The following is an 86,275-nucleotide window of genomic DNA, read 5'->3' on the forward strand; positions in this document are numbered from 1 at the left end:
GGCACTGATTCTCGCAACCAGCACAATAGATGGAGGTGCGGAAGCCCGGACCGTCCACCATTGTGTCGTGCACTATCTGAAGTAGGGAAATCATTGCGCCGTGAGGGTTAGTTTTTGCCGTCGGCAGGCGTGTCCACGTGGGTCACGCGGTCGTGCAGTTCGGCGAGTTTTCCAGAATTCCAGCGGTCGGTTGTGCCCACGAGGTAGCCCGTGATGCGCTGCAAGCGGTCCACATGTTGGCTGCCACACTTAGGACACGTTTCCAGATTGGCCTCCGCATTCTCGTAACCACAGTCCATGCAGCGATTGCGGTTGTGGTTCACAGAGCCGTAGCCCATATTGTAGCGGTCCATCATGTCCACTACGCTCATGATCACCTGCGGGTTGTGCGTAGCATCGCCGTCTATTTCGACATAGAAGATATGGCCACCGCGCGTCAGGTCGTGGTAAGGAGCTTCCACCTGGGCTTTGTGAAGTGCCGAGCACTTGTAGTAAACCGGCACGTGGTTAGAGTTCGTGTAGTAGTCACGATCCGTCACGCCCTCAATCAGGCCAAATTCTTTGCGGTCACGCTTTGTGAATTTGCCGCTCAAGCCCTCTGCCGGCGTGGCCAGGACAGAATAGTTGTGCTGATAACGCTCGCTAAATTCGTTGGCACGATCGCGCATATAGGTCACTATGCGAAGTCCCAACTGCTGGGCTTCTTCGCTCTCGCCGTGGTGTTGGCCGATGAGCGCCTTGAGGCATTCCGCCAGTCCGATAAAGCCGATGCCGAGCGTGCCTTGATTGATGACACTTTCGATAGAGTCCTCGGGCTTGAGGTGGTCGGCATCAATCCAGAGATACTTCATGAGCAGCGGGAACTGCTTTGCCATGGCTGTTTTCTGGAACTGTAAACGCTCGTCGAGTTGGCGTGCTGTCACCTCGAGCATTTTATCCAGCTTGGAGAAGAAAGCGTTGATACGCTCTTCCTTATTGTTGATGCCCATACATTCGATGGCCATACGAACGATATTGATCGTGGAGAAACTCAGATTGCCGCGCGCCACGCTGGTCTTTGGTCCGAAACGATTTTCGAACACACGTGTGCGGCAGCCCATAGTGGCCACCTCCCAACGATAGCGTTCGGGATCGTCGGCACGCCAAGAGGAGTGCTGATTGAAAGTGGCATCGAGATTGAGGAAATTAGGGAAGAAACGGCGCGCCGTCACCTTGCAAGCCAACTGGTAAAGGTCGTAGTTGGGATCTTCGGGCAAATAATTGACACCGCGTTTCTTCTTCCAAATCTGAATGGGGAAGATGGCCGTCTCCCCATTGCCCACGCCTTCGTATGTACTCTTGAGGATTTCGCGCATAACGCAGCGACCTTCCGCACTCGTATCTGTGCCGTAGTTGATGCTGGAGAACACTACCTGATTACCGCCGCGCGAATGGATGGTATTCATATTATGAATGAAAGCTTCCATGGCTTGGTGAACACGGTTAACTGTCTTGTTCACTGCGTGCTGACGTAGGCGCGCCTCGCCCTGCAAACCTTCGAGGGGGCGCAGCTCATAATCATCAACGGGAGCATCATACAGAGCAGAGAGTGACTCGCCCGTCAGTGCTTCCAGATTCTTCAGTTCCTCCTGATAAGTGGAGCGCACGTAGGGAGCCAGATAGAAATCGAAAGCTGGGATAGCCTGACCGCCGTGCATCTCGTTTTGGCAAGTCTCTAAGGAGATGCAAGCCAACACAGCTGCGGTCTCGATGCGCTTCGCTGGACGACTGCTGCCGTGACCTGCTGTGAAGCCGTGCTGCAAGATGATGTCGAGCGGGTGTTGCACACAGGTCAGACTCTTTGTGGGGTAGTAGTCCTTATCATGAATATGGAGCACGTTGTTGCGCACAGCTTCTTGGCTTTCTTCGCTTAGGAGGTAGTCGTCCACAAAAGGTTTGGTGGTTTCCGAAGCAAACTTCATCATCATTCCGGCCGGTGTGTCGGCGTTCATATTGGCATTTTCGCGCGTGATGTCGTTGTTCTTGGCGTTGACGATACTCATAAAGATGTCGCGCGTCTTTGCCTTGCGCGCTATGCTGCGCTGGTTGCGATAGGCGATATACTTCTGCGCCACATCCTTGCGCTTACTCTTCATCAGCTCCTTCTCAACGGAGTCTTGAATATCTTCTACGGTCATTTGACTCTTGCCGCGGAAGTTTACATGGTCCGTAACGAGGTTGATGAGGCTTTCGTCCTCCCCCTTGTCTGTGTGTAGCATCGCCTTTCTGATGGCTGCCTGGATTTTTTGTTCGTTGAAACCGACGATGCGTCCGTCGCGTTTCACTACAGTTTGTATCATTTCTCTCTGCTGTTTTAGTAGGTTAATTATTGCCTCAAAGCAAACCCGTCATGGCTTAACTTTTTAGCGACGCAAAATTACGAAACATATTTTGAAAATTATCGTTTTGGACAACTTTTTTATTGTACTAAATTTTTAATATACTAATAATCAATATTTTAATTTTTATTTTGGAAAACTTTCTTATTTTTCATCTCAACAAGAGTTTTCAAAAATAAAAATCAAATGTGATAACGAATCCTACATTTATGCTCACTTTTATCATCTCTATACTGCTCTTTCATAGACACTTTAGAAGCGTTTCGCTCGCTATGCTATCCTTCAGTAAGTGGACTTCTTTTATCGCTATCTCTTCTTTTTATTGTATCTTCGCGCCCACATATTTTAATAGACCTACAAATTCAGGACATTTTCTTAATTCCCTCCGCAAGTGGCGCAGGGCGGGTCAGATGAACAAATAATAATTTCTATAATAACAATCACACTCAATGAAACATTTCTTTCTAACACTCCTGTCCATAGTACTGGCGCTGAGCGTTGGCACTACGGCTCATGCGCAGACGGGGCAAGCACTGGTCAATCAGTACTTGCAATCGGGCGGCGTGTTCCGCATTGTCGGGAATCGCACGGCCAACTATGTGATGCAGGAGTACAACGGTGCAGCAAGAACTGCCCCACTCTCCGCAACGGACTACTCCCAAGCATGGGTGCTCCGCAAGTCGGGCAATGGTTTCTACCTCCAAAATGCGGCCACGGGCCACTACCTCAAAGAAAAAGACTACCCAACGCCGCAGGCTCTTACGAACGACGGCACGCTCTTTTACATCAAGTACAGCGCAAACAACACGGGCAACAGCACCTTTGTCACCATCAGCACTAAAGCCGACTTCTCCGACAAGTCTTGCCTACACGATGATGCGCAACACAATGTGGTGAAATGGTACGCGGGAGCTTCGCAGGACAACATGCCGTCCGACTGGACTTTGCAACCTGCCACGGACCTCAATGAGGCTACCATCGTGGGCAACCTCAATCAGGGCTACGTGACAACGCCGACGGCGAATACTTACTACTACCTCGTGAACAAAAGCTACCGCGACCGCGTGATGACAGAGGCCGTGGGTACGTCGACCGTTGCAGCAAAGGCGGTGCAGGCCAACAACTTCGCGCAGATTTGGCAGCTCGTCTCTAAAGGCGGGAATGACTATGCCCTCGTCAATGTCTTGACGGGCAAACGCATCAATAATGTGGGCAGTCTGTCGCAAGAATATACCACCTCCACCAATGGAGGCACTTTCACGCTGGCTAAATTTAACGATAAATGGACTGCCACCTACACACTGGCCGATAAGGGGACCACGCGAGGCCTCCACTGTTCAGAATCGCAGGGCTATTCCGTTGTGGGCTGGCACACCAACGCCGACGCCACAGGATGGTACTTCAAAACGGCTACCGTTGATCCTTCCGCTCTGGCTGCTGCACAGGCTGAATACCAGTCGCTGAGCACGCTGCAAACAAATACCGCGGCTTACACCACAAAATTGGCGAAGTATTTCACCGATGGTTCGTGCTCCGAACTCAAAGATCCCTACTCCACCATGTCTGCCGCTAATCTGACAACAGCGCTGACGGCCGATGGCTTCCCCGAAACCATTCGCCAGATGGTTCTCAAAGTGAGAAACAACAGTTGGGAGGTCTACAAGGCTGGTTGGGACAAGACGGAGAAAACCTTCCGTGTGGGTACTTACAAAGCCTATAGCTATGGTGGCTACGATGGCTGGGCGAAAATCCTAAAACTGGACTACAGATTGGGCCAACTGACAAACCCCACGGGTATCAGCGTGAAAGAGTACGACGTCTTGCAGGTCTATGTCGGTAGCATACCGACCGGACAGAAAGTGAAGCTCGAAATCGTAGGCGAAGGCTCTGCTACGGGTACACAGATAGGACTTAAAGAAGGCTACAACGTGATCTCTTCACCGGCAGAAGGCACCGTCTTCGTCAACTATGATGTGAACAATATCATCAATCAGAACACTTTCACGCCGCTCAGCACTTACGCCCCGGTTAATGTACACATCGAGGGCGGCACAATAAACGGCTATTTCGACCTGACACGTGGCGACAACGACACGGATTGGGCCAATTTGCAGCAATATCTGCTCAAAGGCAGCAGCGTCTTAGATCTCAAGACGGAACAACTCATCTTCCACATGAACAAAGACCGCGTGACGAGCGCCTGCCCTACGGAGATGACGAAACTCCTTACTACCTGGAACACGCTCATCGACTGGGAGCGCGAGATGATGGGACTGGAGGAATACAAGGGCTACTTTAATAGTATGCTCACTTGTACGAGTATCGACCGTAGCTATATGTTTGCCTCCAACTACGGCACTTACTACAATAATGGTACTTTGTCCACCATCATGAACCCCAACCAAATGACCACCAGCGGTGGTGCACTGTGGGGCCCGGCCCATGAAAACGGCCACATCCATCAGAAGCTCATCAACATGATTGGCCAAACGGAAATTTCCACCAATCTCTTCTCCAACATTGCCGTATTCCGCCAAGGCCACAACACGAGTCGCGCCACATCAACTGCCACAACGCTGAAGAACATGGCCAATGGCGTGTTCTGGAACGACCGCGGCCTCTGGGAACGTGTCCATCTCTACTATCAGCTCTATCTCTTCTTCCACGCCACAGGTAAGGACACATCCTTCTATCCGAACCTCTTCAAGGCTTTCCGCAAAGGTCCTGAACTCAACCAGCGGGCCGAAACTTTCGTGCCGGCTACGGAGGACTATCTGCGCTTCTATGAAACGGTATGTAAGGTCAGCGGCTACGACATGACGGAGTTCTTCCAAGCTTACGGCTTCTTTGAGATTCCGACGATGCAAGAGTACACACTGAATGGTACCACACAGAAGGCCTACCACGTAGGGGACTACTCCAACTACTACATCACGATCACGCAGCAGATGATTGATGAATCCAAAGCGCGCGTAAAGGCGATGCACCTCACCAAGAACGGCGGCAACGCTGCCTTTATCGAGGACCGTATCACAGCTCCCTTGGCCACCTACGAAGGCCACCAGCCGGGCGAACTCAAAACGGCGTTCAGCGACGAAGAGGAGAACCTCATCGGCAAGCATGGCGATGTGGGTCAGTACACCAGCTTCGACCAACCCTGCTCTGCCTACGAGTTCACCACATCAGTCACCAATCCCAGAGCTGTCCAGGCTGTGGGCACGGGCGCAGTAGGCTTTAAGGTTTACGACAAGGACGGTAACCTCGTCTTCATGGCCAACACCAATAAGTTCACGCTGCCGGAGAGCCTCGTAGGTCAGCCCTACACCATCAAGGCTGCCCAGGGCAACGGCGAAGATGTGCTCATGACGAAGGGCGAAGACCGCAGCACCATCACTTGGAAGGTGGTGGACAACAAGAACAATGTCTTACACACGTTCACCACTAACGACCTCACGAAAGGCTCTACTGTGACGACCTACCCCGCGGATATGCAGGCTTACACAAAACGCTTTGTCAACTTCATTCCTGCAACGCCCAACGTGGTGGCTAATGGTAACACAGTGGTCACGGTGAAGTATAATTTCACAGGTCCCTTCCTGCCGAGCACAACCACAAACTTGCGCTACTACTACCTCAAGGTGCGCGATGGCTACATCAACTACACGGCGAAAGCTCCCTACCTGCTCACCCCTGCCCCAAGTGCCACGAACAACAGTCAATGGGCGTTCATCGGTAACCCCTTCGAGGGCTTCCGCATCCTCAACGCGGCAACGGGTACGCAGCAGTCGCTCACCTTCGGCACTACCTACAACGGCGGCAACCCTGTTATGGGCACCACCGAAGACCGTTGGGAAATCATCGCCAACCAGAACGACGCTTCGGGCAAAAGCTTTAGCATCAAGGTGAAGGACAAAAACTGCTATTTCAACAAGTACGCCAATGAGGGCTACTTGAAATACTGGCAAGCATCGGCAAACGATGATGCGGGTTCTAATGTAATCGTCGAAGCGGCTCCTTCTGCCGAAGAATTCAACGGTTATTTCCGTCTGAAGAACACTCAGACCAACAAATATATCATGCTGGGCGCTGACGGCAACTTCTCCGTAACGGGCAACAGACCGATGATGAATCCTTCCAACGTTTTCTTGCTCGAACAGAACACGGATGGCACCATCCGCATGGGGCATGGCAACCGCTATGTGGCCAACAACACTTTCAAGGCCACAGATGCGCAGGAACAGGCCTATCCCATCCTCCTGCTTCGTTCGAACGCCAACAGCTATGCCCTTTATGCCAAGGACGGCCACGGCTTGGGCAACAGCTATTGGCAGAATAGCAGTGCAAGCGGAGCAAGTCTCAGCTTCCAAACAGGAGATGCTGGTGGTTCGAAATGGAAACTCGAACCGGCCACTACGCTCATCCTCCCGCTCATCCCCTTTGAGAATGCGGCTTACAGTACGGCGTACATGCCTTTTGCCTACACTGTGGACAACGGCGTAACCGCCAACATCATCAGCATTGCGGGCAGCACGGCCAAGACAACGGCCATCACCACCGTCCCCGCCGGAACGGGCGTTCTGCTTATCAGTCCGTCGGACGAAGTCACCATGGCCACGCTCAATATCGTTGCTCCAGCTCCGGAACTCACGCAGACCAATGTCCTGACAGGTACTTACACGCCGCAACTGGCCGATGGTTCGCAATACACCTTTAGCGCTGGTCCGGACCAGGATCGCTTAGGCTTCTACATCTACACTGCTGGTGCGCCGCTCAACCCCTATCGCGCCTACATCTCTGCCGCTTCTGCCGCTGGCGTTCGCGCTTTCCTCCTCGACCCACAGACGCTCACGGGCATCACATCTGCCACTGAGGACAACAAGCAGAAGGACATCTACGACCTCCAGGGTCGCCGCCTCAACAAGGTGAGCCGTCCTGGCCTCTACATCGTAAACGGTCAGAAGCAACTGAAGCGTTAAAGTCTCCATCTCGTCCTTTCCCAAAAGGGGAGAGGCGCATAAAAACTCTTATAACAACAGCAGCCACGCAAATTCAAAACATTGCGTGGCTGCTGCTTTTTTCAGACTGATCGGACAAATCAGACCGGTCCGACTGGTCCGACACCATTATTGCTAACAATAATATCCTTGAAACGGTTAAATTTAATATCAGCTTGCCCTATACATTTATAGTAATTGATAATAATTCTATCTATCATTACCTGCGACTTCTTTATTTTGTGATAACTCTTTTTTCTGAATATTGTGCATCATATCTCGTATTTGGAGTATATTTCTTCTTCGAAGAATGCATCTTGGAGGCATTCATTTCATTAGATGTATCAATATCAACCACGACATACATTTCCGTAGTGCTGACGTTCCTGTATACGCACATAGGCAAGTCGTCCACTGACTTTATAAGTTGAACGCTCTTTACACGGAAAAGATGCTGGCCAACATCTTTACGAGTATGAAATAGCACATATCCAATAGATTGCAAATTCTCAACAATTTCTATGCCGTCCCTTGTGTATTTGATACCAACAGCAAGTTTTCCTGTTGGAAGGAACTTCAGTTTCTTCACATCGTAGTTCTCCATCATTACCATCAAGACCCCGTCTTTTGTTACATCAGCAATAGGTGAATAGCCCTTGGATATAGGTTTTTGAAGGACTTGATTTGGCTGCTCACCAAGTTTGCAATCTGCTACAAAGAAATATCTCTTTAATTCACTTAGCAGCAGTTCATTCTCCGCCTTGTTCGCATCTGTTGTCGTGTCTAACGCTAAAGAATAGACATTTTCGTCCGCAAATGGAGTATACACTTTGCCAAGTAACTCTTTAAAATGTGTCTTGATATATTCTTCTCCATTCACATCTGGATGTGCCTTCATTGCATAGAAGTCGTAATCTTTTTGCAGCCATTCCTGTATTTCTGTACGGAAACGATTACGAATACTCTGCTTCCATTGTGTCTTTTGATCCGTGTTATTTTTTGCATATAATGATAGGACAAAAAGAAAGTTTACATCATAGTGAAACAGGAGCAATGTATCACGGTCAAACAAGCGGTTGTTGAATTGTACTTGTTTGTGTCGATTCTTTTTGCGGTCTGTTTTTTCGATACCATCATTAGTGTAATCAAAATTTTCATCCATCTTGGCAGACACAAAGAAGTTTGGAATGATGTTATATCCTTCCGTCACATCATCACGAAGCCGAATGCCCGACTCCGTTGTTTTGCCACTATTGAAGATGTCAAGATTCCATTGGATGACATTTCTTGCATATGTGTATTGTTTGTAGATGGATTCAGAACCAAGCTTATGCCCCATCTTATAATACTTGCTGTCACCAATGTAATAAGTCTGTTTGTTTTCACTTTCAATCAGACTTTTTGCTGTGAAGAGGTGGTCTACAATTTTTCCGTCCTCTTGTTTTTTCTCCATTCCATCAGGCAAAGGATTGTCTCCGACCAACTCGTCTATGATAGCCTCGAATACAATATAGAAGTTCTTGACCAATAGGTATTCTTTCTGCTCTGTCGTGATGAGCACTTGCCTTGCTTCATCAAAGAAGGCATAGCATAACTGCCACAATTGCAGTGCTTTATCAGAGAAATATTTGTATTTGATTTGACGTAAACGAGTTTTGCCAAAGCCATTCAAGTACGTTTCAAACTTCTTTCCCGTTATCAACTGAAACTGGCAGCAGATTTCTTTTGGAAAGCCATAAGTCTCACCGATATAATTTAAAATTGAGAAAAATATAACAAGCAGTTCCTCGTCAAAGTTGATTTGTCGTTTTTTGTTGACAGGCTTCAAATAGATTGGTTGTCCATCTTGCACAATGGCTGTTTGCGTACCAATGGTTCGAGTCCAATTAATTTTGTTCAAGCCACTATGCAAGTTCTTTACAATGAAAAAGAAGAATCTTTGGTTGTCACGGTTGAATTGTAACAACGACAGAAGAATATCAAGATAAGTATTGCTTAATCTGCGTTGACCATTACCAACTTGAGCTATTTGCGAATGATATACAATATCGGTATCATTGCGTTTATCGTTTTTGTAAACCACTATGGCACGATAAATCCAAACAGCAAACTTGTAGAGAAAATTTTTCTCAACAGCATCAAGTGGATTGGTTTCATCCAAGTTAGCAATGCTTTCTGGCTTATACTTTCCAAATACAAGTTCTTGTCCTCCCACATCTTTTAGCAACACCTTGGGCAGGATAAACACACAATCCTTTAGTAGAGTATTGTAGAAATATCCTACATAATGAACGGACACCTTACCCTCAACATTCTCCAAAGCATCAATGCCATAGAGAATGTTCTTTATATTGGCTACGTTGTATTGATATTCTTCTATCAGTATGCGCATTACTTTATAATTTTCTTAATAGTAATACCCCAATCTTTCTCATTTACTAATTTCATGAGAGTATCAGCTTGACCATTGCAGCCGTATCCATCACGAGCAACATAAATAGTTGTTCCATAACAATCTACAGCATCAGAACGCTTACTGTTATCTGTGCGTGAATCAAATTGTTCCTTTGTCTCTATGAAATGAGGTACTATACTGCCTAATGAATTCCATTCTTTATAAACCTCTTGGGCTGTAATGTTTGGATTTAACTTAATATATTCTTTTATACATTCTATAGCCAATTTGTTTTTGGCACATTCTGCGCCATCATTTACAGTAAACTTGTCATAGTTTCTACTGTTTGATTCTGGCGTATTACCGTCCTCATCTTCTATTTCACTTTCCTCTTTAGAGATTTCTATTGGTATGAGCCCAAGGTTTTTCAAGAATAAAGCAACCTTCTCTTCTACTACTTTTGAGTTCTTACCTTCTGAGGTATAGAATTTGTCGAAAGACAATTTACTTCCGTCCTCATCATTGAAAATAGCATCACCAAACTCATAGTCCTTAAACACATCGTTCCACAGATAAAAGATAACCTTACCGACAAATGTCTTTGCCGATATAACGCTATCTTGCGCCTTACAGAAGAAATAACCAAGTTTCTTGTCTTCAGAATTGGTTGTGGAGCCAATTTTCTCGTTAATCTTTTCAAGGAACTGCCACCAATCATATTTGCTTCCATCAACTTCTATAATCCAGTCCTTTTCTGCATTAGATATAGGCATGTAAGTCCAATCCCAACGACGCTTGAAAGCAGAGTCTATTGGGAACAAACTCTGGTCGCTTGTGTTCATGGTAGCCCATATGTAAAGGTTGTTAGGCAGGAGTAAAATATCACCATTCAACACTTGGGATACAATATCCTTACCTTCATACATAGCATTAACTTTGTCTTTTTGTACTATAGATAATCCTGCGAATGCTTTTTGAAGTTGTCGCTTCATATCTGCATCCGCTTTTATAGGATAATCAGAAAAGCCATAATCATTACGGTCGAGAAGCTGGAATAAGTCACCAAAGATTTGCGCACAGTTGCCTCTGTTGATTTCTTCGATTACAAGGTATTGCTTATTTCCCTCATCATATTTCTTCCAAGCATTGATATATGCTTGCAGGAATGATTGAGCCACAAACTCATAGACAATTTGCTCCTTATGTAATGTTGTCGCACCAATTTTCATTGGTTGTCCGAGTTCATCACAAATAGGTAGTAATGCCGTTGTTGGTTTATAAGCGCCCACAAATGTTGAATAATCTGTGTCTGGATGAAATGTCGTACGGATAACATCTTCATCTTTCGTTTCCTCATTGATGGTATGTGACTTACCTGTACCAGGTGCACCATAAAAGATTTGCTGCAAAGAGTTCCTTTGTTCGGACTTATGTCCTTTGTCCTCTGACTTTATTCCATTTCCGTATAGAGAATGATAGTTCGATTGTAAAATCAAAACATAATCTGTCATTTCCAATCCAGAATATAGAGTTTGGAAAAAAGGACCACGGCTTATTTCGCCAGGGGATGCGACAACGCTACCTTTCTTTGCATCAATATTTTCTCTTGACACATCTACACCTATGTTCTTCAACTCCGTTTTTAGTGAACTTTCCAAATACAAAGAGTTTGAAAACTCAATATTTATAGCATGAGTATTGAAACTTCCATAAATAATATCCAATGGTATATTGAATTCACTGGCAAATTTTTGAAGTATGCTCTCAATGGTAATATTATCCTCGAAAGACGTTCTCCGATAAGCCCAAACTGCAATGTCATAGATATTAGGAATGTGTTTACCTTGGTCGTTAAAGTATTTCTCCCATTTGTTAGAAAATACTACATACAAAGAACGCCCACTATTATATTGTTTTTTTGTTTGGCTTAAATTGAATATGTTTTCAAGAAAATTGGAAACACCATCAAGATTTACCTCATAAGAAACAGATGGCTCAATGCTATTATTACATCCTTTTAGCAAAGCCAAGTATCCCCATGACTTATTGGTCATGCAGTCTTGAAATCCTTTATAGGCTTCAACGACGGACTTAACACTTATGTATTTCATTTTTCAATAGTTTTTTCGTAAGTTTTAATCATGTTTTCCATTATCTTTACAATAATTGGAACACTGATTGAATTTCCTAATTGTTTGTATGTCTGAGCATCTGATACGGGGAATACAAAGTCATCAGGGAAACCTTGGAGTCTTTTTGATTCAAGAACAGATAACTTTCTACGAATATCCCATAGCTTAGGTGTCCTGTTGGCTATAATAGTGGGGGCATAAGTGTCAAGACACGAATAAAAAGCCTCCTGTATTTGAGTCTTTGCTAGGTCTCCTACATGAAATCTCAAAGAACCATCAGGTTTTTGGAACGAAAACACTCCATATTTACCCTTCTTTGTATTGGGCTTATACTTGGAGTTGTCATGTTGAATTCTATCACCAGGCTTTGCCTTCGCAAAATGGTAATCAATCCTATCAAGTTCAAATTTAGAAATAGCCAGTGAAGGATTATGATCATTCATATCTACTATATCACGCAAGGTCGGATGACCACCTACAGGTTTCGGCCATTCAAAATTCACATCACTTCTAAATGCGACACAGTACCATCTTTCTCTTTTTTGAGGAAGTCCATAATCTAAAGATGATAGAATAGTCCAATGTGGATAATAGCCAAGTTTCCTCAGACTGTCTAAAACAGTCTGAAGAGTTTTGCCCTTATCGTGTGATTTCAGTCCTTTTACATTCTCAAGAAAAACCATAGGAGGTTTGTGGTATTCCAAAATCCGACACACATCAAAAAACAAAGTACCTCTAACTTCGTCATTGAAACCTTGTTTCTCTCCTGCATAGCTAAACGGCTGGCATGGGAATCCTGCTGTTAGAATGTCAAAATGGGGTATATCCTTTGCTTCAATGGCCTTTATATCACCTGTCGGAATCTCGTGAAAATTCGCCTCGTAAGTTTGTTGTGCAAACTTATCGTTATCTGACGAGAATACACATTTGACATTGTTACTTTTCATGGCAAGACGAAACCCACCTATGCCACAAAACAAATCTATACCCTTATATTTCTTCTTCATCGTTTTTCTATTTCTTCTTTTTTCATTTTGCCTCGTTCTTGAATTCTTCAAACCTCACTAACTCGGCCAGTTCTACATCTAATATTTTGGCTATCTCCATCAGATTGCCTAAATCGGGCTGACTTGAATTGGTACACCATTTAGATACGGTTGTTTGGTCCTTACCTAACTGTTCAGCCAACCATTTATTCGTCCGCTGCTTATCCGCAAGAACAACTTTTATTCGATTTAATTTTTTACTTGCCATATAGTAATCATTTCTTCTGGCAAAGGTATAGTTAAATCCTCTATATAAAGAATATCTGGAGTGTTTTTATAGATTATCCGCAATAAAATGAATCTTATTCTATTGTTTTGCATGTGCAAGCAAAAGAGCCTATAAGAAATACCTACATGCCTGGTATTGACTGCCTTCTATCAACGAGGAAAGTTGAAGGCATCAAATAACCAAGAGGAAAGTAATGAAACGAAATGCGAATGAGGCTTTAGGGATGAGAAACACTTTCTTCTACGCCTCTATGCACTTGCATGACTGCCGTAGCACTCAAAATGGCGGAAGAACAAAAAAAGTCGCCATCTTTCGATGACGACTTCCTATTTTCTTCAGTCGGGGTGACTGGATTCGAACCAGCGACCACACGCCCCCCAGACGCGTACTCTAACCGGGCTGAGCTACACCCCGAAGAAATAGCTTGCGGAACTTATATAGGGGATAGTTCCTTTTAGCGAGTGCAAAAGTACCATAAAGAATGGTACGAACAAAATAAAATCTCAACTTTTTTCCATAAAATCGCTTTTTTCGCCTAACTTCGCCCCTGCACATATCTTTATTCTTATGGTCAAGATAGAAAACAAACAGCTCATTGCCACCTTTTCAGAGAAAGGTGCAGAGACAACAAGTTTGAGAGATGCCCAAACGGGGCGCGAGTACATCTGGCAGGGCGACCCCGCTTTTTGGAGTGGCCACAGCCCCATCCTTTTCCCCATCACGGGTGGCCTTTGGAACGGAGAGAGCCGCATTGGCAACCGTGCCTACAACATTCCGAAGCATGGTTTTGCGAAGAATATGCCCTGGCAGGTGGGAGAACAAAAGGCGGAGAGCGTGACGTTCTTCCTCGAAGCTACGGAGGCCACGCGAGAGGTATTTCCCTATGCGTTTCGCCTCGAAGTGTGCTACCATCTCGAAGGGCGCACGCTGAAAGCCGACTTTAAGGTGGAGAATCAGGGAACAGAAACTATGTTTTTCCAAATGGGAGGACATCCGGGACTGAACCTGCCGGACTACAAGGAGGGCGGAGGCGTCTGTGGCTACATCCGCCTTACGGGCAAGGCCGACCATCTGCTCCGCGCTGGCGAACAAGGTTGCATCATCATGGACGGAACAACACCGGCCCACTACCCCATCCCGCTGACGGAAGAAGGCCTCGTGCCGGTGTGCGTAGACACATTCAGCAACGAAGCCCTTATCTTGGAGCGTCAGGTGGAGGCTGCCACGCTGCTCGACATGGAGCAACGTCCCATAGCCACCGTACGCAGTACGGCTCCCGTCTGGCTTTTCTGGTCGCCACAAGGCGTCCACAGCCCGTTTGTCTGCTTCGAACCGTGGTACGGCCTACCCGATTTGCAGGGATTCAGCGGCCCCATCGCGGAACGTGCCTTCATCCAGCAGGCCAAAGGCGGAGCTACATGGACAGGAGGGTATGAGGTAGAAGTATAAACCTAAAATCGCTCACCACACTTATTTCCCAAGGGCGGAGGCAGCCAGCGCGCGTGCTTCTGCCCTTGCTGGTTTTCCGGTGGCGGTGAGTGGCAACCGCTCCACCCGCACATAGTGGCGCGGACATTCGTAGCGCTCGAGGTGCTCACGGCAGTAGCGCGCCAGAGCAGCCTCATCGGCTTCGCCCGCATAGAGCAGCGTGACGGCTTCGCCATATTTCTCATCGGGTACAGCGGTGATCTGAAACGGCACATCCAAGGCGGCGAGGCGGCGTTCTATCTCCTCCGTTTGCAACTTGATGCCGCCCGAACATATCACATTGTCTTTGCGCCCCAGGATGCGGAACGTGCCGTCGGGGAAGAGTTCGGCACGGTCGTTGGTCTCAAGTGGTGTGGGACAAACGGCGGGGGCTTCGATGCGCAAACAACCGTCTGCGGTGAGGGAGAGTTTCACGCCGTCGAAGGGTTTGTAGCGCTCATCGACCGCTGGCCCATTCAGGCGGCGCAGCGCCACATGGGAGAGCGTTTCCGTCATGCCGTAAGTGCTCCAAACGGGATGGGGGAAATCGCGCAGCTCTTCGGCCAACGCCCCACTGATGCTGCCGCCGCCAATGATGAGTTGGCCCACCTCGCGAAGCAGGACGCGCTCGCGCGGCACTTTCAGCGTCTCGAACACCTGCATCGGGGTCATCGCGGCAAAGGTGGGCGCGGTGGTCAGCGTCTCAAACGGATGGGCGGAGGGTTTGACCACCACGAGGCGCAAGCCGTGGGTGAAAGCGCGCACGCAGACCATTTTCCCGGCGATGTAGTCGAGCGGCATACAGAGCAAAGCCGTGTCGCCCTCCTTCAAACCTAAGAAACGGCAGGTCATGTCGGCACTGTGGCGCATCCTCTCTTTCTCCACACGCAAGAGCTTTGGCTGTCCGGTCGAACCAGATGTTTTCACCGTCAACGTAGGTGTTTTGCTCTCCCATTCGCCTCGAAATTCGTCCACTTGTTTCCGAAACGCTTTTGTCCCGAAATCCTCCATCCAGAGCCTTTCGCCACGTATCTGCAAGGTAGTGGCTTCGAAATTGTTGGTGAACAATTGTCCCGTACCTAACCCCTGATGACGAACGGGCATAGGTGGCAACTGGCTCACCCATTGTGCCAAGGCGTTGAGTCCCACATTGCTCTCCAGCGCACTCGTCACCCAGTAGCCCACCCCGCGTTTGTCGGCCTCCATCATCCATTCCTCGCAGCCGCTGAAGCCTCCGTGGAGAGAGGGCTTGAGGACGATGTACTGCGGGCGTATCTCGTCGAGCAGTCGCTGCCGCATAACGCGATCGTTGTTACCGATAAGTTCCTCGTCGAGGGCGATGGGCAACGGCGTATTGCGACAAAGTGCGGCCATCTCCTCCCATTGGTTTTGCCGAATGGGCTGCTCGATGCTGTGGATATGGTAACGGCTCAGCTTTTCCAATCGGCGTGGCGCTTCGTCCACCGAAAAACCACCGTTGGCATCAACGCGCAGTTCGACAGTTTCGGGCGAGAAGCGAGCACGCAGGCGACGGATGAGGTTCAGTTCACTCTCGAAATCGATAGCCCCAATCTTCAGTTTCACACAATGGAAACCCTCACGGAGTTTTGCCTTCATTCGCTCCATCATCTCATCGTGCGTCCCCATCCAAACGAGGCCGTTGATGGGAATTCCCTCCGCGCCACGCGTGAAAGGCGTGTCGTAGAGCTGGAGATAATGCCCCGTGAGCGAGGCTTTGGCAGAGCGAAAGGCCATTTCAAGACCGAAGAGGATGGACGGGTAAGGGCGAAGGGCCTCCGTATCGAGCCGTCCAGCCTCCACCACCTCGCGACAGATACGCCGCAACGTTGCTTTGTAATCACCGTTGTAGTCGCAACTCAAATTGGGGAGCGGGGCACACTCTCCCAGTCCGCGAGCTATACGCCCTTCAGCTTCATAGGTGAGATCGAGATACCACACCTTCCGCTCTTTGTAAACACCGCGCGAAGTACCCGCCGGTTGCTTAAAACAAAGGGTGCGCGGAATGATTCTGATGTTCATGGGAGTTTTGTTTTAGAAAAAGTTCTCTGACGGGTCGGACCAGTCAGACCAGTCCGACCAGTCCGATTTCTCCGACCAGTCCGATTTCTCCGACCAGTCGGACTTGTCCGAGAACTACAGCCGTTTGTTGGTCGCCCTCTTAAGGCAGTTTCGGGAATTTCTTGAAATCGGGTTTGCGCTTTTCGAGGAAAGCGCGACCACCTTCCTGCGCCTCATCGAGCATATAATAGAGCATGGTGGCATCTCCCGCGAGTTCCTGAATACCTGCTTGTCCGTCGAGCTCGGCATTCAGGCCCGCCTTAATCATGCGCAAGGCCAAGGGCGAATGCTCCATCATCTTCTCCGCCCAGCGTACCACCTCGTCCTCCAGCTCCTCGAAAGGCACCACTTTGTTTACCATGCCCATGCGCTCTGCCTCTATGGCCGAGTATTGGCGGCACATAAACCAGATTTCGCGGGCTTTCTTCTGTCCCACGATGCGTGCCAAATAGGACGCACCAAAGCCAGCGTCGAACGAACCCACTTTCGGGCCTGTTTGTCCAAAGATGGCGTTGTCCGAAGCTATGGTGAGGTCGCACATGAGGTGGAGAACGTGTCCTCCGCCAATGGCATAGCCGTTGACCATCGCAATGACGGGTTTGGGCAAAGAACGTATCTGTTTCTGCACGTCGAGGACATTGAGACGGGGCACGCCGTCGCCACCGACATAACCGCCGCGACCTTTGACGTTCATATCGCCGCCCGAGCAGAAAGCCTTATCGCCAGCACCCGTCAGGACAACGACACTGATTTCGGGATTCTCCCGACAGATACGAAAGGCATCGCTCATCTCCCCCACCGTTAGCGGCGTGAACGCATTGCGCCAGCGCGGCCGGTTGATAGTGATCTTGGCGATGCCATTATACATTTCAAACAATATCTCCTTATACTCTTTCAAGGAGGTCCATTCTCTTGTCATAATTATATAGGTTTTTTATTTTCTTATTGGGATTCTCGGACAGGTCGGACCAGTCGGACAGGTCGGACGAGTCTGACCCGTCCGAGAACAGTCTTCGCTGCTGGTCAGCTCACAAAAAGCTCCAGAATTTGCGGCCTATCGGAGGGAGCTGTCAGCAGGCTTTGGAGAGCAGCAGCAGCCTCGGACGGCGTGGCGGCATGGAGATAGCCGCAGTTGTAGCTTAGGCAGATACCCTCAGCTGTGGCACAGTTGCGCCCCGCAATATATTCTTCGTGAGCTGGCGAGTCGGACAGTCCCGGCAGATGGCGAAAGATGCCGCCCCCTCCGTTGTTGAGGAGCACCACCCGCAGACGACCGTCGAGACGAGCATTCCAGAGAGCATTCACATCGTAGAAGAAACTCAGATCTCCGATGCAAAGAAGCGCCGTTCCCTCGGCGCGGAGCGAATAGCCCGCCGCGGCGGACATAGAACCCTCAATGCCGTTGACACCTCGGTTGCAGAGAACAGGGAAACGGCCGCCGTCGAAGAAAGGTTGGGCATTGCGCACCACACTACTATTGGCCAGATGCAGCGAACCGATACCGTGGTGCGCCACCGCCTCGGCCACGAGTTGCAGGGCCGTTGTGTCCGTCAGTTTCTTTATTGTGTCGCGCCGCAGAACCTTTGTGTCAGCTGACGGCCTTATACTGTCGGCTGACGCAATAAGGGTATTTTCGAGCAGCGCATTGATGCGGACCACCGCCTCCTTTTGTTCCATCGGCGCAGCGGAGAGTTGCGCGAGGAAGTCAGCGAGTGTCGTCCGACAAATGCGGTGGAGGTGGAAGAAAGTATCGGGCATGGCGTCCGTCGGCTCAAGGCGAATCACGTGCAGGTCAGCTTGTAGGCGCAGGCGTTCCTTCACGTCCTTATTGATCAGATTGCCCCCGGCCGAAATCAGTAGGTCGATGTCGGAGAGCAAGTCCAAGTGACCATTGCGCAGAGCGTTCATGCGCGCCGTTCCGGGGCAGTTGCTGAGCATTTCGGGGAACACGACGACGCGCCCGCTCTTTGCCAGCCGCAGCACCTCCTCCGAAACGTTCTCTCTGCTTTGCCCAATGAGCAAGGCAGGACAGCGCGCCGCGGCCACCTCCTGCAATGCCGCTTCCAAGTGGGCGGGAGCGGGACGGAAGTCCTCCAGAACGAGGCGTTCCTCGGGCAAACGCTCCTCCTCGAAGCGGAAGAGCGGCGGCGTGAGCGGGATGTTGATGTGCACAGGCCTCCCACCGTGGCGGCGCGTTGAGAGCAGCGCCTCGTTCATAAGGCGGTTGCAATGCCAAGCATCGGCCTCGCTGCGCAACTCTGGCAACTGAATTGTTGGCGTATAGGGCTGAAGCGCGCCGACCTGCGGCAGCGTTTGTCCGTCCAACTGACCGAGGAGCATCTCTGGGCGGTCGGCCGACACCACAAGGAGCGGCACGTGCTGATAGTAGGCCTCAGCCACGGCAGGTAGCACATTGAGCAGCGCAGAGCCGGAAGTGACACACACCACTGTGGTGCGCCCCGTTCGGAGGGCGATACCGAGCGCCACAAAGCCGGCCGAGCGTTCGTCCGTTACGGGCCACACGCTCAACTGCGGTTGGCAGCAATAGAGATTGTGCACCAACGCGCCATTGCGAGAGCCGGGACAAACCACAGCATCTGAAACGCCAAAAGAAAGAAGAAGGGAGGTGAAGATGGAAGCAGCACTCCGTCCCGTGTCCTCGCCTGAGGGAGAGGCCGATGAAGGAGAGACCGAAGTTGCGGAGGCTTCGGCGGAGAATTTTCCTACACTGCTATATTTTTGTTTCATTTGTATCGTTCGTTAGCCCAAAGAAGGTTATCAGGTGTCTTATTTTGCTTGCCAACAGCGCTATCTGTCGCACTACTCTTCGCCCGAAAGCGTTGCGGAGGAAGGCGCTGTGAGATGCTCGAGCGGAGCTGCCATTTTGCGTTGCGTTTCCAGCCATTCGTCCTCTTCGTTGCTCTCGGGAAGGAGTCCGCCACCGGCGTGGAAACGCAAGAGGGAGGGCATCACTTCCAGGCAACGCAGATTGACGTAAAGGCGCGTTTCGTGGAGCAAATTGAGCGGGCCGCAGAAGCCGGCATAGTAGCGGCGTGGCTCTGGCTCATATTCAAGAATGGCTCGGCGAGCGCGCTCCGTTGGCACTCCACATACGGCCGGCGTGGGGTGTAAGTGAGAGAGCACAGTTCCTATGCCCAGACCAGCGGGAAGCAGGAAGCGGAAATCCGTTTCGAGGTGACAAATCGCCCCCACTTTGCGCACGTAGGTCTCACTCTCCTCTGGTTCAATCGTCAGCTGGCGGAGCTGATCGCGAACATACTGCGCCACGAGGCGCTGCTCGCGGCAGTTCTTCTCGCTCCACGCATCGAGGGGCACACACGCTCCGTCCGCACAGGCCATAGTGCCGGCCAACGCCATCGTCTGCCACGCGCCGTTTTCGTGCGTAAGCAGTCGTTCGGGGGTGGCCACTAGCCAACAACCCGTTTGAGGGGTTTGAAAAAGCGATACAAAAGCATGGGGATGCGCCGCACACGCGGCAAAGAAAAAACGTTCTAACGCTTCGTTAGAAAGAGGAGGAATGGGCATTGTGGCCGTGCGCGCCAGCACTACCTTACCGCACTGGCCCGTCCGCAGCACTTGCTGCATGGCGCGAAAGGCTTGTCCGTAAGTTTCGCGGTTCTCGCTGCGCCGCGCCGCAGGCAGCACGAAAGTAGCTCCCTCGGGCACAACGCCTTCCCGCACCTCTTCTGGTTCGAGCAAGACAATGGGCGTTGCGGCGTTTGGCGTGAAAGGCGCGATGAGGAATCCCTTTCGCCCGTCGGCTTCTTCTACCGACGGCAGTGTCCCCACTGCTCCCTCGCGGAACAGTCGGACATACGAGCGTTTGCCCGGCAGACGATAATAAGCAAAACTTGGCATATCGCGAAAGTACGAAAAAAGCGCAAGAGTAGGGCATAATCTCGCGTTTTTTAGTTGCACCCAATACTTTCAGGCACCGCCTTACGACTTTCAAGCATGAACTTTCCAGCCGAAAAGAGATGGAAATGAGAGAAAACACACAGATTTGAGAAGAAGTGGGAGGACATGAAAAAAGCCACAAACTTGTGCTGAATTTTGCAAAAGTTTGTGGCCGTTTTTATAGCAGAATTATTATTCTGCTTTTGGCTATTTTCCGGCGTATCTCCCACTGTTGGTCAAAACGCCTCAATCTTCCCAGAGCAGGGAGCTTTCGTCGGAGCCCCAGCCTTCAGAGCGCGTATTCCCGGCTTGAGGACCAGGTTTGCGTTTCCCAGGATTGTGCTGGCCTATACCGGGCGACATATTCATAAGTGGGGTTTCCTCACAAAAGGAAAAAACGGCGATAACGGGTGAGGTATACGTTTTCTTTCTCATGATTATTTCTTTTACCATCTGTAATAACACTATTTATTGATAGATATAAGGGAAATGTAGCTCTGTCTTTTTCTTGCAAGAGGTGGAGCACGCTTTGCTCGAGCCTTGAGCGGAGAGACTCTCCCATTTCCAGCTTAAAAGCGCGCAAATATATGGGTTATTCTTCACCAAGCCAAACAAAACAGTGCGAAATCTTCATTTCTGCTATTTAGAAATAAAGATTTCGCACTTTTTGTAAAATAGAGTTAGCGACTTTGTGCTATCTCCCCACTGCCGTAGCAACGATGATGCTGGGCATCATAGAGGCAAGCAAACTGACCTGGGGCGATGCCCTGAACATCTTCGGCGGAGATGATTTTATAGCGCCCGTGACTGACGAGAAGACGGCCGGGGGTGAATTCGGGAGTATGGCGCACCTTGAAAGTTATGTCGTATTCGCCGTCCTCCGCAAAGGGGTTGAGCGTAAGGAAATTGGGCTGACTCACGAAGAACTCGCGCCCGTAGGCGGCTTGCGTCTGGAAACCGTGAGATACATAGATGATGTTGCGGCGAATGTCTTTGCCAACGACGTACCACGGGCCGCCGCCGAAGCCGAGGCCTTTGCGCTGGCCGATGGTAAAGAACCAATAGCCGGAGTGCTTACCGATGATGTTGCCGGTTTCCTTTTCCACCACGAGGCCTTCTTTCTCGCCGAGATATTTCCGTGCGAGTTCGGAGAAGCGTATTTTTCCCAAGAAGCAGATGCCCTGGCTGTCGTGGCGATGTGCCGGCGCGAGGTGTTCGCGTTCGGCAATGTCGCGCACTTCCTCCTTGAGGAGATGGCCGATGGGGAACATGATTTTGCGCAGTCCGAGGTTGTCGAGCTGTGCGAGGAAGTCGGTCTGATCTTTCACAGGGTCGGGATTGGTAGTGAGCCACACGTTGCCGTCGGCGTCTCGTTCCGTTTGGGCGTAATGCCCCGTAGCCACGCGGTCGTACTCATGTCCCACGCGCTGTTCGAAGACCCCGAATTTGATGTATTTATTGCACATCACATCGGAGTTGGGCGTTAGTCCCGCCTTTAGGCGATCCACGATGTAGCCCACGACATATTCCCAGTATTCCTTTTGCAAGTCGATAAGGTCGAGGCGACACCCATATTTTCGCGCCACGGTCGACGCTATTTCCCAGTCTTCCTCAGCAGAGCAATCCCACTCTCCTTCAGGGCCTGAGCCAATTTTGATATAGAAAAGGTCGGGCGTGATGCCTTGTTCTTTCATCAGATGAACGGCCACAGCACTGTCCACTCCGCCACTTATCAGTCCGGCATATCTCATAATCCGTTGTTTTAGGCTGCAAAGATAATAAAAAGACGGGAGAGAGGGATAAAGCCCCCTCCACCTCCCCCATGAGGGGGAGTGCTCTGCTGCCACTGGTTTGGGGCTCGGACTGGTCCGACTTCTCCGACTGGTCCGACCCGTCTGACTGGTCCGACACCCAATCCCCCAAGAGTATCTCCGACCGATCCGACCAGTCCGAGCCTTCCTACTTGTCCGACCTCCAATACAATAAGGCTGTCAGCTGACACAATAAGGATGCTGGCTGACACAATAAAGCTGTCAGCTGACAGCCTTATTGTATTTTTCTTTTTGTATCTTTGCAACGTGAAATATTGGCACTTTATGCGCCAGAAGCATTTGTTTTAGGATGAAAGTCATTGATCTGATTCGACAGAACTCAAATACGGCCTTTTCCTTCGAGGTCTTGCCACCCAAGAAAGGTAGAGGCATCGATGGACTGCAACGCACTATCGAACGCCTACGCGAGTTTGACCCGAAATATATCAATATCACGACGCACCATTCGGAGTATGTCTATTCCGAACAACCCGACGGCTCGTTCCGCCGCTCTACCCTGCGTCGCCGCCCAGGCACGGTGGCGGTGGCCGCTGCTATACAACACGAATATGGCATTACGGCTGTGCCACACATTCTCTGTCAGGGCTTCACACAGGAGGAGACGGAGTATGTGCTCATCGACCTCCAGTTTCTGGGCATCGAGAACCTCCTGCTGCTGCGCGGCGACAAGCCTCGCGACGAAAAGATGTTTGTGCCCACGCGGGGCGGCTATGCACACACCACCGAACTGCAAGAACAGGTCAATGCTTTCAATCGAGGAACATTTCTCGATGGGTCGCCCATTGAAGCTGATGTTAATTTCAGCTATGGCGTGGCCTGCTATCCGGAGAAACATGAAGAAGCGCCCAATCTGGAGACCGATTTCGCCTACTTCCGCAAGAAGGTGGAACTCGGAGCAGACTACGGCGTGACGCAGCTCTTCTACGACAATGCGGCTTACCTTCGCTTCTGTCAGCGCGTGAAGGAGGCGGGAATGGATGTGCCGGTGATTCCAGGTATCAAACCGCTCACCCGCCTTTCGCAACTGACTGCTGTGCCAAAGACTTTCCACTGCGACTTCCCTGAACCGCTGGCGCGCGAGGCTCTCAAATGCCGCACCGACGAGGAGGCCAAAGCTCTCGGCATAGAATGGGCCGTGAGCCAATGTAAAGAACTCATCGCTGCCGGCGTACCGAGCATCCATTTCTACACAATGAGTGCCGTGGACAGTGTGGCTCAAATTGCAAAACAAATCTATTAAGCTATCAAGAAAATGAACATGGACGAGGTCATAGGTCAGGAGGGTGTGAAACGCCTCTTACTCCGCCAGTTGGAGGAAGGGCGCGTACCCCACGCACAACTCTTCTGCGGTCCTGCGGGAAGCGGAAAACTTCCTATGGCATTGGCTTTTGCCACGGCGCTGCTCTGCCAACAACGCCAAGGACTCACGCCGTGCGGACATTGTAACGACTGCGCCATGACGGCCCACTTCGCGCACCCCGATCTCCATTTCATCTTCCCCATTTTCAAAAAGAACTCCTCCACCAAAGCCGTCAGCGACACCTTTATCTCTGAATGGCGCACACTGCTCTCCGAAACGCCCTGGATCAGTCGCAACACCTGGAACGACCGCCTCGGCATCGAAAATCAGCAACCTGAAATCTACGAAAGTCAAAGCACAGAAATCATTCAGAAACTCAGTCTTGTGGCACAAAAAGCCGGCGGCTACAAAGTCGTCATCGTATGGCAAGCCGACAAGATGAACCTCTCCTGCTCCAACAAACTCCTCAAAACGCTCGAAGAACCTATCGGGCGCACGGCCTTCATCCTCGTGAGCGACCAGCCCGAGAAGCTCCTGCCCACCATCCTTAGTAGGGTGCAGCGCATCGACTTCCCCGCGCTCCGCCAAGAGGACATAGAGCAGGCTCTCTGCCGCCAGCGTGGCCTTCAGGAGGCCGACGCGCGCACCATTGCCCGCAGCGCGAACGGCAACTACACTCTGGCGCTTCAGCAGCTCGGAGTGAACGCCGATGCGGCCACGTATTTTGATATGTTTGTGCTCCTCATGCGCCGCTGCTATATGCGCGACATCAAAGAGCTTTCGCGCTGGAGCGAAACGGTGAGTACCTGGGGACGAGAGCGTCAGAAGCATTTCCTCGACTACTGCCAGCGACTCATCCGCGAAAACTTCATCTACAACTTCCGGCAGGCGGAACTCAACTACGAAACGCAAAAGGAGGCCGACTTCAGTCGCAACTTCGCGCGTTTCATCAATGAGCGCAACGTCATCGGTATCATGGACGAATTTTCTCTGGCACAACGCGACATCGAGTCCAACGTTAATCCGCGCATGGTCTTCTTCGATTTTTGCTTAAAGCTAATCGTATTACTCGTTAAGTGAATGTGCTAATGTGAGAATGTGCTAATGTGCTAATGTGACGCGAGCAAGCTCGCTAATGTGCTAATTGAGAATGTGCTAATGTGAGAATGTGCTAATGCAAGAAAGCAGGGGATTAAAGACTACAATAATACAAGTAAACAACAATATAACGCTAAAACACACCTTATCTATTTATGGAGAATACTGGAAACCGCATTGTGGACATAAGCTTTGAGTTCGCGCTGAACGTCATTAAGTTCACAGAAATGTTAGAGGACCAACGCATCTATCGCTTGGCCGACCAATTGTGGAGATCGGGAACATCTATCGGTGCAAATATCGAAGAAGCACAATGTGCTGAGACGCGGCTCGACTTCATCCACAAACTCAAAATTGCCGCTAAGGAATGCGAGGAGACAAGCTACTGGCTGAAAATTTGCCGCCGACACGAACGCTACCCCTTCGATGAATCCCTTTGGCAACAAAACGAAGAAATCAAACGAATACTGAGCGCTATCATCGGCACCAGTCGTAGACATCTTAATAATAGGAATAGAAAACAATAAAAATAGTGCACACAGCTATCTGACGTTTCAGCTCTAAAATAAGTGCATAAAGCAACAGCAACCGCGCCCACGCATTGGCACATTAGCGAGCTTGCGCGCGTCACATTAGCACATTAGCACATTGACAAAGATGCAACACGAATTTGAAACAGCTGAATGCTTGAGAGGCTTCTGCGCCAAAGGGTGCGGACGGCAGGACAAGCAGCTCAATACATACGACTATCTGGCCGACGTGCCAGGCAATGCTGAACTCTCCGATATGGTGGAGGTTCAATTCAAAAACACACGCAAGGGATACTTCCGCAACGACAATCACCTCGATTTGGCGAAGGGCGACATCGTGGCCGTAGAATCTGCGCCGGGTCACGATATCGGCGTGGTCACACTAACGGGACAGCTCGTGCTCTTGCAGATGAAGAAAGCCAACCTCAAGCCAGATGCCGAAATCAAGCGCGTGTATCGCAAAGCGCGCGAGATGGACATCGATAAATGGAACGAATCCAAGGCCTTGGAGGAGAACACCATGATTCGCTCCCGACAAATCGCGAAGGAATTAGGCCTGGACATGAAAATTGGCGATGTGGAATATCAGGGCGATGGGAATAAAGCCATCTTCTATTATATCGCTGACCAGCGCGTGGACTTCCGCAAGCTCATCAGGGTCTTGGCCGATGAGTTTCATGTGCGCATCGAGATGAAACAAATAGGTGCGCGCCAAGAGGCGGGACGCATCGGCGGCATCGGCCCGTGTGGCCGCGAACTCTGCTGCGCCACGTGGATGAAAAACTTCAACAGCGTGAGCACCACTGCGGTGCGCGTGCAGGACATCTCCCCAAATCCGCAGAAATTGGCGGGACAGTGCGCCAAACTGAAATGCTGCCTCAACTACGAGGTGGACACTTATATAGAGGCGAGTCAGCAACTGCCCGATCGCCGCATAGAACTGGAGACGGCCGATGCTACTTTCTATTTCTTCAAAGCCGACATCCTGGCGGGCCTCGTCACTTATTCGTCTGACAAACGCTTGGCGGCCAACCTCACGGTGATATCTGCCGAACGCGCCAAAGAGGTGATGGAAATGAACAAGCGGGGCGAGAAACCGCTACAACTCTCCGAGGAAACGGACAACGAACCGAAACGCTCCGTGGATCTCTTGGAGCAGGAAAGTCTGACCCGCTTCGACCGTAGTCGCAACAAACGCCGCGGCGGCCGCAATAAGTCCACGGGCGAACGCCCCAACAACGGCGGCGAAGCGCGCCCAGCCGACAACCGCCCCGATAATGCCCCTAACAAGCGGGCGGCAGAGGGCGGCAACCGCCCGGCAGACAATGCCAACCGCCCAGCGGAGGCGGCTCAAGCCGACCGCCGTGGCGAGCAACGCCGCAACAACCGACCGCGCCCCGACCGCCGCAACAACCGGCCGCGCGGACCACAGAACCGAAACAACCAAGCTGCCGACAACAATGCTCCGCAAGCCTAAGATGCACACTGCTGGCCTCGTGCCGCTCTTTGTCCTGCTGTTCCTCATCGTTGTGGGCTGCGGGCAGCGCCGCGTGGAAACATACTGCTTCCGCGCCACGCCTGTGGACGGATGGGAAACAACGGATTCGCTCGTCTTTCCCATCGACACGGTCCAGCAAGCGGGCCGCTACCGCCTCAGCATCGGCGTGCGCACATCGGCCGCCAATCCCTACCCCTTCCAGACTCTGGCTTTGAGCATCACCACCCGACTGCAAGGGAAAAAGGCTCAGCGCGACACGGCCCTTTGCAGCCTCACCGATAAGGACGGCGACGTCAACGGACAGGGAGTGAGCCTCTATCAATATGTCTTTCCTGTCGACGAACTTCACCTCGAAAAAGGGCAAACGGGTACTATCACCGTGCAGCATCTCATGCGCCGCAACCTCCTGCCGGGAGTGGCCAACGTGGGAATACGCCTCGATCGCATCCCCTGACCCATGCCGACACCAACAGAACATTGCGCTGAAAAAACACCTATATAAATCCGCGCGACGTCCCCAAACACAACAAAGAATCATTCCTCATTCAAACAACAATGACAACCGCTGACTATCTGATTATTTTCAGTAAAATCCTGGGAGCACTGGCGCTGCTCATCTATGGTATGAAAGTAATGAGCGAGGCCCTTCAGAAAATGGCCGGCTCACAACTCCGACACATCCTCGGAGCCATGACAACAAACCGCCTGACGGGTATGCTCACAGGTACGTTTATCACCTGCGCCGTGCAGTCCTCCTCGGCCACCACGGTGATGACTGTGTCCTTCGTCAATGCCGGACTTCTCACGCTGGCACAGGCCATCTCCGTTATCATGGGTGCTAACATCGGCACAACGCTCACGGCGTGGATCATGTCCCTGGGCTACAACGTGGACCTCACCATGGCCGTGTTCCCGGCTTTCTTCGTGGGCATCATCCTCATCTATTCCAAGCGATTCCGCTACATTGGCGACTTCCTCTTCGGCATCGCTTTTCTCTTCTTCGCCCTTGTCTTGCTGAGCGCTGCTGGCACCGACCTCGACCTTCAGCACAACCCCGACGCCATCAACTTCTTCAGTTCCTTCGACACCAATAGTCGCTGGACCATCATCCTCTTCCTCTTCATCGGCACGATCATCACCTGCCTCGTGCAAAGCTCTGCCGCCGTCATGGCCATCACCATCCTGCTCTGCTCCACAGGCGTCCTGCCCATCTATCTGGGTATAGCCCTCGTCATGGGTGAGAACATCGGTACGACGGCCACAGCCAATCTCGCCGCACTGGGAGCTAACACGCAGGCGCGCCGTGCTGCCCTTGCCCATCTCTTTTTCAACGTCATCGGCGTCACATGGGTCATGTGTCTGTTCTATCCTTTCGTGGACATGGTTTGTTCCGTTGTGGGCTACAACCCCGCCGACACCACCATCAGTGTGGCACAGCGCGCTGCCATCCTCCCCATCGTGCTGGCGGCTTTCCACACAGCTTTCAACGTGACCAACACGGCCCTGCTCATCGGTTTCATACCGCAACTCGAACGCCTCGTGTGCTTCGTTCTCCCCACCAAGGAAGACAGCGATGAGGAGGACTTCCGCCTGCGCTTCATTCAGGCTGGCATCATGAAAACGCCCGAGTTGAGCGTGTTTGAGGCACAGAAGGAAATCTCCAGCTTCGGCGAGCGCATACAGCGCATGTTTGGCATGGTGCAGGACTTGCTTCATGAGCAGAACCCCGAAAAGTCCGCCAAACTCGTGGAGCGCATCAAGAAATACGAGGTTATCAGCGACAGCATGGAAATTGAGATTGCCAAATACCTCGACCATGTGGGCAACGCCCATCTCAGTGACGACACGAAGATGAAAATCCGCAACATGTTGCGCGAAATCAGTGAGATAGAAAGCATCGGCGACAGCTGCTACAACCTGGCACGCACCATCTCCCATGGCCGCGAAAACAACGAGCGCCTCACGCCCGAACTGCGCCAGAATGTGGAGCAAATGTTCAAGCTCACCGACGAGGCTTTAACGCAAATGAACTACACCTTCCAGCACAACCGCGAGAAGGTGGACGTAAACAAATCTTTCGAGATTGAGAACAACATCAACGACCTGCGCGAGCGTCTCCGCGACCAGAACATCGACGATGTCAATGATCATAAATATTCCTACGACCTCGGAACGGCCTACCTCGACATCATCCAAGAGTGCGAAAAGCTCGGCGACTATGTCATCAACGTGGTGCAGGCCCGCATGAATTTGAGAAGGCAATAAAAGGAGAGGAGACCCACTCCAGCAAAGCTCAGACTGGTCCTGATTCTTCGGACTGCTCCGACTAGTCCGACTGGTCCGACCAGTCCGATTTCTCCAAAGAAAGGCCCTCCGACCAGTCAGACAAATCCGACCAGTCAGAGCCCACCAAAACTACAATAAGGCTATCAGCTGAGGCCATAAGGCTATCAGTTCACAGAATAAGGCTGTCAATCGACAGCCTTATTCTGTTTTTGCGCAGAAGCTCTTTCTGCTCTCCCATAAAGGAATAGGCAGAGAGAGGATTTGAGAGATCAGAAATGGCCTCATTCCAAAAAAGTGACACAAATGACATTTTTTTGGAATGAATCTTTGGCCGTTAGAGATTTATACCGTAAGTTTGGATTCCAAAAAAGTGTCACTAATGACATTTTTTGGGAATGACATGATTATTCAAAGAAACAAATACTTAAATGGACTGATAGGTTGGAAACATACTGACCTGATTAAGATTATCACAGGTATCAGACGCTGTGGTAAGTCTTTCCTATTGTTTACGCTCTTTCATCAACATCTTTTGGAAACTGGTACTGATGAAGACCATATTATTGAAATAGCATTGGACGATATCAGCAATGAAGAATTGCGTAGTCCCTTCAAGATGTTAGCATACGTAAAGGAGCGTATCAAGGACAAGGAACAATACTACCTAATCATAGACGAAGTTCAATTGCTTGACCGCTTTGTGGAGGTTCTCAATAGTTTTATGCACATACCAAACGTGGACGTATATGTCACGGGTAGTAATTCGCGCTTTCTCTCCAAGGATGTGGCAACTGAGTTCCGAGGCAGAGGCGTAGAAATCCATATCTACCCTTTATCCTTTGCAGAACTTTATGAAGCAGAGGGCGGCGACAAGCAGACTTTGTGGAAGCGTTACTACACTTATGGAGGTCTTCCCTATCTTGCTGCACTGAATGACGATGCCAAGAGAGGTGAATATCTTTCCTTGTTGAACCAAACGCTGTATTTGAAGGATATTGTTGAGCGAAACCACATTTCCAACATCGATGAATTTTCGGAGTTGATGAAAGTAATGGCCTCTGGGATAGGATCACCTTGTAATCCGAATAAGATAGCGAATACGTTCAACACGGTAAAGAAATCGACTCTTGACAACAAGACCATAGCCAATTACCTTTTATATATGGAAGACGCCTTTATCATAGAGAAATCCACTCGATATGATATCAAAGGACGTAAGTATATCGGAACACTATCAAAATACTACTTCCAGGACATCGGCTTACGAAACGCCCTGCTCAATTTCCGCCAAGTGGAAGAAACTCACATTATGGAGAATATCATCTATAACGAGTTGCGAAGCCGTGGCTATAATGTCGATGTTGGCATGGTTGAGGTGCGTAGCGCAACAGAACGTAAGCAGCTGGAAGTTGACTTTGTGGCCAACAAAGGAGATAAGCGCTATTACATACAATCAGCTTTTGCGTTACCTAATGAAGAGAAGCGTGAGCAAGAGTTAGCTTCACTTAAACGCATCAATGATTCTTTCAAAAAAATTATCATCATGCGTGAAGACATCGCGCCATATCACGATGATAATGGGGTTCTCATTATGGGACTAATGGACTTCCTATTAGGAACAGATATTGATGAGACTTAGTAAGATTCTAAAAACAACAAAAGGAATCAAAAAAATCTCCGAATAGTCGGACGAGCCGGACTAATCGGAGATGTAAGCAAGTGGTAGCCGAGCACTCCCCCTCATGGGGGAGGTGGAGGGGGCTTTGAGCGGGCGGTAGCCTTCTCTGCCAGAACAGGAGTAGCCTTCCTTTTCCCCTCTCTTTATTTTTTATCCACCAAATATTCTGCAATCTGGACAGCGTTGAGGGCTGCGCCTTTGCGGATTTGGTCGCCAGTGAGCCAAAGCGTCAGGCCGTTTTCGTTGGCCAAATCTTTGCGCACACGGCCCACGTAGATGTCGTCCTTACCGGCACTATCGAGCGGCATGGGATAGACGTAGTTCTGCGGGTCGTCGACGAGCGTCACACCGGGAGCAGCGGCGAGCACCTTGCGGGCTTCCTCCACTGTGATGGGGCGTTCCGTTTCGAGCCATACGCTTTCGCTGTGGCTGCGGAGCGAACTGATACGGACACACGTGGCGCTGGTTTGCACATCGCTGTGCAGGATTTTGCGCGTCTCGTTGTACATTTTCATTTCCTCCTTCGTGTAGTCGGTTTCTGTGAACACATCGATTTGCGGAATCACGTTGTAAGCCAGCTGATGGGGAAACTTCTTGATGGTCTCCACCTTGCCCGTCTCCAAGAGCTCTTTGTACTGCTGCTGGAGTTCGGCCATCGCGGCTGCACCAGCTCCGCTCGCGCTCTGGTAGGAGGCGATGTGGATGCGGCGGATGTGGCTGAGTTGTTCGAGGGGTTTGAGCACCACTACCATCATGATGGTGGTGCAGTTGGGGTTGGCAATGATGCCTCGGGGGCGGTTGAGCGCATCTTCAGCGTTGCATTCTGGCACTACGAGAGGCACGTCCTCGTCCATGCGGAAGGCACTGGAATTGTCGATCATGATCGCACCATATTTCGTGATGGTGTCGGCAAACTCCTTCGATGTGCCTGCTCCGGCACTGGTGAAGGCGAAGTCCACGCCCTTGAAGTCGTCGTTATGCTGCAAGAGTTTCACCTCGTATTCCTTACCGCGGAATTGATATTTCGTTCCCGCACTGCGCGTGCTGCCGAAGAGCAACAGGTCGTCAATGGGGAAATTACGTTCGGCCAAGATGCGGAGAAACTCCTGACCCACGGCGCCGCTGGCACCAACGATGGCTACTTTCATACGTTCAGTCTTTGATTTTTAAGGGTTGAAATAACTAAAACGATCATTTGCGGGGGATGATGCCGACAAGATGTCGTCTGTGGGCGCAAAAATAGAGATTTCGAGAGGAAAAGCAGGGAGTGTTGGAAGAAAATTAGGTATCTTTGTGCACTTTAACACCAGAAACGCCTAACAATGAGCATCTCCGTGAGCCAATATTTCCCGATTACCGACCCGACGTGGATATTTTTCATTGTCTTGAGCATCATCCTGCTCGCACCGATGGTGCTGGAACGCTTGCGCGTGCCGTCGATTGTGGGCATGATTCTGGCAGGCATCGCCATTGGTCCTCACGGTGGCGAAGTGCTCAACCGCGACGCATCGTTTGAGCTCTTCGGCAAGGTGGGGCTTTATTATATCATGTTCCTTGCCTCTTTGGAGATGAACCTCCAAGATGTGGAGAAAATCCGCTGGAAGGCCCTCGTCTTCGGCCTGCTGACATTTGCCATCCCGATAGTGGTGGGCACGGCGGCCAACCTCTGGATACTGGGCACAGCGGCAGCCACGGCGGTTTTGATGGGTGCGATGTACGCTTCCCATACGCTCTTGCCCTACCCCATTGTGTTGCGCTACGGCGTGGCGCAGCGACTGAGCGTTAACCTAGCGGTGGGGAGCACTATCGTGGCCGACACACTCACGCTCCTTGTGCTGGCCGTGGTGGGCGGTATCTTCAAGGAGCACACCACAGGGATGTACTGGGTGTGGCTGGTGGTGAAAATCATTCTCATTGGTGCGTTTATCATCTATGCCTTTCCGCGCGTGAGTCGGTGGTTCTTCCGCCGGGTCAATGATGGCGTGGTGCAATACATCTTCGTTCTGGGCATGGTCTTCTTAGGCGCGGGACTGATGGAGATTGTGGGCATGGAAGGCATCTTAGGAGCTTTCCTCGTGGGCTTCGTACTCAACAAACAAATCCCGGCCACCAGTCCGCTGATGAACCATATCGAGTTTATCGGCAACGCATTGTTTATCCCCTATTTCTTGATTGGCGTGGGCATGCTCATTGATGTGAGCGCGCTCATGGACCTCCGCGCCGTGGAGGTGGCAGTGGTGATGATTGTGGTGAGTATCGGCACAAAATGGGCAGCGGCTTTCGCAGCGCAACGCCTTTACGGACTCTCCAAACTCGACCGCCGACTGATGTTCGGCCTCACTACGGCGCGCGCAGCGGCCACACTGGCCATCGTCTTGGTGGGCTATCGCATCATGATGCCCAATGGGGAGCGACTCCTCGGTGAGGAGGTGCTCAACGGCACGATGATTCTGATTTTGGTGACGTGTATTTGTAGCTCGTTCACAACGGAGAGTGCCAGCCGATTGCTGGCGGCCTCTTCGCCAACAGTTGGGCAGAAAACCCACACGGAAGACCGCCTGGTCATCGCTCTCTCCAATCCTGACACGGTGGATCCGCTGGTGAATCTCGCCTTGATGCTGCGCCGTCCGAAATCGGCTCTGCCTCTCTCGGCCGTCAACATTGTGTTGGAGGGCAACGAGGAGCGACAACGGCAGGGGCGCAAGGACCTGGAGCGCGCGGCGCATATCGCGGCGGCGGCCAACGTGAGGATGCTGACCCACAGCCGTTGGTCGGTGAATGTGGTGTCGGGATTGACCCACGCCATGAAGGAACTGGACGCCAGCGACCTTATCATCGGCCTCCATCAGCGGGCGCGCATCTTCGAGACCTTCTTCGGACAGCTCTCCACCGACCTCGTCAGCTCCGTGGACCGCCAGATCATCGTTTATCGCTCTTTCATGCCCATCAACACGGTGAGGCGCATCCACCTCGTGGTGCCGAAAAAGGCGGAATACGAGCCTTACTTCGGGCTATGGGCCGAACGCATTGCACGCCTCTCGGCACAACTCAGTTGCACGGTGGAGGTTTACAGTGGAGAGATCACGCTCAACGCCGTGGAGGAGTATTGGAAAAAGAATCGCCTCAACGTGGCGGCGCAATATCATGTGTACCATTCCTGGAAGGACTATCTGCCATTGGCGCACAACGTGAAGACGGACCACTTGGTGTGCTTCGTCTTAGCGCGACAGGGCAACATCTCGCGCCACAATTATATGGAGCAACTGGCCACGCAGCTGGAGCGTTATTTCTCCTCGCGCAACCTCATGCTCATCTATCCTGCTCGCTATCGCGGCACTTATGGCAACACCAATGTGCTGGTAGCAAAATAAGAGGTTCTCGGACCAGTCAGACCAGTCCGACCAGTCAGACAAGTCCTACCCGTCCGACTCTCTCTCTTACTAAAACAAAATCTAAATATGAAACGTGCTTTTCGTCTTTTTCTTTATCTCCTGAGCGTTCATGTGGCGGCTCTGGTGCTGCTCAGCGCGCTGCGCTTAGTGCTATATATTGTGATGAGTGAGCAGGTAGGCCCTGAGGCTGCATCGGTTTGGCCAGCGTTCCTGCGCGGCGTTTGGTTCGACAATGTGGTGGCTTGCTATGTCATGCTGCCGGCACTCGTTGTGGCCTTGGTGGCTACGGCGGTGGGCTATTTCCGTCGGCCGCTGCTGCGGGGCTTGAACGTGTGGTTCGGCGTGGCTTATAGCCTTGTGCTGATGTGCTCTGCGGCCAATATCCCCTACTTCGCCTATTTCTCCCGAACGCTCAATTCGAGCATCTGGGAATGGAAAAGCTATGTGGGACAAACGGCCGGAATGGTGCTTGGCGAGGCGTCGTGGCGCAAATATATCCTGCTCTACATCGTCCTTGTGGCGCTCTTCTCCCTCCTGCTGTGGTGGCTGGGAAGGCGCACGGCGCGGCAACTTGAACGCGTGCCGGTGCGGGGCAGATGGAAAGGCGTGGCACTGCTCTTGCCGCTCATCGGACTGTGCGTTTTTGGCATCCGTGGCCGCATGGGCTACAACCCCATCAAGGTGTCGGCGGCCTACTATTGCGACAACGCCATTCTCAACCAGTTGGGCATCAACCCAGCGTTCTGCCTACTGCGCTCTACGCTCGACGATGCGCGGCCGGAGAATCAACGCCTCCACCTCATGGACGACAACGAGGCGGTGCGCAATGTGCAGGCTTACCTCGGACGAGAGGGAATAGCGGGAGTGTCTCCGATAGCACGCCGCATCGTGCCGGAGGGAGAACCCACGCGGAAGAACGTGGTGGTGGTGCTGATGGAGTCGATGAGCGCGAAACTCATGGGGCGTTTTGGCAATCCCGACCATCTGACGCCGCACCTCGATTCGCTCTATCAGCATTCGCTCAGTTTTGCCAATTTCTACTCGGCAGGAAATCATACGAACAACGGAATTTTCTCCACGCTCTACGGCTTTCCGAGCATCTTGAAACGTAACGCCATGAAAGGCACGGTGGTGCCGCGCTACGAGGGACTGCCCACCGTTCTGCGCGATAAGGGCTACAGCACACTGTTCTTTATGACCCACGAGGCGCAGTACGACAACATGAACGCGTTCCTACGCACCAATGGTTTTGAAGAGATCTACTCGCAGGAGAACTACCCGCGCGAAAAAATTGTGAACCACTTCGGCGTGGCGGACGACTATCTCTTCTCCTACGCCTTGCCCATCCTGCGCCGCAAAGCCGAGAGCGGACGGCCTTTCTTTGCCACGCTGCTCACCATCTCCAACCATCCGCCCTACGTCATTCAGCCCTATTTCCACCCGCGCCACAAAGACCCGCAGCGCGCCATTGTGGAGTACGCCGATTGGGCGGTGGGCGAATTTATGAAAGCTGCCGCGCGCGAACCGTGGTTCAAGAACACCATCTTCGTATTCTTGGGCGACCACGGCAAAAAACTCGGCGCCGACGGCTATGAGGTGGAGGAGAGTTTCAACCACATCCCGCTCATCATCTACAACAGCGGCCTACCTGCGGAGGAGCGCCTGGATTTTGCAGGCCAGATCGATGTTGGTCCAACCCTCCTGGGTATGCTCCGCCTGCCCTACGTGCAGCGCAACTTTGGTATCGACCTCCTGCGGGAGCGTCGGGAGATGATGTTCTACTGCGCCGACGAGGTGATGTGCGCCCGCGATGCCAACCATCTCTATATCTACAATCCCTCTGCCTCTCGCGATTTCTGCTACGACACTTCGCGCCCCGGTTTCCACCCCGTCCCGATGTCCGCCCCCTACAGACGCCTAAAAAAATACCTCTTCTCCAATTTGCAAGCAAGCGAGAAGTTGAGGTAGAGGGGGAGGAAGGCTTTAAGAAGGCTTTCCATGCCTCACAAATACCCTTATTGCCTCGGCTGACGCAATAAGGAAGCCAGCTGACAGCCTTATTGCGCTGGCCGACACAATACGGAAATCTGCATCCGTTTTTCAGCCCACGAATTTTCACGAAAGGGGCGAAGAAGCACAAATTCAGAGCCCCCTCCAGCTCCCTCATAAGTGGGAGTGCTCAACCTTGATCCTCGGACTTGTCAGACTATTCAGACTGGTCGGACTGGTCTGAAAACAAAAAAGGCCGCCAAACGCAAGTGGCAGCCGAGCACTCCCCCTCATGGGGGAGATGGAGGGGGCTTTGAGAGGACTGTAGCCTTTTCTTCTTTCGCCTTTATTTTTTCTTTTTCCTACTTCGTCATCTCTTGGCACACCTTGTCTTGGAAGCGGCGGGCTTGGCTGCCGCGGAGGGTGCCTTGATTGAAGAGGGCAAAGGCGAGGTGGTGGCCGTTGGGAGCTTGGGCGTAGCCGCAGAGGGTGCTGACGCCTTCCACGGTGCCGGTTTTGGCGCGCACGTTCCCATAGGCCGTGCCTCCGCGCATACGGCGGCGGAGCGTGCCGTCCTGGCCAGCGATGGGGAGGGAGGGCAGGAGGTGGTTGTAGATGTCCTGGTGCTGATAGGCATAGCGCAGGAGGCGGAGGAGGAGTTCGGGAGAGGCGTAGTTGTAGAGCGAAAGGCCGCTACCGTCGGCAAACTGATAGTGGGCGGGGTCGAGACCTATGAGGCGCACGAAGCGTTGGAGGCGTTCGGTGGCGCGGCGGCGGTCGGCATAGGCGCGGCCGGACTGTGCGCCAATCTGATAGAACATGGATTCGGCGTAGAGGTTGTTGCTCTCCTTCATCATGCGGAAGAGGATTTGATCGATGGTGTGTTTGCGGGTGACGAGGGTGATGACATTTGCCCCGATGCTCCCGCTGAGGGTATTGCCTTCCACCACGATGCCACTCTCGGCGAGGAGTTCGGCAAAATGCTCGGCGAAGGTGTCTTTGCCGTTGAAGAGAAGCGGCGTGAGCACGGGGTTGTCGTCGTCCCAGCACCAACCCCAGCCGTACTTTTGGGTGTCTTTCATCGAGAGGTCGAGGATGATGTTGCCGCGCAGGGTGTCGATGCCTTGTTCGCGCACGGCCTGGACGAAGGCCAGCAGGTCGTCGCGGCCGAAGAGCGGGTCGAAACCGGCGCGCACGTAGAGATTGCCAGTGAGCACGCGGCTCGCGATGGTGCCGTCCATGAGCAGCGAGGTGGAATAGTTGTAGTCCACGCCGAGTTGGGAGAGTGCGGTGACGGCAGTGAGGAGTTTCTGACAAGAGCCGGGGCGCATGGTTTGCTGTTCGTTGTAGCGAAAGAGGGCCGAATCGGCCGTGAGGTCATAGACATAGATGCCCACCTGCGTGCGCTGCAAGAGTTCGTCGGCGAGGAGGCGCTGCAAGCGTTCTTGCAGGGTGCCCGTCAGCAGGGTTTCCGCTGTCGTGTCCACCTCAAGAGAGTCGACAGCCAGCGTGTCCCGCTCCTGCGCCATGGCCAGCAGTGGGAGGAAGAATATGAGGGTTAGGAGTTTCCGCAACACAGTCCTTTCTTTTTCTATTTTGCGGCTGCAAAGATACTGCAAAGCCGCGGGAAAGCAAAGGGGAGACCTCTCTTGGTGGGGTCGGACTGGGCGGACGGGAGGAGGCTCTCGCTATGCCCTACAAAGTGCCTTTTCACCTCTGCGGATGATGGTGAGCAGATATTGTTCTATATAACTCTCTTGAGTCTTCAAGAGCTATAAGGTGTTTTTTAATAGATGATTTTATTTGTTTGTATAATAATACAAATTATTAACTTTATTTCTAATAGCATATATATACATTTGTACGATTTTAATATCAATAAATACAAAATGAAAAGTTTTTATCATCAATAAACAAGAATATGAAGAAATTATTTCTAAGCAATCTCTGCTTCATAATAAGCCTCACGACTGTTGCGCAGACTTGGAACTTTGGATTTGGTGGTGGTTATCTGCATAACCATTTCTCTATGAAGCGTTATAAATCGACAGGAAACAGTGGCTTCAAAGTGGAAGCTGTTGTCGACTACAAACTTTCATCTGGCTTTGTTTTTTCGTCAGGTTTGGGATTCTCACAGAAAGGAGGCACTATTGAGGGGAATAAAATAGGAGGTGCTAATGATGTGCGTAAAGTTGAAGCGTTTCCGATGAATTATCTGACAGTGCCCCTCGTTGCTGGCTATAATGTGCAATTGGGGAAGTTTTCGATTCTGCCACAAATTGGAGTCTATGCCGGAATTGGAGTTGGAGGCAAAGGACATGTTGAGGGAAACGATGGATGGGGAAAACACTATCGTGAAAGGATGAATCTGTTCAACACTCCCGAAGTGACACCTTACTGCCAGTTCAACAGGTACGATTATGGAGCAACAGTGGCTGTCAATATTGATTATTCAATGTTTAGACTAAAGGCGTACTATGAGCATAGCCTGCACGAAATGAATAGTCTATGGGGCGATCCTCGTCATCGTAGTGTTGGCGTGTCGGTGCTATATATGCTGAAATAACAGCATATAAGCTTGTGTAGGAAAATGGGCAAGTCCTTGGAGCATAAAATGCTCCAAGGACTTGTTTTTTTATGAGAGGACTGGGCGGACGGGTCAGACGGGTCGGAGGTCCTCTCAAGAGGGTGGGTTCTCGGACGGGTCGGACTGGTCGGACTGATCCGAGATTTTCTTGAGGAGGACTGGCCCTCTCAAGAGGCCCTCCTTGCGAAAAAAGGAAAATCCCGCGCCTCTGGGGGGGAGGTGCGGGATGGTCTTATTTTTTTAGCGCTGGGCTTCGGCTTAGATTCCGAGCTTAGCTTTTACTTTTGCTGTTACATCTTCGCTGACAGCGGTGTTGATGAAGATGCTGTTGGCGCGAGCTGTTGCCACGTCCATGACGTAAACGTAGTTGCCCTCTTTTGCAACGGCCTGAACGGCGTCGAGGACTTTCTGCGTGATGGGCTGCATCTTCTGCTGCTGTGCTTCCTGGAATGCCTTAGCATTGTCCTGGCGAGCCTGCTCGAGTTTGTCGCTCATTTGCTGAAGTTCCTGCGCGTAGCGGTCTTTGATGTTCTGCGGTGTCTTCTCGTTGACTTCTTTGCTGTACTTGTCGTACTTAGCTTGCAGCTCCTTCTGCATATCGTCGAGGTTCTTCTGATACTGCTGACCGAGGGTTTGCAGCTCCGTCATGGCCTGCTTGTAGGCGGGCAACTGGCTGGCAGTGGCTTCGAGGTCGAAGTGAGCAAACTTCTGGGCGCTGATAGTGAGCGGTGCGAGGAAGAGCACCAGCATTAAAAGTTTTTTGATCATAGCTTTATTTTCTTTTTATTATTGATTTTGCGGGCGAATTTAGCAACTTTAATTGGAATAGCCTAATTGGCTCAACACTTCGTTAGAAATATCTATGGAAGGACTGGCAAAAATGATGCCGGCAGTGTCGCTGCTGCGGTCGAGGACGAGTTGGAAGCCGCGGCGTTGTGCGATGGCTTTGACCACGTTGTAGATTTCGTCCTGAATGGGTGCCACGAGGCTTTGGCGTTTCTTATAGAGTTCGCCTTCCGGACCAAAATATTTTTTTTTCAGTTCGCTGGCTTGCTTTTCTTTGTCGACGATGGCTTGTTCGCGCTCTTTTTTCTGCGCATCGCTGAGGAACACGGCCTCGTTCTGGTAGTTTTTATAGAGCGTTTTGCTTTCGTTGTCGATGGCTTCCACCTCGGCTTGCCATTTTTTGCTCACTTGGTTGAGCTGTTCGTTGGCGCGCTCGTATGCGGGGATATTGCCCATGATATATTCCATATCAATGAGGGCAAACTTCTGGGCGTGTGCGTTGAGCGTGAAGGCTACAACCAGAAGCAGGAGTGAGATGATTCTTTTCATATTTTTTTCCTTTTTTGGTGGGTTCAGACTGGTCGGACTGGTCGGAGGTTTTCTTGAGGGGATTGGGTCTCAAACTGGTCCGACCCTTTTCGGTAGAGACGGGTTCAGGAGTGAAATGTTACGCTGCCGTCATCAGAAATCTTGGTTGAGAATGAAGTGGAACTGGCTGCCACCGATTTTCTGACCATTGGCATTGTAGCGTTGGAAACCGTAAGCCCAGTCGATGCCGAGCATACCCACCATGGGGAGCATCAGGCGCACACCGATACCGGCACTGCGCTTCATGTTGAAGGGGTTGAACTTGCGGGCGTCGGTCCATGCGTTACCGCCTTCAACGAAACCGAGGACAAAGACATTGGTCTGTCCTTCGAGGAGGAGCGGATAGCGTAGCTCGAGGGCCATGCGGCTATAGGCGTAGGCGTTGTTGCCGTCGTCGCCAGCGATAGAACCGTTCTCGTAGCCGCGAAGGCCGATGGTCTCGGTGGCGTAGCCGTAGGAATAGCCGGACATTCCGTCACCGCCCACATAGTAGGCCTCGAAGGGCGATTTCTTATAGCGGTTGTAGGCTCCGAGCAAACCGAATTCCACGCGTGTCATGAGGACGGGGGCTTTGATGGCACCGGTGAGCGCGGTGAAGGTGCGGAGCTTGAATTTCCATTTGTTGTATTCCACCCAGCGGAACTTCTCTTGCATCTCTTTCTGATACGTTGAGCTCTTGTAGTTGGTAGCCAGGTTCTTATAGTCCTTGCCGTCCCAGAGAGAGTAAGGCGGCGTGAAAGCCACGCTCAATTCGAGTTCCGAACCGCGGCGTGGGTAGAAGGTGTTGTCCGTTGAGTTGCGGTTGAGGGAGAGGTTGATATTGAAGTTGTTACAGTTACCATCGTGGATGATGAAGTACTGCCACGACTTGAGCATATAGCGCGTGTAGTTGAGCTGTGCCGTAAAGGTGAAATAGTCGTCGGGCCAGCGCAAACGCTTACCGAAACCAAGGGAGAGGCCGAGGAGCTTTACGTACTTGTCGGGGTCGTAATAATTCGTGTAGTTGTAGTAGTTGGAATTATTGCCGTAGCCCGAGAGGTAGTTGTAGTAATAGTTGTTGTAATAGCTATTGTTGTAGTAGCTGGAGTTCATGTCGCTCTGCTTGGAGTAGGACAGCGTCACGGAGAGCTGGTTGGGACGTTTGCCGCCAAACCATGGGTCGAGGAAGGAAAGCGAATAGGCCTGATAGTAGGTACCGTTGGTCTGCACGTTGAAGGCCAACGTCTGTCCGTCGCCTTGCGGGATGAATCCGATGTGGCGATTGCCTTTGGAGAAGAGGTTGCCGATGGAGAAGTTGGTAAACTTGATGCCGGCTTGTCCCACGATACCTGTGGGGCCCCAACCGATGGAGAGCTGCACTTGGTCACCACCTTTCGACACGAGGGGATACGTGATGTCCACGGTGCCGTTATAGGGGTCGGGTTTGATGCCTTTGTTCATACCGCTTTGCAGGGCTTCGGCGTCGAACTGGTTCATCTGTGCCAGGGCCATCACGGAGCGTTTGATGGACTCCATGCTGAAGAGGTCGCCAGGTTTGGTGTAGAGTTCGCGCCGCACCACGTTTTCGTAGACGCGGTCGTTGCCCGTGATGTTCACGCGGTTGAAGCGTGCTTGGCGGCCTTCTTGGATACGCATTTCCAGGTCGATGCTGTCGCCCACCACATTGACTTCAGCGGGGTCGAGATTGTAGAAAACGTAGCCGTTGTTGTAGTAGAGATTGCCCACAGCGTCTTCGTCCTCGGAGAGGCGCTTATGGAGCAGAGTTTGGTTGTAGACATCGCCTTTCTTCATCTGCAGGATGCGCTCGAGCACGTCGGTGCTGTAGACCGTGTTGCCCACCCAACTGATGTTGCGAATGTAATATTTCTGTCCCTTGCTCAGGTCGAGGTATACGTCCACATGGCCGTCGTCCACCTTTGCCACGCTGTCGCTTTTGAGCACTGCGTCGCGGTAGCCCCAGGCGTTGAGTCGCTTCAGCACATTGTCTTTGTCCTCGCCATACTTCTCGGGAAGGAATTTCTTCGATTTGAGGAAGTTCAGCAGTGTGCGCTCATGGGTTTTCTTCATGGCGCGCTTGAGTTTGGAGGCTTCCTTGGGCGTCACGCCGGAGATATAGATGCGGTTGACATGGATTTTGCTGCGCTTGTCGATGTCGATATTCACCAGCACGCGGTTGTCGGCTGTGGCATCCTCTTTCTGTTGGATGTCGACTTCGGCGTCCTTGAATCCCTTCTCGTCGAAGTAGCGCTTGATGATGATCTTGGCGCGATTGACCATATCGGGCGTAATCTGACTGCCGTTTTGCAGACCGAGGCGCTTCTCGAGGTCTTCGCGTTCCGACTTCTTCACGCCGCTATAGCTGATGGAGCTGATGCGCGGTTGGGCGGTGAGATGAACGTGGAGGTAGATGCGGTTGTCCACGATACTATCGGCCGTAATCTTGACGTTGGAGAAGAGCTTCTGCTGCCAGTAGCGGCGCACGGCGTCGGTGATGTCGGTGCCGGGAACGGCGTAGATCTTGCCCACTTCGAGGCCGGAGATGCTCTCCAAAAGGTCGTGGTCGTAGCCAGGGATTTCGTCCACGGTGAGGCCGCCGAGGATGTATTTCGAGGGCGTGACACTATAAACGATGTCGGGCTGACGCTGCACATTGCTCACCTGTGCCTGAGCGGCGGAGATGCCAGCGAGGGGCAGGGCGGCAAAGAGCCATAGTTTTGCGAGTGATATATTCATTTTCTTCAAGATAGCGTTGGGGTGTGGGGGTTATTCCTGCGTGAGCTGTTCGGAGGTCTTACCGAAGCGGCGTTCGCGACCTTGGTAGTCGACGATGGCGCGGTAGAATTCTTCGCTGCGGAAGTCGGGCCAGAACGTGTCGCAGAAGTAGAGTTCCGTGTAAGCCGACTGCCAGAGCAGGTAGTTGCTGAGTCGCTGCTCGCCACCGGTGCGGATGAGCAGGTCGGGGTCGGGCATGAAAGAGGTGGAGAGCTCTTGGCTGATAACGTCCTCGGTGATATCCTCGGGGCGTAGGTCGCCACCTTTCACGCGGCGGGCGATGCGGCGCATCGTCTCCGTTTGCTCCCAGCGGGCGGAGTAGCTGAGGGCGAGCACCATGGTCATACCGGAGTTGTTGGCCGTGCGCTGCTCGAGTCCCACGAGTGCGCGGAGCACTTCCTGGGGCAGGCGTGTGATTTCCCCGATCACGCGCAGGCGGACGTTGTTCTTCATAAAGAGTTCGTCCTCGAGACTCGTCAGCAAGAGACCCATGAGCGCGGCCACCTCGTCGGAGGGGCGGTTCCAGTTTTCGGTGGAAAAGGTGTAGAGCGTCAGGAAGCGCACACCGAGGTTGGAGGCGGTCGTTGTGATTTCGCGCACGGCTTCCACGCCTTCTTGGTGGCCCATGCTGCGGTGCTGTCCGCGTGCCTTTGCCCAGCGTCCGTTGCCGTCCATGATGATGGCCACGTGGGCGGGGATGCGTTCCGTATTGATTTGCTCTTTCAGTGTCATAGTGATGATGGGGTTGTGCGGCCGCACGCTCAGTCCTTGTTGCAGGTGGGACATTTGGGCGAGAGGTCGTAGGTGAGGGTGACGAGGGTTAGGTTGTAGTGGTCTTTGTTGCGAAATTCGCCCGACTTGATGCCGCGCGGATTGGCCAGACCTTCCAACTTGTCGTTGGGGGTGAAATGAAATGTCCAGTCGAGCCCGAGATTCACGCGGGGGGCTATCTTCCATTTCACGCCGAACCCTATGGGTATATTCACCGTGGCCACTTTGCCGGCATCGGAATAGGTCAGTCCTAATCCGCCTTGCAGGTAGGGCACGATGCGCTTGAAGCCCTGATAGCTCTTCACCCAGCCGTAGGGCAGGAAATGGAGTTCGAAGAGGGCGTTGAGATCGTAGAGGTTTCCCTTGGCCTCGTGGTGGAGGCGTGCCGTACCCGCTGCGGCGGGATTGGCGGGGTAGAAATCCAGAATTTTATCGGTAGTGCCGCTCACCTTCATGTAGCCGCCACTCACTTTCACGGCCATGCGCGGATTCAGTGGGAAGCGGGCCAGCAGTGCGGCGGCCGGCGTGGGCGTGCCGTAGAGCTTGGAATTGACATCGTTCAAACCGAAACCGAAGCCGCCGCCTACGCCTAATTCAAGACGATAAAAAGCGTCGTCGTCATCGCCCGAGGCGGCATGGAGCGCGGAAACTGCTCCGAGGAGGAACAGCAGCAGAGCCAAGCTGCGAACAAGGGCCAGAGGGCCTTGCGCGTGGGGGCGAGGGTGAGCGGTGGTGACTGTCATCGTAGGGGGATGAATGTTGTTATTTATATATATGCCTATGGCGACTTATTTGAAAAGCGTGTCTTCGTTTTTCCAGCCGAGGCGGTTGATGCGTCCGCGCCACACTTCGCCGCTGCCGGCACATATTATATATATATAGTTCTGTGCGTCCACCGTGACGGTTGCGCTCGTGGCCCCACTGATGGCGGGCACTTTGAGTTCTTTCTGCAACCAGGTGTAACCGTTGTCGCGACTCAGATAGAGGCCGCCAAAACTGCCGTCGTTCTTCTCGCCGGTGAGCAGCAGTGCGTCATCGTAGCGGGCGAGGGTGTAGTTCTGAAGTGTGGGGAGATGGCCGCGGCGGTGGGCATCGAGCGGGAAGTTGACCCACCCGAAGGTGTCCGTTCCCGAGAGGTCGAGGTCGCGCTGCCACAACACGGGCTCATTGCCACGCAGTCCCAGCACAACGGCTTTCTCGTAGTTCTTACTCACGGTGGAGGCGAATACGATACCGGCGTTCTCGTCCAGAGGCAGTGGAGCCGAGGAGTCGAGGGCATCGGCGGTCCAGGTCTTTCCGCCATCGGTACTGCTCACCAGGCTTGCGCCAGAGAGGGCCAAGAGGTGTTTCGTGCCACTGCCCACAAGTTGTGTGAAGCTGTTAGGCCCACCAGTGGAGTTCACAGGATTCCAGTTGATGCCGTCCTCGCTCGTCATGAGTTGGTTGCTGGCCAGGGCAAAGAAACTATTGCCGTGGCGCACCACGGAATGGGCATCGAGCGTGGCGGGTGTGATGGCGTGGCAGGTCCACTGCTGCGGACTGGCGGTGTTAGCGGTGAGCACCACGGGCATGGTGCCTTCAAGACCGAAGGCATAGAGCGTGGACTCTACGGTGAGGGCGTGGAGCTGACGCACGGAGCTAAAGGCGGAGAGTCCGCTGGCCGTGCGCTGCCATATCATGGAGTCGCCCCATTCCTTATGAACGCGGATGTCCACCTGATATTTTCGGTTGGAAACGCCATCGGTGGCATACACCGTGATGATGCGCGGCGTAGAGAAATCTATGGAGTCTTTCTGATTCAGAAGGGTATCCTTCCCCGTCACCTTCGACTGTATCGACACGGTGCCGGTGGCCGTAAGTCCGGAGAACACGATTTTCTTAGCATCAGTGCCCACGGGCAGCGAATCCACGTTGAAGATGCGCTGGTTCACCTGGTCGATAGTCAAAGGATAGAGCGATCCCGTCACCTTGACGGTATAAATCGAGTCGGCCCCACTGCGGGAGAGCGTATGGAGATGACGATTGAGTGTGCCGAGCGTCATCGCCTTCACCAGGCAAGCCCCCGACGTCAGGTCCTCCACTTCGCTTTTCGTATTACAGCCGACATTGGCCATCAACATGAGTAGTGCGCTAAGCATCAGCGCCATGCGGGATTTCTTCATAATTTTCTTAAGTAGTCCTCAAGCCTTCGCTCTCATGCGCATCTCGCGCGCGTCTGCCAAGGAGTATTTTATACAACGTGCAAAAATAGCCTTAAATTTCGCAACTACGAAATTTTTAATCTTTTTTGAGGTGAGGTAGGTGGAAAGGGAACACGAATTGAGCGATTTTTTTTGGGGAGGGGGTGGGAAGGGAATGCGAATTTTACGAATTTGGCGAATTTTACGAATTTGGCGGAAGGTGGACAGGGAATGCGAATTGAGCGAATTTTACGAATTGAGCGAATTTTCTTTTTTTATTATTCGTTCCCATTCGCCCAAAATTCGCAGACCATAACCAAGCTTAAAAAAATTCGTAAAATTCGCCTAATTCGTAAAATTCGCATTCCCTTCCCACCTTCCGCCAAATTCGCCCCAAATTCGCAGACCATAACCAAGCTTAAAAAAAATTCGTAAAATTCGCTCAATTCGTAAAATTCGCATTCCCTTCCCACTCAGCAATAAAAACACGGTATTTTTCTTTGACAAAACAATCACTTTTTCGCGCCCCCTTATTCCCCCACTCGACACAATAAGGCTATCCACTAACACAATAAGGCTATCCACTGACACAATAAGGAAGCCAGCCGGTACAATAAGGAGACGGGCGAGAAAAGCCCTATCCATCGGACACTGAAAATCTATATACCACAAGAAACAGCCCATAACGAGCAACTCCCTGAAGATGCGCCCCATAATAATAAATCGTGACAGAGAGTGACACACGCACAAAAAAGTTTTTAACACTTAGAATATCGTTTACAACCCACAGAAAAAGCAAGAAAATAATTGCTTAAAAATTTGCATTTTCGAGAGCCTTACCCTACCTTTGCCGAAGCAAAACAAACCTCCCACAGAGGCTCTATCACTAACCCCAAAATCCACCCCTCTGGACGCGCGATGCGCCCTCACAACCATCTCTAAAACCATCCAAGAATCATGACCTCCGAAGTTATCATCACCCGACCCGTTTGGGAAGAATATCGCTGCATCAAACCGCGATTGCGCAACCAAGCCTTGGCCGCACTCATCGACTACCTCATGACGGGGGAGAAACCAGCCTTCTCGCGCAACATCAACACGCCATTTAATCAGCTGTTGGTGACCTACAAAGAGAGCACAGAAACCTTGCATTCATCTCGCACTCATCTTGCACTCATCTCGCACTCATCGCAAGAAGAAGAAAAACAGAAGAAAGCATCTTCCCCCTGCACCCCTATCTTGAAAGAAGAAGAAAAAGAAGAAGAAAGGCTAATTCTTCCTACGTCAGAATTAGCTGCGCGAGACACGGCCGAAACAGCTCTCGAAGTTGTCGAAGAACCAATCGGACAGATCGGACCAGTCAGACCAGTCAGACCAATCGGACAAGTCGGACCAGTCAGACCAGTCAGACAGGTCAGACCAGTCCGAGACCCAAACAAGAGGCAGCCGAGCACTCCCCCTCATGGGGGAGGTGGAGGGGGCTCCTTCCACCCTCCCACCCTCGACGAAGTTTGCCGCCATGTGGCAGCGAAGGGCTACAGCTTCGACCCCGTCGCCTTTTTCAGCCACTACGAATCGAACGGCTGGCTCGTGGGGCGCACAAAAATGAAAAATTGGCATTCGGCCTGTATCACCTGGGAACGCAACCAAAAAACTTATGGAAACTACCGACAATCTACTTCTGCAACGCGCCGCGACGCCGACCTCCAAGCTGGGCGCGAAACTGCCCTCGACGCCATCCGCCAAATTGCCAACAGTCCTTACTGAACTCCAACGGCGCTACCCCTCCCTCACGGCTTTTGGCCAGGCTATGAACCCCGACGTGCAACGCTTCTACGGTCGACTTCCGCTCTCGGATTGCATCCAACGCAGCGCACCCACGCTCCGCCAGCTCGACCAACTCTACGGACCCAACTCGGGCCGCGTGTGGATAGTGCCACAGCTCACGCGCATCGCCGAATTCTGCGGACAAACAGCGCGGTGGAGCACGCTCCAGATGCAAGAGCTTACGGCCATCATCCTCCAGCAATTCGGTCAACTCACGGTGTGCGAACTCAGTTGGTTTTTCCAGCACTTCAAAGGTGGCCGCTACGAACGCTTCTATGGCACGCCCGACCCCATGGTGCTCACGCGCAGCCTCCGCTCGTTCCTCTCCGAGCGCAACATGACCTGGCAGCGCATCGAACAAGACCGCGCCAACGAAGCGCGCCGCCACCCCGAGGGCCTCGTGGGCATCGCTGCCCTCAAGAGCTACCTCGCCCGCTGCCGAGAAGCTGGGAAAGATTCGATATTAGAGCCCCCTCCACCTCCCCCATGAGGGGGAGTGCTCAGAACAGGATGACTATTAGACTCTGACAATTCTTCAAAAAAACAAGTGGTAGCCGAGCACTCCCCCTTTATGGGGGAGATGGAGGGGGCTTCCACCCCAAAAAAAACCAAAAACCATGCAAGACAATCTCTCAAAACTCTCCGCCATCGGTATGCTGATGGCAGGTGTCGGCCTCACCATCGCGGGCTTCATCGTCCCGCCACTGGGTGAAATCTCCGACAGCGTACTGTGGTTTACAGCCCAGACGCTCATCTACGCCGGTAGTATCTTCGGCGTGAAGGTCTACATCGACCACCAACTCAAAACTCGTCACTAACCTCTAAAAACCAACAACCATGAGAACTATCAATAACATCTTCGTGCATTGCACCGCTACGCAACCTTCCGCCAACATCGAGGCGCTCCGCAACGGCTTCCGCGCCCGCGGTTGGCACGCCCCCGGCTATCACTACGTGATTGAGGCCGACGGCACACTGCGCCGCCTCTGGGCGGAAGAGCACGTGGCCAACGGCGTGCAGGGCTACAACCAACACGCCATCCATGTGGCCTACATCGGTGGTATTGACCCCGAGGGTCGACCGAAGGACACGCGCACCTGCGCCCAACGCACCACGCTCGAAGCTCTCCTCCGCCTCCTCCACTGGCACTACCCCACCGCCCGCATCCGCGGCCACCGCGAGGTGAACCCCAACAAAGCCTGCCCCAGCTACGATGTTCAGAGCGAAATCAAGAGGCTGGAGGAGGATTAGATAAAGCGAAAGCCTCTCAAGAGGACCTCGGACCAGTCCGACCAGTCCGACCAGTCCGACCAGTCCGAGAACCCACCCCTCAAGAGGACCTCCGACCCGTCCGACCAGTCTGAGAACCACCCCCCCGCAAGAGGACCTCCGACCAGTCCGACCCGTCTGAGCCCACCAAGAAAGGCTTGAATTTTCTTTCCTTTTCTCTTGCACAATCCACTCTAAATTCCTATCTTTGTAATGTCTTAAAAGAGAAGCTTCAACGAGACACTAACCAAATCATTATCACTAACCTGCACCACAAAACCCACGTTGAGTGGATGGTGCTTAAAATCATCAAAACCATGTTAAAGTACAAAGTAATCCAGCGAAAGAATCCTATTGACAAAAGTGTGAAGTACTACGCCCAAGAAGTTGAGCAAACTCAGATGAGTTTCGCCACCCTCTGCGACAAGATTTCACACTCCAGTACAGCCACTGCTGCCGATGCTTCGGCCGTCATCAAAGAGGCCTGTGTCCACGCCCTCGAAGCCTTGCTCGATGGCAAGAGTGTGAGCCTCGGCGACCTGGGTAGCCTCCACACCACCATCAAGTCGAAAGGTGCTGCCACGGCCAAGGACTTTGAGCCCAAGCTCCTGCGCAACATCATGATTCGCTGGGTGCGCCCCACGCGCTTCCGCGCTGCCTTCGACCTCGAGAAAGGCAAGGTGAGAGTGCAGAAGGTGTAAAGAGGAAAAAGATTTCTTACCTAAAAAAGCAGCCACGCGCTCAAAAGAGCATGTGGCTGCTTTATTTATCTTAGGAAAAAGAGAAATACTACTCTTTCGGTGCTTCAGGCACTTCGTTTTCTTCCTCTTCTTTCTTTTTCTTCTTGCTGGGAATCTGACCGTAGATAGCGAGACCTATGACAAGAAGAACAACGGGCTTCAGACCAATCTGAGTGCCCAGAGGCAGAGAGGGCTTATCGGCAATCTCAAACTTACATTCCTTAGCAATCTCTTTGGCTTCTTCCACGGTGAGGTCAACATATTTCTCCTCTTTGTTGTCAACAAGAGCATAGGTATAGTCGCCATAGTTCCACACAGGACACCAGAAAAGGCTAAAACTCTTGTAGTGAACACCAAGATTGAAATGGTCGCCCTCGTCGTTGGCAAAACTGTCGGGCAATTCGTGGAGCGTTTTGAGAGCATCACCATTACCATAGATAATGACGCCACGGGCAGAAGCCGTCGTTGAGCAAACAAATGCCACTACGAGCATCGCCAGCATTACGAAAAATCTTTTCATAGTTTTAATTGTTTTAATGAATTGTTTAGAGATGTGCAAATGTAAGTGAATTTCTCTTTCGCAAACAAGAAAAGAATAAAGAAATTCCAAAATTTAACAATAGAGCCGCTCCAATTGTATACAAAAAGACAGTCGTTTCCCTCCCGCAGGAGAGGCCATAAAGGAGCGAATCAAAGCGGATCTACATCAAAATAGAGTTGCACGCCTTTGAGTTCGGGACGCGCTAAAAGGACATCGCGAGCAGAAAGGAGGGTACGGCGGATGCTGGCCGCGGAGAACGCGGGGCGCACCTTGAGCATCATCTTCCGAATGTAGAGCGCTTGGATGCGCGCCACGGCGGGACGGTCGGGACCGAGGAGGTCAGACTGGAAATAAGGGCGGATGCTCTGCGCAAACTTTTGTGCGGCGTCTTCGCAAATGCGCTCATCGCGGTGGCGCACAAAAATGTTGATGATGCGGCAGAAAGGCGGATAGAGGAACTCGCGCCGCTCAACGAGCTGACTGGCGTACATGGCGCGGTAGTCGTTCGTCACGATTTGCTGCACCACGGGCAACTGCGGTTGGCGGGTCTGAAACACCACGAGGCCGCGACGGCCCTTGCGCCCAGCGCGCCCCGCCACCTGGCTGAGCATCTGAAACGAACGCTCAAAGGCGCGGAAGTCGGGCACATTGAGACTCTGGTCGGCATTGAGGATGCCCACCACGTGGACCCGCTCGAAATCGAGTCCTTTCGTGACCATCTGCGTACCGATCAAGATGTCCGTTTCGCCCCGCCCGAAAGCCTCGAGGATGCGTTCATAACTGGAACGGCTGCGCGTGGTGTCGAGGTCCATGCGCGCCGTGCGGGCTTCGGGGAAAAAGGCGCGCACGGCAGCTTCTATCTTCTCCGTGCCATAGCCTAAGTCGCGCAATTCGGTGCTACCGCAGTTGGGACACTGCTGGGGCAGCGGATAGGGCGTTCCGCAGTAGTGGCAAACGAGGCGGCCCTGCTGCTGATGGTAGGTGAGCGGTACGTCGCAATGCTCACAATGAGGTGTCCAACCACAGGTGTGGCATTCCAGCACGGGACTATAGCCGCGGCGGTTCTGAAAGAGGATGACCTGTTCGTGATGAGCCAGCGCCTCGCGAATCTCTTCGGTCAGGCGCGGCGAGAACGGGCTTTTCATGAGTTTCTTACGGCGTAATTCTTTGACATCTTCCACGACGATTTCGGGCAGTTGCCGATCGCCGTAGCGCGTGGTGAGTTCCACGAGGCGATACTTCCCAGAAAGCGCGTTGTGGTAGGTCTCCACGGCTGGCGTGGCCGTTCCGAGAAGCACGCGAGCACCGGTGGAACGTGCCAGCACGAGGGCTGCATCGCGAGCGTTATAACGCGGTGCAGGATCTTGCTGTTTGTAGCTCGTTTCGTGTTCTTCATCAACGATGATTAGCCCCAAGTTGCGGAAGGGCAGGAACAGACTGGAACGCACGCCGAGAATGAGCGGAAAAGGCCGCTCCGAGAGTTGCCGCTGCCAGAGTTCCACACGCTCGGCATCGGGAAACTTAGAATGATACACGCCGAGTTTGTCGCCAAAAACCCGACTCAACCGCGTCATGATCTGCGTGGTAAGGGCGATTTCGGGCAGGAGATACAGCACCTGTTCTCCGCGCTGCAAAGCTTCCTCTATGAGGCGGATATAAATCTCCGTTTTGCCACTGGAGGTAACGCCATGCAGCAAGACGGGAGTAGAGGCGGATTGCATGATTTCCTCATAGGCCTGCTGCTGCGCTGGGTTGAGTTCTTTTGTCAAAAGTTCGGGCAGTGCTTTCTGCGTCTTGAGTCGGCCCACTTCATAGTCGTAGACCTCCAAAATGCCTTTGCCGACGAGGGCAGAAAGGGCAAACTCGGATGCACCTGGGAGGCGAAGGAGATCGCGCCGCGCCACTTCTTCGAGCAAGCCCATATTGGAGAGGGCAAAAGCCGTGGAGGCCTTGGAAAACTCGAGATACTTAAGGAGGAGTTCGCTCTGCTTAGGAGTGCGCTTGAGATTTTCAAAAACTTCATTGAGGCGATTCTCATCCTGAAAGTCGGCGGCAAGGCGCACATGTTTCTCCGTTTTGGGCCGATACTGCCGCGTCATCTTTTCTTCCATCACGACAGCGTCACGCTCCAGCAAACGGCGCACAAGCGGTAGGATATTGTCAATATTTAGTTCACGCTGCAAACTCGCCAAGCTCTCTCCTTTTTCAGCCGAAAGAGCGTCGAGAACACGACTCTCGCGCTCCGTGAGAACATCGAAATCGGAGAAATCGGGATGCTTCCGCACCGCGCTCTCGCTCTCGAGTTTGAGGCCCGAAGGCAGGGCGGCTTTCATGACCTCGCCCAGCGTGCACATATAATACTGCGCCATCCACTCCCAAAACTGCAACTGCGCGGGCAGCAGCAGGGGTTGCTCGTCCACCAGTTCGGCCACGTCCTTCAAGGCGGACGCGTCGACGGTGGCAGGCAGCGTGGCGCGGAGGCGGAAAACGATGCCGGTGTAGTACTTGCGGCGACCGAGCGGCACCACAACTCTGCTACCCACGACAACCCGCCCTGCCAGCTCCTGCGGCAGGCGGTAGGTGTAGGGCTGGCTCACGGCCAAGGGCAATATGATATCGGCAAACTGGTTCATCTTCCGTGCAAAGGTAATAATTAAATGTGCTAAGTAGGAAATGTGCTCCTGCGGCAATAAAAATATAAGGCGTATTTTGACAAAATCCGAGAAAATACTTATCTTCGCCCAATAATAGTGAATTATAACAAATAAATAAGGTAAAAAAGATATGTTCGACGTAAAACAATGCCTCGCAGAATGTGAGGAAAAAATGGAAATGAGCGTGATGCACCTCGAAGAGACGCTGGCTCAAATCCGCGCCGGAAAGGCCAATGTTCACATCTTAGACGGCATCCGTGTAAACTCCTACGGTAGCCAAGTGCCGCTCAACAACGTATCGGCCATCTCCACTCCCGACTCGCGCACCATCGCCATCAAGCCTTGGGACAAGAGCATGTTCCACGCCATCGAGAAGGCCATTATCGACTCCGAGGTGGGCATCATGCCGGAGAACAACGGCGAGGTGATCCGCCTGGCCATCCCCGCACTGACCGAGGAACGCCGCCGCGCGCTGACGAAGCAGTGCAACAAGGAGGCTGAAGAAGCTAAGATGGCCATCCGCAACATTCGCCGAGACGGTATCGACAAGCTCAAAAAAGCCGAAAAAGAAGGCTTGAGCGAAGACCTCCGCAAGGACGCTGAAAACGACCTGCAAAAGATTCACGACAAGATGGTGAAGCAGATCGAGCAGCTCCTCGAAGTCAAGAACAAAGAAATCATGACTGTCTAAGCAGCTCTCCTTGGTGGGCTCAGACGGGTCCGACCAGTCCGACCAGTCCGAGAACCAGTCCCCCTCAAGAGGACCTCCGACCAGTCCGACCAGTCCGACCAGTCCGAGCCCACCAAAAAAAGTCCCCTCCACCTAACTATGCCAACCCTCACCACACACACTCACGGGCAGGTAGTACGCAGCACTGGTAGCTGGTACACCGTGCGCACCGACGACGGGCGCGAAGTGGAATGCAAAGTCAAGGGCAACTTCCGCCTGCGAGGCATCCGCTCCACCAACCCCGTGGCCGTGGGCGATGGCGTTAGCATCATCGAGGACGGCAGTGGAACGGCGTTCATCCGCGAAATAGACGAGCGCCGAAACTATATCGTTCGCAAAGCCTCCAACCTCTCCAAGCAGAGCCACATCCTGGCGGCCAATCTCGACCTGGCGCTCCTCGTCGTGACCATTGCGCGCCCCGAAACGTCCACGACGTTCATCGACCGCTTTCTGGCCAGTGCGGAGGCCTACCGCGTTCCTGCGGCCATCTGTTTCAACAAAACCGACGACCTCTCCAGCGAAGAGCGCGAAATGCTCGACTACCTCACGCTCATCTATCGCGACATAGGCTACGATGTGCTACATGTGTCGGCCGTCACCCATGAGGGACTCGATGCGCTCACCCCACTGCTCACCAACCGCCTCACGCTCTTAGCGGGCAACTCCGGTGTGGGGAAGTCTACCCTCCTCAACGCGCTCATTCCCGAGGCTCACGCGCGCACCGCCTCTATCAGCGATGCCCATGAAACGGGCATGCACACCACCACCTTCTCCGAACGCTACGACCTGCCCCAGGGAGGCGCACTCATCGACATCCCCGGCATCAAAGGCTTTGGCACGTTCGAGTTTGAAAGGGAGGAAGTGTCCCATTTCTTCCGCGACCTCTTCAGCATCTCCGCCGAATGCCGCTTCGGCAACTGCACCCACACCAACGAACCTGGTTGCGCGGTGCTTCAGGCCCTCGAAGAACACCGCCTTGCGCCTTCGCGCTATCAGAGCTACCTTTCCATGCTCGACGATAAAGATGAATCGAAGTATCGCGAGGCGTATTGAAAAAAACACACGAACACTTCTCTCTCGTTCGCTCCTAAAAACATTCCGACGCACCGGACTCCACTGAACAGTCCGACTTGTCCGAAAAACAATAGCATTATGTCACCACTCCTCCTCATCGGCACCATCGTCCTCGTGGCCCTCTTGCTCTTCGCCATCGAGGCTTTCGTCACGCCTGGCTTTGGCGTGCCTGGCATCACGGCCTCTGCCCTCATCCTCGTGGCCGATGCCATCACTTTCTACCATTATGGCGCATTCATCGCCACTTGTGCCCTCTTCGCCTCCGTGGCCTTCGTGCTCTTCTTGTTCTGGCTCGTGAGTCGCTCGCCCATCATCAAGCGTGCCGAACTCCACACCAACATCGACTCTACCAATGCCACCGCGGCACAGCTCTCCGTGCGCCCCGGCGACGAGGGACGCGCTCTCACTCGCCTGGCTCTCATCGGCAACGCTGAGATAGACGGCAAGAACGTTGAAGTGAAGAGTGCCGGAGGTTTCATCGATGAAGGCACCCCCATCCGCGTTGTGAGCGTGCAGGATGCCCTCATCCTCGTAAGCCCGAAGTAGCACTTCTGCATCAGACTCATAGATATAAATATGCGTGCCTCCATTCCTTATATAGAACAGAAATTCAAAGAATACAACCAACTCATCTTCGGCAACCACCTCCCCGACATCCCCATCCGCCTCTCCCGCGCAACGACTTTCGTGGGGAAGTACCAACACCGCACGCGCCGCACACCGCTGGGGCGCATTGAGCCTTACGACTTCTACTTGCGTTTCAGCGTGCTTTTCGACCTCACGCCCGAAGAACTCGACGATGTGATTATCCACGAAATGATTCACTACCACATCGCCTACCACCGACTCCACGACACAGCGCCTCACGGCCTCATCTTCTGCAAGTTGATGAACGACATCAACCAAACCTTTGGTCGCAACATCAGTATCTCCCACAAACTCTCTCCCGAAAAAGTTTCCGCAGTGAAGCAGTTGCGCCAAACGGTACACGTCATCGCAGCTCTCCGCCTCGCAACAGGCGGCGCGGGCGTCAAAGTGCTCCCTCGCAGCCGCCCACGCATCGAGGCCTACTACAAGCGAATGCTCACACACCCCAAAGTGGAAGCCATCAGCCTTTATATCTCCGACGATCCGTTTTTTAACAAATACCCCACTTCTTCCACTCTCTCGGCCTACGAGATTGAGGAAAAAGAACTCGAAGCTCACCTCCAAAAAGCTTCTCCCTTGAAGCTACAGTTTTCAGAGGCCTGAGGGCCTCTTTTGGTGGGCTCAGACTGGTCGGACTGGTCGGACTGGTCCGAGGTCCTCTCGAGAAAGCTGGTCCTCAGACTAGTCGGACTGGTCGGACTGGTCCGAGGTCCTCTCGAGAAAGCTGCTCCTCAGGCTGGTCGGACTGGTCGGACTGGTCCGAGAACTCCGAGACCCTCTCGCGAAAGCTGGAGAGGCTTTCCCTCTTGCTTTTTCCTCCGCTTTCCATTAACTTTGACGCCATTATGATAGAACTCCACGGAATCAGGAAATCCTTCGGTCCACTCGAGGTGCTCAAGGGCATCGACCTCAACATCAAGAAAGGCGAAGTTGTCAGTATCGTAGGCCCAAGCGGCGCGGGCAAAACCACGCTACTCCAAATCATCGGCACACTCTACAAGCCCGATGCGGGCAGCCTCCTTATCAACGGCACCGACGTGCTGGCGCTCAACAGTCGCAAATTGGCCGACTTCCGCAACCGGCACATCGGATTCGTCTTTCAGTTCCACCAACTCCTCCCCGAATTCACGGCGCTCGAAAACATCATGATTCCGGGAATGATTGCCCGCCGCTCCCATGGTGAACTCCGTCAGCGCGCCCTCGAACTCCTACAGTTTATGGGACTTCAGAATCGTGCGGAACACAAGCCCAACGAACTGAGCGGTGGCGAGCAGCAGCGCGTGGCCGTGGCGCGGGCGTTGATGAATCAGCCCGACGTGATTCTCGCCGACGAGCCTTCGGGTTCGCTCGACTCCCACAACAAGGCTGAACTGCACCAGCTCTTCTTCGAACTCCGCGACAAACTGGGACAAACGTTCGTTATCGTGACGCACGATGAGGAACTGGCCCAACTCACCGACCGCACTATCCACATCATCGACGGCCATATCAGCGTGCCGCCCTCCAACCTCCCCGAAAATGAAGCATCCACAATCTGAGCGCCCCACAGCCACTGCCACTGAGCGCACCTCCACCCTCCAACTGGGTAACTACAACACGCTACGCATCACGCGCTTCACCGACCACGGGGCCTACCTCGACGGCGGCGAAGTGGGCGAGATTCTCATGCCCAAAACCTATGTGCTGCCCGAGATGAAGCCCGGCGATGAAGTCCGCGTCTTCGTGTATCTCGACCAGGAGGAACGCCTCGTGGGCACCACGGAAACGCCACTGGCACGCGTGGGCGAATTTGCCTACCTGCGCGTGGCGTGGGTCAACGAGTACGGTGCCTTCCTCGATTGGGGACTCATGAAGGACCTCTTCGTGCCTTTCCGCGAGCAGAAACGCCGCATGGAAAAGGACCGTTCCTACATCGTCTATATCTACATCGATGAAGAAACGAGCCGCATCGTGGCCTCCGCAAAGGTGGACCGCTTCATCCAACCCACCCCCTACGGCCGCTACCACCGCGGTGAGGAGGTCGACATCCTCATCCAACAGAAAACGCCGCTCGGCTTCAAGGTCATCGTGGACAATGCCTGGCCGGGCCTCATCTACGACAATCAGATCTACGAAGACCACCGCACCGGCGAACGTCTCCGCGCCAGCATCGTCACTTTCCGACCCGACGGAAAACTTGACCTCTCACTGCAAAGAATCGGTAAAGGTCGCTTCCGCGATTTTGCAGAGATTCTGGAGGAACGCCTCGAGGAGGCCGGAGGGGAGATTCCCTTTACAGACCAGTCTGCATCAGAGGACATTATGCGCGAGTTTGGCGTATCCAAAAAGACCTTCAAACGCGCTGTGGGTACGCTCTACCGCTCCCGCCGTATCGAATTGCTGCCCGAGAGCATTCGCCTAACAAAAAAGTGACATATATTGCTCAGAAAAATCCTATATCAGATGAAACAACCAGAAAATGCTAACTGACAATTAGCAAAATAAAAGACAGAAAAATTTTTTCGCTTTTTTTTCTATTATTTGTTTGTTTAAATCAAAAACGCTTAGTATTTTTGCAATGCATTCAAGGGAGAGAGGCACCCACAAAGCCCGCCCCTGTTGCTCTGATTTAGGAAATAGTTTTTTCATCTCTATATAAGTTCTGTGAAGCTGCGGCACGTTGTGAAATGGGCCGCAGCTATTCTTTTGCGCTTTTCTTGGTGGGCTCAGACGGGTCGGACCAGTCGGACTAGTCTGAGAAACAGCTTTCTTGAAAAGACCTCCGACCAGTCGGACCAGTCGGACCAGTCCGAGCCCACCAAAAAGAGAACCTCCGACCAGTCGGGACTGGTCGGAGGTTGAGGAGATGGAAGAAGCTATTTCTTAGAACGAATATCCAAAACCTAAATAGGGAAGGATGAGGAAGCCATCCACGGAGTGGTCGCCACCAAAACCGAAGGTGGGAGAAATTCCCACGCGCATGGAGAAACCACGGATGGGCTGCAAGCGATAGCCTATCGTGCCGAAGAAATAATAGGCCAAGAAAGTTTCATGAGTATTACCAGGGACAACATAACCTGGACCTGTAGGTCCCATATAACCGTCTTCGAGATATTCAACTTTTCCAAAGATGAGCGCCACGGTCATACCGCCGCCCAACTCAAATTTACTTTTTTTCTTGCCGAAGAGGTAGTTGAACTCAGGAGAGAGCGAAAGCAGGTGGAACGACTCCTTTTCGCCAAACCAATCATTGGAGCCGGAATAAGCCCAGCCCAATCCGCCGCCAAAACCCCAACCGCGGTTGCCTTTGAGGCGCGTGTCGAAATGGGCACTCACCCAACCGAATGGGCCAAGTATCGTACCCGTCACGTTCTTCACGGGTTCCAATTCCAAAGAGGGTTGTAGGACTTTCAGGTCCGTTGCCGCAACCTCCGTGTGGGAGGTATCGGGGGCTACCATTGCCGCGTCTTTCGCTTGGAGAGACAAGGCCGCGCAAGCCATAAAGCTTGCCAGAATCCATGTTTTCATAACAGAACTTATTATTAATGTAAAAATATTCTTCTTTCGTTCTTTCCTCCGCGCTGCAAGACGCTGAACAGCTACGGGGCAGGTCTTCGTCAGCACTTCGGCGGGACTGTTTCGCTCGCTAAGGCCCTACGGGGACAGGTCATTCCTCCCCCACCACGCCTCGATACATCTGCATCATCTGCTCGGCAAGGCGGGTTGGCGCAAAGGTCTCGAGGGCCCACTGCCTACTGTCGCGGCCTCGCTGTTGGCGCGCCTCGTCGTCGGCAAGGAGGGTGCGGATGGCGTGAGCAATGCTCTCTGGGTCGTTCGGGTTTACCAGCAGCGAGTGAGGGCCTCCAGCTTCGGGCAGGCACGACACGTTGGAGGTCACCACAGGCGTACCACAGAGTTGCGCCTCCACCACGGGCAGTCCGAAGCCTTCGTTGAAGGAAGGGAAGACAAACGCCGTGGCGCACTCATAGAGGTAGCGCAGCAGGCGATTGTCGTAAATATCGGTGAAAAGGAAGAACTTACGGCTCAGCTTATAGCGGCACACATAGGAATGGACCTCTTCGAGGTATTCTCGTCCGTTGCCCACGACCACCAGTGGCAGTTGCTCGCCAGCAGGGATGGCTTCGAGAGCGCGAACGATGCCCATGAGGTTTTTCCTACGGTTCACCGAACCCACATAGAGGAGGTAGTCCGTAGGCAGCTGCGGGAGGTACTGTTTCAGTTTCCGATGCGCCAGTTCTTTATTGAGTTCCGCATAGAAGAGTTGTTGTGCAGGCTGATAAATGACCTCCACTTTCTCTTCCTTCACGTTGTAGAATTTGCATACATCGCGTTTCGTAGCTTCCGAAATGGCCACGATGCGTTGTGCCTCGCGGCAAGCATAGCGCGCCTTGAAGTCGTAGATGGCGCGGTCCCAGCGGTGGTACATCGCAGGAAAGGTGCGCCAAGCCACGTCGTGCATCGTCACCACTGCCGGAATTCGAGCAGCCCCCAAACCCATTGGTAGCTCATGACTAAGGCCGTGGTAAAGATCAGCCTGGTCTTTCTTCAGCTCTTTGGCCAAACCATAGCCGCGCCAAAGCGAACCGCGCACAAGTCCCTCGGGCATGCGTATGCGGCAATGTTCTTTGTGGCGATAAGGCTTCACCACGTTGGCATCCGAAATCTTAGGGGTGTAGAGCAGGTATGTGTTATCCGGAAAACGAGCCGTGAGCATATCTATCAGTGTCCTACTGTAGTTGCCCAGGCCTGTAAAGTTATTAAAAAGGCGTTTAGCGTCGTAAGCAATCTGCATAGTTGTGAGTGTAAAAAAGAAAGGGAAAAACTCGCAGCCTCGCTGTATCAACAAAAGGCATGCATAACCCAAAAAGAGTAAAGACGAGTTACCTTTCTTCACTGCAAAATTAAATCAGATTATGATTTCTCCCAAATTATTTTGGTTCTTTTCACGCTCTTCTTTATTTTTGCCAGAAAGGGAAAAGCGCAGCGGCGAAGCTCAACCTGCGTGTGCACGACAACGTACCCACCGATTTTCGCCCGTGGCTGCCACCCGTCTTCGCTCTTTGTCGGGACTTGGCGCACCTTTTTTTCATCTTCAACTCTGCTCAATGAAACTACTCATCAATCCGAAATACGAACGGGTACGTCCCTTCCTCGAACACATCGACGCCTACTTTGCCGAGGGCCGAAGCCTGCGCGAGAGTCGCAACTCCCTGCGCGTGTGTCAGTGGGAGGATTTGGAGCTCAACGTGAAGCGGTTTCGCCAGCCCAGTTTTTTTCAGCGCCTGGTCTACACCTTCTTGCGCCGTCCCAAAGGCTTACGCGCCTATGAGAATCCGTTTCGTATGCACGCGGCCGGAGTAGATAGTCCCGAACCGGTGGCCTATCTCGAACGAAGAAAAGGGGGATTGATAGCGGAGAGTTTTTTCGTCAGCGTGCAGTGTCCTTACACGCGTCGTTTCTATGAGTTTGCCACCGCGCCGCTCACTCCTGAGGTGCTGTTGGTGGCTCGCAGTTTTGCCCGCCTCACGGCGCGCCTTCACGAGGCGGGAATTCTTCATCTCGACTATTCGCCGGGCAACATTCTTTTTGAGGTTATCGATGGCGAGCCGCATTTCTCTCTTGTCGATACCAATCGTATGCGCTTCGGAAGCGTTTCTGTGGCCGAGGGTTGCCGCAATTTCGCCCGACTCTGGGGACAGCCCGCTTTCTTCGAGGCGATGGCCGATGCCTATGCTGAAGCGCGCCACGCCTGCCCTGCAGAATGCCGCCAGCTCATGCTTTCTGCCCGCCGAAAGTTCTGGAAGCGCTACATACGCCGCCATGGTGCGCCCTTCGAGATGGAGCTATTGGGCTAGGAGGCCTAGGATTCCTAGCAGCCCTAGGGGCCCTAGGGTTCCTAGGCCCCTAAACAATCTCTTTCGGCTTTTTTCCAGCAAAGATTTCATCTATTTTCGCCGCAATGATATTGGGCGAAATTTTCTGCATGCAACGGTAGTCGCCGAAGCGGCAAGGCTTATTGCCAAAGATGGAGCAGGGGCGGCACGACAGCTCCTGCTGCACGAGGTTTGCGCCCATTTGTCCCCAGCCCATAAAGCCCGCGTCGGGGTGCGTCTGTCCCCAAATCGACACCACGGGGCAGCCCACGAGTGAGGCCAGGTGCATATTGGCCGAATCCATCGAGATCATCGCATCGAGGCGGCCCATGAGCTGCAACTCCTGCCCCAAGCCGCGCAGCGTGTCGGAGACGAAGACGATGCGGGGGAAGCGGTCGTCCCATTCCTTGCGGATGGTGTCCATCTCGCGCGGCGTGCCAAAGACAAACAAGCGCGTGCTGGGGCGTTGCTCCAAGATGAGCGCCAACGCCTCAGCGAGTTTTCCGGTAGGGTAAATCTTCCCACGATGCGCCGCAAAGGGAGCCACGCCGAGGAGGTATTCGGTCTTTCCTCGCGGCCCTAAAAGCTCATCGATGAGGGGCGAAGCAGGCAGCGCGAGCCGCTGGAAGTTGAGCGTCACGTCCAGGCCCAAATGCGCCAGCACTTTGTTGTAACGCTCGAAGGAGGACGGCAACCGCTTGTGGGAGGTATGCGCCACGAGACGGCGTTTCTCCGCCCGTCCCTTGTCGATGTGCGCCACGCGGAGGCCGTGGAATTGCAATATGCGGCGAATCACGATGGTTCGCAACACGTTGTGGAAATCCGCCACAGCATCCACGCCGTGACGCTTCAGTTGCCGCGCCAGTCGCCACAGTCCGCGCAGCCCAACGTAGTCCTGCCGCAAATCCACGGGAAAGAAGTCCACATTCTGGGGTAGGCTCTCGAAGAGAGGCCCTACAAAGGGGCGCGACACCACGGTAATGCGGAGGTCGGGGTACTGCCTCGCCAGACAGTCGACAACTGGGACGGTCATGGCGATGTCGCCCAAGGCGGAGAATCGGAGGATGGCTATATGGCGCACAGAGGTCTTATTTTTTATACAGTACGGGGTTGGTTTCGGGATCGTTGTAGAGCTTCATCTGCTTGTAGAGCTTCATCACCTTGCGACCAGCAGCGAGGTCGTCGAGCAAGGCATCGAGCGCACCGCAGAGGTCACTCTTCTGTTCGAGCAACACGTTCAGTCGCTCTTCGGAACGCGCCTTGTGGTCGGCCGAAGCATCGGGTCGTTCGGCTTGTTCGCGCATGTGCCAGATTTTGAGGCTCAGGATGCTCAAGCGGTCCACCGCCCATGCCGGCGTTTCGGTGTTGATGGTAGCCGTGGGCAGCGGCTTCACCTCATGGAAGAGGGAGAGAAAATAACTGTCGATGAGTTCCACGAGGTCGGTGCGCTCCTGGTTGCTCTTATCGATGCGATGCTTGAGCGTCATCCCTTCCTGCGGGTCGATTTCCGGATCGCGGATGAGGTCCTCCATGTGCCATTGAGCGGCATCAATCCAGCATTTGCGATAGAGGTCGTACTCGATGGTTTGCGGCGTAAAGGGGTTGGGCACTGCCGCATCGATACTATCGGTTTTGTGATAATCGCGCACAACCTGTTCAAAGATAGGCCATGCTTTTTCGGTGAAAGTCATATAAATGCTTTGTTAGTATTTGCGCAAAGATACTGTTTTTCTTGGAAAATTAGGATTGTATGGCAGAAAGGAGTGGCCAAAAGCGCGGGAAAATGCCCGAAAACGAGCGTTTTCCCTTATTGTGTCAGCTGGCGCAATAAGGAAGCCAGCTGATAGCCTTATTGTATCGGCTGAGGCAATAAGGAAAAAGAAGGTCCAAGAGAATCTCGGACGGGTCGGACTGGTCGGACCAGTCTGAGAACCAGCTCCCTCAAGAGGACCTCCGACCAGTCAGACCAGTCAGACCAGTCCGAGAACCACCCCCCGCAAGAGGACCTCAGACCAGTCCGACCAGTCCGACCAGTCCGAGACCCACCCCCCGCAAGAGGACCTCAGACCAGTCCGACCAGTCCGACCAGTCCGAGACCCACCCCCCGCAAGAGGACCTCCGACCAGTCAGACCAGTCGGACCAGTCTGAACCCACCAAGAAAGGAATCAGCCATTTTCCCCAATTTCTTCCTATCTTTGCATACAAAGACCACAAACCATGTCGGAACTGAAAACTTTACGGCTCTTGCCAGAGCTGCGCGGGACGGTTGTGCTGCCAGCCTCGAAGAGCCTCTCCAACCGCCTGCTCACTATCAATGCGTGCTTGCCGCAGCCTGTCAGTCTGCACAACCTCAGTGAGGCCGACGACACCATTGTGATGCGCCGCGGACTCATGGGCTTTCGCTCCACCATCGACATCCACGGAGCGGGTACAGCCATGCGTTTCCTAACGGCCCTTTTCGCCACACGCCCCGGCGAGCGCGTGCTCACGGGGTCGGAGCGGATGCTGCAACGCCCCATCGGTGTGCTCGTCGATGCATTGCGACAGTTGGGGGCGGAGATGGAGTATGTCGGGGAAGAAGGCTTCCCGCCCCTGCGCATCAAAGGCGGCGAACTCGCGGGCGGCTCTCTGACGGTGGAGGCCAATATCTCATCGCAATACATCTCGGCGCTCCTCATGATTGCGCCCGTAATGCGCGAAGGGCTCTCCCTCACGCTCGCCAGCCACATCGCTTCGCGCCCCTACATCGAAATGACGCTGGCCTTGATGCGCGATTTCGGTGCCATTGCCCACTGGACGACGGAGAACGAAATCTTCGTAGCCCCCGGTGGCTATCAGCGTACGGCGGACTACACCGTGGAGGCCGACTGGAGTGCGGCGTCCTATTGGTACGAACTCCTCGCGCTCTCTCCCGATGCCGAAGCGCGCATCGTGTTACCACAATTGCAGCGCGAGAGCTTGCAGGGAGATGCGCGCACGCGTGAGTTCTTCGAACCCTTAGGAGTACACACGGCATTTACGGCCGAGGGCGTGGTGCTCACCAAGGGGGAGGCCACGGCAGGCCGCCTTGAACTGAACCTCAGCGCGCAGCCCGACCTGGCGCAAACGCTGGTGGTGACGTGCGCCATGCTGGGACGGCCGTTTTGCTTCAGCGGCTTGGAGAGTTTGCGCATCAAGGAAACCGACCGCCTCGCGGCGTTGCAACAGGAGTTGCGCAAACTGGGCTGTGAGGTAGTGGTGGAGGGCGACGCCGTGCTGCGTTGCGATGCGCCACAACCGGCAACCGTGGCTTCAGCACCCATTGCCACCTACGACGACCACCGCATGGCTTTGGCCTTTGCGCCTTGTGCTTATCGCTGCGAGGGACTGGTCATCGAGCACCCCGAAGTGGTGGCCAAATCTTATCCTTCTTTTTGGGACGACCTCAAAAATTTTGAACAACAATGAAATTTCTCATAGCATTTGCCATCGCTTCGCTCCTGATGGTATTCATCAATATCATCAACGCGCTGCGCCGAAAGCCGCGCACCACGGAGGAGAAAGTATCGGAATTCGGAACAACTGCCGCGCCTGCCCCTGCTGCCGATGTGCAGCAGCCGTCTGAACGCGAGGAACAGCCGCGCCCCATCTGCGGATTGGGCGGAATGTGCAACCTGGATTGCCGAGTGGAGGACTTGAAAGAAGAGCCCGACTACTACGACGATGAAGAACTCGACGACTACCGCGGTAAGGCCTCCGATGCCTACACTGCGGCCGAAGTGGAACAGTTTGAAGAAGTGCTCACCACGATGCGCCCCGAAGAGGTTCATGGTTGGCTGCGCTCGCTGCAACTGCGCGGTGTGGCACTGCCCGATGCCTTGAAAGACGAGGCCTATATGATTGTGAGCGAACAAGCCGAAAAACCATGATTCTCTCCTACACATTTTTCCAGCACGCCCTCTTAGGCGGATTTCTGGCGGCGATGCTCTGCGCCGTGATAGGGACGTATGTCGTCACGCGCCGCTTGGTGATTGCCGGGGGTGGCATGGCCCACGCGGGCTTGGGCGGAGTGGGCCTCGGAGCATGGTTGGGCATCAGTCCCTTGGTGGGAGCTGCGGCCTTCACCCTCTTCTCGGGTTTCTCCATCGACTTCCTGAGCCGTCGCAACATCCGCGAGGACAGCGCCATTGCCATGCTCTGGACTTTCGGTATGGCGGTGGGCATTCTCTTTGCCTATCTCACGCCGGGCTTTATGAATGATCTCTCGGCCTACCTCTTCGGCGACATCCTCTCCATCTCGCGCCTCGACCTCTACATCATCGGCGGACTCACCCTACTGACGTACGCGTTCTACCTGCTGCTCTCGCCGGCTATCATTACGGTGGCCTACGACCGCCAGTTTGCCGTGACGCAGGGACTACCCGTGCGCCTCATCGAGCGGGTCATGATTGCGCTCATCGCCCTGACCATCGTGGTTTGCCTGCGCATGGTGGGCATCGTCTTAGTCATCTCGCTGCTTTCCATTCCCCAGCAGTCGGCCGCGCTCTTCACGCATCGCTTCCGCAGCATGGTGTGGCTCTCGGCCTTGTTTGGTTTCGCCGGCATCGTGGGCGGACTGGTGGTGAGTTACTATCTCAACGTGCCCAGCGGAGCTTCGATCATCCTCATCTCGGTGGTGCTCTACTTCTTCTGCCGCATGATTCGGACAATAATACGCTAATTTTTGAGTTTATACAAGATAGACATTCTCATCCTCGTATATTGAAACGACTACTCCTATATATATGTGTGATTTTCTGCCTCGTGGCGTGCACCACGAAGCAGAACACGGCGGGCTCGCGCTTCTGGCAGGGCTTCACAGCAAAGTATAATACTTACTTCAACGGCCACGAGGCTTACAAAGAAGGGGTGGATGCGCAGATTTCGGGCAACGTGGACAACTACACGGAGATATTGCCGTTTTTCCCCGTTGGCAACGAGGCCACGCGCAATATCGGCAAAAGCCAGTTTGACCGCGCCATCACCAAATCGGAGAAAGCCATCCAGCTCCATAGTATCAAGGTGAAACCGGAAGTGAACCCGACGAAGAGCCGTAGCGAAAAGATGAAGCAGTTCCTCCGGCGCAAGGAGTTCAACCCTTTCCTCAAACACGCGTGGCTCCTGATGGGGCAGGCGCAGTTTCAGAAAGGCGATTTCTTAGGCGCGGCTTCCACCTTTTCCTATATCACGCGTCGCTATGCCGCCGAACCTCCCGTGGTGCAAGAGGCACGCACGTGGATGGCACGGTCGTATGCCGAACTGGGCTGGTTCTACGATGCGGAAGATGCTCTCGACAAGGTGCGCCGCGACTCTATTCCCGCGCGCCTCGGCGGAGAACTGGCGGCTACTCGGGCCGATCTCTTGCTGCGCCAAGAGCGTTTCGCCGATGCCTTGCCTTATCTCACAACAGCAGTAAGAAAAACACGCAACCGCAAGCTCCGCGCAAGGCTCTACTTCTTGCTCGGACAGGTGGAACAACAACTCGGACACCGCGCCGAAGCCTATCGCGCACTGGGAAAGTGTGTGCGCCTGTCACCTCCCTACCAACTCGAATTCAACGCCCGCATCCTCCAAACGGAAGTGTTTCCGGAGGCGGGCGGAGCACGCAAGATGACGGCACAACTGCGGGGTATGGCGCGCTCGGATAAGAATAAGGAGTATTTGGACCAAGTTTACTATGCTTTGGGTAATATCTTCCTCACACAGAACGATACCACTTCGGCCATTGCGGCTTATGAGCAAGGACGCACCAAAGCCACACGCAGCGGGGCGGAGAAAGGCGTGCTGCTCCTCCGCTTGGGACAGCTCTACTGGGAACGTGGGCGCTACGACAAGGCACAGACGTGCTACAACGAGGCGCTGGGCATGATAGACAACCGACGGAAGGACTACGTCGAGGTGACACGCCGCTCACGGGTGTTGGATAAACTCGTGCCCTATACATCGGCCATTCAGTTGCAGGACTCTCTCCAAGCTTTGTCGCTGATGAGCGAGAAGGATCGTAATGCTGCCATCGACCGCGTCATAGAAGCGCTCCGACAGCAGGAGAAAGCGGCCGAACGCGCCCGCCGCGACAGTGCGGCCGATGCGCGCGCTGATGAAAACGGTGAGGACGACGACAATCGGGGTATGCCCAACACGCCGCGCCGCCCACAAACGGCACAGCAGACGCAGGCGTGGTACTTCTACAACCCGATGCTGGTGCAGCAGGGTAAGGAGGATTTCCGCAAACATTGGGGCAACCGTAAGAACGAGGACAATTGGCGCCGCTCGAATAAGACGGTGGTGCAACTCAATACGAACGCGGGGGTGGACTATGCTGCGCTCGATAGCATCGAGGCGGCAAGGGAGAAAGCCGCAGGATCTGAAGAGGAGGGCAAGGACAGCATCGTTGCGCCGGCCGATGATCCGCATCAGCGGGACTACTATATGAAACAGATTCCTTTTACAAAGGAACAGAAAGAGGCTTCGAATCTCATCTTGATGGACGCGCTCTACAACGCAGGTCTCATCGAAAAAGACGACCTCGAGGACTTCCCGCTGGCGGCACGCACGTTGCAGCGCATCGTGAGGCAGTACCCCACGTTTGAGAAGCTCGAGGATGTCTACTACCAACTTTTCTTGCTCTATTCCCGCTGGGGACGCCCGAGCGAGGCCAATACCTATCGCAACTATCTGGCTGCGAAATATCCAGAAAGCCCGACAACGCGCCGCATTCTCGACCCTGATTATCTGCGCCTGGGACGTGACGGCAAGGCCATCGAAGATTCGCTCTACACGGCTACTTACATGGCCTACCGCAACCGTCAGACGGCGGAGGTGGAAAGGAATTTCGCTCTGTCGACGGAGAAATTCAGTGACGGCATCAATCGTCCGAAATTCATTCTGGTTCACGCGCTGTCACGCATCGGAAAGGCCGACAGTCGCGATGTGGCAAAAGAGCTGCGCGAACTGGTGACGCGCTATCCGCAAAGTGATGTCAGCGAAATGGCGGGAATGATTGTCAACGGCCTCGAAGCGGGTCGCCGACTGGGTAGTGGGGCTTATAATTTAGGTAGTCTGTGGGAGCGCCGAACGGCACAAACCGACACGCTGGCCTTGGGTGCGAAAGCAAAACAGAAGCTCTCGGCCGAACGCAACACGCCTTTCGTGGTACTCATTGCTTACGCGAAAGATTCCATCAAAGATAATCAACTGCTCTACGACCTTGCTCACTTCAATTTCACGGGTTTCTACGTGCGCAACTTTGACATCAGCAAGGTGGAGGAGTTTGGCGAAGTGGGTGCGGCTCCGGCCACAGCGGGCGGCAGCACCTCGACCACAAAACCTGCTGGAGCGAAGACGGACAAGACCGCACCGGCGCAAACGGCCACGAAGAAAGGCAGTCTGGTGGAGTTCCGCATCAGTGGGTTCAACAGCTATGACGAGGCCCATCAGTATGCGCAGGATATTTACCGCGATAAGCAGTTGCGCCCACAATTGAGGCGCGCAAAGATGTTCTTGATTTCACAGAAAAATCTCGAACTCATCCCCGCCGTTTATAGCTTCTCCGATTATCAACAGTTCTTCACTAAGTACTATGCGCCTATGAAACTCAACCCAGAGCTTCCGCTCGACTTGGAGAACGCGCCCGTTGTGCAGAAGTACGAGGACGTTCGGCCTACCATCTACCCCGTTGCAACGAAACCTACACGGACCGACAGCATCGACAAGGCAAAGGCGGACAGCATTGCCAAGGCGAACAAAGCAGCGCAGGACTTGCTGAACAAACAGCAGAACAAGCAGCTCGACAAGGACGAATACTATCTGCCCGAACAGCCCTCACAACCGCGCCGACAGACCGACACGGAGGGAACGGAGGTGCCCATCGAGCCGAAGAAACAAAAGACAACGGAAAAGAAACAAGAGACGGAAGTGCCCGTAGAACCGACGAAGCCGGCGAAGACCGACACTGTGCCGGAGAAGAAGCAGAACGCGCCCGAAAAGAAACAGGAGACGCCGCAGAAGAAACAGGATGTGCCGCAGAAGAAGGAGAATCCGCTCGTGCCGAAGAAGCAGGAGAAGAAAGAGGACTTCCCCGACGATTCGTACCCCATGACCGATGAGGAACGAAAAGAAGCGGAGAAGCAGCAGAAAAAGCAACCCGTCCGACAAACTGAAAAGACGACGCAAACAACGCCTGAACGCAAAAAGCAGGACACGCCCGTTGAGGACTCCGAAGGTGGCTGGTATCCTGTGAAATGACGAGCAAAGCGGTGGGTACTATAAGGGTATCCGTGAACACAATAAGGACGCTCTTGGACAAGATAAGGAAACACCCAAAAAGGATAAGGGAATCCGTGGACGGAATAAGGGAATCCCAGAGAAGGCTCAGCCTTTTCTTGAGAATGATAAGCAAAGAGAGAGAGGGCCTCAACAGCCTTCTCTCTTTCTTTTTTGCTCCGAAGGGGCAGATAAGGCGGTGTCTCCTCTCCGCCCGTTGGTTCTCGGACAGGTGCAAGAAAACTCATCCACTCAAAAGTTGGGGCAGAAAAAAGGTTCTCGAAATAGTCCAACAAGTATGACTAATTCGAGAACCTCATAAGAGCTTGCTCACCCCTCTCCGGCATGGGAGAGAAGGAAAGCCTCTTAAATATCTTCTATGCTATAAATCTGATACGTTATCTCATAACCTTTTAACTGTTCGAGGAGCGGCTCGGCCAGTATCTTGAGCTTGTCGAGGTCGGCCTCAACGGTGTCGGTCAACACATTGGCGAAGATACATTGCATCGTGTCGGAGCGCGTAGCTATGATATCGATGCGGCTCTCTTCGGCATTGTCCCACCATCCTCCGATAGTCCACGCCTCGTCCGCCTCTTGGAGCTTCTGTGCGAAATACTTACGCATACTTTGCTGCTTCAGCACCTCGTAGTCGTTGAGCACCAGTTGCTGAAGCCCTTCATAATCGTGCTGATAGATGTAGCGGTCGTTGTGGTAGATATAACGGAACCAGAAGCGGAGGAAGTTGTCATTGATGGAATAGCGCACGTTCTTGCTGCCCTGTTTGGAGAAGAGCGGCGTTTGTCGCGTGATGAGGTGGAAGTCTCCCTCCATCCGAGTAAGATAGCCGCCTATTTCTTTGTCGAGCGTGGCTTCGATGGCGGAGCGCGCCGTAATGTCCTTGGCGATGCAGGCCAAGATGGAGAAATAGAAAGTGTACTCCTTGCCCACGCCGTCTAAGAGGATGTTTCGGCCCTCCGTGATGTAGGGAGAACCCAGGCGGAGGATATGCTTGAGGATGTCCTCACAAGTGAACGCTCCAGCACGGATAAGTCCGTGGAGATAACGGGGAACGCCCCCTGTGAAGGTGTAAGCGGCGAGCAGGTCCTCCGGCGTGGCGTCGGGCTTTGCTGCCGTGATGAGTTGGCGAATCATGGCCGTGGAATAAGGCTTGATGTCGAGCCAGAGGTCGTGCCTATCTTTCAGCGGAGCTTGCTTAGCGTGGAACACCTTATCGATCAGTGCCGAGTCGGAACCCACGAGCAACAAACAGAGGTGGCTGCGCTCGCGGTTACGGTCCCAAATGGTTTGCACTTCCCCATAGACTTTCGGGTTGATAACATAGAACTCCTGAAATTCGTCTATGATAATGTTGAAGTAAAGCTCTTGGGATTTGACGATAATAAATTTGAAGAGGCTTCGGAAGTCGATAAATTCCTCGTCGATACGGAGGTTGAGCACTCTCCGCATTTCATCTAAGAAATCGCGGCAGAGAAGCGGCTCGGCCTTGCGCGAAACGGGGAAGTAGAGAGTGGGGTTGCCTTCTCGCGTAGCTTCCAGGACGAGTTGCGTCTTCCCAACGCCGGGGCGGCCTGTGATGACGGCCATCTTGGCACTGCTCTTGGTGTCGGCCTCTATCTTGCGAATGGCTTCAAGCTCCTTGTCTCTTTCGTAAAACGTCATGTTCGATAGTCTTTATAGTGCAAAATCGCGTAGATTTAACGCAGATTTCAGAACTAAAGGTTTGTTAATGGCAAAAGTAAAGAATAAAAACGGTTTATACAATTATTTCCCGCGCCTTTTCTTGTTGTTTCTTAACAAAGTGTATAATACGGAACAAGTCCGTCTGGCAAAATGCTGCCAGCAACGGACTTATTCTTCTGTGTCATTATTGGTGATTTCGAAGGGAACATCGTCGGGATTGAAGAGATTGGGGCCTTCGCCTTTCTCTGTCTCGGCGGCTTCGCCTTCTGCCTCGGAAGCCTCAGCGGGAGGCTCGGGGAAACGCGTGGGTTCGAGTTCCTCAACGCTTTCTATGGTGCAGGTGGTGACGCGCTTACCTTTGGCCTTGAAGCCCTTAACGGCAACAAATTCTTCCGCATCGATTTCGATGGGGTCGCGGTAGGCATCGGGGCCGCCGAGCGTCACGCGGATGCGCGGATAAGGCACATCGGTCAGGATTTCCAACTTCGTTTTGGGATTGTCGCCGGTGAAACTCCAGTGGCGGCCACCGCTGGGCGACTCGAACAGGAAGCGTTTCACATAGAGATACCCATTCTGGTCGGCATCGTAGAGCACGGCGGTCCACGCCTTTGAGTCGACAAATTTTTCGACCTTCATAATGTCGCCTTCGTAGTGGTTGTTGAGGTCGAAGTTGGTGGTGTAGAACTCGCCATTGCGGAGAATCACGAGGATTTGCTCTCCTGTGTGGAACTCGCCCAGATACTGTCCGCGTTCGTCGAAGTTGAGGCGGTTGACATCGTGGTCGAACCACACCTTACGTCCGCCCAAGGTGGAAACGCCATGGGCCTTGAGCGTGATGCGATGGACATCGAGGCGCGTGAGCAGATTGCCGCGACTGCCACGTCCTTTCACCATGAGTTCGGAGAAGTCCTGTTCGATGAACTGGCGGCGCAATTTCGGGTTGGGCTTGAGCGTCACCTTGATTTGTTCGGCCTCGCCGTTGGGATTGGCCGTGAAATAGGCGATGCGACTACCGGGTTTGCCCTGCGTCACATCGTATTCGCGGTCGTGCATGATGCTGGTCACGTTGAAACGCTTCATATAGAACGCTGAAGCCTTTCCGTCGCGATAGACCACGTTGTAAATCGTGCGCTTGTCGTTCTTTTTGAACACCGCAATATGGATGATTTCCGCCTTTCGCTTCTCGGCTTTGGAACGTTCCGTCTCGCCGATGAAAACTTTATCGGCCACGCGCGTCACCTTATAAGTTCCGTCGCGATAGAAGATAATGACGTCGTCCAGGTCGGAGCAGTTCTCCACAAACTCGTCCTTCTTCAAACTCGTCCCCATAAAGCCTTCGGCACGATTGACATACAGTTTCTGATTGGCCTCAGCCACCTTGGTGGCCACAATCGTATCGAAGGAGCGAATCTCCGTCAGGCGCGGATGTTCGGCAGCATATTTGTCGTAGATGATCTTAAACCAGTTGGCCGTCACCTCCGTCATATTCTTCAAGTCGTGCTCTATGCGCTCTATCTCGGCCTTGATGCGGGCTATCAGCTCCTCGGCTTTCTCCTTGTTGAAGCGCAGAATGCGCGCCATCTTGATTTCGAGTAGGCGCAGATAGTCCTCACGCGTGATTTCGCGGTAGAAGCTGGCTTTGTAGGGCTCGAAACGCTTGTTCAGATGGGCCGTAACGGCGTCGAGGTCCTTCGCGTTTTCAAAGTCCTTGTCCTTATACATTCGTTCCTCAATGAAAATCTTCTCCAGACTGGCGAAGTGGAGACTTTCGAGGAGTTCGTCGCGGCGTATCTCGAGTTCGCGGCGCAGCAACTCTTTGGTGGAATCGACGTTGTGGCGCAAAACATCGCTCACGGTAAGGAACTCCGGTTTGTTGTCGCGGATGACGACGCAGTTGGGGGAGATGCTCACCTCGCAGTCCGTGAAAGCGTAGAGCGCATCAATGGTTTTGTCCGAAGAAGTGCCCGGCGTGAGGTGTACGAGAATCTCGACCTTCGCTGCCGTATTGTCGTCCACTTTTCGGATTTTTATTTTTCCCTTTTCGTTGGCGCGGAGGATGGAGTCGATAACGCTGCCCGTGGTCGTGCCAAAGGGAATCTCACTGATAACCAGCGTTTTGTTGTCGAGCTTCGAGATGGTGGCACGCACCTTCACCGAACCGCCACGCAGACCGTCCTTGTAGTTGCTCACATCAATGCTACCGCCCGTCAGGAAGTCGGGGAAGAGCTGGAAGTCCTCGCCGTGGAGATATTTGATGGCCGCCTGGCAAATCTCGCCAAAGTTGTGGGGCAGAATCTTAGCACTCAGTCCGACGGCGATGCCCTCTGCGCCTTGCGCCAAGAGGAGGGGATACTTCACAGGTAGTGCCACAGGCTCTTTCGCACGTCCGTCGTAGGAGAGTTTCCACTCCGTAGTTTTCGGATTGAAAAGGATGTCGAGGGCAAGCTTCGAGAGGCGCGCCTCGATGTATCGCGGAGCCGCAGCCGAGTCGCCCGTAAGGATATTTCCCCAGTTGCCCTGCGTGTCGATGAGCAGTTCTTTCTGACCGAGCTGTACGAGTGCTCCCCCGATGGACTGATCTCCGTGGGGATGGAAGTGCATCGTGTCGCCCACAAGTCCCGCCACCTTGTTATAGCGTCCATCGTCGGCACGCTTCATCGCATGAAGGATGCGCCGCTGAACGGGCTTCAAACCATCGGCAAGGTGAGGCACAGCGCGCTCCAGAATCACGTAAGAAGCATAATCAAGAAACCAGGTCTGGTACATTCCCGTAAGCTGGTGTTTCCTTGCTTCGTCCTGCAAGTTCGTTGGCTGATAGGAGGAGTGCTCCTCCGGCTGTAAGTCTTTATCTTTTGTTTCGTCGGACATGAACGTAAAATCAATCTGTTTTCACGGTCTATTGCGCGGTTTTCGGTCACAATAAGCCAATTATTATGCAAAAATACAAAATTTTCGCCCTTACTCTCGTTCATTTCCCGAAAAAAACCTATCTTCGCGCCGCAATGTGGTTAGGAAGGCTTGGGTTGCACTGTAGTTTCCATATCTGTCCTCCCCTTCTCTCCTATCGCACATTCCGCGCCTGTGGCGAAATTGGTAGACGCGCCAGACTTAGGATCTGGTGGTTTATGCCGTGTAGGTTCGAGTCCTATCAGGCGCACCACAACCCTCCCCCGACTGCTTCCCAGAAGCCGTCGGGGATTTTTTATGTCTAGAAGAGCCCCAGAGAGCCCCCTCCACCTCCCCCATGAGGGGGAGGGCTCAGCTTTGGTTCTCGGACGAGTCCGACTGGTCAGACTTGTCGGAGAACCAAAGCTGAGAAATCAGAAATCCAATAAGTCATCAAAGAATCCTGCGATAAGTGGCAGCCGAGCACTCCCCCCTCATGGGGGAGGTGGAGGAGGCTTTCTGGAGGGAGGCTTTTCCTCTCTTCTTTCCTTATTGCCTCAGCTGACGCAATAAGGAAGCCAGCCGACACAATAAGGATATTTTCAGCACTGCAAAACCTATTGATTTTCAGCGAAGAGAGAGAGACTTTCGCACAACTCAAGAGTGAAAAAAAGAAGAGGTTATAACTTTCAATAAAGTGAAGATAAAGCCGTAAAACATACCATAACTTTCACTTTAATGATAGTTACGAAGAATCAAAATTACACCTATATCTTTGCACCCTATACGAATTCATCCGCTTGTTTAAGCCCGATTTAGAAAAGTGCTAAATACGCTATAATTTCAAAAGAAAAGAGACCAGCTCTCCTTGAGCCTTTCATCCTCTCCTAACAGCCATGGTGCAGCGACGGGAAAAGAAAAAAACTCGGACCTCCCGTCCGAGTTGATGGATGGGGGAAAATGTGGCGCACCTCTATGATTTGGCGCGCTCGAAATATTTCTGACATTCCGCTTCATCGGCTCCGCGCGCGGCGGCATAGGCACGGATGAGGGCGCTATTGAACGCTTCGTCGGCTTGGAGGGCAGCCAAACTCTTGCAGCCTTTTTCTACGCTCACTTTGCGACCACATTTCATGTTGCCAGTGTCGAGTATCGAGAAGCGGTAGCGGCCGTCGATGCGGTCGAAAAGGATGTTGTCCGCACGGCAAGCTATGGGGAGGAAACCTTCCTCATGTAGGCGCGCAGCGTAGCGGGCAAAACTTTCGAGCAGTTCGGCGCGCTCCGAAAGGGGCATACCGAAGGCTTCGTGCAGAGAATGGCGATAGTTGGAAAAAACGCCTACAAAATACATATTCTGGTCCATCAAATTACGACGATAAGCCACATAGGCCACAGGCTCTTGGGTGGCGAAACCGCGCTCTCGGAGCTGTGCAGCGCAATTGTAGGAGTGTTGGCCCTTCGAGGCCTTGTAGATGCGCACCGCCAAGCGATTGCGCCAGGAGGTTCGGTCGTAGTGTTTCACACAAAGCGTGAGTCCGTCAACATCCAGCAGGCGGATGCCATTATTTACCATTGGGAGTGTGCGACCAGTATCTTCAAAATGGTCAGCAATATTTACTAAATAATCGCGTAAGCGTTCGTATTTTGGGTTAATAATGAGGGTCACAAGTATATTTGTTTTCTTCGTTATCAAGATGATTAGGTGTTCAAAGATACTAAAAACTTTCTATGCTACAACCTTTTTAGGCGTTTCCTTTCCTCTGAAACAGAAGATTATACCATTTTGCTTGGTTGAAACACGGTATTTTCGTATTTTCGCACCATAATACAGAAAAAGATTCCCTTATGATGGACATTATTTTTCAGACCTTTTCACAATTCAGCATTGAGCAAACTGCTGGAGCATTCATCGTGTTGATGGCTATCATTGACGTGTTGGGTTCTACGCCCATATTCCTCAACCTGCAAGCCAAAGGCCGTCCTATCAATGCCTTCAAGGCTGCGGCCATTAGTTTGGTATTGCTCGTGGCTTTCTTCTATGCCGGCGATGCCGTGCTGCAACTCTTCCACGTCGACATCCAGTCGTTTGCCGTGGCGGGTGCGCTCATCATCTTCATCATGGCTTTGGAAATGCTCCTCGACGTTGAGATTTTCAAATATGGCGGACCCACGAAGGAGGCCACCCTTATTCCAGTGGTGTTCCCGCTTATTGCCGGCCCGGGCGCATTCACTACGCTGATTTCGCTGAAGGCTGAGTTCGCACAAATCAATATCTTGTCAGCACTCGCCCTCAACATGGTGCTGGTTTACATCATCATCGCGGGCGCGAGCTGGGTGGAAGAACACGTTAGCAAGACATTCATCTACATCCTGCGTAAGTTCTTCGGCGTGATTCTGCTGGCCATCTCGGTGCGTCTCTTCACTTCCAACGTGCTGCCGCTGATCGATAGTTTGAGCAAATAAGGCTGCACGCCAACGGCGCTAAGGCGCAAAACGAACCGCGAGGGACGAGGTTAGACATCTGTGCTACCTCGTCCCTCGCTTTTATACGAAAGGCTGGTTTCCCAATGTGAGAAACCAGCCTTATTCTTGAATGTTCCTTTCGGACAATTGTCTGTTTAATATTAAACCTACAAGATCAAATCAACGTATTATTCCGAGACAGGACGGACAGAAAGTCCGTAACCATTTCTGATCTTTTCATACTTTGGATACACGCCCCAATTGTTAATGAACAAGCAGTTAGTTCCCTTCGAATCTTGCGAAATGGCAGAACGATAAAAACCGTAATTAACACTACCATTCAGATAGCCGTCATGATGACGCCAACCCAAAGCAGGGAAATAGATCGTAGTAGTTGAACCGTTTCCCGTTTTGAAATGCCAACCCTGGTCGTAATTTCCCACCACGTTAAGCTCTTTCTTATCACTTTCGACATTATTCCCTGTAGTGGTAAAACCAGAAAAGGCATTGCTGGCAGGCATCTTGAAGCCAGCGGGACAGGGGTCGTAGACGGTCTTCACCACACCATTGTCATGGAAGCCTGTCTCAGTGTTATCCATCGACCAGAGGTTTACCTTCCAGAAATTATCAAACCAAACGTACTCATAGAATATCTCGGGGTGTTGAATGCCGTTTTGAATGCTCATTTTCTGCCCACCTTTGGGCTCAAATGTACCGTCGATGATAGCTTTCTTTCCTGGAAAAGCATCCTTACGTCCAAACTGATAGAAGGTAGAAGACATTTGTTTTATTTCGCCAGGGGTCTGCGTGATGTCGATATAAGCAAACTGTTTCTCACCATCGTTGGCGACAGTCTGTTCCACCTTCACGCGAGCCATGCGAGGCTGGTCGAAGGGAGACGCATCCCATCTCATATAGGCAAAACCAAGCGGAAGTTTGGTGAAGTTATAGGTAACGCCCGCTTTATTAACTACAGGAATCGTGTTGAGGGCATCATTCTGGGCGAACCACAAGTGCCACGACCATACAACCGTTCCGCCTTTCGTGACAGCAATGACGGCGTTACCGTTCTTAATCTTGTCCTGCGGCACATGGAACTGTACAAACTTTTTGTCGGCAGAAAGAGAAAGACTACTTGCTTCTACAATGCCGCTTTGGTCTGTCCAAACAATCTTTGCTCCATCGGGCACATTCGCGCCTCCATTGCTCTGCGTAATCCAAGGATCAGTAATATTCTTACCTGCATGATCCTTGAAGTTTTTCAAGACATCAGAGCCTGACACAGTGGTTTTATAGGAATGTTCATTAGTAGCACCGCCCGTGATAGCGTTACCATAAACCAACGGAATGCGGTAGTAGCCCGGAGCAGAGATGAGGTAAGAGTTGGCAGTGTTCTCAACGGAGGCTGCACCCGTGGCGTTGGAGAGGTTGTAGTAGTTGCCGGCAGCGCCCTTTGGTGTGGCATCTTGCAACACCTTGTTGTATTTATTGAGGCGGTTATCGATGGCCGTAGTGATAGTTGCAACGCCACTTTCGCCAGATGTACCTCCGTCGCCCTCCTCTTTGCTCAACTGGGTGAGCCAGGCAGGTTTGCTTGTGCCGAGAGATGTCCAAGTATTACCGCCGTCGGTGCTTTCCTCATACCCTACTACCTTCCATTTCACAGGCTGCTGAGTGTGAGTATTAAAATCTATGCGACAGCTCTGCACCGTATAGCTGGCTGCCTCTGTAGCTGTATAGTCCACCACAGGGGGATTGGTCACGGAAAGCCAGTATGTCCACGTGGACTTCTTCTGCGACAAGGCGTAAGTCTTCGTTGTGCCGGGCTTCCATGTGCCGGAGAGGTTGGCAGTGATAGCAGGTGTAGTGCTGTTGTCAAAGTAGATCTTTACACTCACGCCTGCAAGCGATTGCGGAATCATGTAGAAAGTGAAATTATCGCCATTATTGCCCATGATGATTTGGTTAACGGCTTGCGAAGTGCTCACATTGAGCGTACCGTCGCCACCAAGGGTGAACGTGGCGGGAGTGCTGAGATTGCTCCACGCAGCCCCCGTGCCGTCGGCTTTCGAGGAGAGCGTGTAGCGTCCCTTGCTCTGCGCGTTGATGATCTCCACTTTCGTTATTTTCTTGTTCCATGAAAGATTCTGCCCCACTTTGAAGCGCACTGCCGTCAGTGCGTGATGGAAATCGAGGTTCGTTGTCGGAGCCACGTAGCGAGTGGCATACTGCACTTCGCCAGAGCAGGCCGTCATGAGGTCTTTCTGATTGACCACCTTCGGCTCTACTTCGAAATCAACATAAGGTGTAGATGTATAGCTCTCGGGAGACAGCTGCAATTTGTTATAGCTGGAAGTCACTAAAGGATAAACAGCATAAAATTTTCCATAGGGCTGTTCCCACGACCACAGAATCTCATTGACGAGCGTACCGTCGGGATTTGTGTCCTTGTTGTAGAACCATGGTGTGGGGCTGAGGGTAGAAGTCGTTCCACGGTAGCCGATGGAGGAAAAATGGTCTGCAGCGGAGAAAATCTCAACAACATTCGCACGAGGGGCGATGCGGGAACGGTGTGCTGTTCCGGCTTCCGTGCTCGTCCCCGCCTTGCGCGGCATGCTTTCTATACCGGCCGTAGTGATTTCTATGAGGCAGGTGTTGCCGTCACCGCCCTGCACATCGAGCTTTTGCGAAATGAGATCTTCAGGAGTGAGGTTCAAGGGCGCAATCTGTTCTGCAAAAGCAGCACGGCTCAACGGACTGCCGGGCAGAGCACGAGCAGCAACTGATCGGTGCGCGCCGTTCTGCGCATTAGAGACAATATAAGAAACCGTTGCGCCACGGTCGCCCTGATTGGTTGCATCATCGAGGTCGTTGTCGGAGCAAGAGCCGAGAGTCATCCCCATAATACAGAGAAAAGCAAACGCCGCCTGATGCACCAAATGCTTATGGATTTGTTTGATATTCATATTGCTTGATTTTACTGTCGTATTACTCTTCGTTTTTCATTCCCACAAATTATTCTCAGAGAACTTCCGCGTTCCCGTAAGATCTGTGTCTTCATCGTCCTCTTCAGGAGGCGTGATGGTTACACTTCCGCTGCCTCCGCCACCAGGCTTTACGGCAGGACTAGAAGCCAAGAACGTAGTTTCGTCACAAAAAGCCACGACTGTGCTTACAGGTTTGACATACATTTTCTTCATATATTCGCATTTTTCCATCGTTCCTCTTCTTTATGTATCTAATACTATTTTGTGAAATTAAATACAAAAAAACACGGATAAAAGACAGACTTATTATGACAACAAGTCTGATACACAATCGCTGTTCTGTGTCTCTTCTTTCTATTATTTCTGATTCAATTCACAAGTTTTTAGGATAGTTTTAATCAATTCCAACCGCAAATATATACACATATATATGCAAACAAAATTTTTTTCAACAAAAATACATCAAATTACTAAAAAAAACAGACAATTTGTCTAAAACACGTTTTACATTTAGTAAGATGCTTTCCTTGCTTCGCGGATGCGCTGGCGGGCTGTTTCGATGATGGTGTCGATGCTGCGGGCGTAGTCGGCGGAGGAAATGTCGACTTTCACGTCGGGGTCGATGCCCATCTCGGTCATGCGCATCTCACTGTCGTACATGGGGCTGGCGGAGAAGCGGAGGGTCCAGCCGTTGGGGAGTTCGCTGGTGAACGGCAGGCCTGCGCCGCCGCCCGTGCGGTCGCCAATGACGGTGACGCGCGGCAAACCTTTGAGGAACATTACGAAACTGTTGGCGGCACTAAAGGTGCGGCGATTTGTGAGGATGCAAACGGGCTTTTGCCAGCGCAAGCCCTTGAACGGCTCTATGCGGATGGCCTCCATGGGGGAGAAATCGTCGTGGCGCGGGCCTCGCTTGTGCTGCATATAGGCGCGCGTGGTGGGTTCGTTGATGAAGAGCGAGGCCAGTTGCTCCGCACTGGTGAGCAGGCCGCCGCCGTTGCTCCGCACATCCACAATCAGGCCATCGCACATGGCTAGGGCGCGCATCATTTCTTGCAGGTTGCCACTACCCAGAGGCGAGGCGAAGGAGGCGCAACGGATGTAGCCCACATTGTCCGAAAGCACACGGTAGCGAAGTCCGCTACCCACGCGAAAATCTTCGCTGCGCCCGAGATAACGACGCGCGAGCGAGTCGGAGAAGTTCATCGGAAAATCGTCGAACCAAGCGCCGTAGCGTGCCACATCGTGGGCGGCACTGAGATTCACGTGGCCGTCGCGAAGCTCTGCCGTCATTCGGCGCAGAACCTCGAAAAGCTGTTCGCTCCGCATATTGTCCGTAACGCCCTGACGGTAGCGGTCGCGCACAGCTGCCCAGTCCAAACCGTATTCCTTATTCTTATAATCGAAAAAACAATAGTGTTCGTCAATAAGTTTCCAGCACGTCTCGAAGTTGCCCGTGGGCGTGTTGTTAGCCATGTCCTCCGTGATGCAAGACGAAAGTAAGCCAGCGAGGAGCGAAAGAAAAAAGAGGGAAAGTGTTCTCATCGTAAGAGTTTATTTCAGTAGTCGCAATCGACGCGTGTAGCCAATGACGAATTGGTTCTGCCAGTGGTGGGTTTTGATATGGTTGAAACGACTCTGCCGCACATCGGCCCCATAGCCCAGCGTGAGGCGCGAGCGGCCCAACGGGAGGGAGAGCGTGGCGAGAAAATGGAGCGAGGGCGCATTGCCCACATGAGAAACCACACAATTATGGTCGCGATGACCAAGACCGAACAACTCATAGTAGGACTGCCCATAGGCGGGCGAGAAAGCCAGTCCGGCGAGGGGCACTGCCACTTCGGCACGCGCCTGCCATTGCTGCCGCCCCACGTGGAAGTCATATTCCGCCAGCCCTGCTGCTGCCACATCCATGAAGAGCCTACCCTGCGCCGGATTGTTCCCATTTCGCGTGTTGTAGGTAACGCCTGTTCCGACCTCGACCAGCGGACCGAAAGCCAGGCGGAAGGGGCGTTGAGCAGACCTTTTATTCCACATCCACCCCACTCCCATTCGCAGGTTGGCATCCCATTCGCGGCCGTCGCCCGACTGCCCGGTGAGATGAGCCGCATCGGCCCTGTAGTGCGCCACCACCGTCACGCGGCCGCGCCCCCAGTGGGCTGTGCGCTCCGTGCGATGGCTAACGAAAAATCCCGCCCCGATATAGTCCTGCGGACTCAGATAAGTGTCGAGCACATGGGTGCGCCCAACGCCGAAGAGCCAGCTGTGGTCAACGGCTCGCAGCGTATCGGCCCGCTGTGCCGACAAAGGCAGGGCGGAAAGTAAGAAAATGAGGGATAGAAAGTGTTTCATAACAGGTTGTAGGCAAAAGAAAATGAATAGGATAATGCGCGCCGTGATTTTCCTTATTGCGTCAGCTGGCATCCTTATTGCGCCAGCTGATAGCCTTATTGTGTCAGCTGACAGCCTTATTGTATCTCAGGACTGGTCGGATGAGTCGGACCAGTCTGAGAAAAATCTGACTCGTCCGATCAGTCGGACCAGTCCGACCAGTCTGAAAAATGTCCGATTAGTCCGAGAAAAAATCGCTCTCAATTAGTTCTCCTCTTCCTCCTTCTCCATCTCGTCAACACTCTTCATGATCTTTTCTCGAATATCAGTCTTCTTCAAACCGTTATAAATGAGATAGGCCAAGAAGAGAGCGGCGAGGCCGAAAAGGACATAACCGAGTTCGTGGCTATAACGCATGGCCAATTTCACCACCTGCTCTTTGGTTTGAACACCTGGGATGCGCGAAATGAAATAGCCAATGAGTGCCAAGACAGTGTTCCATGCGCCAGCGCCCAACGTGGTGTAGAGGAGGAACGGGCCAAGCTTCATGCCCGACAGACCTGCCGGAATGGAGATGAGCTGGCGAACAGCGGGCACCAGACGGCCGAAGAAAGTGGCCGTAGCCCCGTGGTCACGGAAATACTCCTCTGCGCGAGCCACGCTCTCCTCGGTGACGAGGCAGAAATGCCCCCAACGGGAGCGGGCAAACTTATAGATGACAGGGCGGCCCAACCAGCGCGCCAGGAAATAGTTGACAAGTGCACCGACATCAGCTCCCAGCGTGGCGAAGACAACAACGAGGACGATGTTCATACTCGGGTCGCTCATCGAGAGCCACGCCGCAGGCGGCACCACCACCTCGGAGGGGAAGGGGATAAACGAACTCTCGATGGCCATAAAGGCAGCCACCACCCAATAGTTGAGGTTCTCCAGAACCCAGGCAATCAATGTTGCGGAATCCATACTTTTCTGTCTTTTCTTTTTATTTGTGGCACAAAGTTAATGGAAAAGGGAGAGACGGCAAAACAGGGGCTTAGCGCTTCTTCGGTCTGAGGCAAACGAGGGGTATGAGCATTTCTTCCATAGAAATACCGCCGTGCTGGAAAGTGTTGCGATAGTATTGTGCGTAATAGTTGTAGTTGTTGGGATAGGCAAAGAAGCGCGAGCCTTGCGCGTAGATGTAAGCGGTGGAGAGGTTGGGCGAGGGCAGGCCAAAGCGACGAGGGTCTTTCATCTCAAACACTTCGCGGGCGTTGTAGCCCAAGTTCTTGCCCAACTTGTAGCGCAGATTGGTGTTGACGTTTCTGTCGCCCACCACCTTGATGGGCGCGTCCACGCGGATAGAGCCGTGGTCGGTGGTGATAAGGATTTCGTAGTCCATCTCCGCCAGCTTGGTGAAGAGCTGCTTGATAGCCGTGTGTCTGAACCAGCTGAGCGTGATGGAGCGGTAGGCAGCTTCGTTGGAAGCCAGCTCGCGCACCATTCGGCTTTCTGTGCGGGCGTGGGAGAGGATGTCGATGAAGTTGATAACAAGGACGTTGAGCGGCATCTCCGTGAGTTGCTTGATTTGGCCAAGGAAATGGTCGGCACCCTGCGAGTCGTTGAGCTTGTGGTAGGTGAACTTCTCTTTTCTGCGGTAGCGCTCGAGCTGGTGGCCAATGAGGAGTTCTTCGTTGAGGTTCTTACCCTCATCTTCGTCCTCTTCCACCCAGAGTTCGGGGTACATCTCGCGAATCTGCAAGGGCATGAGGCCGGAGAAGATAGCGTTGCGGGCATACTGCGTGGCTGTGGGGAGGATGCTAAAGTAGAGGTCTTCATCGATGTCGAAGTCGTCGGTGAGTTCGCGGCTCAGCTCGCGCCATTGGTCGTAACGGAAATTGTCGAGCACAAGGAGAAACACTTTCTTTCCTTCACGCAGGCGTGGAAAGACGCAACGCTTGAACACATCGGGACTCATCAGCGGACGATCGTCTGGGGTATTGACCCAGTGCTCATAGTTCTTGCGGATAAACTTGGCAAAGGTGAGGTTGGCTTCCTCCTTTTGCATGGCCAGCATCTCGTCCATACTGCCGCCCGTCTCAGAGAGCTCTATCTCCCAATAAACGAGCTTGCGGTAGAGGTCCTTCCATTCCTCGGGCGTGGAGGTGTCGCTGATTTGCGCGGAGATTTTCTGAAACTCCTGGCGGTAGCTGCTCTGCGTCACCTCGGCCACAATCTCACGCTGGTGGATGTTCTTCTTCAGCGTGAGAAGAATCTGCATCGGATTGACGGGTTTGAGCAGATAGTCGGCAATCTTAGAGCCGATGGCCTGGTCCATAAGGTCCTCGGCCTCGTTTTTCGTCACCATCACCACGGGCACATTGGGCTGCACGTCTTTGATGCCGGCCAGCGTTTCGAGACCTGAAAGGCCGGGCATATTCTCGTCGAGAAGAATGAGATCATAGGCGTTGTCGCGGCAGAGGTCGATAGCGTCCTGCCCGTTGGAGCAGCTAGTCACTTCGTAGCCTTTGCGCTGCAAAAAAAGGATGTGGACATTGAGCATATCAATCTCATCGTCCACCCAAAGTAGTCTTCCTTGTGTCATATATTTCGTGGTGTGCTATTAATTGGGATTTTTAGCAATGTGCATAAGCGCAACAGTGCCGCAAGAGGAGGTGTGCGCGAACCCATCCATCAGATTGAACAAACGAATGAAGCTCACAATCCTTATCTTGCTTGTGTGCAAAAATACGAAAAAGGAGAATTAAGCTATTGTTACAGATGCCTTTTTTGCTACCTCTACCACTCAGATGGAGAATATCACAAGAAAAAAAACATCAGAAATCATAAAAAAGTTTACTTCTTGTTGTATGTCCAAAGATTAGTAGTACATTTGTCGCAAATTCCTAAATACGGAATAAACGAATAATAACTTAAATATACAAAAGACAATGAAAAAGATTCTTTTTGTAGCTGCTGCTGCAGTTATGACTTTCGCTTCTTGCGGCAACAAAACAAATGGTAACAGCAACGGTACTGATAGTATTGCCGACAGCACTGCTGACAGCACAGTTTATGCTGGTGTTCTTCCTGGTGCAGATGGTTCTGACTCTGTAACTATCACACTGAAGTCTGACAGCACTTTCACTCGTACTCACTCTGGCAGCCAAACTGAAACTGGTAAGTACAGCGTTGATGCTAAGAACATTCTGACAACTGTTGCAGGTGCTGACAGCAACTTCTACGCTATGACTCCGGACAGCCTCACTATGCTCGGCGCTGACAAGCAGCCTGCTGCTAGCGGTCTGCCTTACGTTCTGAAAAAGGTGGCTAAGTAAGAAAGCTACACGCAATCAGCGTAACGACAAAGCAAATACGCTCCTCTCCCTCTGTCCTCCGACAAGGGAAAGAGAGGATTTTTTGTGGGAATAAAAGTAGAGAAATACTTTTTTGTGCTATAAAAAATTTATTTATTTGTTGCACTGTAAGAATAAATTCCATATTTTTGCACACAACCCAGAACTAAAAACAAATGAATTATGAGTAAAAAAATTCTAACCCTAGCCCTCGCAATCTTGAGCATAAGCTTCGCCTTTGCCCAGAAAGTAACAGTTCCAGAACCTGAATTCTCCGATCAAACGTATCTCCTTACCTCAAATACCGAATACGTAAAACTACCGAGAGAAACAGGCGTAGTAAAAACAAAAGCCGGTGCTTCAGTATATCTGACAGGTATCGGAAAGGTCAAGACACGCATCTCTCTACCAGGCACAACATCAAGCGTAGTAGCAAAACAAGGCGGAGATGTACGCCTGATCATAAAAGCTGCCAACAACGCAACAGACCCTAACTCTTTCATCAGCATCTTCAAATTTGAAGTAAAAGGAAAAGAAAGAAGAGCACAACTCGCTGAATCTGGCACATTCTCAGGCAGCAAGTCAAATTCCTTAGGTCAAATAGAGTTCCAAGCCAAGAAATATGGCACAAGCTCATACCTCATAGTCATAGAAAATCTTGAACCAGGAGAATACGGCATTTCCTTAGGAGATCCAGACAAATTGAATGAGAAGAACAGCATGAAGATTACCACCTTCAGCGTTAAATAAGCACAAAACATAAAAACCCTTCTTTTACTCTTCAAAAAGAAGCGGAAATCAAATATCAGGTGAGTCTCCCAAACGGACTCACCTGATATTTTTATAATCCGCCCTAACTGTTCCTTTTCTTCGCCTCTTAGCCTTCAAAACACAACCGAGCCTCTGCCTCAAACACATAAAAAAGAGACTCCCATCAGATAATTACTCTGATAGGAGTCTCTTATTTAAAAAAAGGCGGCGACCTACTCTCCCGTCTTGTGGACAGTACC

At 52.6% G+C, this 86,275-nt stretch carries 67 protein-coding genes, 2 tRNA genes and 1 pseudogene (1 of these 70 only partly in view); 31 read left to right on the forward strand and 39 right to left on the reverse strand.

Translation table 11 applies throughout. The features are described 5' to 3' along the window. Both nrdG and ACO4R2_RS01915 read right to left on the reverse strand, forming a co-directional pair. Window positions 1–94: the beginning of an anaerobic ribonucleoside-triphosphate reductase activating protein gene (gene nrdG / locus ACO4R2_RS01910; protein WP_484768961.1), read on the reverse strand. The gene continues 401 nt to the left of window position 1, outside the view; the window shows 94 of its 495 coding nt (coding positions 1–94); the start codon lies at window positions 92–94; its stop codon lies beyond the left edge, outside the window. Window positions 95–107: 13 nt separating this feature from the next. Then, window positions 108–2,339 carry an anaerobic ribonucleoside triphosphate reductase gene (locus ACO4R2_RS01915; protein WP_484768962.1) on the reverse strand — a complete coding sequence of 744 codons (2,232 nt, stop codon included), beginning with the start codon at window positions 2,337–2,339 and terminating at the stop codon, window positions 108–110. A gap of 488 nt (window positions 2,340–2,827) precedes the next feature. Between ACO4R2_RS01915 and ACO4R2_RS01920 the strand changes: the two genes are divergently transcribed. Next, entirely contained in the window at window positions 2,828–7,354 is a 4,527-nt protein-coding gene (locus ACO4R2_RS01920; RefSeq protein ID WP_484768963.1) for a M60 family metallopeptidase, read from the forward strand. Window positions 7,355–7,607: 253 nt separating this feature from the next. Here the strand turns inward: ACO4R2_RS01920 and ACO4R2_RS01925 are convergent, their stop codons facing one another. The 5 genes from ACO4R2_RS01925 to ACO4R2_RS01945 form a co-directional block, all read right to left on the reverse strand. Beyond that, window positions 7,608–9,764, reverse strand: a complete 2,157-nt coding sequence (locus ACO4R2_RS01925) for a restriction endonuclease (RefSeq protein WP_484768964.1) — start codon at window positions 9,762–9,764, stop codon at window positions 7,608–7,610. Beyond that, window positions 9,764–11,878, reverse strand: a complete 2,115-nt coding sequence (locus ACO4R2_RS01930) for an AAA family ATPase (protein WP_484768965.1) — start codon at window positions 11,876–11,878, stop codon at window positions 9,764–9,766. Before ACO4R2_RS01930 ends, ACO4R2_RS01925 begins: the two co-directional genes overlap by 1 nt. Beyond that, entirely contained in the window at window positions 11,875–12,906 is a 1,032-nt protein-coding gene (locus tag ACO4R2_RS01935) for a DNA cytosine methyltransferase (protein WP_347718800.1), read from the reverse strand. The genes ACO4R2_RS01930 and ACO4R2_RS01935 overlap by 4 nt, the downstream gene beginning before the upstream one ends. 22 nt (window positions 12,907–12,928) lie before the next feature. Continuing rightward, window positions 12,929–13,153: a helix-turn-helix transcriptional regulator gene (locus ACO4R2_RS01940; RefSeq protein WP_484768966.1), complete on the reverse strand. Its 225-nt coding sequence runs from the start codon at window positions 13,151–13,153 to the stop codon at window positions 12,929–12,931. Window positions 13,154–13,513: 360 nt separating this feature from the next. Then, window positions 13,514–13,588: transfer RNA gene (locus ACO4R2_RS01945), tRNA-Pro, on the reverse strand. Between the two features lie 153 nt (window positions 13,589–13,741). Between ACO4R2_RS01945 and ACO4R2_RS01950 the strand changes: the two genes are divergently transcribed. Then, a complete protein-coding gene (locus ACO4R2_RS01950; RefSeq protein WP_484768967.1) occupies window positions 13,742–14,623 on the forward strand; it encodes an aldose 1-epimerase family protein in 882 nt (293 codons plus the stop codon). Between the two features lie 21 nt (window positions 14,624–14,644). Here ACO4R2_RS01950 and ACO4R2_RS01955 read toward each other — a convergent pair whose 3' ends face one another. The 6 genes from ACO4R2_RS01955 to mnmA all read right to left on the reverse strand — a co-directional run bounded on the left by ACO4R2_RS01955 (window position 14,645) and on the right by mnmA (window position 22,389). Next, window positions 14,645–16,681: an enolase C-terminal domain-like protein gene (locus tag ACO4R2_RS01955; protein WP_484768968.1), complete on the reverse strand. Its 2,037-nt coding sequence runs from the start codon at window positions 16,679–16,681 to the stop codon at window positions 14,645–14,647. A gap of 139 nt (window positions 16,682–16,820) precedes the next feature. After that, the gene (menB, locus tag ACO4R2_RS01960) at window positions 16,821–17,639 is read right to left on the reverse strand and encodes a 1,4-dihydroxy-2-naphthoyl-CoA synthase (protein WP_484768969.1); all 819 of its coding nucleotides are present in this window, start codon (window positions 17,637–17,639) and stop codon (window positions 16,821–16,823) included. A gap of 104 nt (window positions 17,640–17,743) precedes the next feature. Beyond that, entirely contained in the window at window positions 17,744–19,468 is a 1,725-nt protein-coding gene (gene menD, locus ACO4R2_RS01965; RefSeq protein ID WP_484768970.1) for a 2-succinyl-5-enolpyruvyl-6-hydroxy-3-cyclohexene-1-carboxylic-acid synthase, read from the reverse strand. Between the two features lie 72 nt (window positions 19,469–19,540). Further along, window positions 19,541–20,599 carry a chorismate-binding protein gene (locus ACO4R2_RS01970; protein ID WP_484768971.1) on the reverse strand — a complete coding sequence of 353 codons (1,059 nt, stop codon included), beginning with the start codon at window positions 20,597–20,599 and terminating at the stop codon, window positions 19,541–19,543. A gap of 285 nt (window positions 20,600–20,884) precedes the next feature. Further along, window positions 20,885–21,073, reverse strand: coding sequence for a hypothetical protein (locus tag ACO4R2_RS01975; RefSeq protein WP_484768972.1), 189 nt, complete (start codon window positions 21,071–21,073; stop codon window positions 20,885–20,887). Between the two features lie 245 nt (window positions 21,074–21,318). Beyond that, window positions 21,319–22,389 carry a tRNA 2-thiouridine(34) synthase MnmA gene (gene mnmA / locus ACO4R2_RS01980; RefSeq protein WP_484768973.1) on the reverse strand — a complete coding sequence of 357 codons (1,071 nt, stop codon included), beginning with the start codon at window positions 22,387–22,389 and terminating at the stop codon, window positions 21,319–21,321. 370 nt (window positions 22,390–22,759) lie between these two features. On the opposite strand from mnmA, the gene metF reads away from it, so the two are divergent. The 7 genes from metF to ACO4R2_RS02015 all read left to right on the forward strand — a co-directional run bounded on the left by metF (window position 22,760) and on the right by ACO4R2_RS02015 (window position 30,821). Next, a complete protein-coding gene (gene metF, locus ACO4R2_RS01985) occupies window positions 22,760–23,710 on the forward strand; it encodes a methylenetetrahydrofolate reductase [NAD(P)H] (RefSeq protein WP_315091579.1) in 951 nt (316 codons plus the stop codon). Window positions 23,711–23,722: 12 nt separating this feature from the next. Beyond that, window positions 23,723–24,850 (forward strand): DNA polymerase III subunit delta', encoded by a 1,128-nt coding sequence (gene holB / locus ACO4R2_RS01990; RefSeq protein ID WP_347718790.1) that lies wholly within the window; start codon window positions 23,723–23,725, stop codon window positions 24,848–24,850. Between the two features lie 173 nt (window positions 24,851–25,023). Continuing rightward, window positions 25,024–25,395: a four helix bundle protein gene (locus ACO4R2_RS01995; RefSeq protein ID WP_484768974.1), complete on the forward strand. Its 372-nt coding sequence runs from the start codon at window positions 25,024–25,026 to the stop codon at window positions 25,393–25,395. A 130-nt stretch (window positions 25,396–25,525) separates the two neighbouring features. Further along, window positions 25,526–26,875, forward strand: a complete 1,350-nt coding sequence (locus ACO4R2_RS02000; protein ID WP_484768975.1) for a PSP1 domain-containing protein — start codon at window positions 25,526–25,528, stop codon at window positions 26,873–26,875. Further along, window positions 26,859–27,350 (forward strand): gliding motility lipoprotein GldH, encoded by a 492-nt coding sequence (locus ACO4R2_RS02005; protein WP_484768976.1) that lies wholly within the window; start codon window positions 26,859–26,861, stop codon window positions 27,348–27,350. Before ACO4R2_RS02000 ends, ACO4R2_RS02005 begins: the two co-directional genes overlap by 17 nt. Before the next feature lie 101 nt (window positions 27,351–27,451). Beyond that, window positions 27,452–29,161, forward strand: coding sequence for a Na/Pi cotransporter family protein (locus ACO4R2_RS02010; protein WP_484768977.1), 1,710 nt, complete (start codon window positions 27,452–27,454; stop codon window positions 29,159–29,161). A 421-nt stretch (window positions 29,162–29,582) separates the two neighbouring features. Then, window positions 29,583–30,821, forward strand: coding sequence for an ATP-binding protein (locus ACO4R2_RS02015; RefSeq protein WP_484769015.1), 1,239 nt, complete (start codon window positions 29,583–29,585; stop codon window positions 30,819–30,821). Window positions 30,822–31,003: 182 nt separating this feature from the next. Here ACO4R2_RS02015 and ACO4R2_RS02020 read toward each other — a convergent pair whose 3' ends face one another. Both ACO4R2_RS02020 and ACO4R2_RS02025 read right to left on the reverse strand, forming a co-directional pair. Next, a complete protein-coding gene (locus ACO4R2_RS02020; RefSeq protein WP_484768978.1) occupies window positions 31,004–32,008 on the reverse strand; it encodes an aspartate-semialdehyde dehydrogenase in 1,005 nt (334 codons plus the stop codon). A 152-nt stretch (window positions 32,009–32,160) separates the two neighbouring features. Next, entirely contained in the window at window positions 32,161–32,310 is a 150-nt protein-coding gene (locus ACO4R2_RS02025; protein WP_484768979.1) for a hypothetical protein, read from the reverse strand. Between ACO4R2_RS02025 and ACO4R2_RS02030 the strand changes: the two genes are divergently transcribed. Together ACO4R2_RS02030 and ACO4R2_RS02035 are read left to right on the forward strand one after the other, a co-directional pair. Beyond that, window positions 32,309–34,231, forward strand: coding sequence for a cation:proton antiporter (locus tag ACO4R2_RS02030; protein WP_484768980.1), 1,923 nt, complete (start codon window positions 32,309–32,311; stop codon window positions 34,229–34,231). The two genes, ACO4R2_RS02025 and ACO4R2_RS02030, sit on opposite strands and share 2 nt — an antisense overlap. An 87-nt stretch (window positions 34,232–34,318) precedes the next feature. Then, window positions 34,319–36,220: an LTA synthase family protein gene (locus ACO4R2_RS02035; protein ID WP_484768981.1), complete on the forward strand. Its 1,902-nt coding sequence runs from the start codon at window positions 34,319–34,321 to the stop codon at window positions 36,218–36,220. Between the two features lie 383 nt (window positions 36,221–36,603). Here ACO4R2_RS02035 and dacB read toward each other — a convergent pair whose 3' ends face one another. After that, the gene (gene dacB, locus ACO4R2_RS02040) at window positions 36,604–37,188 is read right to left on the reverse strand and encodes a D-alanyl-D-alanine carboxypeptidase/D-alanyl-D-alanine endopeptidase (protein ID WP_484769016.1); all 585 of its coding nucleotides are present in this window, start codon (window positions 37,186–37,188) and stop codon (window positions 36,604–36,606) included. Window positions 37,189–37,335: 147 nt separating this feature from the next. Next, window positions 37,336–37,770 (reverse strand): annotated as a pseudogene (locus ACO4R2_RS02045) (D-alanyl-D-alanine carboxypeptidase); the annotation flags it as partial. 392 nt (window positions 37,771–38,162) lie between these two features. Between ACO4R2_RS02045 and ACO4R2_RS02050 the strand changes: the two are divergent. Further along, the gene (locus ACO4R2_RS02050) at window positions 38,163–38,807 is read left to right on the forward strand and encodes a porin family protein (RefSeq protein ID WP_484768982.1); all 645 of its coding nucleotides are present in this window, start codon (window positions 38,163–38,165) and stop codon (window positions 38,805–38,807) included. A 279-nt stretch (window positions 38,808–39,086) separates the two neighbouring features. On the opposite strand, the gene ACO4R2_RS02055 is transcribed toward ACO4R2_RS02050, so the two are convergent. The 6 genes from ACO4R2_RS02055 to ACO4R2_RS02080 all read right to left on the reverse strand — a co-directional run bounded on the left by ACO4R2_RS02055 (window position 39,087) and on the right by ACO4R2_RS02080 (window position 45,907). Further along, window positions 39,087–39,596 (reverse strand): OmpH/Skp family outer membrane protein, encoded by a 510-nt coding sequence (locus tag ACO4R2_RS02055; RefSeq protein WP_311489699.1) that lies wholly within the window; start codon window positions 39,594–39,596, stop codon window positions 39,087–39,089. Between the two features lie 48 nt (window positions 39,597–39,644). Continuing rightward, window positions 39,645–40,163 carry an OmpH family outer membrane protein gene (locus ACO4R2_RS02060; protein WP_311489698.1) on the reverse strand — a complete coding sequence of 173 codons (519 nt, stop codon included), beginning with the start codon at window positions 40,161–40,163 and terminating at the stop codon, window positions 39,645–39,647. A gap of 132 nt (window positions 40,164–40,295) precedes the next feature. Next, window positions 40,296–42,935 carry a BamA/OMP85 family outer membrane protein gene (locus ACO4R2_RS02065; RefSeq protein WP_484768983.1) on the reverse strand — a complete coding sequence of 880 codons (2,640 nt, stop codon included), beginning with the start codon at window positions 42,933–42,935 and terminating at the stop codon, window positions 40,296–40,298. Window positions 42,936–42,965: 30 nt separating this feature from the next. Next, complete coding sequence (locus tag ACO4R2_RS02070; protein ID WP_484769017.1) at window positions 42,966–43,706, reverse strand: isoprenyl transferase; 741 nt, start codon at window positions 43,704–43,706, stop codon at window positions 42,966–42,968. Window positions 43,707–43,735: 29 nt separating this feature from the next. After that, window positions 43,736–44,488 (reverse strand): type IX secretion system protein PorG, encoded by a 753-nt coding sequence (gene porG, locus ACO4R2_RS02075; RefSeq protein WP_484768984.1) that lies wholly within the window; start codon window positions 44,486–44,488, stop codon window positions 43,736–43,738. 45 nt (window positions 44,489–44,533) lie between these two features. Beyond that, the gene (locus ACO4R2_RS02080; protein ID WP_484768985.1) at window positions 44,534–45,907 is read right to left on the reverse strand and encodes a DUF6242 domain-containing protein; all 1,374 of its coding nucleotides are present in this window, start codon (window positions 45,905–45,907) and stop codon (window positions 44,534–44,536) included. A 975-nt stretch (window positions 45,908–46,882) separates the two neighbouring features. Between ACO4R2_RS02080 and ACO4R2_RS02085 the strand changes: the two genes are divergently transcribed. Together ACO4R2_RS02085 and ACO4R2_RS02090 are read left to right on the forward strand one after the other, a co-directional pair. Next, window positions 46,883–47,692 carry a hypothetical protein gene (locus ACO4R2_RS02085; RefSeq protein WP_484768986.1) on the forward strand — a complete coding sequence of 270 codons (810 nt, stop codon included), beginning with the start codon at window positions 46,883–46,885 and terminating at the stop codon, window positions 47,690–47,692. Beyond that, the gene (locus ACO4R2_RS02090) at window positions 47,673–48,242 is read left to right on the forward strand and encodes a DUF6633 family protein (RefSeq protein ID WP_484768987.1); all 570 of its coding nucleotides are present in this window, start codon (window positions 47,673–47,675) and stop codon (window positions 48,240–48,242) included. Before ACO4R2_RS02085 ends, ACO4R2_RS02090 begins: the two co-directional genes overlap by 20 nt. 142 nt (window positions 48,243–48,384) lie before the next feature. On the opposite strand, the gene ACO4R2_RS02095 is transcribed toward ACO4R2_RS02090, so the two are convergent. Further along, the gene (locus ACO4R2_RS02095; protein WP_484768988.1) at window positions 48,385–48,567 is read right to left on the reverse strand and encodes a hypothetical protein; all 183 of its coding nucleotides are present in this window, start codon (window positions 48,565–48,567) and stop codon (window positions 48,385–48,387) included. 22 nt (window positions 48,568–48,589) lie between these two features. Here ACO4R2_RS02095 and ACO4R2_RS02100 point away from each other — a divergent pair, with 22 nt between their 5' ends. After that, window positions 48,590–49,003, forward strand: coding sequence for an N-acetylmuramoyl-L-alanine amidase (locus ACO4R2_RS02100; RefSeq protein ID WP_484768989.1), 414 nt, complete (start codon window positions 48,590–48,592; stop codon window positions 49,001–49,003). A 335-nt stretch (window positions 49,004–49,338) separates the two neighbouring features. Then, window positions 49,339–49,722 (forward strand): HU family DNA-binding protein, encoded by a 384-nt coding sequence (locus ACO4R2_RS02105; protein WP_311489690.1) that lies wholly within the window; start codon window positions 49,339–49,341, stop codon window positions 49,720–49,722. A gap of 88 nt (window positions 49,723–49,810) precedes the next feature. Here the strand turns inward: ACO4R2_RS02105 and ACO4R2_RS02110 are convergent, their stop codons facing one another. Both ACO4R2_RS02110 and priA read right to left on the reverse strand, forming a co-directional pair. After that, window positions 49,811–50,281, reverse strand: coding sequence for a hypothetical protein (locus tag ACO4R2_RS02110; RefSeq protein WP_484768990.1), 471 nt, complete (start codon window positions 50,279–50,281; stop codon window positions 49,811–49,813). Between the two features lie 170 nt (window positions 50,282–50,451). Further along, window positions 50,452–52,935 carry a replication restart helicase PriA gene (gene priA / locus ACO4R2_RS02115; RefSeq protein WP_484768991.1) on the reverse strand — a complete coding sequence of 828 codons (2,484 nt, stop codon included), beginning with the start codon at window positions 52,933–52,935 and terminating at the stop codon, window positions 50,452–50,454. Window positions 52,936–53,086: 151 nt separating this feature from the next. Between priA and frr the strand changes: the two genes are divergently transcribed. The 6 genes from frr (at window position 53,087) to ACO4R2_RS02145 (ending at window position 57,820) form a co-directional block, all read left to right on the forward strand. Continuing rightward, window positions 53,087–53,647, forward strand: coding sequence for a ribosome recycling factor (gene frr, locus ACO4R2_RS02120; RefSeq protein WP_009348008.1), 561 nt, complete (start codon window positions 53,087–53,089; stop codon window positions 53,645–53,647). Window positions 53,648–53,785: 138 nt separating this feature from the next. Continuing rightward, window positions 53,786–54,739, forward strand: coding sequence for a ribosome small subunit-dependent GTPase A (gene rsgA / locus ACO4R2_RS02125; RefSeq protein WP_484768992.1), 954 nt, complete (start codon window positions 53,786–53,788; stop codon window positions 54,737–54,739). A 99-nt stretch (window positions 54,740–54,838) separates the two neighbouring features. Then, window positions 54,839–55,306, forward strand: coding sequence for an NfeD family protein (locus tag ACO4R2_RS02130; RefSeq protein WP_347719571.1), 468 nt, complete (start codon window positions 54,839–54,841; stop codon window positions 55,304–55,306). A gap of 30 nt (window positions 55,307–55,336) precedes the next feature. Next, window positions 55,337–56,011 (forward strand): SprT-like domain-containing protein, encoded by a 675-nt coding sequence (locus ACO4R2_RS02135; protein WP_484768993.1) that lies wholly within the window; start codon window positions 55,337–55,339, stop codon window positions 56,009–56,011. A 242-nt stretch (window positions 56,012–56,253) separates the two neighbouring features. Then, complete coding sequence (locus ACO4R2_RS02140) at window positions 56,254–56,946, forward strand: ABC transporter ATP-binding protein (RefSeq protein WP_311489685.1); 693 nt, start codon at window positions 56,254–56,256, stop codon at window positions 56,944–56,946. Next, complete coding sequence (locus ACO4R2_RS02145) at window positions 56,927–57,820, forward strand: CvfB family protein (RefSeq protein ID WP_484768994.1); 894 nt, start codon at window positions 56,927–56,929, stop codon at window positions 57,818–57,820. The genes ACO4R2_RS02140 and ACO4R2_RS02145 overlap by 20 nt, the downstream gene beginning before the upstream one ends. Window positions 57,821–58,270: 450 nt before the next feature. On the opposite strand, the gene ACO4R2_RS02150 is transcribed toward ACO4R2_RS02145, so the two are convergent. Beyond that, window positions 58,271–58,915, reverse strand: coding sequence for a hypothetical protein (locus ACO4R2_RS02150; RefSeq protein ID WP_484768995.1), 645 nt, complete (start codon window positions 58,913–58,915; stop codon window positions 58,271–58,273). Between the two features lie 139 nt (window positions 58,916–59,054). Next, window positions 59,055–60,200, reverse strand: coding sequence for a glycosyltransferase family 4 protein (locus tag ACO4R2_RS02155; RefSeq protein WP_484768996.1), 1,146 nt, complete (start codon window positions 60,198–60,200; stop codon window positions 59,055–59,057). 169 nt (window positions 60,201–60,369) lie between these two features. On the opposite strand from ACO4R2_RS02155, the gene ACO4R2_RS02160 reads away from it, so the two are divergent. Further along, window positions 60,370–61,263 carry a lipopolysaccharide kinase InaA family protein gene (locus ACO4R2_RS02160; RefSeq protein ID WP_484768997.1) on the forward strand — a complete coding sequence of 298 codons (894 nt, stop codon included), beginning with the start codon at window positions 60,370–60,372 and terminating at the stop codon, window positions 61,261–61,263. Window positions 61,264–61,312: 49 nt separating this feature from the next. Here the strand turns inward: ACO4R2_RS02160 and ACO4R2_RS02165 are convergent, their stop codons facing one another. Next, window positions 61,313–62,362 (reverse strand): glycosyltransferase family 9 protein, encoded by a 1,050-nt coding sequence (locus ACO4R2_RS02165; protein ID WP_484768998.1) that lies wholly within the window; start codon window positions 62,360–62,362, stop codon window positions 61,313–61,315. Between the two features lie 7 nt (window positions 62,363–62,369). Then, window positions 62,370–62,972 (reverse strand): DUF4254 domain-containing protein, encoded by a 603-nt coding sequence (locus ACO4R2_RS02170; protein ID WP_484768999.1) that lies wholly within the window; start codon window positions 62,970–62,972, stop codon window positions 62,370–62,372. A gap of 527 nt (window positions 62,973–63,499) precedes the next feature. On the opposite strand from ACO4R2_RS02170, the gene ACO4R2_RS02175 reads away from it, so the two are divergent. The 4 genes from ACO4R2_RS02175 (at window position 63,500) to porW (ending at window position 69,544) form a co-directional block, all read left to right on the forward strand. Further along, window positions 63,500–64,729 carry a 3-phosphoshikimate 1-carboxyvinyltransferase gene (locus tag ACO4R2_RS02175; protein ID WP_484769000.1) on the forward strand — a complete coding sequence of 410 codons (1,230 nt, stop codon included), beginning with the start codon at window positions 63,500–63,502 and terminating at the stop codon, window positions 64,727–64,729. Continuing rightward, window positions 64,726–65,190, forward strand: coding sequence for a phospholipase (locus ACO4R2_RS02180; protein ID WP_484769001.1), 465 nt, complete (start codon window positions 64,726–64,728; stop codon window positions 65,188–65,190). The genes ACO4R2_RS02175 and ACO4R2_RS02180 overlap by 4 nt, the downstream gene beginning before the upstream one ends. Continuing rightward, complete coding sequence (locus tag ACO4R2_RS02185) at window positions 65,187–65,981, forward strand: metal ABC transporter permease (RefSeq protein WP_484769002.1); 795 nt, start codon at window positions 65,187–65,189, stop codon at window positions 65,979–65,981. The genes ACO4R2_RS02180 and ACO4R2_RS02185 overlap by 4 nt, the downstream gene beginning before the upstream one ends. 68 nt (window positions 65,982–66,049) lie before the next feature. Then, a complete protein-coding gene (gene porW, locus ACO4R2_RS02190; RefSeq protein ID WP_484769003.1) occupies window positions 66,050–69,544 on the forward strand; it encodes a type IX secretion system periplasmic lipoprotein PorW/SprE in 3,495 nt (1,164 codons plus the stop codon). 384 nt (window positions 69,545–69,928) lie between these two features. Here porW and ACO4R2_RS02195 read toward each other — a convergent pair whose 3' ends face one another. Together ACO4R2_RS02195 and ACO4R2_RS02200 are read right to left on the reverse strand one after the other, a co-directional pair. Continuing rightward, window positions 69,929–71,242 carry an ATP-binding protein gene (locus ACO4R2_RS02195; protein WP_484769004.1) on the reverse strand — a complete coding sequence of 438 codons (1,314 nt, stop codon included), beginning with the start codon at window positions 71,240–71,242 and terminating at the stop codon, window positions 69,929–69,931. Window positions 71,243–71,431: 189 nt separating this feature from the next. Beyond that, window positions 71,432–74,131: a DNA gyrase/topoisomerase IV subunit A gene (locus ACO4R2_RS02200; protein ID WP_484769005.1), complete on the reverse strand. Its 2,700-nt coding sequence runs from the start codon at window positions 74,129–74,131 to the stop codon at window positions 71,432–71,434. A gap of 207 nt (window positions 74,132–74,338) precedes the next feature. On the opposite strand from ACO4R2_RS02200, the gene ACO4R2_RS02205 reads away from it, so the two are divergent. Beyond that, window positions 74,339–74,423 (forward strand) — tRNA-Leu (locus tag ACO4R2_RS02205). A gap of 699 nt (window positions 74,424–75,122) precedes the next feature. Here the strand turns inward: ACO4R2_RS02205 and ACO4R2_RS02210 are convergent. Continuing rightward, a complete protein-coding gene (locus ACO4R2_RS02210; RefSeq protein ID WP_484769006.1) occupies window positions 75,123–75,815 on the reverse strand; it encodes a hypothetical protein in 693 nt (230 codons plus the stop codon). 179 nt (window positions 75,816–75,994) lie between these two features. Here ACO4R2_RS02210 and ACO4R2_RS02215 point away from each other — a divergent pair, with 179 nt between their 5' ends. Then, window positions 75,995–76,612: a MarC family protein gene (locus tag ACO4R2_RS02215; protein WP_484769007.1), complete on the forward strand. Its 618-nt coding sequence runs from the start codon at window positions 75,995–75,997 to the stop codon at window positions 76,610–76,612. 188 nt (window positions 76,613–76,800) lie between these two features. On the opposite strand, the gene ACO4R2_RS02220 is transcribed toward ACO4R2_RS02215, so the two are convergent. The 6 genes from ACO4R2_RS02220 to porX all read right to left on the reverse strand — a co-directional run bounded on the left by ACO4R2_RS02220 (window position 76,801) and on the right by porX (window position 84,514). Next, entirely contained in the window at window positions 76,801–79,578 is a 2,778-nt protein-coding gene (locus ACO4R2_RS02220) for a fimbrillin family protein (RefSeq protein WP_484769008.1), read from the reverse strand. A gap of 36 nt (window positions 79,579–79,614) precedes the next feature. Beyond that, entirely contained in the window at window positions 79,615–79,812 is a 198-nt protein-coding gene (locus ACO4R2_RS02225; protein WP_484769009.1) for a hypothetical protein, read from the reverse strand. Window positions 79,813–80,109: 297 nt separating this feature from the next. Continuing rightward, entirely contained in the window at window positions 80,110–81,144 is a 1,035-nt protein-coding gene (locus tag ACO4R2_RS02230) for a S41 family peptidase (RefSeq protein WP_484769010.1), read from the reverse strand. 9 nt (window positions 81,145–81,153) lie between these two features. Continuing rightward, window positions 81,154–82,023 (reverse strand): hypothetical protein, encoded by an 870-nt coding sequence (locus tag ACO4R2_RS02235; protein ID WP_484769011.1) that lies wholly within the window; start codon window positions 82,021–82,023, stop codon window positions 81,154–81,156. A 171-nt stretch (window positions 82,024–82,194) separates the two neighbouring features. Further along, window positions 82,195–82,893 carry a DedA family protein gene (locus tag ACO4R2_RS02240; protein WP_484769012.1) on the reverse strand — a complete coding sequence of 233 codons (699 nt, stop codon included), beginning with the start codon at window positions 82,891–82,893 and terminating at the stop codon, window positions 82,195–82,197. A gap of 70 nt (window positions 82,894–82,963) precedes the next feature. Continuing rightward, complete coding sequence (gene porX, locus ACO4R2_RS02245) at window positions 82,964–84,514, reverse strand: T9SS response regulator signal transducer PorX (RefSeq protein WP_484769013.1); 1,551 nt, start codon at window positions 84,512–84,514, stop codon at window positions 82,964–82,966. A gap of 346 nt (window positions 84,515–84,860) precedes the next feature. On the opposite strand from porX, the gene ACO4R2_RS02250 reads away from it, so the two are divergent. Together ACO4R2_RS02250 and ACO4R2_RS02255 are read left to right on the forward strand one after the other, a co-directional pair. After that, a complete protein-coding gene (locus tag ACO4R2_RS02250) occupies window positions 84,861–85,247 on the forward strand; it encodes a copper resistance protein NlpE N-terminal domain-containing protein (RefSeq protein WP_347719592.1) in 387 nt (128 codons plus the stop codon). Window positions 85,248–85,448: 201 nt separating this feature from the next. Next, on the forward strand, window positions 85,449–86,015 hold the full coding sequence (locus ACO4R2_RS02255) for a hypothetical protein (RefSeq protein WP_315091836.1): 567 nt from the start codon (window positions 85,449–85,451) through the stop codon (window positions 86,013–86,015). The last annotated feature ends 260 nt before the right edge of the window (window positions 86,016–86,275 follow it).

The organism is Alloprevotella sp. (assembly GCF_057240785.1).

Bases quoted from the DNA above. Each gene is read 5' to 3' on its own strand.
- ACO4R2_RS02140 (WP_311489685.1), top strand. From the start codon at position 56,254: ATGATAGAACTCCACGGAATCAGGAAATCCTTCGGTCCACTCGAGGTG.
- ACO4R2_RS02030 (WP_484768980.1), top strand. From the start codon at position 32,309: ATGATTCTGGCAGGCATCGCCATTGGTCCTCACGGTGGCGAAGTGCTC.
- ACO4R2_RS01955 (WP_484768968.1), bottom strand. From the start codon at position 16,681: ATGAACATCAGAATCATTCCGCGCACCCTTTGTTTTAAGCAACCGGCG.
- ACO4R2_RS02025 (WP_484768979.1), bottom strand. From the start codon at position 32,310: ATGCCCACAATCGACGGCACGCGCAAGCGTTCCAGCACCATCGGTGCG.
- ACO4R2_RS01930 (WP_484768965.1), bottom strand. From the start codon at position 11,878: ATGAAATACATAAGTGTTAAGTCCGTCGTTGAAGCCTATAAAGGATTT.
- ACO4R2_RS02130 (WP_347719571.1), top strand. From the start codon at position 54,839: ATGTCACCACTCCTCCTCATCGGCACCATCGTCCTCGTGGCCCTCTTG.
- ACO4R2_RS02055 (WP_311489699.1), bottom strand. From the start codon at position 39,596: ATGATCAAAAAACTTTTAATGCTGGTGCTCTTCCTCGCACCGCTCACT.
- ACO4R2_RS02010 (WP_484768977.1), top strand. From the start codon at position 27,452: ATGACAACCGCTGACTATCTGATTATTTTCAGTAAAATCCTGGGAGCA.
- ACO4R2_RS02005 (WP_484768976.1), top strand. From the start codon at position 26,859: ATGCTCCGCAAGCCTAAGATGCACACTGCTGGCCTCGTGCCGCTCTTT.
- porG (WP_484768984.1), bottom strand. From the start codon at position 44,488: ATGACAGTCACCACCGCTCACCCTCGCCCCCACGCGCAAGGCCCTCTG.
- ACO4R2_RS01915 (WP_484768962.1), bottom strand. From the start codon at position 2,339: ATGATACAAACTGTAGTGAAACGCGACGGACGCATCGTCGGTTTCAAC.
- ACO4R2_RS02020 (WP_484768978.1), bottom strand. From the start codon at position 32,008: ATGAAAGTAGCCATCGTTGGTGCCAGCGGCGCCGTGGGTCAGGAGTTT.
- ACO4R2_RS01950 (WP_484768967.1), top strand. From the start codon at position 13,742: ATGGTCAAGATAGAAAACAAACAGCTCATTGCCACCTTTTCAGAGAAA.
- ACO4R2_RS02220 (WP_484769008.1), bottom strand. From the start codon at position 79,578: ATGAATATCAAACAAATCCATAAGCATTTGGTGCATCAGGCGGCGTTT.
- metF (WP_315091579.1), top strand. From the start codon at position 22,760: ATGAAAGTCATTGATCTGATTCGACAGAACTCAAATACGGCCTTTTCC.
- ACO4R2_RS01935 (WP_347718800.1), bottom strand. From the start codon at position 12,906: ATGAAGAAGAAATATAAGGGTATAGATTTGTTTTGTGGCATAGGTGGG.
- ACO4R2_RS01975 (WP_484768972.1), bottom strand. From the start codon at position 21,073: ATGAGAAAGAAAACGTATACCTCACCCGTTATCGCCGTTTTTTCCTTT.
- ACO4R2_RS02240 (WP_484769012.1), bottom strand. From the start codon at position 82,893: ATGGATTCCGCAACATTGATTGCCTGGGTTCTGGAGAACCTCAACTAT.
- ACO4R2_RS02070 (WP_484769017.1), bottom strand. From the start codon at position 43,706: ATGACACTGAAAGAGCAAATCAATACGGAACGCATCCCCGCCCACGTG.
- ACO4R2_RS02100 (WP_484768989.1), top strand. From the start codon at position 48,590: ATGAGAACTATCAATAACATCTTCGTGCATTGCACCGCTACGCAACCT.
- ACO4R2_RS02175 (WP_484769000.1), top strand. From the start codon at position 63,500: ATGTCGGAACTGAAAACTTTACGGCTCTTGCCAGAGCTGCGCGGGACG.
- ACO4R2_RS01920 (WP_484768963.1), top strand. From the start codon at position 2,828: ATGAAACATTTCTTTCTAACACTCCTGTCCATAGTACTGGCGCTGAGC.
- ACO4R2_RS01940 (WP_484768966.1), bottom strand. From the start codon at position 13,153: ATGGCAAGTAAAAAATTAAATCGAATAAAAGTTGTTCTTGCGGATAAG.
- frr (WP_009348008.1), top strand. From the start codon at position 53,087: ATGTTCGACGTAAAACAATGCCTCGCAGAATGTGAGGAAAAAATGGAA.
- ACO4R2_RS02105 (WP_311489690.1), top strand. From the start codon at position 49,339: ATGTTAAAGTACAAAGTAATCCAGCGAAAGAATCCTATTGACAAAAGT.
- menB (WP_484768969.1), bottom strand. From the start codon at position 17,639: ATGACAAGAGAATGGACCTCCTTGAAAGAGTATAAGGAGATATTGTTT.
- ACO4R2_RS02170 (WP_484768999.1), bottom strand. From the start codon at position 62,972: ATGACTTTCACCGAAAAAGCATGGCCTATCTTTGAACAGGTTGTGCGC.
- ACO4R2_RS02250 (WP_347719592.1), top strand. From the start codon at position 84,861: ATGAAAAAGATTCTTTTTGTAGCTGCTGCTGCAGTTATGACTTTCGCT.
- ACO4R2_RS02015 (WP_484769015.1), top strand. From the start codon at position 29,583: ATGATTATTCAAAGAAACAAATACTTAAATGGACTGATAGGTTGGAAA.
- ACO4R2_RS02235 (WP_484769011.1), bottom strand. From the start codon at position 82,023: ATGCCAGCTGACGCAATAAGGAAAATCACGGCGCGCATTATCCTATTC.
- ACO4R2_RS02035 (WP_484768981.1), top strand. From the start codon at position 34,319: ATGAAACGTGCTTTTCGTCTTTTTCTTTATCTCCTGAGCGTTCATGTG.
- rsgA (WP_484768992.1), top strand. From the start codon at position 53,786: ATGCCAACCCTCACCACACACACTCACGGGCAGGTAGTACGCAGCACT.
- ACO4R2_RS02050 (WP_484768982.1), top strand. From the start codon at position 38,163: ATGAAGAAATTATTTCTAAGCAATCTCTGCTTCATAATAAGCCTCACG.
- ACO4R2_RS02215 (WP_484769007.1), top strand. From the start codon at position 75,995: ATGATGGACATTATTTTTCAGACCTTTTCACAATTCAGCATTGAGCAA.
- ACO4R2_RS02065 (WP_484768983.1), bottom strand. From the start codon at position 42,935: ATGAATATATCACTCGCAAAACTATGGCTCTTTGCCGCCCTGCCCCTC.
- ACO4R2_RS02060 (WP_311489698.1), bottom strand. From the start codon at position 40,163: ATGAAAAGAATCATCTCACTCCTGCTTCTGGTTGTAGCCTTCACGCTC.
- ACO4R2_RS01925 (WP_484768964.1), bottom strand. From the start codon at position 9,764: ATGCGCATACTGATAGAAGAATATCAATACAACGTAGCCAATATAAAG.
- ACO4R2_RS02155 (WP_484768996.1), bottom strand. From the start codon at position 60,200: ATGCAGATTGCTTACGACGCTAAACGCCTTTTTAATAACTTTACAGGC.
- ACO4R2_RS02180 (WP_484769001.1), top strand. From the start codon at position 64,726: ATGAAATTTCTCATAGCATTTGCCATCGCTTCGCTCCTGATGGTATTC.
- ACO4R2_RS02135 (WP_484768993.1), top strand. From the start codon at position 55,337: ATGCGTGCCTCCATTCCTTATATAGAACAGAAATTCAAAGAATACAAC.
- ACO4R2_RS02085 (WP_484768986.1), top strand. From the start codon at position 46,883: ATGACCTCCGAAGTTATCATCACCCGACCCGTTTGGGAAGAATATCGC.
- ACO4R2_RS02195 (WP_484769004.1), bottom strand. From the start codon at position 71,242: ATGACGTTTTACGAAAGAGACAAGGAGCTTGAAGCCATTCGCAAGATA.
- ACO4R2_RS02230 (WP_484769010.1), bottom strand. From the start codon at position 81,144: ATGAGAACACTTTCCCTCTTTTTTCTTTCGCTCCTCGCTGGCTTACTT.
- ACO4R2_RS02200 (WP_484769005.1), bottom strand. From the start codon at position 74,131: ATGTCCGACGAAACAAAAGATAAAGACTTACAGCCGGAGGAGCACTCC.
- ACO4R2_RS02145 (WP_484768994.1), top strand. From the start codon at position 56,927: ATGAAGCATCCACAATCTGAGCGCCCCACAGCCACTGCCACTGAGCGC.
- ACO4R2_RS02225 (WP_484769009.1), bottom strand. From the start codon at position 79,812: ATGAAGAAAATGTATGTCAAACCTGTAAGCACAGTCGTGGCTTTTTGT.
- ACO4R2_RS01970 (WP_484768971.1), bottom strand. From the start codon at position 20,599: ATGCCAAGTTTTGCTTATTATCGTCTGCCGGGCAAACGCTCGTATGTC.
- ACO4R2_RS01995 (WP_484768974.1), top strand. From the start codon at position 25,024: ATGGAGAATACTGGAAACCGCATTGTGGACATAAGCTTTGAGTTCGCG.
- porX (WP_484769013.1), bottom strand. From the start codon at position 84,514: ATGACACAAGGAAGACTACTTTGGGTGGACGATGAGATTGATATGCTC.
- ACO4R2_RS02150 (WP_484768995.1), bottom strand. From the start codon at position 58,915: ATGAAAACATGGATTCTGGCAAGCTTTATGGCTTGCGCGGCCTTGTCT.
- priA (WP_484768991.1), bottom strand. From the start codon at position 52,935: ATGAACCAGTTTGCCGATATCATATTGCCCTTGGCCGTGAGCCAGCCC.
- ACO4R2_RS02080 (WP_484768985.1), bottom strand. From the start codon at position 45,907: ATGAAGAAATCCCGCATGGCGCTGATGCTTAGCGCACTACTCATGTTG.
- holB (WP_347718790.1), top strand. From the start codon at position 23,723: ATGAACATGGACGAGGTCATAGGTCAGGAGGGTGTGAAACGCCTCTTA.
- mnmA (WP_484768973.1), bottom strand. From the start codon at position 22,389: ATGAGATATGCCGGACTGATAAGTGGCGGAGTGGACAGTGCTGTGGCC.
- ACO4R2_RS02185 (WP_484769002.1), top strand. From the start codon at position 65,187: ATGATTCTCTCCTACACATTTTTCCAGCACGCCCTCTTAGGCGGATTT.
- menD (WP_484768970.1), bottom strand. From the start codon at position 19,468: ATGAAACAAAAATATAGCAGTGTAGGAAAATTCTCCGCCGAAGCCTCC.
- ACO4R2_RS02000 (WP_484768975.1), top strand. From the start codon at position 25,526: ATGCAACACGAATTTGAAACAGCTGAATGCTTGAGAGGCTTCTGCGCC.
- ACO4R2_RS02110 (WP_484768990.1), bottom strand. From the start codon at position 50,281: ATGAAAAGATTTTTCGTAATGCTGGCGATGCTCGTAGTGGCATTTGTT.
- ACO4R2_RS02255 (WP_315091836.1), top strand. From the start codon at position 85,449: ATGAGTAAAAAAATTCTAACCCTAGCCCTCGCAATCTTGAGCATAAGC.